This is a genomic window from Streptomyces sp. DH12, from assembly GCF_020873895.1.
In the GTDB taxonomy this organism is placed as follows: domain Bacteria; phylum Actinomycetota; class Actinomycetes; order Streptomycetales; family Streptomycetaceae; genus Streptomyces.
The window spans coordinates 57,187-170,577 of sequence record NZ_JAHWGT010000009.1 but is presented as its reverse complement, the minus strand read 5'-3'; the positions used below and the strand labels follow the sequence as shown (position 1 = coordinate 170,577).

Annotated in this window: 103 protein-coding genes, 3 tRNA genes and 1 riboswitch (2 of these 107 cut by a window edge); of the genes, 62 read left to right on the top strand and 44 right to left on the bottom strand. The window is 71.8% G+C overall.

Going from position 1 to position 113,391, the window contains the following annotated elements:
- On the bottom strand, positions 1-445 hold the 5' end (the start) of the coding sequence (locus LPA54_RS10865; protein WP_228976273.1) for a cytochrome ubiquinol oxidase subunit I. 1,061 nt of this gene lie to the left of the window's left edge; only the first 445 of its 1,506 coding nucleotides appear in the window; the start codon lies at positions 443-445; the stop codon falls past the left edge of the window.
- A 209-nt stretch (positions 446-654) separates the two neighbouring features.
- On the opposite strand from LPA54_RS10865, the gene LPA54_RS10860 reads away from it, so the two are divergent.
- The gene (locus LPA54_RS10860; RefSeq protein WP_228976272.1) at positions 655-1,023 is read left to right on the top strand and encodes a cyclophilin-like fold protein; all 369 of its coding nucleotides are present in this window, start codon (positions 655-657) and stop codon (positions 1,021-1,023) included.
- Between the two features lie 192 nt (positions 1,024-1,215).
- Here the strand turns inward: LPA54_RS10860 and hisC are convergent, their stop codons facing one another.
- Positions 1,216-2,301 carry a histidinol-phosphate transaminase gene (gene hisC, locus LPA54_RS10855; protein ID WP_228976270.1) on the bottom strand — a complete coding sequence of 362 codons (1,086 nt, stop codon included), beginning with the start codon at positions 2,299-2,301 and terminating at the stop codon, positions 1,216-1,218.
- Between the two features lie 395 nt (positions 2,302-2,696).
- On the opposite strand from hisC, the gene LPA54_RS10850 reads away from it, so the two are divergent.
- The 3 genes from LPA54_RS10850 (at position 2,697) to LPA54_RS10840 (ending at position 6,234) form a co-directional block, all read left to right on the top strand.
- Positions 2,697-3,812, top strand: coding sequence for a LacI family DNA-binding transcriptional regulator (locus LPA54_RS10850; RefSeq protein WP_228976268.1), 1,116 nt, complete (start codon positions 2,697-2,699; stop codon positions 3,810-3,812).
- 275 nt (positions 3,813-4,087) lie between these two features.
- Complete coding sequence (locus LPA54_RS10845; RefSeq protein ID WP_228976265.1) at positions 4,088-5,350, top strand: metallophosphoesterase; 1,263 nt, start codon at positions 4,088-4,090, stop codon at positions 5,348-5,350.
- 122 nt (positions 5,351-5,472) lie between these two features.
- On the top strand, positions 5,473-6,234 hold the full coding sequence (locus tag LPA54_RS10840; RefSeq protein WP_228976264.1) for a hypothetical protein: 762 nt from the start codon (positions 5,473-5,475) through the stop codon (positions 6,232-6,234).
- 183 nt (positions 6,235-6,417) lie between these two features.
- Here LPA54_RS10840 and thiC read toward each other — a convergent pair whose 3' ends face one another.
- A complete protein-coding gene (thiC, locus tag LPA54_RS10835; RefSeq protein ID WP_228976263.1) occupies positions 6,418-8,199 on the bottom strand; it encodes a phosphomethylpyrimidine synthase ThiC in 1,782 nt (593 codons plus the stop codon).
- Positions 8,192-8,347, bottom strand: a riboswitch (TPP riboswitch). (Overlaps the previous gene by 8 nt.)
- Before the next feature lie 71 nt (positions 8,348-8,418).
- On the opposite strand from thiC, the gene LPA54_RS10830 reads away from it, so the two are divergent.
- Positions 8,419-9,783 (top strand): YibE/F family protein, encoded by a 1,365-nt coding sequence (locus tag LPA54_RS10830; RefSeq protein ID WP_228976261.1) that lies wholly within the window; start codon positions 8,419-8,421, stop codon positions 9,781-9,783.
- A gap of 152 nt (positions 9,784-9,935) precedes the next feature.
- Here the strand turns inward: LPA54_RS10830 and LPA54_RS10825 are convergent, their stop codons facing one another.
- The 4 genes from LPA54_RS10825 to LPA54_RS10810 all read right to left on the bottom strand — a co-directional run bounded on the left by LPA54_RS10825 (position 9,936) and on the right by LPA54_RS10810 (position 12,243).
- On the bottom strand, positions 9,936-10,370 hold the full coding sequence (locus LPA54_RS10825) for an SsgA family sporulation/cell division regulator (RefSeq protein WP_228976360.1): 435 nt from the start codon (positions 10,368-10,370) through the stop codon (positions 9,936-9,938).
- Between the two features lie 138 nt (positions 10,371-10,508).
- Positions 10,509-11,273, bottom strand: a complete 765-nt coding sequence (locus LPA54_RS10820) for an IclR family transcriptional regulator (protein WP_228976259.1) — start codon at positions 11,271-11,273, stop codon at positions 10,509-10,511.
- 246 nt (positions 11,274-11,519) lie between these two features.
- Positions 11,520-11,753 (bottom strand): DUF5326 family protein, encoded by a 234-nt coding sequence (locus LPA54_RS10815; RefSeq protein ID WP_228976256.1) that lies wholly within the window; start codon positions 11,751-11,753, stop codon positions 11,520-11,522.
- 172 nt (positions 11,754-11,925) lie between these two features.
- Positions 11,926-12,243 (bottom strand): cupin domain-containing protein, encoded by a 318-nt coding sequence (locus tag LPA54_RS10810; RefSeq protein ID WP_228976254.1) that lies wholly within the window; start codon positions 12,241-12,243, stop codon positions 11,926-11,928.
- 51 nt (positions 12,244-12,294) lie between these two features.
- On the opposite strand from LPA54_RS10810, the gene LPA54_RS10805 reads away from it, so the two are divergent.
- The 4 genes from LPA54_RS10805 to LPA54_RS10790 all read left to right on the top strand — a co-directional run bounded on the left by LPA54_RS10805 (position 12,295) and on the right by LPA54_RS10790 (position 15,656).
- The gene (locus tag LPA54_RS10805) at positions 12,295-12,675 is read left to right on the top strand and encodes a phage holin family protein (RefSeq protein WP_228976253.1); all 381 of its coding nucleotides are present in this window, start codon (positions 12,295-12,297) and stop codon (positions 12,673-12,675) included.
- Positions 12,675-13,817, top strand: a complete 1,143-nt coding sequence (locus LPA54_RS10800; protein WP_228976251.1) for a cystathionine gamma-lyase — start codon at positions 12,675-12,677, stop codon at positions 13,815-13,817. Before LPA54_RS10805 ends, LPA54_RS10800 begins: the two co-directional genes overlap by 1 nt.
- A gap of 281 nt (positions 13,818-14,098) precedes the next feature.
- Positions 14,099-14,995, top strand: coding sequence for a LysR family transcriptional regulator (locus LPA54_RS10795; RefSeq protein ID WP_228976249.1), 897 nt, complete (start codon positions 14,099-14,101; stop codon positions 14,993-14,995).
- Positions 14,996-15,176: 181 nt separating this feature from the next.
- Complete coding sequence (locus tag LPA54_RS10790) at positions 15,177-15,656, top strand: NUDIX domain-containing protein (protein ID WP_228976247.1); 480 nt, start codon at positions 15,177-15,179, stop codon at positions 15,654-15,656.
- Positions 15,657-15,707: 51 nt separating this feature from the next.
- On the opposite strand, the gene LPA54_RS10785 is transcribed toward LPA54_RS10790, so the two are convergent.
- Positions 15,708-17,129, bottom strand: coding sequence for a globin domain-containing protein (locus LPA54_RS10785; protein ID WP_228976245.1), 1,422 nt, complete (start codon positions 17,127-17,129; stop codon positions 15,708-15,710).
- 390 nt (positions 17,130-17,519) lie between these two features.
- Here LPA54_RS10785 and LPA54_RS10780 point away from each other — a divergent pair, with 390 nt between their 5' ends.
- On the top strand, positions 17,520-17,972 hold the full coding sequence (locus tag LPA54_RS10780; RefSeq protein ID WP_228976242.1) for a GNAT family N-acetyltransferase: 453 nt from the start codon (positions 17,520-17,522) through the stop codon (positions 17,970-17,972).
- 107 nt (positions 17,973-18,079) lie between these two features.
- Here LPA54_RS10780 and LPA54_RS10775 read toward each other — a convergent pair whose 3' ends face one another.
- Positions 18,080-19,450, bottom strand: a complete 1,371-nt coding sequence (locus tag LPA54_RS10775) for a serine hydrolase (RefSeq protein ID WP_228976240.1) — start codon at positions 19,448-19,450, stop codon at positions 18,080-18,082.
- 86 nt (positions 19,451-19,536) lie between these two features.
- Here LPA54_RS10775 and LPA54_RS10770 point away from each other — a divergent pair, with 86 nt between their 5' ends.
- Positions 19,537-20,199, top strand: coding sequence for a GPP34 family phosphoprotein (locus tag LPA54_RS10770; protein ID WP_228976238.1), 663 nt, complete (start codon positions 19,537-19,539; stop codon positions 20,197-20,199).
- Positions 20,200-20,205: 6 nt separating this feature from the next.
- Here LPA54_RS10770 and LPA54_RS10765 read toward each other — a convergent pair whose 3' ends face one another.
- Complete coding sequence (locus LPA54_RS10765; RefSeq protein ID WP_228976235.1) at positions 20,206-20,841, bottom strand: LysE family transporter; 636 nt, start codon at positions 20,839-20,841, stop codon at positions 20,206-20,208.
- 315 nt (positions 20,842-21,156) lie between these two features.
- On the opposite strand from LPA54_RS10765, the gene LPA54_RS10760 reads away from it, so the two are divergent.
- On the top strand, positions 21,157-21,408 hold the full coding sequence (locus tag LPA54_RS10760; protein WP_228976233.1) for a hypothetical protein: 252 nt from the start codon (positions 21,157-21,159) through the stop codon (positions 21,406-21,408).
- Positions 21,409-21,890: 482 nt separating this feature from the next.
- On the opposite strand, the gene dnaB is transcribed toward LPA54_RS10760, so the two are convergent.
- Positions 21,891-23,402, bottom strand: coding sequence for a replicative DNA helicase (gene dnaB, locus LPA54_RS10755; RefSeq protein ID WP_228976231.1), 1,512 nt, complete (start codon positions 23,400-23,402; stop codon positions 21,891-21,893).
- A gap of 424 nt (positions 23,403-23,826) precedes the next feature.
- On the opposite strand from dnaB, the gene LPA54_RS10750 reads away from it, so the two are divergent.
- A complete protein-coding gene (locus tag LPA54_RS10750) occupies positions 23,827-25,164 on the top strand; it encodes an MATE family efflux transporter (protein ID WP_228976230.1) in 1,338 nt (445 codons plus the stop codon).
- A 176-nt stretch (positions 25,165-25,340) separates the two neighbouring features.
- Here LPA54_RS10750 and rplI read toward each other — a convergent pair whose 3' ends face one another.
- From rplI to rpsF, 4 genes are all read right to left on the bottom strand, one after another.
- Entirely contained in the window at positions 25,341-25,787 is a 447-nt protein-coding gene (gene rplI, locus LPA54_RS10745; protein ID WP_228976227.1) for a 50S ribosomal protein L9, read from the bottom strand.
- 18 nt (positions 25,788-25,805) lie between these two features.
- A complete protein-coding gene (gene rpsR / locus LPA54_RS10740; RefSeq protein WP_005315025.1) occupies positions 25,806-26,042 on the bottom strand; it encodes a 30S ribosomal protein S18 in 237 nt (78 codons plus the stop codon).
- A gap of 44 nt (positions 26,043-26,086) precedes the next feature.
- Entirely contained in the window at positions 26,087-26,665 is a 579-nt protein-coding gene (locus LPA54_RS10735; RefSeq protein WP_228976224.1) for a single-stranded DNA-binding protein, read from the bottom strand.
- 71 nt (positions 26,666-26,736) lie between these two features.
- Positions 26,737-27,027: a 30S ribosomal protein S6 gene (gene rpsF, locus LPA54_RS10730; RefSeq protein WP_015609864.1), complete on the bottom strand. Its 291-nt coding sequence runs from the start codon at positions 27,025-27,027 to the stop codon at positions 26,737-26,739.
- A 297-nt stretch (positions 27,028-27,324) separates the two neighbouring features.
- On the opposite strand from rpsF, the gene LPA54_RS10725 reads away from it, so the two are divergent.
- From LPA54_RS10725 to LPA54_RS10715, 3 genes are all read left to right on the top strand, one after another.
- Positions 27,325-27,636: a hypothetical protein gene (locus LPA54_RS10725; RefSeq protein WP_228976223.1), complete on the top strand. Its 312-nt coding sequence runs from the start codon at positions 27,325-27,327 to the stop codon at positions 27,634-27,636.
- A 110-nt stretch (positions 27,637-27,746) separates the two neighbouring features.
- Positions 27,747-28,865 carry a peptidoglycan bridge formation glycyltransferase FemA/FemB family protein gene (locus LPA54_RS10720; RefSeq protein ID WP_058943636.1) on the top strand — a complete coding sequence of 373 codons (1,119 nt, stop codon included), beginning with the start codon at positions 27,747-27,749 and terminating at the stop codon, positions 28,863-28,865.
- Between the two features lie 110 nt (positions 28,866-28,975).
- The gene (locus LPA54_RS10715; protein ID WP_228976222.1) at positions 28,976-30,007 is read left to right on the top strand and encodes an alanine racemase; all 1,032 of its coding nucleotides are present in this window, start codon (positions 28,976-28,978) and stop codon (positions 30,005-30,007) included.
- Positions 30,008-30,064: 57 nt separating this feature from the next.
- Here LPA54_RS10715 and LPA54_RS10710 read toward each other — a convergent pair whose 3' ends face one another.
- Entirely contained in the window at positions 30,065-31,558 is a 1,494-nt protein-coding gene (locus LPA54_RS10710; RefSeq protein ID WP_228976220.1) for a glycosyltransferase family 87 protein, read from the bottom strand.
- 163 nt (positions 31,559-31,721) lie between these two features.
- Positions 31,722-34,466: a transglycosylase domain-containing protein gene (locus LPA54_RS10705; RefSeq protein ID WP_228976219.1), complete on the bottom strand. Its 2,745-nt coding sequence runs from the start codon at positions 34,464-34,466 to the stop codon at positions 31,722-31,724.
- A gap of 356 nt (positions 34,467-34,822) precedes the next feature.
- Here LPA54_RS10705 and LPA54_RS10700 point away from each other — a divergent pair, with 356 nt between their 5' ends.
- The 3 genes from LPA54_RS10700 to LPA54_RS10690 all read left to right on the top strand — a co-directional run bounded on the left by LPA54_RS10700 (position 34,823) and on the right by LPA54_RS10690 (position 37,996).
- Positions 34,823-35,515, top strand: a complete 693-nt coding sequence (locus LPA54_RS10700) for a PadR family transcriptional regulator (RefSeq protein ID WP_228976217.1) — start codon at positions 34,823-34,825, stop codon at positions 35,513-35,515.
- Between the two features lie 50 nt (positions 35,516-35,565).
- On the top strand, positions 35,566-36,648 hold the full coding sequence (locus tag LPA54_RS10695) for an inositol-3-phosphate synthase (RefSeq protein ID WP_228976215.1): 1,083 nt from the start codon (positions 35,566-35,568) through the stop codon (positions 36,646-36,648).
- A 91-nt stretch (positions 36,649-36,739) separates the two neighbouring features.
- Entirely contained in the window at positions 36,740-37,996 is a 1,257-nt protein-coding gene (locus LPA54_RS10690; protein ID WP_228976213.1) for an MFS transporter, read from the top strand.
- Between the two features lie 104 nt (positions 37,997-38,100).
- Here the strand turns inward: LPA54_RS10690 and LPA54_RS10685 are convergent, their stop codons facing one another.
- Complete coding sequence (locus LPA54_RS10685) at positions 38,101-39,543, bottom strand: CCA tRNA nucleotidyltransferase (protein WP_228976211.1); 1,443 nt, start codon at positions 39,541-39,543, stop codon at positions 38,101-38,103.
- 204 nt (positions 39,544-39,747) lie between these two features.
- Between LPA54_RS10685 and LPA54_RS10680 the strand changes: the two genes are divergently transcribed.
- The 7 genes from LPA54_RS10680 to trxA all read left to right on the top strand — a co-directional run bounded on the left by LPA54_RS10680 (position 39,748) and on the right by trxA (position 49,448).
- Positions 39,748-42,087 carry a DUF6049 family protein gene (locus tag LPA54_RS10680; RefSeq protein WP_228976209.1) on the top strand — a complete coding sequence of 780 codons (2,340 nt, stop codon included), beginning with the start codon at positions 39,748-39,750 and terminating at the stop codon, positions 42,085-42,087.
- 45 nt (positions 42,088-42,132) lie between these two features.
- Positions 42,133-44,376 (top strand): murein biosynthesis integral membrane protein MurJ, encoded by a 2,244-nt coding sequence (murJ, locus tag LPA54_RS10675; protein WP_228976207.1) that lies wholly within the window; start codon positions 42,133-42,135, stop codon positions 44,374-44,376.
- A gap of 117 nt (positions 44,377-44,493) precedes the next feature.
- Positions 44,494-46,218 (top strand): protein kinase family protein, encoded by a 1,725-nt coding sequence (locus LPA54_RS10670; RefSeq protein ID WP_228976205.1) that lies wholly within the window; start codon positions 44,494-44,496, stop codon positions 46,216-46,218.
- 57 nt (positions 46,219-46,275) lie between these two features.
- Positions 46,276-46,980 (top strand): RNA polymerase sigma factor SigM, encoded by a 705-nt coding sequence (gene sigM / locus LPA54_RS10665; protein WP_228976203.1) that lies wholly within the window; start codon positions 46,276-46,278, stop codon positions 46,978-46,980.
- A complete protein-coding gene (locus tag LPA54_RS10660; RefSeq protein WP_228976201.1) occupies positions 46,977-47,963 on the top strand; it encodes a hypothetical protein in 987 nt (328 codons plus the stop codon). The genes sigM and LPA54_RS10660 overlap by 4 nt, the downstream gene beginning before the upstream one ends.
- Positions 47,964-48,086: 123 nt before the next feature.
- Positions 48,087-49,061: a thioredoxin-disulfide reductase gene (gene trxB / locus LPA54_RS10655; RefSeq protein WP_228976199.1), complete on the top strand. Its 975-nt coding sequence runs from the start codon at positions 48,087-48,089 to the stop codon at positions 49,059-49,061.
- 42 nt (positions 49,062-49,103) lie between these two features.
- Positions 49,104-49,448 (top strand): thioredoxin, encoded by a 345-nt coding sequence (gene trxA, locus LPA54_RS10650; protein ID WP_308112832.1) that lies wholly within the window; start codon positions 49,104-49,106, stop codon positions 49,446-49,448.
- A gap of 85 nt (positions 49,449-49,533) precedes the next feature.
- Here trxA and LPA54_RS10645 read toward each other — a convergent pair whose 3' ends face one another.
- From LPA54_RS10645 to rpmH, 9 genes are all read right to left on the bottom strand, one after another.
- On the bottom strand, positions 49,534-50,151 hold the full coding sequence (locus tag LPA54_RS10645) for a GNAT family N-acetyltransferase (protein ID WP_228976197.1): 618 nt from the start codon (positions 50,149-50,151) through the stop codon (positions 49,534-49,536).
- A gap of 182 nt (positions 50,152-50,333) precedes the next feature.
- Complete coding sequence (locus LPA54_RS10640) at positions 50,334-51,437, bottom strand: ParB/RepB/Spo0J family partition protein (RefSeq protein ID WP_228976196.1); 1,104 nt, start codon at positions 51,435-51,437, stop codon at positions 50,334-50,336.
- On the bottom strand, positions 51,434-52,519 hold the full coding sequence (locus LPA54_RS10635; protein ID WP_306806490.1) for a ParA family protein: 1,086 nt from the start codon (positions 52,517-52,519) through the stop codon (positions 51,434-51,436). Before LPA54_RS10635 ends, LPA54_RS10640 begins: the two co-directional genes overlap by 4 nt.
- 238 nt (positions 52,520-52,757) lie before the next feature.
- Positions 52,758-53,468 (bottom strand): 16S rRNA (guanine(527)-N(7))-methyltransferase RsmG, encoded by a 711-nt coding sequence (gene rsmG, locus LPA54_RS10630; protein WP_228976195.1) that lies wholly within the window; start codon positions 53,466-53,468, stop codon positions 52,758-52,760.
- Positions 53,469-53,572: 104 nt separating this feature from the next.
- Positions 53,573-54,082 (bottom strand): R3H domain-containing nucleic acid-binding protein, encoded by a 510-nt coding sequence (locus LPA54_RS10625; RefSeq protein WP_228976194.1) that lies wholly within the window; start codon positions 54,080-54,082, stop codon positions 53,573-53,575.
- 14 nt (positions 54,083-54,096) lie between these two features.
- Positions 54,097-55,332 carry a membrane protein insertase YidC gene (gene yidC / locus LPA54_RS10620; RefSeq protein ID WP_228976193.1) on the bottom strand — a complete coding sequence of 412 codons (1,236 nt, stop codon included), beginning with the start codon at positions 55,330-55,332 and terminating at the stop codon, positions 54,097-54,099.
- A 3-nt stretch (positions 55,333-55,335) separates the two neighbouring features.
- The gene (gene yidD, locus LPA54_RS10615; RefSeq protein ID WP_228976192.1) at positions 55,336-55,662 is read right to left on the bottom strand and encodes a membrane protein insertion efficiency factor YidD; all 327 of its coding nucleotides are present in this window, start codon (positions 55,660-55,662) and stop codon (positions 55,336-55,338) included.
- Positions 55,659-56,030 (bottom strand): ribonuclease P protein component, encoded by a 372-nt coding sequence (gene rnpA, locus LPA54_RS10610; RefSeq protein WP_228976190.1) that lies wholly within the window; start codon positions 56,028-56,030, stop codon positions 55,659-55,661. Before rnpA ends, yidD begins: the two co-directional genes overlap by 4 nt.
- A gap of 20 nt (positions 56,031-56,050) precedes the next feature.
- Positions 56,051-56,188 (bottom strand): 50S ribosomal protein L34, encoded by a 138-nt coding sequence (gene rpmH / locus LPA54_RS10605; protein ID WP_018846094.1) that lies wholly within the window; start codon positions 56,186-56,188, stop codon positions 56,051-56,053.
- 360 nt (positions 56,189-56,548) lie between these two features.
- On the opposite strand from rpmH, the gene dnaA reads away from it, so the two are divergent.
- From dnaA to LPA54_RS10550, 11 genes are all read left to right on the top strand, one after another.
- Positions 56,549-58,399: a chromosomal replication initiator protein DnaA gene (gene dnaA, locus LPA54_RS10600; RefSeq protein WP_308112831.1), complete on the top strand. Its 1,851-nt coding sequence runs from the start codon at positions 56,549-56,551 to the stop codon at positions 58,397-58,399.
- Positions 58,400-59,448: 1,049 nt separating this feature from the next.
- Positions 59,449-60,579: a DNA polymerase III subunit beta gene (gene dnaN, locus LPA54_RS10595; RefSeq protein WP_228976187.1), complete on the top strand. Its 1,131-nt coding sequence runs from the start codon at positions 59,449-59,451 to the stop codon at positions 60,577-60,579.
- A gap of 91 nt (positions 60,580-60,670) precedes the next feature.
- Positions 60,671-61,546: a phosphogluconate dehydrogenase (NAD(+)-dependent, decarboxylating) gene (gnd, locus tag LPA54_RS10590; RefSeq protein WP_228976186.1), complete on the top strand. Its 876-nt coding sequence runs from the start codon at positions 60,671-60,673 to the stop codon at positions 61,544-61,546.
- Positions 61,547-61,577: 31 nt separating this feature from the next.
- Positions 61,578-62,705 (top strand): DNA replication/repair protein RecF, encoded by a 1,128-nt coding sequence (gene recF / locus LPA54_RS10585; RefSeq protein ID WP_228976184.1) that lies wholly within the window; start codon positions 61,578-61,580, stop codon positions 62,703-62,705.
- Positions 62,702-63,256, top strand: coding sequence for a DUF721 domain-containing protein (locus LPA54_RS10580; RefSeq protein ID WP_228976183.1), 555 nt, complete (start codon positions 62,702-62,704; stop codon positions 63,254-63,256). The genes recF and LPA54_RS10580 overlap by 4 nt, the downstream gene beginning before the upstream one ends.
- A gap of 552 nt (positions 63,257-63,808) precedes the next feature.
- Positions 63,809-65,941, top strand: coding sequence for a DNA topoisomerase (ATP-hydrolyzing) subunit B (gene gyrB / locus LPA54_RS10575; protein WP_228976182.1), 2,133 nt, complete (start codon positions 63,809-63,811; stop codon positions 65,939-65,941).
- A 41-nt stretch (positions 65,942-65,982) separates the two neighbouring features.
- Positions 65,983-68,634 (top strand): DNA gyrase subunit A, encoded by a 2,652-nt coding sequence (gene gyrA / locus LPA54_RS10570; RefSeq protein WP_228976180.1) that lies wholly within the window; start codon positions 65,983-65,985, stop codon positions 68,632-68,634.
- Between the two features lie 96 nt (positions 68,635-68,730).
- Positions 68,731-69,297, top strand: coding sequence for a DUF3566 domain-containing protein (locus LPA54_RS10565; RefSeq protein ID WP_308112830.1), 567 nt, complete (start codon positions 68,731-68,733; stop codon positions 69,295-69,297).
- 58 nt (positions 69,298-69,355) lie between these two features.
- Positions 69,356-69,429 (top strand) — tRNA-Ile (locus LPA54_RS10560).
- 337 nt (positions 69,430-69,766) lie between these two features.
- The gene (locus LPA54_RS10555) at positions 69,767-69,895 is read left to right on the top strand and encodes a DLW-39 family protein (RefSeq protein WP_010467770.1); all 129 of its coding nucleotides are present in this window, start codon (positions 69,767-69,769) and stop codon (positions 69,893-69,895) included.
- A gap of 315 nt (positions 69,896-70,210) precedes the next feature.
- Complete coding sequence (locus tag LPA54_RS10550; RefSeq protein ID WP_228976176.1) at positions 70,211-71,566, top strand: hypothetical protein; 1,356 nt, start codon at positions 70,211-70,213, stop codon at positions 71,564-71,566.
- A 1-nt stretch (position 71,567) separates the two neighbouring features.
- Here the strand turns inward: LPA54_RS10550 and LPA54_RS10545 are convergent, their stop codons facing one another.
- Positions 71,568-72,884: a serine/threonine-protein kinase gene (locus LPA54_RS10545; protein WP_228976174.1), complete on the bottom strand. Its 1,317-nt coding sequence runs from the start codon at positions 72,882-72,884 to the stop codon at positions 71,568-71,570.
- A 137-nt stretch (positions 72,885-73,021) separates the two neighbouring features.
- The gene (locus LPA54_RS10540; RefSeq protein ID WP_228976172.1) at positions 73,022-73,570 is read right to left on the bottom strand and encodes a DNA-binding protein; all 549 of its coding nucleotides are present in this window, start codon (positions 73,568-73,570) and stop codon (positions 73,022-73,024) included.
- 149 nt (positions 73,571-73,719) lie between these two features.
- On the opposite strand from LPA54_RS10540, the gene LPA54_RS10535 reads away from it, so the two are divergent.
- Positions 73,720-73,792: transfer RNA gene (locus tag LPA54_RS10535), tRNA-Ala, on the top strand.
- Positions 73,793-74,097: 305 nt separating this feature from the next.
- On the top strand, positions 74,098-74,577 hold the full coding sequence (locus LPA54_RS10530) for a DUF6344 domain-containing protein (RefSeq protein ID WP_228976170.1): 480 nt from the start codon (positions 74,098-74,100) through the stop codon (positions 74,575-74,577).
- Positions 74,578-74,579: 2 nt separating this feature from the next.
- Here LPA54_RS10530 and LPA54_RS10525 read toward each other — a convergent pair whose 3' ends face one another.
- Positions 74,580-75,284 (bottom strand): DUF5324 family protein, encoded by a 705-nt coding sequence (locus LPA54_RS10525; protein ID WP_228976169.1) that lies wholly within the window; start codon positions 75,282-75,284, stop codon positions 74,580-74,582.
- Between the two features lie 194 nt (positions 75,285-75,478).
- Here LPA54_RS10525 and LPA54_RS10520 point away from each other — a divergent pair, with 194 nt between their 5' ends.
- Both LPA54_RS10520 and LPA54_RS10515 read left to right on the top strand, forming a co-directional pair.
- Positions 75,479-76,006: a peptidylprolyl isomerase gene (locus tag LPA54_RS10520; protein WP_228976168.1), complete on the top strand. Its 528-nt coding sequence runs from the start codon at positions 75,479-75,481 to the stop codon at positions 76,004-76,006.
- A 143-nt stretch (positions 76,007-76,149) separates the two neighbouring features.
- Entirely contained in the window at positions 76,150-77,028 is an 879-nt protein-coding gene (locus LPA54_RS10515; protein ID WP_228976166.1) for a rhomboid family intramembrane serine protease, read from the top strand.
- Between the two features lie 255 nt (positions 77,029-77,283).
- Here LPA54_RS10515 and crgA read toward each other — a convergent pair whose 3' ends face one another.
- Complete coding sequence (gene crgA, locus LPA54_RS10510; RefSeq protein WP_058943850.1) at positions 77,284-77,541, bottom strand: cell division protein CrgA; 258 nt, start codon at positions 77,539-77,541, stop codon at positions 77,284-77,286.
- Between the two features lie 145 nt (positions 77,542-77,686).
- Between crgA and LPA54_RS10505 the strand changes: the two genes are divergently transcribed.
- The 5 genes from LPA54_RS10505 (at position 77,687) to LPA54_RS10485 (ending at position 81,544) form a co-directional block, all read left to right on the top strand.
- Positions 77,687-78,454: a DUF881 domain-containing protein gene (locus LPA54_RS10505; RefSeq protein WP_228976165.1), complete on the top strand. Its 768-nt coding sequence runs from the start codon at positions 77,687-77,689 to the stop codon at positions 78,452-78,454.
- A gap of 180 nt (positions 78,455-78,634) precedes the next feature.
- A complete protein-coding gene (locus LPA54_RS10500; protein WP_228976163.1) occupies positions 78,635-78,796 on the top strand; it encodes a hypothetical protein in 162 nt (53 codons plus the stop codon).
- Positions 78,793-79,431 (top strand): aminodeoxychorismate/anthranilate synthase component II, encoded by a 639-nt coding sequence (locus tag LPA54_RS10495; RefSeq protein WP_228976161.1) that lies wholly within the window; start codon positions 78,793-78,795, stop codon positions 79,429-79,431. The genes LPA54_RS10500 and LPA54_RS10495 overlap by 4 nt, the downstream gene beginning before the upstream one ends.
- Positions 79,428-80,843 (top strand): class E sortase, encoded by a 1,416-nt coding sequence (locus tag LPA54_RS42640; protein WP_228976159.1) that lies wholly within the window; start codon positions 79,428-79,430, stop codon positions 80,841-80,843. The genes LPA54_RS10495 and LPA54_RS42640 overlap by 4 nt, the downstream gene beginning before the upstream one ends.
- Positions 80,844-80,866: 23 nt before the next feature.
- A complete protein-coding gene (locus LPA54_RS10485) occupies positions 80,867-81,544 on the top strand; it encodes a class E sortase (RefSeq protein ID WP_228976157.1) in 678 nt (225 codons plus the stop codon).
- 173 nt (positions 81,545-81,717) lie between these two features.
- Here LPA54_RS10485 and pknB read toward each other — a convergent pair whose 3' ends face one another.
- From pknB to LPA54_RS10455, 6 genes are all read right to left on the bottom strand, one after another.
- The gene (gene pknB / locus LPA54_RS10480; RefSeq protein ID WP_228976155.1) at positions 81,718-83,772 is read right to left on the bottom strand and encodes a Stk1 family PASTA domain-containing Ser/Thr kinase; all 2,055 of its coding nucleotides are present in this window, start codon (positions 83,770-83,772) and stop codon (positions 81,718-81,720) included.
- A 144-nt stretch (positions 83,773-83,916) separates the two neighbouring features.
- Complete coding sequence (locus LPA54_RS10475; protein WP_228976153.1) at positions 83,917-85,377, bottom strand: penicillin-binding protein 2; 1,461 nt, start codon at positions 85,375-85,377, stop codon at positions 83,917-83,919.
- Positions 85,374-86,816 carry an FtsW/RodA/SpoVE family cell cycle protein gene (locus LPA54_RS10470; RefSeq protein WP_228976151.1) on the bottom strand — a complete coding sequence of 481 codons (1,443 nt, stop codon included), beginning with the start codon at positions 86,814-86,816 and terminating at the stop codon, positions 85,374-85,376. Before LPA54_RS10470 ends, LPA54_RS10475 begins: the two co-directional genes overlap by 4 nt.
- Before the next feature lie 28 nt (positions 86,817-86,844).
- Positions 86,845-88,341, bottom strand: coding sequence for a Stp1/IreP family PP2C-type Ser/Thr phosphatase (locus LPA54_RS10465; protein WP_228976149.1), 1,497 nt, complete (start codon positions 88,339-88,341; stop codon positions 86,845-86,847).
- A 132-nt stretch (positions 88,342-88,473) separates the two neighbouring features.
- The gene (locus tag LPA54_RS10460; RefSeq protein ID WP_058943859.1) at positions 88,474-88,971 is read right to left on the bottom strand and encodes an FHA domain-containing protein; all 498 of its coding nucleotides are present in this window, start codon (positions 88,969-88,971) and stop codon (positions 88,474-88,476) included.
- Between the two features lie 10 nt (positions 88,972-88,981).
- Positions 88,982-89,854 carry a DUF3662 and FHA domain-containing protein gene (locus tag LPA54_RS10455; protein WP_228976147.1) on the bottom strand — a complete coding sequence of 291 codons (873 nt, stop codon included), beginning with the start codon at positions 89,852-89,854 and terminating at the stop codon, positions 88,982-88,984.
- Between the two features lie 512 nt (positions 89,855-90,366).
- On the opposite strand from LPA54_RS10455, the gene LPA54_RS10450 reads away from it, so the two are divergent.
- The 4 genes from LPA54_RS10450 to LPA54_RS10435 all read left to right on the top strand — a co-directional run bounded on the left by LPA54_RS10450 (position 90,367) and on the right by LPA54_RS10435 (position 93,570).
- Positions 90,367-90,453: transfer RNA gene (locus LPA54_RS10450), tRNA-Leu, on the top strand.
- A gap of 274 nt (positions 90,454-90,727) precedes the next feature.
- A complete protein-coding gene (locus LPA54_RS10445; RefSeq protein ID WP_228976146.1) occupies positions 90,728-92,260 on the top strand; it encodes a DUF2252 domain-containing protein in 1,533 nt (510 codons plus the stop codon).
- Positions 92,261-92,407: 147 nt separating this feature from the next.
- Positions 92,408-93,208, top strand: a complete 801-nt coding sequence (locus tag LPA54_RS10440) for a hypothetical protein (protein ID WP_228976354.1) — start codon at positions 92,408-92,410, stop codon at positions 93,206-93,208.
- Between the two features lie 17 nt (positions 93,209-93,225).
- Complete coding sequence (locus LPA54_RS10435) at positions 93,226-93,570, top strand: rhodanese-like domain-containing protein (RefSeq protein ID WP_228976144.1); 345 nt, start codon at positions 93,226-93,228, stop codon at positions 93,568-93,570.
- Positions 93,571-93,759: 189 nt separating this feature from the next.
- Here LPA54_RS10435 and LPA54_RS10430 read toward each other — a convergent pair whose 3' ends face one another.
- From LPA54_RS10430 to paaA, 5 genes are read right to left on the bottom strand one after another with little or no spacing between them, the layout of a single operon-like run.
- A complete protein-coding gene (locus tag LPA54_RS10430) occupies positions 93,760-94,818 on the bottom strand; it encodes a 2Fe-2S iron-sulfur cluster-binding protein (RefSeq protein ID WP_228976142.1) in 1,059 nt (352 codons plus the stop codon).
- Positions 94,819-95,316: a 1,2-phenylacetyl-CoA epoxidase subunit PaaD gene (gene paaD / locus LPA54_RS10425; protein WP_228976141.1), complete on the bottom strand. Its 498-nt coding sequence runs from the start codon at positions 95,314-95,316 to the stop codon at positions 94,819-94,821. It abuts the gene before it with no gap.
- Positions 95,310-96,068 (bottom strand): 1,2-phenylacetyl-CoA epoxidase subunit PaaC, encoded by a 759-nt coding sequence (gene paaC / locus LPA54_RS10420; protein WP_228976139.1) that lies wholly within the window; start codon positions 96,066-96,068, stop codon positions 95,310-95,312. Before paaC ends, paaD begins: the two co-directional genes overlap by 7 nt.
- Complete coding sequence (gene paaB / locus LPA54_RS10415; RefSeq protein WP_228976136.1) at positions 96,065-96,352, bottom strand: 1,2-phenylacetyl-CoA epoxidase subunit PaaB; 288 nt, start codon at positions 96,350-96,352, stop codon at positions 96,065-96,067. Before paaB ends, paaC begins: the two co-directional genes overlap by 4 nt.
- Entirely contained in the window at positions 96,349-97,338 is a 990-nt protein-coding gene (gene paaA / locus LPA54_RS10410) for a 1,2-phenylacetyl-CoA epoxidase subunit PaaA (RefSeq protein WP_228976135.1), read from the bottom strand. Before paaA ends, paaB begins: the two co-directional genes overlap by 4 nt.
- Before the next feature lie 112 nt (positions 97,339-97,450).
- On the opposite strand from paaA, the gene LPA54_RS10405 reads away from it, so the two are divergent.
- The 3 genes from LPA54_RS10405 to LPA54_RS10395 all read left to right on the top strand — a co-directional run bounded on the left by LPA54_RS10405 (position 97,451) and on the right by LPA54_RS10395 (position 100,304).
- Positions 97,451-98,176 (top strand): DUF5819 family protein, encoded by a 726-nt coding sequence (locus LPA54_RS10405; protein WP_228976129.1) that lies wholly within the window; start codon positions 97,451-97,453, stop codon positions 98,174-98,176.
- Positions 98,177-98,514: 338 nt separating this feature from the next.
- Entirely contained in the window at positions 98,515-99,639 is a 1,125-nt protein-coding gene (locus tag LPA54_RS10400; protein ID WP_267486989.1) for an HTTM domain-containing protein, read from the top strand.
- Positions 99,636-100,304 carry a TrmH family RNA methyltransferase gene (locus LPA54_RS10395; protein ID WP_228976125.1) on the top strand — a complete coding sequence of 223 codons (669 nt, stop codon included), beginning with the start codon at positions 99,636-99,638 and terminating at the stop codon, positions 100,302-100,304. The genes LPA54_RS10400 and LPA54_RS10395 overlap by 4 nt, the downstream gene beginning before the upstream one ends.
- 119 nt (positions 100,305-100,423) lie before the next feature.
- Here LPA54_RS10395 and paaN read toward each other — a convergent pair whose 3' ends face one another.
- Positions 100,424-102,118 (bottom strand): phenylacetic acid degradation protein PaaN, encoded by a 1,695-nt coding sequence (gene paaN, locus LPA54_RS10390; protein ID WP_228976124.1) that lies wholly within the window; start codon positions 102,116-102,118, stop codon positions 100,424-100,426.
- 123 nt (positions 102,119-102,241) lie between these two features.
- On the opposite strand from paaN, the gene LPA54_RS10385 reads away from it, so the two are divergent.
- Both LPA54_RS10385 and LPA54_RS10380 read left to right on the top strand, forming a co-directional pair.
- Positions 102,242-103,792, top strand: a complete 1,551-nt coding sequence (locus tag LPA54_RS10385; protein ID WP_228976123.1) for a 3-hydroxyacyl-CoA dehydrogenase — start codon at positions 102,242-102,244, stop codon at positions 103,790-103,792.
- Positions 103,789-104,382, top strand: coding sequence for a TetR/AcrR family transcriptional regulator (locus LPA54_RS10380; RefSeq protein WP_228976121.1), 594 nt, complete (start codon positions 103,789-103,791; stop codon positions 104,380-104,382). The genes LPA54_RS10385 and LPA54_RS10380 overlap by 4 nt, the downstream gene beginning before the upstream one ends.
- Positions 104,383-104,484: 102 nt before the next feature.
- Here the strand turns inward: LPA54_RS10380 and LPA54_RS10375 are convergent, their stop codons facing one another.
- On the bottom strand, positions 104,485-105,012 hold the full coding sequence (locus LPA54_RS10375) for an Lrp/AsnC family transcriptional regulator (RefSeq protein ID WP_228976118.1): 528 nt from the start codon (positions 105,010-105,012) through the stop codon (positions 104,485-104,487).
- 182 nt (positions 105,013-105,194) lie between these two features.
- On the opposite strand from LPA54_RS10375, the gene pdhA reads away from it, so the two are divergent.
- The 7 genes from pdhA to LPA54_RS10340 form a co-directional block, all read left to right on the top strand.
- Positions 105,195-106,337, top strand: a complete 1,143-nt coding sequence (pdhA, locus tag LPA54_RS10370) for a pyruvate dehydrogenase (acetyl-transferring) E1 component subunit alpha (RefSeq protein WP_228976116.1) — start codon at positions 105,195-105,197, stop codon at positions 106,335-106,337.
- The gene (locus LPA54_RS10365; protein WP_228976114.1) at positions 106,334-107,356 is read left to right on the top strand and encodes an alpha-ketoacid dehydrogenase subunit beta; all 1,023 of its coding nucleotides are present in this window, start codon (positions 106,334-106,336) and stop codon (positions 107,354-107,356) included. Before pdhA ends, LPA54_RS10365 begins: the two co-directional genes overlap by 4 nt.
- Positions 107,356-108,822, top strand: a complete 1,467-nt coding sequence (locus tag LPA54_RS10360; protein ID WP_228976112.1) for a dihydrolipoamide acetyltransferase family protein — start codon at positions 107,356-107,358, stop codon at positions 108,820-108,822. The genes LPA54_RS10365 and LPA54_RS10360 overlap by 1 nt, the downstream gene beginning before the upstream one ends.
- A gap of 115 nt (positions 108,823-108,937) precedes the next feature.
- Positions 108,938-109,843, top strand: coding sequence for an NTP transferase domain-containing protein (locus LPA54_RS10355; protein ID WP_228976109.1), 906 nt, complete (start codon positions 108,938-108,940; stop codon positions 109,841-109,843).
- The gene (locus LPA54_RS10350) at positions 109,840-111,180 is read left to right on the top strand and encodes a molybdopterin molybdotransferase MoeA (RefSeq protein WP_228976106.1); all 1,341 of its coding nucleotides are present in this window, start codon (positions 109,840-109,842) and stop codon (positions 111,178-111,180) included. Before LPA54_RS10355 ends, LPA54_RS10350 begins: the two co-directional genes overlap by 4 nt.
- Complete coding sequence (locus tag LPA54_RS10345; RefSeq protein WP_228976105.1) at positions 111,177-112,298, top strand: TrkA family potassium uptake protein; 1,122 nt, start codon at positions 111,177-111,179, stop codon at positions 112,296-112,298. Before LPA54_RS10350 ends, LPA54_RS10345 begins: the two co-directional genes overlap by 4 nt.
- A gap of 189 nt (positions 112,299-112,487) precedes the next feature.
- A protein-coding gene (locus tag LPA54_RS10340; RefSeq protein WP_228976103.1) for an NAD(P)H-quinone oxidoreductase crosses the window boundary here: on the top strand, positions 112,488-113,391 show its 5' portion. The gene runs 95 nt beyond the window's last position; only the first 904 of its 999 coding nucleotides appear in the window; its start codon is at positions 112,488-112,490; the stop codon falls past the right edge of the window.

Here is a 113,391-nt window from a genome sequence, read left to right as displayed (position 1 = left end):
CGAGGATGAAGTAGGCGGAGAGGATGGTGCCGATCGACACCATCCATATGCAGGCCAGGTGGATGCGCTTCGGCAGCTTGTCCCAGCCGAAGATCCACAGGCCGATGAAGGTCGACTCGAAGAAGAACGCGATCAGCGCCTCGAAGGCGAGGGGCGCCCCGAAGACGTCGCCGACGAAGCGCGAGTAGTCGGACCAGTTCATCCCGAACTGGAACTCCTGGACGATGCCCGTGACGACGCCCATCGCGATGTTGATCAGGAAGAGCTTGCCCCAGAACTTGGTGGCCCTGAGGTACTTCTCCTTGTCGGTGCGCACCCACGCGGTCTGCAGACCGGCCGTGAGCGCGGCGAGTGAGATGGTCAGGGGGACGAAGAGGAAGTGGTAGACGGTGGTGATACCGAACTGCCACCGCGCCAGCGTCTCTGGCGCCAGAGCCAGGTCCACGACGATCTTCTCCTTACGGCCTCGCAGCCCTGGCGGCCTCGCAGCCCCACGGCCTTCCGTTCGCCCGCCGATTCCGGTGGATCAAGGGAGGAACCTGGCGCGCTTGTGAATGCGTTCACAATCACAATCATTATGACGCAGACGAAATCCGTAGGGAGAGGTGGGGGGTGCCTCTTCCGTCACACTTCAACATCTTGTTGAATTCGGCCATGCAGATACGCATCTCGTGGCCGGCCGGCCACACCACCGCCACCATCGACGAGACCCCCACGAGCAGAGCGCTCGCGGGGGTCCTCCCGATCGTCTCCACCGCCCGCACCTGGGGCGAGGAGGTCTACTTCGACACACCCGTCTCGACCGGGACGGAGCCGGGCGCCCGCCAGGTCGTCGAGCCCGGCACGGTCGCGTTCTGGCCGGAGGGCGACGCGCTGGCGCTCCCCTACGGCCCCACACCGATCTCCCGGGGCGAGGAGTGCCGGCTGGCCTCCCCGTGCAATGTCCTCGGCCGGCTGGACGACGACCCGCGGATCCTCGCGACGGTCCGGGACGGCGACCCGATCCGCGTCGAAGCCGCCTGACCCGCCCCCGGCACCGCCTCGGGCCCCACGGCGGCCACCGGGACCGCCGAGCCCAACCGGGGCCACAAGAACCACCCGTACTGCCGGGACCTGCCTGACCGCCGGGGCCGCCCCTACTGCCAGGACCTGCCTGACCACCGGATCACCCGTACCACCGGGATCACCGGTACCGCCGGCACCACCGGCGAGCGGTCAGAACCGCTCCTTGCGGAACGCCTCCGCGGTCCGCAGGAAGATGTCGTTCGCCTCGACCTCACCGATCGTGACCCGGACGCCGTCGGGGGCGAACGGACGGACGACCACGCCCGCCTCCTCGCAGGCGGCGGCGAAGTCACCGGACAGCTCGCCGAGCGGCAGCCACACGAAGTTCGCCTGCGTCAGCGGCAGCTCCCAGCCCTGGGCCGCCAGCGCCTCGCAGACCCGCTTGCGCTCGCACACCAGCGAGCCCACCCGCCCCAGCAGCTCGTCCTCCGCCCGCAGGGAGGCCACCGCCGCGTCCTGCGCGACCTGCGTGACGCCGAACGGCACGGCCGTCTTGCGCAGGGCTGCCGCGACCGGCTCGTGCGCGATGGCGAACCCGACGCGCATGCCGGCCAGCCCGTACGCCTTGGAGAAGGTGCGCAGCACGGCCACGTTGGGCCGGGTCCGGTAGAGCTCGATGCCGTCCGGCACCTCGTCGTCACGGATGAACTCGATGTACGCCTCGTCCAGGACGACCAGGATGTCGGACGGCACCCGGTCGAGGAAGCGCTCCAGCTCGGCACGGTGCACCACGGTGCCGGTGGGGTTGTTGGGGTTGCAGACAAAGATGAGGCGCGTGCGGTCGGTGATCGCCTCCGCCATCGCGTCCAGGTCGTGCGTGCCGTCGGCGGTGAGCGGGACCTTCACCGGGGTGGCACCGCTGATCTGCGTGACGATGGGGTACGCCTCGAAGGACCGCCAGGCGAACATGACCTCGTCCCCGGGACCGGCCGTCGACTGCACCAGCGACTGGGCGATCCCGACGGACCCCGTACCGGTCGCCACGTGCGAGACGGGCACGCCGAACCGCTCCGCCAGCTCGTGCACCAGCGCGGTGCAGGCCAGGTCCGGGTAGCGGTTGAGGTCGGCCGCGGCGGACAGCGCCGCCTCCAGCACGCCGGGCAGCGGCGGGTACGGGTTCTCGTTGGAGGACAGCTTGTAGGCAACGCGGCCTTCGGCAGCGGTGGCCGGCTTCCCCGGCTTGTAGGTGGGGATGTCGTCCAGCACGGCGCGCAGCTTGGGGCTCGTCTCGCTCACTGTGGTCCTCCTCGACCGTATGTACCACCGATACTGCACACCTTATGAGGATTCCCCGTCCCTGCGAATGGCCGAATTCGGGCCAGTGCCGGTGACAGTCGGCACAGCGGCCGGTTCCGGCTTCCCCACCCCGGGGGGAGCGCGGGGAAACCTGGCGCACGCTGGTGGCCCGCGCCGTGGCGCGCGTCCCCCGTAGAGGTGAGTTGCACGCTCTTCGAAACCGCGTCCAGCAGCCGGGCCCATACACGCGCACGACGATCCCCGCCCGGAAAAATCCCGCAACTTCCTTGCATTTGCACCCTGTTGGCACGTCCCGGCCTTGCAGAAACGTACCTGTCAACGCGCGCATATGCGTCCGTCCTCGGCGCCTCCCGTCGCCCTACTATCGGCTCGCCATGACAGCAGCAGGGAAGCACCAGGTGAGCCGGGCACAGACCCGGGGGAGCCGGCAGGGGCGCGCGGGCATCCGGGACGTGGCCGCCGCGGCGGGCGTCTCCATCACGACTGTCTCCGACGCGCTCAACGGCAAGGGACGGCTCCCGGACGCCACCCGCCGCCACGTCCGCGAGGTCGCCGACCGGCTGGGCTACCGGCCCTCCGCGGCGGCCCGCACGCTCCGTACCGGCAAGTCGGGCCTCATCGGCCTGACCGTGACGACCTACGGGGATGAACCTTTCACCTTCACCGAGTTCCCCTACTTCGCCGAGATGGCCAGGGCCGCCACCTCCGCCGCGCTCGCCCGCGGCTACGCCCTGGTCATCCTCCCCGCCACCTCCCGCCGCAGCCCGGTCGACGTCTGGTCGAACGTCGCCCTCGACGGGACCGTGGTCATCGACCCCTCCGACCACGACCCCGTCGTGGCCGAGCTGCTCCGCCAGGGGCTCCCGGTCGTCTCCGACGGCCGCCCCGCCGGCACCCTCCCCATCACCGCCTGGGTCGACAACGACCACGAGGCGGCCGTGCTCGGCCTCCTCGACCACCTCGCCGAGGCCGGCGCCCGCCGGATCGGACTGCTCACCGGCACCACCACCGACACGTACACCCGCCTGTCCACCACCGCCTACTTCCACTGGTGCGAGCGCGTCGGGCAGGACCCGGTCTACGAGTCGTACCCCGCCCACGACCCGTGCGCCGGCGCGGTCGCCGCCGACCGGCTGCTCGCCCGACCCGACCGCCCCGACGCCGTCTACGGCCTGTTCGACCCGAACGGCACCGACCTGCTGGCCGCGGCGCGGCGGTACGGGCTGCGCGTCCCCGAGGACCTGCTCCTCGTGTGCTGCAGCGAGTCGACGGTGTACGCCACGACGGAGCCGCCGATCACGACCCTCTCGCTCAAACCCCGCCGGATCGGGACCGCGGTCGTCCAGCTGCTGATCGACGCGATCGAGGGCGTCGACCAGGGCCGCCCCGTCGGGCAGGTGATACCGACGGAGCTGATCATCCGGACGTCGTCGCAGCGCAGGGCGCCGCGGACGACGGTGAGTCCACCGCGGCAACCGCGCCAGGAGTAGGACACAGCAGGCGGGCCCGGTACGGAATCGGGCAGAACCTCACAACAAGCCGGCACGGAACCTGGCAACACCCTGACAGGAATCGCGTCTCCCCCGGTCCAGACCTTCTCAATTGGGGCGAAACAGCCGGTGATCCGGGCGTGCACCCTGATTCACCACCCCTGGTGCGTCACACAGCACAAGCCTCATTCCTATGATGGGCGCACGACAGCGCGGGCCGCCCCGACCAGGCCGGTCCGCGATGTGAGGGCGTCGCGACGGTGGTGGAGGGGTCGATGACTCAGGGGGCCGGTCAGGGACCCGTGGTGCGGACGGCGACGTTGCGCGACTTCCGCGTACCGCCGTATGCCCAGGTACCCGTGCAGAGTCACTCCGCACATCCGGAGCCGCAGGGGCAGGAACACGGGCAGGGGCGGTCGGCGCAGGAGGCCCCGCAGGGCCGGCCGGTCGCACCCCCGCCGGCGCCGCAGGCACAGCAGGCGCCACCGGCGTCGGTGCCGCAGACCCCGCAGCCCCAGCAGGCGCCACCGGTGCCGCAGGCACAGCAGGCGCCGCATCCGGGCAACGCCTTCCCCGAGGAGTACCCGGACGGCTACACGCCGACCGAGCGCGACCTGCCGGTCATCAACCGGGGCGACACGCTCCAGGTGACGGTCGCCCCGGACGGCGCACCCGAGCCCGCCGCCGTCCCCGCTCCCGGGGCGCCGGGGCCGGGCCCCGGTCCGCTCTACGTCGTGGGCGACGTCCACGGCTACCTCGACGAACTCCTCGTCGCGCTGCGCGAGAAGGGCCTCGTCGACGCGGACGGTCACTGGGCGGCCGGCAACACCCGGCTGTGGTTCCTGGGCGACTTCACGGACCGCGGTCCCGACGGCATCGGCGTCATCGACCTCGTCATGCGCCTGTCCGCCGAGGCGGCGGCCGCCGGCGGCTACTGCAAGGCCCTGATGGGCAACCACGAGCTGCTGCTGCTGGGCGCCAAGCGCTTCGGCGACACCCCGGTCAACTCCGGCGCGGGCACCGCCACCTTCCAGGCCGCCTGGCTGCTCAACGGCGGCCAGAAGAACGACATGGACCGCCTCCAGGACGTCCACCTCCAGTGGATGTCGCGCCTCGACGCGATCGTCGAGGAGGACGGCCATCTCCTGCTGCACTCCGACACCACCGCGTACCTGGACTACGGCAGCACCATCGAGGACGTCAACGACACCGTCCACTCCGTCCTCACCCGCAACGACGCCGACGAGTGCTGGGACCTGTTCCGCAAGCTCACCAAGCGGTTCGCGTTCCGCGACGACGGCGGCGCCGACGCAGTACGGGAGCTCCTCGCGGCGTACGGCGGGCGGCGCGTCGTGCACGGCCACAGCCCGATCCCGTACCTGCTGGGCGAGGTCGGCACCGAGGACGCGGACGGCGAGCCGGTCGTCCCGGTCGTCGCCGGTCCGCACGTGTACGCGGGCGGGCTCGCCATCGCCATGGACGGCGGGGTGACCATGGCCGGGAAGCTGCTCGTCCAGCAGCTCCCGCTCGCTGACTGAGCGCGACCACGAGGGGCGAATTCCGGAAACCCCTGTCACCTCCCGGTGCGGCGGCTCTACGATCGGCTGCCCACCCGCCGTCACACGGCGGGCCCAGGCCCCACGGGAGTATCGGGGGACGCATGACGAGCGCTCCGCACCTGCTGCCCGAGGACCGCGCCGAGTACGAGCGGATCCTCGACGAAGCCCTGCGCACCGCGACCGACAGCCCGGAGCCGTCCGCGGCACCCGCGCGGCTCGACACCGGGCAGCTCCGCGCCATGGCCATGGACGCGGCCGCACTGATCAACACCGCCGCCGCCACCGAGTACGCGCACCTCGTCCGGGTGCGCGAGGAACACCGCAGACCGCCCCGCGCCGCGGCCGGCACCGCCGCGGCCCCCGGGGCGGGCTCCCGACCGGGCCCCGGGGCCGGGACCGGCCCGCGGGACGAGGTGACGCCCGGAGCGGGGTTCGGCGTCGTCGTCACCGTCCTGACGCCCGTCCTCGCGGGCACGGCCGCGGTCGTCCTGCTGCTCCTCGGGTACCTGCTGAGGATGCTGGCCCCGCCGCCGCATGTCGCCGGCCAACTGCTCTCCGCCGGCTGGTTCTTCGCCGCCGTCACCGCCGCCGGCCTGCTCGCGGCGGGGGCGGGACTGCTGGTCACGGCCCTGCGCAACCGCCAGACCGAGGTGCACGCCACCGGGGCGGCCGAACCGGACGAGGTCGCCCGCGCCCGCGAGGCGTGGCGCCGGGCCCTACGGGAACGCGGCGTCCTGCCCTTCCTGTACGAGGCCCTGGCCGCGTCGGGGACCCACCCGCCACAGCAGGTGAGCCCGCGGGGACCCGGGCCCGCCGCCCCGCACGCGCCCGCCGCCGACCTCACCGGCCCCCGCCCGGACTGACCCCACGGGCGGGGACCCTGGCCACCGGCCGGCGGCCCCGACCGCTCCGTCGGACACGACGGGCGCGGCAGACCCGGTGGACACCCGACACGACGGGCGCGTCGGACTTGGTGGACGGCGACGGGGCGGGCCCGCGGCTCCCCCCTTGGGTCGCGGGTCCACCCCGTGGTCCGTGCCGGGTGCCTACTCCGCGAGCGGCAGGTAGACCCGGTTGCCCGCGGCGGCGAACTCCGCGGACTTCTCCGCCATGCCGGCCGCGATCTCCTCCTGCCCGAGGTCCCCGCCGTGCTCGCGCCGGATGTCCTGCGAGATCTTCATCGAGCAGAACTTCGGTCCGCACATCGAGCAGAAGTGCGCCGTCTTGGCGGGCTCCGCCGGCAGCGTCTCGTCGTGGAACTCACGCGCCGTGTCGGGGTCGAGCGCGAGGTTGAACTGGTCCTCCCAGCGGAACTCGAACCGCGCGTCCGACAGCGCGTCGTCCCACTCCTGCGCCCCGGGGTGACCCTTGGCCAGGTCCGCCGCGTGCGCCGCGATCTTGTACGTGATGACGCCGGTCTTCACGTCGTCGCGGTTCGGCAGGCCGAGGTGCTCCTTGGGCGTGACGTAGCAGAGCATCGCGGTGCCCCACCAGGCGATCATCGCCGCGCCGATGCCCGAGGTGATGTGGTCGTATGCCGGGGCGACGTCCGTCGTCAGCGGGCCGAGCGTGTAGAACGGCGCCTCGTCGCAGATCTCCTGCTGGAGGTCGATGTTCTCCTTGATCTTGTGCATCGGGACGTGGCCCGGGCCCTCGATCATCGTCTGGACGTTGTGCCGCTTGGCGATCCGGTTCAGCTCGCCGAGGGTGCGCAGCTCCGCGAACTGCGCCTCGTCGTTGGCGTCGGCGATCGAGCCGGGACGCAGCCCGTCGCCGAGCGAGTACGTCACGTCGTACGCGGCGAGGATCTCGCAGAGTTCCTCGAAGTTCTCGTACAGGAACGACTCCTTGTGGTGCGCGAGGCACCACGCTGCCATGATCGAACCACCGCGGGAGACGATGCCGGTCTTGCGGCGGGCCGTGAGGGGCACGTACCGGAGCAGGACGCCCGCGTGCACCGTCATGTAGTCGACGCCCTGCTCGGCCTGCTCGATGACGGTGTCCTTGTAGACCTCCCAGGACAGCTCCTCCGCCCTGCCGTCGACCTTCTCCAGCGCCTGGTAGAGCGGCACGGTGCCGATGGGGACGGGGGAGTTGCGCAGCACCCACTCGCGGGTGGTGTGGATGTTGCGGCCCGTGGAGAGGTCCATGACCGTGTCGGCGCCCCAGCGGGTCGCCCAGGTCATCTTCTCGACCTCCTCCTCGATGGAGGAGGTGACGGCGGAGTTGCCGATATTGGCGTTGACCTTCACCAGGAACCGCTTGCCGATGATCATCGGCTCGATCTCCGGGTGGTTGACGTTGGCCGGAAGCACCGCGCGCCCGGCCGCGATCTCCTCACGCACGACCTCCGGCGCGACGTTCTCGCGGAGGGCGACGTACTCCATCTCCGGTGTGATCTCGCCACGGCGGGCGTACGCGAGCTGGGTCACCGCCTGGCCGTCCCGGCCGCGCCGCGGCTGGCGCGGGCGGCCCGGGAAGACGGCGTCGAGGTTGCGCAGGCCGCCGCGGGGCGACGTGTGCTTGATGCCGTCGTCCTCCGGACGCACCGGGCGCCCCGCGTACTCCTCGGTGTCGCCGCGGGCGACGATCCAGTTCTCCCTGAGGGGCGGCAGCCCGCGGCGGACGTCGGTCTCGACGTTCGGGTCGGTGTACGGACCGGACGTGTCGTAGAGGGTGACGTCCTTTCCGTTGGTGAGGTGCACCTGTCGGACCGGCACCCGGAGGTCGGGGCGCGACCCCTCGAGGTACCCCTTGTGCCAGCCGATGGACTTCCCGCTCTCCTCGGTGCTGTCGGAGGCAGGCGTGCGTGCGTCCTGAACGGTCATGTGACCTACTCCCTACGCCGGCATTACCCGGTAACAGGTTCGGCGGTCGGCGCAGCGGCTCCCGTCGGCGATGTTCCACGTGAAACATCGCGTCGACGGAGGTCAGCGCCCTCTCAGCCCGGTGCTCCGAGCTCCCGCGTGTGCAAAGGTGCCACCACGCTAGCGCCCTTCCGGCCACGCTGAACAGGGGGCCCCTGCCGTTCTTGCGATGATCGGTGGGTGACTTCCTCGCATCAGCACCCGGAGAACGGGTCGGGACACGGCCCCGAGCACGGTCCCGGGCACCACCCGGAACCCGACGCGCTCGCGCATGTCCACACCCACGCCCACGGCCCCGCCGCGCCCGTTTCGCAGCACCTGCGCAAGGTCATCGCGGCGGTGCTGATCCCCTTCGCCACGGCGGTGGTCGTCGGCCTCGCCGTCCTCTGGCCGGGAGGCGCGCCGGCGCACGAGCGCACCGGCGTCGGCTTCGACCGGCAGACCGAGCGGGGTGAGGTCGTCCGGGTCGAGCAGGTCGACTGCAAGGACGTGAACGCCGCACAGGTCCCGCCGACCGGTGACACCAGCACCCCGCAGGGCCGGGAGGCGGTCAACGCCCAACAGGGGCAGTGCAAGCGCGTCACCATCGAGGTGACCAGCGGCCAGGACCAGGGCCGCCGGTTCACGGAGATCGTCCAGCCGGACGCGCCGCGCCAGTTGGAGCAGGGACAGGGCGTCGTGGTGGCGTTCGCGCCGGACGCGCCGGAGGACCTCCAGTACTCGGTGACGGACGTCGACCGCCGGTTCCCCCTGATCCTGCTGGCCGCCGTCTTCGCCCTGGCGGTGGTGGCCGTGGGACGGCTGCGCGGCCTGATGGCCCTGATCGCCCTCGGTACCAGCTTCGTCTTCCTGACCTTCTTCATCCTCCCCGCGATCCTCCAGGGGTCGAACCCGCTGGTGGTGGCGGTGGTCGGATCGAGCGCGATCATGCTCATCGCGCTCTATCTGAGTCATGGGCTGAGCGCGCGGACCTCCGTGGCCGTACTCGGCACACTGATCTCGCTGCTGCTGATCGGCCTGCTCGGCTCGCTCTTCATCGGCTGGGCCAGACTGACCGGCAACACCGACGACTACACCGGACTGATCCACGGGCTGTACCCCGGCATCGACATGTCGGGCCTGTTGCTCGCCGGCGTCATCATCGGATCGCTCGGTGTGCTCGACGACGTGACGGTCACCCAGACGTCCGCCGTGTGGGAACTGCACCAGGCGGATCCGAAGATGGGGCGGCGCGCCCTGTACCGGGCCGGGATCCGGATCGGGCGCGACCACATCGCATCGGTGGTCAACACGCTGGTGCTGGCCTACGCGGGCGCCGCGCTGCCGCTGCTGCTGCTCTTCTCGATCGCGCAGAGCAGCGTGGGGACGGTGGCCAACAGCGAGTTGGTGGCCCAGGAGATCGTCCGGACGCTGGTCGGCTCCATCGGCCTCGTGGCCTCGGTACCGCTCACGACGGGCCTGGCGGCCCTGGTCGTGTCGGCCGACCGTCCCTCCGCACCGGGCGGACAGGTGCGTACGGGACGGGGACGCCGCCGCAAGAAGTGACCGCGGCGGGGCCCCGACCGCGCGCCGCCCGGACGCCACCGGGCCGGACGCCGACGGGACGGATGCCGACGAGGAGGCGCATGCCACCGGGCCGGGCACCACCGGGTCGGTGAGCGCCGACCCGGTGGTGCCCGGTCGGCGCATCCGCCCCCTCAGCCGGCGTTCTCGGTGAGGATGCGTCCGAGCGCCTCCTCCAGACCTTCGTCGAAGTCACCGAGCGCGCACTCCTGACCGAGCGGCACCAGCTTGTCGGTCCGGTCGAGGAAGGCGACCAGGGGTGGCGCGCTGGCGCGGAACAGGGCCTGGTCGGGACCGACGCGCAACCGGATGTGGACATCGGACAGATGGTCCTCGTCCTCGGTCGGCTCGACCCGCACATCACCCTCCCCCGTGGCGCTGTTGATGCCGTCGAGGAGGAGCTCGCGACCGAAGGTCCAGGTCACGGGCGCGTCACCGGGCAGGTGGAACGTCATCCGGACGGCGAAGGGGTCTCTCGTCTCGTACCCCAGCTCGACCGGGAGCCTGAAGGAGAGCTCGTCCGAGACGATGAAGCTCATCAGGACCTCGGCCTGAACCGACTCGCGCATCATGTACCCCGCTGTAGATGAATGTCTTGAAGCAGTTCTCAAAGCAGTGGTGATGACAAAACTGGCCAGGATTCATCCCCCCTGACCCTCTTGACGTAATGCTGGTGTAAGCGCTAGCAGATCACAAGGAGTAATTTTTCAGATACTGATAGAGAATGTGAGCGAGCCCGGTAGCGCGCCGACCTCGCTGCGTAGTTGCTCGATTGCAGGGAGCAACCTATCTTCCGCGTGCAAGGGTACAGAAATGGCCATCGCTGCGGCGGCGGTTCCGGCGATGATGGGGATGGCGGCGCACAGGGTGCCGAGCGCGTACTCCTGACGCTCGACGTGGGGGCCCTCCCCCGTGCCGCGGTCGAGGCGTTCCAGAAGAGTCCGGTGGTCACGGACGGTGTAGGGCGTGATGGCCTGCACGGGATGCCGCTCCAGGTGGTCCCGGCGCTCCCGGTCGCCGAGCTGGCTGAGCAGGCACTGGCCGATCGCGTGGGCGTGACCGGTCGCACGGAAGTCCGCCCATTCGTCGACGGCGGGCGCGGCGGGCGTGTCGGAGACCGCGACGAGCTCGATCTCGCCGTCGTGATAGACCGCGAAGTACACGGGGGCACCGATGGCGTCCCGCCAGCGGGCGAGACAGTCCTCGATCTTGGTGCGACGATTCTGCAGGGTTCCGGCGCCGGCCAATCGGTGAGCGGCCTCACCGAGGGTGAACACACCTCGGTGGCGCAGCAGATAGCCCTCGTGCGTCAGGGTGCGCAGCAGGTGGTAGGCGGTGGGCAGCGGCAGCCCGGTCTCACGCGCGAGCTGCTTGGCCGGGGCCCCGCCCTCGTGGGACCCCACGGCCTCCAGCAGCCGGAGCGCACGCTGCACCGAGCCGATGAGGGTCGGGGCGGTGGTAGTCGAAGCCATGACCGAAGGAACCCCCTGGGCATGTCGCCCATGAGCGGTCACCGCTGGAGCCGCTGGATGCGTCTCGGCGCGTCCCTGCACATTGCGCCGCATACAGTCGCAACAGTCGTACAAACCGCTGGTAGGGCGTTCAGTCAGCCCTTGTTTCCAAGGGCCGCGGAAGCCCTGCCACTCTAATGGCAGGCTCCGTTCGGGGGTGCCTCCCGGAGGGACCGTTCCCCCGGGCGGCCTAACGCCCGGGGCGGGTCACCAACCGTCGCCGGAGGAGGATGACGAGGACGACGACGAGCCGGTGAACTTCCGCACCACGTACACGAGTCCGCCGACGAGCGCGACGAACACCAGTACCTTGAACAGCAGGCTGACGACGAAGTAGACGGCGCTCGCGATCAGGCCGCCGAAGACGACCACGGCGATGACCGGTATGGCCACCCACTTCACCCACCAGGGCAGGCCCCGCAGGAGTTCCTTTACCGCCATGTCGTCCGCCTCGTCTCTCTCGCGTCTGTCTGGATCGTCCCGTTGGACGCCTTCGATGCTAGGCGGGCGTGCTGCCCGGCGGGGGTCACGCGGCCCTTGCCCTCCCCTGAACCTCCCCCTAGGGAGCGTCGGGGTACGCCGGGCCCTCCGGTACTCCCTCCGGAGGAGGCGGTCAGCTCTCGGGCGGCGAGAACACCACCAGGACCCGCAGGTCCTCGGTGATGTGGTGGAACCGGTGCGGGACGCCGGCCGGCACGTACACCACGCTGCCGCGTCCCACCTGCGTGGTCTCATCGCCGACCGTGATCGAGGCCCGACCGCTGACCACGAAGTAGACCTCGTCCTCCTTGTGCGGCTGCTGCGGGTCCAGCTGGCCCGCGCCCAGCGCGTACAGCCCGACCGACATGTTCCGCTCGCGCAGGAACTGGAGGTACGCGCCGTCGTTGGCGGCGCGTTCCGCGTCCAGTTCGTCCAGTCGGAATGCCTTCATCGTCCGCTCGTCCCCGCCTCTGTGGTGATCGTGTCTGCCACGATCAGACACATGATGAATTTCGTAGTCAAGACGCTCGCGAACGCGGGGGCGCTGGCCGTCGCGATCTGGCTCCTGGACGACATCACGCTCACCGGCGACAACACGGGCCGCAAGGCCCTGACACTGGTGCTCGTCGCCTTGGTCTTCGGTGTGGTGAACATCCTGGTCAAGCCGCTTGTGAAGCTCCTCACGCTGCCGCTCTTCGTCCTCACGCTCGGCCTGTTCACCCTCGTCGTCAACGCCCTGATGCTGCTGCTGACGTCCTGGCTCGCGGACCAGCTGGACCTCAGCTTCCACGTGGAGGGCTTCTGGACCGCCGTGCTCGGCGGCCTGATCATCTCCCTCGTCTCCTGGGCCCTCAACGTCGTCCTCCCCGACGGCCGCGACTGATGGCGTGCGCACCGGACACGGGCGAGGGCACCCGCGCCGTGCGGGCCGGGCTGCCGGAGCCCCGCAAGCACGAACCGACGCTCCCGGGCCCCGTCTTCGCCGCCCACTACCACCTGCCGGGCGAACCGACCGGCCCGTACACCTACGGCCGAGACGAGAACCCGACCTGGACGCTGCTGGAACGGGCCATCGGCGAGCTGGAGGCCCCGGGGGACGACGCGGTCGAGACGGCGGTCTTCGCCTCCGGCATGGCCGCCATCTCCTCGGTCCTCTTCTCCCAGCTCGCGGCGGGTGACGCCGTCGTCCTCCCGGCCGACGGCTACCAGGCCCTGCCCCTGGTGGCCGAGCAGCTGACCGCGTACGGGATCGAGGTCCGCACGGCGCCCACCGGAGGCGACGCCCAGCTGGCCGCCCTGGACGGGGCGAAGCTGCTGTGGCTGGAGACCCCCTCCAACCCGGGACTCGACGTGTGCGACGTCCGGCGGATGGTGGCCGCGGCCCACGAGGCCGGCGCGCTGGTCGCCGTCGACAACACGCTCGCCACACCCCTCGGGCAGCGCCCCCTGGCCCTGGGCGCCGACTTCTCCGTGGCGAGCGACACCAAGGGCCTGACCGGGCACGGGGACGTCCTGCTCGGCCACGTCGCCACCGCGGACGCAGCGCTGGCCGCGGGGGTCCGCCGCTGGCGGAAGATCGCCGGCGCGATCCCCGGACCGATGGAAGCGTGGCTCGCCCACCGCTCACTGGCCACGCTCCACCTGCGCGTGGACCGGCAGTGCGCCAACGCCCTCGCCCTCGCCGAGGCACTGGCCGACCGCGAGGACGTGACCGGGTTGCGGTACCCGGGCCTGCCGGACGACCCGTCGTACCGGGTGGCGGCCGCGCAGATGCGTCGCTTCGGGTCGGTGGTGTCGTTCGTCCTGGCCGACCGCGAGCGGGCGGAGCGGTTTCTGGACGCGCTGCGCCTGGTGGACGACGCCACGAGCTTCGGCGGGGTCCGCTCGACGGCCGAGCGGCGCGGCCGGTGGGGCGGTGACGCGGTACCGGCCGGGTTCGTCCGCTTCTCGGTCGGCGCCGAGGACCCTGAGGACCTGGTCGCCGACGTCCTGCGCGCCCTGGACACGGCGGCCGCAGGGCGCTGACGGACAGCCGGCGGCCGCCTCGTGCCGGCCGGCGTGCGCCGGCCGTCCCGCCTCGCCCCCGTACGGCGGCGGGGGGCGCGCCCTGGCGGGCGGGTGTCGGTGGAGGGTGGTCCGAGCCTCCCCCCTCGTGGCTCGGACCACCTGTCTGGTCCACCGGATTCCGGCCCGACCAGGCTAGTTGACTCTACGTCAATGTCCCATCACGCTGGCGGCAGCGACCTATCGACATATTTATCGTTGTACGGCTTCGGGGTAGGCGCTCCCCGAGGGGAGGGAGGGACATGGATCTGGGCCTGTTGCGGACCTTCGTCACGGTGCACCGAGCCGGATCCTTCACCCGCGCCGCGGCGCTCCTCGGGCTCTCCCAACCGGCCGTCACCAGCCAGATCCGCACCCTGGAACGGCAGTTGGGCCGACCGCTTTTCCTGCGGCAGGCCCGCGGCGTCACGCCGACCACGGTCGGCGACGAACTGGCCCACCGCGCCGCCCCGCATCTCGACGCCCTCGTGGAGATCTCCGAGACCGGGGTGCACGGGCGGGTCGGGACGCGCACCCTGCACCTCGCGGGACCGCCGGAGTTCGTCGCACAGCGGGCGTTACCGGCACTGGCGCCACTCGTCGCCGAGGGCCTCACCCTGCGGACGTCGCTGTTCGGCACCGCCGAGGAGTCCCTGGACGGGCTGGCCGCCGGCCGGCACGACCTGGCCGTCGCCACGGCACGGCCGCGCGGCGGCCTGCTCACCGCGCGCCCGCTCTGCGATGAGGAACACGTGCTCGTGGCCGCCCCGCGCTGGGCCGCCCGCCTCGCCCCGGAGACCCTGCTGAGCCGGGGGTCGGTGGTGCTTGACCAGCTCCCCGTGGTCGAGGTCCACGAGTCGCTGCCCTTCGTGTCCCGCTACTGGGCCGCCGTCTTCGAGTCGAAGCCCGCCGCCACCGGCACCGTCGTCGTGCCCGACCTGCGGGCGGTCCTGGAAAGCGCCGCCGCGGGTGCGGGGCTGGCCGTGCTGCCGCGCTACCTGTGCGAGGAAGCCCTGCGCGAAGGCCGCCTCGTCGCACTCCTCGACCCTCCGGTGCCGCCGCTGCGCACCTACTTCCTGGTCGTCCGCACCGGGACGCTGGCCCTGGCGCACATCGCCCGGGCGCACGAGACGCTGCTGCGGGCCGCGGTCGCCTGGTGAGGACGGCCAGCCGAGGGCTCGCCGGCCGTGGTGACCGCGGAGGGGCTGCGGAGGGCCGCCCGGTGACGAAGGGCAGCCGCGTGGCGACGCCCCGCCGTCGGTGGCCGCCCGTGACCGGTTACCCGGCGGTCGCTCCGCCGTGGCGGGTTTCAATCGGTACGCCACGGGCGATTGTCCTGCCATGACCGAACGTCCAGTGGTCAAGCGCACCGCCCGTGCCGTCCTCCTCGACGGCGACGACCTGATCCTGATCAAACGGACCAAGCCCGGGATGGATCCCTACTGGCTCACGCCGGGCGGCGGTGTCGAACCGGGCGACGCGACGGTCGTCGACGCCCTCCACCGTGAGGTGCACGAGGAGCTCGGCGCCAAGATCACCGACGTGGTGCCGTGCTTCGTGGACACCGTGGAGCACATCGAGGACGGCGGCGTCTCGGGCGTGAAGGTGCAGCACTTCTTCGTCTGTCGGCTGGAGTCGATGGACCCCGCCCAGCGGCACGGGCCGGAGGTCGAGGAGCCGGTCGGCGAGTACGAGATCGTCCGGATCCCGTTCAGCAGGGTCGGCATCGCCGCCGTGCACCTCGTGCCGCTCTCCCTGCGTCACTACCTCGACGGCAACATCGAGGGCGTTCGCGCCATGCACGCTCCCGACCTGGGCTGACGGCCCCGCGCCGGGCCTGGCAGCCACCAGCCGGACGGCCGGGCCCGCGCCTCAGCCGGCCGCGGCGACGAGCTCGTCCAGCGAGTCGTGACGGATGCGGTCGGAGGGGACCCCCACCCCGCGCAGCGCGTCGACCCCGCTGCGGATCATGCCGGGCGGCCCGGACAGGTAGGCGTCGTATTCGTCCCATGGCCCGTACGCGCGCACCGCGTCCGGCAGCTGGGTCCTGCCGTCGACCACCGTACGCACCTCCAACCACGGGTGCGCCTGCTTGAGCCGCAGCATGGTGTCGATGTCGTACAGGTCGTGATCGGTGCGGGCGCCGTAGAAGACCTCGACGGAGCGGCGCCGCCCGTGTTCGGCGACGTCCTCCACCAGCGCCTTGATCGGCGCTATGCCGGTGCCGCCGCCCAGGCAGAGCAGCCCCCGGTCGGAGGTGTGGTCGACGGTCATCGAGCCGGCCGGCGGACCGAGACGCAGGACGTCACCGGGGCGGGCGCGGTGGACCAGCGCGTTCGACACCCAGCCCGCCGGCACGGCCTTCACATGGAAGGCCAGCAACCCGTCCGGACGCGGTGCCGCCGCGAACGAGTAATGCCGCCACACCCGCGGCCACCAGGGCGTCTCCAGGCTCGCGTACTGCCCGGCGAGGAAGGGGTACGGCTGGTCGGGGCGCACGGTCACCACGGCGATGTCGGGCGTCCTCAGCTCGTGCGCGACGACTTCGGCCTGCCACCAGGGCGGGCTCTTCCGCTCGTCGTCGGCCGCCGAGTCGATCATGATCTGGGAGATGGTCGTGTACGTACGGATCCAGGCGGCCTCCGTCTCGCCGTCCCAGGTGCGGGTGGCGTACCGGGTCAGCGCGCCGATCAGGGCCTCGCCCACGGCGGGGTAGTGCGCGGCCTGTGTGCCGTACTTCCGGTGGCCGCGACCGAGGTGCCGGAGGTAGTCGGTGAGCACCGCCGGGTCGTCCATGTGCTCGGCGGCCGTCAGGAGCGCCCTGAGCAGCCGGTCCCGCTGGGCGTCCATGGCTGCGGGGAAGAGGTCGCGCAGAGCGGGGTGGCGCACGAAGAGCAGGGCGTAGAAGTACGAGGTGACCTGGTCGGCCACGGGGGCTATCTCGGCGAGGGTGCGGCGTATGCGTATCGCGTCCGGCGATCCCGTCGCGGTGGCCGCGGGCGGCGCCGGCGGGGCTGGATGCGTCCGCGCGAGCGGAGGCGGGGGCGCGGCGGGGGACGAGGGCTCGGTGGGGGACGACGGCTCGGTGGCAGGCGCGGGCGGTGCCTGCGGGCCGGGCGACGTGGGCGGGGGCACCCGTTCGCCGCCGGGGGACGCCGGAGCGTCGCCCGGTGGGCCGGCCGGCGTCCGCGGCGTGAACCACCCGCCCGAGGGACCGTGGTCCCCGGCTGAGTCGCCGCCGCCTCCGGGGCCGGAGGGACCCCGGCCGGCCGGTGTGGTGGTCGCAGCGTTCATAGAGTGCCTCGCCTCGAACTCGTCCGACGATCTGTTCTCGCACTTCCCTCGGCCCGATTCGCCGTGAGCGCATCATGACAGGCGCCACGGCGGCCCGGGTCGAGAGCGGGAAGCCTCGGTCTCGTACCCGCTTCCCCGCTAGGCTGCACAACCCCCATACCGCGGGCTGCGCGTCCGGATCTCCACAGAGCCGGTTCGTCCTCTCCACGCACCCTCGCGCGCTCGGGGGCGGTGGCCCGGCACCCCACCCACCGTGTTTCACGTGAAACCAGACACACCGGCATGGCACGAGGCATTCGACGAAGCGGCCCGGAAGCCGGAGCTGGCCCCTCTGCACCAGGCATTCGAAGAGCTGAACGCCAGAGCCGGACGGCGAGTAGCCTCCGACACATGAACGATCTTGAGATTCGCCGTGCGACGACGGCTGACGTCCCCCACATCGTGGCGATGCTCGCCGACGACCCGCTGGGTGCCGAGCGGGAGTCCCCCGACGACCTCTCCCCCTACCTCACCGCGTTCGCGCGAGTCGCCGACGACCCCCACCAGCATCTGGTGGTGGCCGTCCGCGGTCAGCGCGTCATCGGCACGCTGCATCTGACCATCATCCCCGGCCTCTCCCGACGGGGCGCCACCCGGGCTTTGATCGAGGCCGTACGCGTCCACGCCGACGCACGCGGGACTGGACTCGGCACCCATCTCATCGAGTGGGCCGTTGCCGAGTCCCGCCGTCAGGGCTGCGCGCTGGTCCAACTCACCTCGGACATCACTCGCACCGACGCCCACCGGTTCTACGAGCGCCTCGGCTTCACGGCTTCCCACGTCGGTTTCAAGATGGCGCTCTGACCGGCCCACGGGGAACGTCATGGGCCGCCGCCGTTTCACGTGGAACATCGGGGCCATCGCCCTCTTCCCCGGGCTGGTGAGCCACCGCACCGGTTTCACGTGAAACATCAGGGGGCGCCGCGCCACCCGCCCTCGTCCACCCCGCCCGGGACGACGTCCCCCGGCTCGTACGGCTCGCGGGTGAAGACGAACGAACCGAGGTCGAGATGGCTCACCGAGCCGTCCTCCCGACGGACCACCCGGAGCACCTCGCCGTCGTAGTAGCCGTCGAGGCCGATCCACGTGCCGTCCGGCCGGCTCCGGAACCGCGACCCTCGGCCCGTCCCCCGCAGTGGCCGCAGTTCCACGCCCCCGTCCGCGAGTAGTGCCAGCCCGTACGCGTAGGTCCCCCAGTACCAAGGCCCCGTCAGCGCCAACAGGGCCTGGTCGGCCTCCGCCAGCGGCCGCCAGGGCTCCGGCAGCGGCGGTTCCGCCCCGGCGACGAGGTCCACCAGGTCCGCCGCGAGCGCCCCGGCCTGCGGCCCCGATGTGGCGTTCGCCAGGACGACCGCAGCGACGTCCTCCTCGACGCCGAACCAGAGCCCGGCGACGAAGCCGGGCAGCGAGCCGGAATGCCCGGCAAGGCTCCGGCCGTTACGCCGGGCGAGTTGCAGCCCGAGCCCGTAGCCCCCGTCCCAGTCACCCGCGACGGGCGGCGCCGCGGCCGTGCGCATCTCCCGCACGGACGACGCCGACAGAACGCGGTCATCCCCCTCCACGAGGAAGGAAGCGAACCGGCAGAGATCGGCGGCCGTCGCCCACAGGACGCCGGCCGGTGCCATCACCCCGAGGTCCTCGGACGGTTCGGGCAACAGCACGTCGGCCCAGGGGTGCACGGCCCAGCCCTCGGCGTACGGCGCGACGGGCCGCGGCGTCGTCCGTCGCATCCCCAGCGGCTCCAGCACCTCGGTCTGCAGCGCCTCCTCCCACGGGACGCCGCGGATCTCGGCCACGAGCGCGCCGAGAAGGGTGTACCCGGGGTTCGAGTAGTGGTGGCGGCGGCCGGGCGGGTGCACCAGCGGCTGGTGGCCGAGGACCTCGGGAAGACCGGGCCGCACTCCGCCCGGAGTGCGCTCCCACCACGGTCCGGGCGACTCCGCCGCCAGTCCGCCGCTGTGGCAGAGCAGCTGGGCCACGGTCACCGTACCCACGCCCGTTCCCGGCAGGTGCCTCTCCAGCGGGTCGTCGAGGTCCAGCAGCCCTTCGTCCCGCAACCGCATCACCAGGACGGCGGTGAACGGCTTGGTGATCGAGCCGATGCGGTACTGGGTGTCGGTGGCGGACACGACGTCGCCGCGCGCCCCCGCCCACACCATGCGGCCGCCACGGGCGACAGCCGCGACCAGGGAGGGCACCCGGCCCTCCGTCTGGGCGGCGGCGATCCGGTGGAGCAGCGCGCGCTCCGTGGTGGGCAGCAGCGCTGCGAGGGATGAGGTCATGGGCCCAGATGTACCGCACGCCGCGGAACCCTCCGCACCGCCGGTGCGTCGACATCGGTGAACGGGGTCGATCGAGGGGAGCTCGCATGTCGGTGACGCTGGGCGAGGAGATCATGCTGCTGTCGCTGGACGACGCGTCCGGTGTCGCGAAGGACCGCTCCTCCGCGGGCTGGGCCGTCGCGGGCGGCACCCTGCTGGAGCTGGCCATGCGCTACCGGGTCCGGGTCGCCGGCGGCGTGGTGAGCATCACCGACACGTCCACGACGCGGGTCCCGCTGCTCGATGACCGGTTGGAGCGGCTCACCGAGTGGGCGGGCCGCCGCGGTGGCGGGAAGATCACCGACTGGCTCGCGAGAGACCAGGCAACGGCGGTACGGGCCACGGTCGCAAGCCTCTGCGACCGCGGACTCGTCATCGAGGAGCGCCACCGCGCGCTGGGGATCTTCCCGGTGCGGCGCTACCCGGAAGCCGACGGCGGCGTGGAGCGCGAACTGCGCGACCGCCTGGCCCGGGTCGTGGTGGAAGGCAGCCGCCCGGACGACCGCACCTCCGCGCTGGTGGCTCTCCTCCACGGGGCCCGACTGCACGGCATCGCCTTTCCGGAGCTTCCCCGCAAGGAGGTCGAGCCACGCATGGCCACGATCGCCGAGGGCAAGTGGGTGGCCGACAGCGTGCGCAGGGCCATCCGCGACATGCAGGCCACGATGGCCGCCATCACCGCCACGACCGTCGTCGTCGCTCTCTCCTGACTCCGCTCAGGCCGCCGACAGCAGCAGGTACGCGGCGAGGGCCGTGATCAAAGCGCTGGATACGAGCGCGGTGGCCAGCCGCCCGCGGGGGCCGGTCAGGGCCCGGCCCAGCAGGACTCCGCCCCCGGCGAGGAAGAGCTGCCAGCTGGCCGACGCAACGAAGGCCGCCGCCACGAACACCCCCTGCTCCAGGGCGCCCGGATCCTGTGCCGCCCGCCCGCCGAGCACGAGCGCGGCGAAGTAGACCACGGTCATGGGGTTGGTCAGGGTGATGCCCAGGAACGTCAGGTACGCCCGCAGCGGTGTCATCGCGTCTCCGCCGCCGTGCCCTGCCGAACCGGCACTCGCGCGGTACGCGCGTACCGCGGCGACGGCACCCCGCACCGCCAGGAAGATGAGCACCAGGGCCGACGCCCACCGCAGCGGGACCACCACCGGCTGGAGCACCGGTACGAGCGCCGCGCCGCCCGCCACGGCGATCAACGCGTACAGTCCGTCGGCCGTCGCCACGCCCAGGGCCGCCGCGGCCCCCGCCCGCCACGACGTCCGCGCCGACAGCGCCACGAGGTAGGCCGCGACGGCCCCCACCGGTACGGCGATCCCGTAGCCGGCGAGCAGCCCGGCCACCAGGGCGGCGATCACGCGACCGGATGCGTCGTCCCCGTCCCCGCCCGCGCCTGCTGCTGGGCTCCCGGCCGCAGGACGACGGGAGGCAGCAGGGACACGGGCACACGGAACGAGGTCATACCCGCATCGTCCGCACGTCCCAGCTCCCGGGCAAACGGTTTTGGGTCAGCGGCAGTGGCGGACCCGGCCACCGACTCCCCTTCCACGTTCCTGCCGGGTACCTCGACATGTCTCTGCCTGCACGTCTCGTGCCACGGCGGCCGCTGGACGAGGATGGTTCTCGCACAGGGACGGAACAGCGACACCGGATGCGGACCGAGGTGGCGAGCGATGCGGGGCAGGTCACTGGTCACGGCGGGGCAGGGAACGGCCTACGGCTGCGTGCGCGAAGCCGTCCTGGAGGGCAATGTCCTTCGCATCCTGCTGGACCCCGAGGCGCTGGAGAGCCTTCGGCTGGAGGACAGCGAGATCGAAGCAGTCATCGAGGCGCCGGCCCACGACGTGTCCCGGTTCCGGGAGATCCTTGCCCAGGTGCTCGCCTACGGGCGGGCGGACGCTATGCCGGCGCGAGTAGCCGTCTGACCCGAGGAGGCTGGCCAAGACAGGCTTGGCCGTCGGCATGGAACAGTCACCACCGGCGAGCCGGCGACGCGTGCGACCCTGCGGGCGCGTCGGGGCGAGGGACTGGTGGTGCAAGTAGTCGGCCTGCTGCGACGGCGACACGCGGCTGAACTGGAGGCCGGTGCCGGGTCGATGGCCTCACGAGTGTCGGCCGCCGGCTCTCTCAGATCGGTGTCATTTCCTCATACTGTCCAGCAGGCTGCACCACTGCCCAGGCACGTCACGAACCTGCATCGGCGGCCATCCGTTCCACCCACTCACGCACGGACACTGCTCGCTCGACACGGCCGACGATGTCCCTTCTTGGACGCCGTGTCCAAGGTCCCCGGGATCTTGCCGAAGGGTGTCGGGAAGGACGTCGACCAGACCCAGGATCTGCGACTTGCATCCGACATCGGCCGTGCCATTCCGACACGAGATTCGAGGCCTCACACAGCCGGTGATCAGGTCTGGGCCATGTCCACGAAGCGGGAGTAGTGGCCCTGGAACGCGACGGTGATCGTGGCCGTCGGTCCGTTACGGTGCTTGGCGACGATCAGGTCGGCCTCGCCCGCGCGGGGTGACTCCTTCTCGTAGGCGTCCTCACGGTGGAGCAGGATGACCATGTCGGCGTCCTGCTCGATGGAGCCGGACTCGCGCAGGTCGGACACCATCGGCTTCTTGTCCGTGCGCTGCTCGGGGCCTCGGTTCAGCTGGGACAGGGCGATGACCGGGAGTTCCAACTCCTTCGCGAGGAGCTTGAGGTTACGGGACATGTCCGAGACCTCCTGCTGGCGGCTCTCGGCGCGCTTGCTACCGCCGGACTGCATCAGCTGCAGGTAGTCGATGACGACGAGCTTCAGGTTGTTGCGCTGCTTGAGGCGGCGGCACTTGGCGCGAATCTCCATCATCGACAGGTTCGGGGAGTCGTCGATGTAGAGCGGCGCCTGGGAGACGTCCGGCATGCGGCGGGCCAGCCGGGTCCAGTCCTCGTCGGTCATCGTGCCGGAGCGCATGTGGTGCAGGGCGACCCGCGCCTCGGCGGAGAGCAGGCGCATCGCGATCTCGTTGCGCCCCATCTCCAGGGAGAAGATCACGCTGGGCAGGTTGTGTTTGATCGAGCAGGCACGGGCGAAGTCCAGCGCCAGGGTCGACTTGCCCATGGCGGGGCGGGCGGCGATGACGATCATCTGGCCGGGGTGCAGACCGTTGGTGAGGGAGTCGAAGTCGGTGAAACCCGTGGGTACGCCGGTCATCTCGCCGCTGCGGGAACCGATCGCCTCGATCTCGTCGAGGGCGCCTTCCATGATGTCGCCGAGGGGGAGGTAGTCCTCGCTCGTGCGCTGCTCGGTGACGGCGTAGATCTCGGCCTGTGCCTGATTGACGATCTCGTCGACGTCGCCGTCTGCGGCGTATCCCATCTGCGTGATCTTGGTGCCGGCTTCGACCAGTCGGCGGAGGACGGCGCGCTCGTGGACGATCTCGGCGTAGTACGAGGCGTTGGCGGCCGTCGGTACCGACTGCACCAGGGTGTGCAGGTAGGACGCACCGCCCACCCTGTTGACCTCGCCGCGCTTCGTCAGCTCGGCACCGACCGTGATGGGGTCGGCGGGCTCGCCCTTGGCGTAGAGGTCGAGGATCGCCTGGAAGATCGTCTCGTGGGCCGGCCGGTAGAAGTCGTGGCCCTTGATGATCTCCACGACGTCCGCGATGGCGTCCTTGGAGAGGAGCATGCCGCCGAGGACGGACTGCTCGGCGTCCAGGTCCTGCGGGGGGACGCGCTCGAAAGCGCCCGCGCCGCCGCCGTCCCAGGGGCCGCCGTCGGGGCCCCGGTCGTGCTGCTCGTCACGTCCCCGGCCGCGACCCCCGCCCCGTCCGCCGACGAGGGCCTCGCCGCCGCGCTGCCGCGAGACGGGCAGGCGGTCGCTGGGTCCGCTGTCGGTCCAGGGGTCGTCCAAGGGCTCGGGGATGCTCACCGGCCCACCTCCTCCCGTCCGCACCGCGGACCTTGCCGTGCCACTCTTTCTACGCCACGGCTCTGACACACAAGAGGCTTCGACTCCGCCTCGCGGCACGTCGGGCGCCGGACCACGTTAGGCCCGCGGGCACCGTCAGCCAATCTGGTTATCCACAGGGCCTGTGGGTGAACGCCCGGATGCTGTGGAGAACCTGCTCGATCCTGTGCACGGACCGGGGGACAGCCGTGTGGACAAACTCATAGCCCACCCAGCAAGACCCACTTGACCTGCTGCTTTTCCATCCACCGGCTGTGGGGGAGAAAAACTTTCACGGCTGGATCAAGAACACTCCGGATGGTCCGACCACACACCGTGAAGGAGCGTGCATGTAAGGACCACTGATGAGTTGTGTCCATTACCTGTGGACGACTACATTGACCCCATGACCCAGGCTCCCACGACGTCACGGAGGATCGGCCGCCAGCACGACCGCGAGATCCTCGCCCTGGCGCTTCCGGCCTTCGGCGCCCTTGTCGCCGAGCCTCTGTTCGTGCTCGTCGACAGTGCCATCGTGGGCCATCTCGGTACCGCCCAACTGGCCGGCCTGGGTGTCGCGGCCGCGCTGCTGTCCACAGCGGTGAGCGTCTTCGTCTTCCTGGCCTACGCCACCACGGCCGCCGTCGCCCGCCGCGTCGGCGCGGGCGACCTCCCCGCGGCGATCCGCCAGGGCATGGACGGCATCTGGCTCGCCCTCCTCCTCGGTGCCGCCGTCGTGGCGCTCACCCTGCCGACGGCCCCCTGGGTCGTGGAGGCTTTCGGCGCCTCCGGCACCGCCGCCCCGCACGCGGCCACCTACCTGCGGGTGTCCAGCCTCGGCATCCCCGCCATGCTGGTCGTACTCGCCGCGACCGGTGTCCTGCGCGGACTTCAGGACACCCGCACGCCCCTGTACGTGGCGATCGCCGGCTTCAGCGCCAACGCCATCCTCAGCGTCACGCTGGTCTACGGCGCCGGCCTCGGCATCGCCGGCTCCGCCTGGGGCACGGTGATCGCCCAGTGCGGCATGGCCGCCGCGTACCTCACCGTCGTCGTCCGGGGCGCCCGACGGCACGGCGCCTCGCTGCGACCCGACACCGCCGGGATCCGGGCGAGCGCCCAGGCGGGCGTACCCCTCCTCATCAGGACGCTCTCCCTGCGCGCGGTACTGATGATCGCCACCGCCATCGCGGCCCGTCTGGGCGACGTGCCAGTGGCCGCGCACCAGATCATCCTGTCACTGTGGAGCCTCATGGCCTTCGCGCTCGACGCCATCGCCATCGCGGGGCAGGCCATCATCGGCCGGTACCTCGGAGCCGGCGACACCGAGGGCGCCCGGGCAGTGTGCCGCCGGATGGTGCGGTGGGGCGTCATCTCCGGAGTGGCGCTCGGGGTGCTCCTCGTCGCCGCCCGTCCGCTGTTCATCCCGCTCTTCACCGGTGACGACGCGGTTCGGCAGGCGCTTCTGCCCGCGCTCCTGGTCGTGGCGCTCACCCAGCCGGTCGCCGGGGTCGTCTTCGTCCTGGACGGTGTCCTGATGGGCGCGGGGGACGGTCCCTACCTGGCGGGTGCCATGGTCGTCACCCTGGCCGTCTTCGCCCCGGTGGCGCTGCTGGTGCCGGCGCTCGGCGGCGGGCTGACGGCCGTGTGGTGGGCGATGTCCCTGATGATGGCGACCCGCATGGTGACTCTCTGGCTGCGGATGCGCTCCGGTCGTTGGCTGGTCACGGGAGCCACCCGCTGATGTTTCACGTGAAACCGCCGGAACGGCCGACCGAAACCGCCGAACCCGTGAGACCGGTCACCGCCCCCGTGGCGTCGGAGAACGCGGCGAAGCGGGGGACGTGGCCCGGAACGCGGTGGAGGGCCGCACCCTGACGGGTGCGGCCCTCCACGTGCTCAGCTCTGCGCGGGCAGGGCTCAGGCAGCGACGACCTCGACACCGAGCTTCGCGGCGACCTCGGGGTGCAGACGCACGGACACCTGGTGCGAGCCCAGGGTCTTGATCGGCGAACCGAGCTCGACACGACGCTTGTCGACCTCCGGGCCACCGGCGGACTTGATCGCCGAGGCGATGTCAGCCGGGGTCACGGAGCCGAAGAGGCGGCCGGCGTCGCCGGAGCGAACGGCCAGGCGCACCTGGACGGCCTCGAGCTGGCCCTTGATCTGGTTGGCCTGCTCGATGGTCGCGATCTCGTGGATCTTGCGGGCGCGGCGGATCTGCGCCACGTCCTTCTCGCCACCCTTGGTCCAGCGGATCGCGAAACCACGCGGGACCAGGTAGTTGCGAGCGTAACCGTCCTTGACGTCGACGACGTCGCCGGCAGCACCGAGGCCAGAGACCTCGTGGGTGAGGATGATCTTCATCAGTACGTCACCCTTCCCTTATCGCGCGGTGGACGTGTAGGGCAGCAGCGCCATCTCACGGCTGTTCTTGACGGCCGTGGCGACGTCACGCTGGTGCTGCGTGCAGTTGCCGGTGACGCGGCGGGCACGGATCTTGCCGCGGTCGGAAATGAACTTCCGCAGCATGTTCGTGTCCTTGTAGTCCACGTACGCGGTCTTGTCCTTGCAGAACGCGCAGACCTTCTTCTTAGGCTTGCGCACAGGCGGCTTCGCCATGGTGTTTCTCCTGTGTGATCAAGAAGTGGGGTACGAGCCCGTCCCTAGAAGGGAGGCTCGTCCGAGTAGCCGCCGCCGGAAGCGCCGCCCCAGTTGCCGCCGCCCTGGCCGCCCTGCTGGCCGCCGGACTGCGGGCTGCTGGCCCAGGGGTCGTCGGCGGGAGCGCCGCCGCCCTGCTGGCCGCCCGGGGCACCGCCCCAGTTGCCGCCGCCCTGGCCGCCCTGCTGGCCGCCGCCGAACCCGCCCTGACCGCCGCGGCCGGTGGTCTTGGTGACCTTGGCCGTGGCGTTCTTGAGGCTGGGGCCGACTTCCTCGACGTCCAGTTCGTAGACCGTGCGCTTGACGCCCTCGCGGTCCTCGTAGGACCGCTGCTTCAGCCGGCCCTGCACGATGACGCGCATGCCTCGCTGGAGCGACTCGGCGACGTTCTCCGCCGCCTGGCGCCAGACCGAGCAGGTCAGGAACAGGCTCTCGCCGTCCTTCCACTCGTTGGTCTGGCGATCGAAGGTGCGGGGAGTGGACGCGACGCGGAACTTCGCGACCGCCGCACCGGACGGGGTGAAGCGCAGCTCGGGGTCGTCGACAAGATTGCCGACGACCGTGATGACGGTCTCGCCTGCCATGGGGAACCTCTCGGCGGGATTGCTTCTGGCTGCTTGCTGCTACTCGGACCCGATGACCGTGAGCCGGAGGCTCAGTGGATCTCGGGGCGGAGGACCTTGGTCCGGAGGACCGACTCGTTCAGGTTCATCTGGCGGTCGAGCTCCTTGACGACCGCAGGCTCGGCCTGCAGGTCGATGACCGAGTAGATGCCCTCGGGCTTCTTCTTGATCTCGTAAGCGAGACGACGACGGCCCCAGGTGTCGACCTTCTCGACCTTTCCGTTGCCCTCACGGACGACGGAGAGGAAGTTCTCGATCAGCGGGGAGACAGCGCGCTCCTCGAGATCGGGGTCGAGGATGACCATCACCTCGTAGTGACGCATGTGGAACCCACCTCCTTTGGACTCAGCGGCCACGGTCGTTCCGTGGCAGGAGGGTCGTGATGCGTGCGCAACGGTATCGGGGCCCACTGACAACGGCCACGGGTCGGCGGTGGGCCGACCGCAGTGCGGCCGCCGCCCCACCCGTTTCCGGGCATGGGCAGACACCGGTGCAGACCGTACAGAGTACCCGCACAGAGGCTTCCGGTTGAAATCCGGTGCCCGGAGGCCGCAATCTGGACACATCGGGTGCGGGCGGCGTTACAGTGCGCCGCCTTCCGGCAAGCCAGGAGGTGCCTCATGGCTCAGGCGTTCCACCGTCCGTCCTCTTCCCTCTTCGCCACGGACGGCAAGCCCCATCCCCTCCAGGACACACTGATGGCCGTGACCCTGGTTCTGGGTGCGCTCGCCTTCATCACCGCGCAGTTCCACAGCCTCCACCTGATCAGCTCGTGGGCCGGCCTCGTGGGCATCGTCACGGGCGCGTACGGTCAGTACGTCTCGGTGACCACCCGGGAGCGGACCTTCCTGATCGTGGGTCTGGGCGCATCGGCGGTCGGCTTCTTCCTCGGGATGGCCCGCGGCGGTCTGTTCGGCGGCCTGCTCGGCTAGCCACTCGCGCAGTACGGCCAGTCGGGGCGCTCCTCCGTGCCAGTAGGCTTCGGCGCGAGAGCTGGAACCCCTGTACCGATGGGGGACATACCTGCCGAGGAGCGCCCCGCATGAGCCTGACCCTGAGGACCATCAGCCGAGAGCAGCATCTGGCATACATCCAGAGCCTTCCGGCGGCGAGTCACTGCCAGGTTCCGGCGTGGGCCGACGTGAAGACCGAGTGGCGCTCGGAGAACCTGGGCTGGTTCGACAAGGACGGGCAGCTGGTCGGTGCGGGGCTGGTCCTCTACCGCCAGCTCCCCAAGATCAAGCGGTACCTGGCCTACCTGCCCGAGGGCCCGGTCATCAACTGGTACGCCCCGAACCTGGACGACTGGCTCCAGCCGATGCTCCAGCACCTCAAGAACCAGGGTGCGTTCTCGGTCAAGATGGGCCCCCCGGTGGTCATCCGCCGCTGGGACGCCCCGGCGATCAAGTCGGGCATCCAGGACCCCGAGGTGAAGCGCCTGCGGGACATCGAGGCCACGCACATCGAGCCCCGCGCCTTCGAGGTGTCGGACCGGCTGCGCAAGATGGGCTGGCAGCAGGGCGAGGACGGCGGGGCCGGTTTCGGCGACGTGCAGCCCCGCTACGTCTTCCAGGTCCCGCTCGCCAACCGTTCGCTGGACGACGTCCTCAAGGGCTTCAACCAGCTGTGGCGGCGGAACATCAAGAAGGCCGAGAAGGCCGGCGTCGAGGTCGTCCAGGGCGGCTACGAGGACCTCGCCGAGTGGCAGCGCCTGTACGAGATCACGGCCGTCCGCGACCGCTTCCGGCCCCGCCCGCTGTCCTACTTCCAGCGCATGTGGACCGTCCTCAACAACGAGGACCCCAACCGCATGCGGCTGTACTTCGCGCGGCACAACGGCGTGAACCTCTCCGCCGCGACGATGCTCGTCGTCGGCGGGCACGTCTGGTACTCCTACGGCGCCTCGGACAACGTCGGCCGCGAGTTCCGCCCCTCGAACGCCATGCAGTGGCGCATGCTGCGCGACGCGTACGCCATGGGCGCGACGGTGTACGACCTGCGCGGAATCTCGGACTCGCTGGACGAGACGGACCACCTCTTCGGCCTGATCCAGTTCAAGGTGGGCACGGGCGGCGAGGCCGTCGAGTACATCGGCGAGTGGGACTTCCCGCTGAACAAGCTGCTGCACAAGGCGCTGGACATGTACATGTCCCGCCGCTGAGGCAGGGGCATGCCCCTGCCTCAGCGTTGAGGCAGTCGTACGCTCGTACACGTCCCGCACGACTCGTCACACCCGACACCCCACGCCCACAGAAAGGGTCCGGACCGTCCATGGCGCTCTCCCTGTACGTCGACACCGCTCGCTGGCGGGCGCACCAGAAGTCCGTGCTCGACCAGTTCCCCGGGATCATCCCGGTCTGCAAGGGCAACGGGTACGGGTTCGGTCACGAGCGTCTCGCCGAGGAGGTCAACCGCTTCGGTGTCGACATGCTCGCCGTCGGCACCACCTACGAGGCCGCCCGGATGAAGGACTGGTTCGGTGGTGACCTGCTCGTCCTGACGCCGTTCCGCCGGGGTGAGGAGCCGGTCCCGCTCCCGGACCGCGTCATCCGCTCCGTGTCGTCCGTGGACGGCGTGCACGCCCTCGTGGGCGCGCGGGTCGTCATCGAGTGCATGAGCTCGATGAAGCGGCACGGCGTCCACGAGCACGAGCTGGCGCAGCTCCACTCGGCGATCGAGGACGTGCGCCTGGAGGGGTTCGCCCTCCACCTCCCGCTGGACCGCACCGACGGCTCCGACGCCGTCGAGGAGGTCATCGGCTGGATGGACCGGCTGCGCGCCGCCCGGCTGCCGCTCCACTCCATGTTCGTCAGCCACCTGCGGGCCGAGGAGCTGGCGCGCCTCCAGCAGCAGTTCCCGCAGACCCGGTTCCGCGCCCGCATCGGTACGCGGCTGTGGCTCGGCGACCACGAGGCGACGGAGTACCGGGGCGCGGTGCTCGACGTCACCCGCGTGTCGAAGGGGGACCGCTTCGGCTACCGGCAGCAGCGTGCCGCGTCCGACGGCTGGCTGGTCGTCGTGGCCGGCGGCACCTCGCACGGCGTCGGCCTGGAGGCGCCCAAGGCCATGCACGGCGTGATGCCGCGTGCGAAGGGCGTCGCGCGGGCCGGTCTCGCGACGGTCAACCGGAACCTCTCGCCCTTCGTGTGGGCGGGCAAACAGCGCTGGTTCGCGGAGCCCCCGCACATGCAGGTGTCCATCCTGTTCGTCCCGTCGGACGCCCAGGAGCCGCAGGTCGGCGACGAGCTGGTCGCGCACCTGCGGCACACCACCACGCAGTACGACCGGATCGTCGACCGCTAGGTCGCCTCATCGGTTCCGCGCGCCATGGAAGGGCCGCACCCCGTCGGGTGCGGCCCTTCAAGCTGTTTCACGTGAAACAGCGCCCGGGCGGTCACCGTCGACCCGAGCCGTCTCCTCGTCCTCGTGCCACGCCCGTGCCGCCCCGCCGACGACGAAGACGTCCGGGGCGCCGTCCAGGACCCCGCCGGAGGGGTCGTCGGAGCCGTCCTGGCGGACCGCGTCCAGCTCGGGGCGCAGGATGTCGCGGATCACCAGGGCGCACAGGTACAGCGTCCCGGCGAGGTGCAGCACGATGGCGAAGTGGTAGCCGTCGGGCGGGAGCCCCTGCTTGCTGTCGGTGGTGACGTACACGAGGTACATCCAGATGCCGAGGAAGTACGCCACCTCGCACGCCTGCCACACCAGGAAGCTCCGCCACCGCGGCCGGGCCAGGGCCGCGAGCGGGATCAGCCACAGCACGTACTGCGGTGAGTAGACCTTGTTGGTCAGGATGAAGGCGGCCACCACCAGGAACGCCAGCTGCGCGAAACGGGGGCGGCGCGGCGCGGTGAGGGTCAGCGCGGCGATCCCGGCGCAGGCCAGCAGCATGAGCACGCTGGCCGTCGTGTTGACCGTCTCGATCTCCAGGTCGAGGTCGGCACGCTGGGTGAGCACCAGCCAGAAGGAACCGAAGTCGATGTTCCTCTCCTGACTGAAGACGTAGAACTTCTTCCACCCTTCGGGCGCCAGCACCATCACGGGCAGGTTCACCGCGAGCCAGGCGCCGGCGGAACCCAGCAGGGCCACCGCGAAGGGCCGCCACTTCCCGGCCCGCCAGCAGAGGACGAGGAGCGGTCCGAGGAGCAGGAAGGGGTAGAGCTTGGCTGCCGTGGCGAGGCCCAGCAGGACCCCGAAGGCGAGGGCGCGACCCCGGCTCCACATGAGCACTGCGGCGGCGGTCAGGGCGATGGCGAGCAGGTCCCAGTTGATCATGGCGTTCAGCGCGAAGGCCGGCGCCAGGGCGACCAGCAGGGCGTCCCAGGGACGGCGCCGGTGAGTACGGGCGACGCAGACCGCGATCACCGCGGCACAGACGAGCAGCATGCCCGCGTTGGCCATCCAGTACATCTGCTCCCGGTACTGGAGGTCTCCCCCGCTGGGCGTGAGCCACGCTGCGACCTGCATGAAGAGGCCCGTGAGGACCGGGTACTCCAGGTACTGCATGTCACCGGGGAACCGGTCGAAGTAGGGGATCAGCCCGTCGGAGAACCCGCGGCCGACGAACAGGTGCGGGATGTCGGAGTAGCAGGCGTGCGTGTACTGGGAGGCGGCGCCGCGGAACCAGGCCCAGTTGTAGCAGGGCAGCTTCTGCACCATGCCGAGCGCGAACATGCCGATCGTCACCAACGCGATGACCCGCACGGGCGTGAGGTCGGAGGTTCCGAGCCGGGCTCGGCGGCCGACTGGGCCGCCGATCAGCTCGCTGCCCGCGGCGGCGACCTCGTCCCGGCGCGTGGGGCACACGACGGGCCGCCGGTCGTGGGGGGCGCTCGTCTTCTCTGGGCTCGGCATGCGGGACATCCTGCCGTATCCGGCAGGGAAGGCGGCGAGGGCCGCCGCACCCGGTGTACGCGCGGTGCGCGTACGGGGTGCGACGGCCCTCGCGGGGGAGTCGGTCCGGCAAGGCGGGCCCGGCAGGCCGCCGGGCGGCCGGAGGCGGGGCCGGGGAGGGGCGCTAGCCGCCCGTTCCGCCGAACCAGCCTCCTGTTCCGCTCCCGTTGCCGTTGCCGCCGTTGGCGGCGCTGCCGCCGGTCGTCGGTGGTTCGCTGCTCTGGCCGCCTTCGGTGGCCCCGCCGTCGGTGGTGTTGCCGCCGTCCACCGTTCCACCGGAGTCGGTCCCGTCGGTGGTCCCGGCGTCGGTGCCCCCGTTCTCCGACTCGCAGTCCCAGTCGAACGGGCCGCAGGTCTCCTCGGGCTTCCCCGGCTTCGACTGCGAGGGGCGGACCGACGGGGTGGGGGACGGTGAGGTCGACGTCGACGGGGAAGGCGACGAGGACGGCTCCGCGCTCGGGGTCGGCTCGGGGGTCTTCGCGCCGCCGCCGTACACGGGCTCGGCGTCCAGGTCCTCCGGCGCGGGGAACCGCTTCACCTGCAGGCCCTTGTGCGCCTCGGTCATGTACGCCTTCCAGATCTCCGACGGGAAGGACGAGCCGTGGACCTTCTCACGGCCACCCGTGCCGAACATCTCCTCGAACTTGCGGTTCTTGTTGTTGGCGTCGTCGTCGAGGCGGTACATGTCGATCGCCGTCGCGAGCTGCGGGGTGTACCCGACGAACCAGGCCGACTTGTTGCCGTCGGTGGTGCCGGTCTTGCCGGCCGCGGTGCGGTCGGGGAGACGGGCCTTCTTGCCGGTGCCCTTCTCCACGACGTCGACGAGCACGTCGGTGATGTTGCTGCTGATCGCGGTCGAGAAGGCGCGCTTCGGCTTGTCCTCGTGGCGGTAGACGACGACGCCGTTCCGCTTCACCTCGGTGACCGAGAACGGGTCGCGCTGCTCACCGTTGGCGGCGAACGTCGCGTAGGCGGACGCCATCCGGATGGCGCTCGGGTCGGAGATGCCGATGGAGAACGACGGCACGTCGCCCTGGGCGAGGCTGCTCTTCAGGAGGCCGGCGGAGATGGCCGTCTCCCTGACCTCCTTGATGCCGATGTCCATGCCGAGCTGGACGAACGGCGAGTTGGCCGAATGGATCATCGCCTCGCGGAGGTTGATGTCCGGGTAGCTCTCGTCGTTGTCGTTGACCTGGAGCCACTCGTTGTCATTCTCGTCCCGCCAGGTACTGCCGTCGTACCTGCGGATCTTCAACTTGTTGGCGCCGTTGTAGATCGCCGTGTCGGGGTCGATCTTCGTGCGGTCCTCGGGACCCTGGTTCTCCGGCTTGTTGGGATCGCGGACACCGCGCTCCATGCCGGCCGCGAGCACGAACGGCTTGAACGTCGAACCGACCTGGGCACCGGTCTGGTCGGCGTTGTTGGTGAAGTGCTTCGTCGCGTCCGTACCGCCGTAGATGGCGACGATCGCACCCGTCGCCGGATCGACGGAGGCGCCACCGAACTGGACGTGCGTGTCCGTCTTCGGGCGCTTCGCCGGATCGATGTGCTCGTCGTACGTCTTCTGGACGGCCTTCTCCAGGGCGTCGACCTTCTTCTTGTCGAAGGTCGTCTTGATCTCGTAACCGCCCTTGGAGAGGTCTTCGGCGGTGATGCCCTCTTCGTTGTTGTTGATGAAGTACGCCTTGGCCAGGTCCACCAGGTAGCCGACCTGCCCACCGAGCTTCGCCTGCTTCTGCGGCGGGTTGACCTGCGGGAACTTGAGCGTCGCGCGCTGTGCGGCGTCCAGTTCCCCGTCCTTCACCATCTCGTCGAGGATCCAGTTCCAGCGCTTCGTCGCCCGCTCGGTGTTGGCCTCGGAGGTCGCCTTGGGGTCGATCTCGGGGGAACCGGCCGGGTCGTAGTACGTGGAACCCTTGAGCAGGGAGGCAAGGAACGCGCACTCATGCGTTTCCAGCTCCTTGGCGTCCTTGCCGAAGTACGTGCGCGCGGCGGCCTGGATGCCGTAGGCGCCCCGCCCGAAGTACGAGGTGTTCAGGTAGCCCGCCATGATCTCCTTCTTGGACAACTCCGTGTTGACCCGGATGGAGATGAAGAGCTCCTTGAACTTCCGGTCCAGCGTCTGCGACTGGTTGTTCAAGCGGTTGTTCTTGACGTACTGCTGGGTGATGGTCGAGCCGCCCTGGGTCTCGCCGCCGGTGGCCATGTTGAACAGGGCACGGCCGATGCCCATCGGGTCGACGCCGGAGTCCGTCCAGAACGTCTTGTTCTCGGCCGAGACCACGGCGTCCTGCATCGCCTTGGGAATGTCGCCGTACCCGATGATCTGCCGGTTGACCTCGCCGCCGGTGGCGGCCATCTGGGTGTCGTCCGCCCAGTAGTAGACGTTGTTCTGGGCCGTCGCGGCCTTGTCCGGGTCCGGGAGCTCCACCATCGCGTACGCGAGCGTCGCCGCACCCGTGAGGGAGGCCAGCAAACCGATGCACAGGCCGGACACGAGCTTCCAGGACGGCACCCAGCGACGCCAGCCGTACCGGTCGTGTCGGGGGTAGTCGATCAGCCGCTTGCGGCCCGGTCGTCCCCCTCCCCGGCCGCCGCCCTCGTACCCCCCACCACCGGTGCCCCGGCGGCCTCCACCGTGGCCCCCCGACCCGCCCGCGCCGTCGGCGCCACGGCGCCGGCCGCCGCGCTGGGCAGCCCGCCGCGCCTCGGCGCGCCCGCCGTAGGGCCGGGCCTCGCCGTACGGGTCGGAAGGGGATCCTGTACTGACATCCCGCGCCGGCCGGTGGCCGGGCTGCTGGGCAGCGCGCCGGGCCGCGGCGCGGCCGCCACCCTGCGGCTGCGGCGGTTTACGACGGTGCTCGCTCATCGAACGACTACTCCTCGGGCAGGCGAGTACGCCTGGAAGCGGCAGCTGAGTTCCGGTCCCCCCGAAATGGGTCGGACGAGGCCGCCAGGCCCGTCCTCCATGCACCCACGACGATGACGTCCCCCGTCGCCTCGCGGTTCCCCCTGGTGTGCATGCCGCACAGACTACGCACGGCCAAAACCCCCCTTGCGCCCGAGTTCACCCCAAACCACGCAACTCGCCTACTGCGAATTGTTGATGTGACGCCGTTCACCTTCGGCCCACTTGTCGGCTCAGCACTGCCGTTCTATCGTCAGGATGTATCGAACCGATACATCAGGGCGGCATAACGAGCGGCGTGGAGGAGGAGGCGGCTGATGAGCAGGCGCTCCGGCATCCTCGAGTTCGCCGTCCTGGGCCTGCTCCGCGAGGCCCCGATGCACGGCTACGAGCTGCGCAAGCGGCTCAACACCTCACTGGGGATCTTCCGGGCCTTCAGCTACGGCACCCTCTACCCCTGCCTCAAGACCTTGGTCGCAAACGGCTGGTTGATAGAGGAGCCGGGCAGCGCCCCCGAGGACGCCCTCGCCGCATCCCTCTCCGGGCGGCGCGCGAAGATCGTCTACAGGCTGACCGCCGAAGGTAAGGAGCACTTCGAGGAGTTGCTGACCCACACGGGACCGGACTCCTGGGAGGACGAGCACTTCGCCGCCCGCTTCGCCTTCTTCGGCCAGACGGAGCGCGACGTCCGCATGCGCGTGTTGGAGGGCCGGCGCAGCCGCCTTGAGGAGCGGTTGGAGAAGATGCGCGCCTCGCTGGCGCGCACCCGCGAGCGGCTCGACGACTACACGCTCGAACTCCAGCGGCACGGCATGGAGTCCGTCGAACGCGAGGTGCGCTGGCTGAACGAGCTCATCGAGAGCGAGCGAGCCGGGCGCGACCAGCGGCGATCCGACGCCGAGGCCTCGGCGGACACCGCGGAGCAGGACAGGACATCCGAAGAAACGGGCGGCCTGCCCCGGCACGGGGGCAGTACCCGGCCGGATCCGTCCGACGACACCACCAAGTGAGTCCCTGCGCACCGCAGGGACTCGTCGAGAACAAACAGGGAGCAACCGGAATGGGTTCGGTTCGCGTAGCCATCGTCGGCGTGGGCAACTGCGCCGCCTCGCTGGTGCAGGGCGTCGAGTACTACAAGGACGCCGACCCGGCGGGCAAGGTGCCGGGGCTGATGCACGTCCAGTTCGGCGACTACCACGTGCGGGACGTCGAGTTCGTCGCAGCCTTCGACGTGGACGCGAAGAAGGTGGGCCTCGACCTGGCCGACGCCATCGGCGCCAGCGAGAACAACACCATCAAGATCTGTGACGTGCCGAACTCCGGCGTCACGGTCCAGCGCGGCCACACCCTGGACGGTCTCGGCAAGTACTACCGCCAGACCATCGAGGAGTCCGCCGAGGAGCCGGTGGACATCGTCCAGGTCCTCAAGGACAAGCAGGTCGACGTCCTCGTCTGCTACCTGCCCGTGGGCTCCGAGGACGCGGCCAAGTTCTACGCGCAGTGCGCCATCGACGCCAAGGTCGCCTTCGTGAACGCCCTCCCGGTGTTCATCGCCGGCACCAAGGAGTGGGCGGACAAGTTCACCGAGGCCGGTGTGCCGATCGTCGGCGACGACATCAAGTCGCAGGTCGGCGCCACCATCACGCACCGCGTCATGGCGAAGCTGTTCGAGGACCGGGGCGTCATCCTGGACCGCACGATGCAGCTGAACGTCGGCGGCAACATGGACTTCAAGAACATGCTCGAGCGTGAGCGCCTGGAGTCCAAGAAGATCTCCAAGACGCAGGCCGTCACCTCGCAGATCCCCGACCGGGACCTCGGCGAGAACAACGTCCACATCGGCCCGTCGGACTACGTGGCCTGGCTGGACGACCGCAAGTGGGCCTACGTCCGCCTCGAGGGCCGTGCCTTCGGTGACGTCCCGCTGAACCTCGAGTACAAGCTCGAGGTCTGGGACTCCCCGAACTCGGCCGGTGTCATCATCGACGCCGTGCGCGCCGCGAAGATCGCCAAGGACCGCGGCATCGGCGGCCCGATCCTCTCCGCCTCCTCGTACTTCATGAAGTCCCCGCCGGTCCAGTACTTCGACGACGAGGCCCGCGAGAGCGTCGAGAAGTTCATCAAGGGCGAGGTCGAGCGCTAGTCTCCACGCTCCAAGGGAGGCCCCGCCTCCCGGTGTTGAGGCCCCCGTGGCGTGTGCCCGGGGGCCTCACCCGTGTGTGACGCTTGTCGGCATGCCTGTCGTGCGTGATCTGCGCGTACTCGTGCGCCTGACGAACTTCCGCCGCCTCCTCGCCGTGCGACTGCTCTCCCAGTGCGCCGACGGTGTCTACCAGGTCGCGCTCGCCGCGTACGTGGTCTTCTCCCCGGAGCGACAGGCCACGCCCGCCGACATCGCCTCCGCCATGGCGGTCCTGCTGCTGCCCTACTCCCTCGTCGGGCCCTTCGCGGGCGTGCTCCTCGACCGCTGGCGCCGCCGCCAGGTCCTGCTCTACGGCAACCTGCTCCGTGCGCTCCTCGCCGGGGTCACCGCGCTGCTGGTCCTCGCCTCCGTGCCCGACTGGCTCTTCTACGCCTCGGCGCTCTCCGTCACCGCGGTCAACCGCTTCGTCCTCGCCGGACTCTCGGCGGCCCTCCCGCGGGTCGTGGACACCGACCGCCTGCTGGCGGCCAACTCCCTCTCGCCCACCGCCGGCACCCTCGCCGCGACGGCCGGCGGTGGGCTCGCCTTCGCCGTACGGTTGACCGTCGCCGACTCCGACGCCGCGGTCGTCCTGGTGGGCGCGGCCCTGTACCTCCTGTCGGCCCTGGCCTCGCTGCGCATGGGTCGGGACCTCCTCGGTCCGGAACCCGACCCGGTCCCCGCCCGGATCGGCGCGGCACTGACGGCGACGGCCCGCGGCCTGTGGAGCGGCCTGCGCCACCTGGCGGAGCGGCGCCCCGCCGCCCGCGCTCTGGCCGCGATGACGCTGGCGCGGTTCTGCTACGGCGCGCTGACGGTGATGGTGCTGATGCTGAGCCGGTACGCCTGGGGCTCCGACGGCTCCGATGGGCTGGCCCTGCTGGGGCTCGCGGTCGCCGTCTCGGGAGCGGGCTTCCTCACCGCGGCCGTGGTCACTCCCTGGGCAGCGGGCCGGTTCGGGGCTTTCGGCTGGATGGCGGTGTGCGCCGGGGCGGCCGCCGTACTGGAGCCGGCCCTCGGGCTCTTCTTCGCCCCGGCCCCCACCCTCGTCGCCGCCTACGTCCTGGGCGTCGTCACCCAAGGGACCAAGATCGCGACGGACACGGTCGTCCAGCGGTCGGTCGACGACGCGTACCGAGGGAGGGTCTTCGCTCTCTACGACATGCTCTTCAACGTCGCCTTCGTGGCGGCGGCCGGGGCGGCCGCCCTGGTGCTGCCACTGGACGGCCGCTCGCCGCTGCTCATCGTGGCCGTCGCCACGCTGTACGCGCTGTCGGCGGGCGCGCTCGCCCGTGGCCCCCGCATATGAGGGAAAGGGCGGTGTTTCACGTGAAACACCGCCCCCCTCCACCATCTCGCCTCGGTCACCCGTCGTGTTTCACGTGAAACACGACGCGGCGGACGGCGGTGCGGTCAGCCCTGCTCCGCCCACCACTCCCGGAGGGCGGCCGCCGCGGCGTCCTGGCCCATGGGGCCGTTCTCCAGCCGCAGCTCCAGGAGGAACTTGTACGCCCGGCCCACCTCGGGACCCGGCCGGATGTCCAGGGTCTCCTGGATCTGGTTGCCGTCGAGGTCGGGACGGATCGCGTCCAGCTCCTCCTGCTCCTGGAGCTGGGCGATGCGGTCCTCCAGCCCGTCGTAGGCCCGGGACAGCGCGGCGGCCTTGCGCTTGTTGCGGGTCGTGCAGTCGGAGCGGGTCAGCTTGTGCAGTCGGCCCAGCAGCGGACCGGCGTCCCGCACATAGCGCCGGACCGCGGAGTCGGTCCACTCGCCGGTGCCGTAGCCGTGGAACCGCAGGTGCAGCTCCACCAGCCGGGAGACGTCCTTGACCATGTCGTTGGAGTACTTCAACGCGGTCAGCCGCTTCTTGGTCATCTTGGCGCCCACCACCTCGTGGTGGTGGAAGGAGACCCGCCCGTCGGGCTCGAACCGCCGGGTGCGCGGCTTGCCGATGTCGTGCAGGAGGGCCGCCAGCCGCAGGACCAGGTCGGGACCGTCCTCCTCCAGGTCGATCGCCTGCTCCAGCACGATCAGGGAGTGCTCGTAGACGTCCTTGTGGCGGTGGTGCTCGTCGCTCTCCAGACGCAGCGCCGGCAGCTCCGGCAGCACCCGGTCGGCGAGCCCCGTGTCGACGAGCAACGTCAGACCCTTGCGGGGGTGGGCGGAGAGGACCAGCTTGTTCAGCTCGTCCCGCACCCGCTCCGCGGAGACGATGTCGAGCCGCTCGGCCATCCCCTTCATCGCGGACACCACCTCGGGTGCCACCTCGAAGTCGAGCTGGGCGGCGAACCGCGCCGCCCGCATCATCCGCAGCGGGTCGTCGGAGAAGGACTCCTCCGGCGTGCCGGGCGTACGCAGCACCCGCCCCGCGAGGTCCTCCAGTCCACCGTGCGGGTCGACGAACTCCTTCTCGGGGAGCGCCACCGCCATCGCGTTGACCGTGAAGTCCCGGCGGACGAGGTCCTCCTCGATGGAGTCGCCGAAGGAGACCTCGGGCTTGCGCGAGGTGCGGTCGTACGCCTCCGAGCGGTACGTCGTCACCTCGATCTGGTAACCGTCCTTCTGCGCCCCCACCGTGCCGAACGCGATGCCGACCTCCCACACGGCCTCCGCCCACGGACGGACGATCCTGAGCACGTCCTGGGGTCGGGCGTCCGTGGTGAAGTCGAGGTCGTTGCCGAGCCTGCCGAGCAGCGCGTCCCGTACCGAACCGCCGACCAGAGCCAGGCGGAAACCGGCCTCCTGGAATCGGCGAGCGAGATCGTCGGCGACCGGGGAGACGCGCAGCAGCTCGCTGACCGCGCGACGCTGCACCTGGCTCAGGGCAGTCGGGGTGTCTTCGTTGGCGTTCGGCACAACAGAAGAGGGTACGTGGCCCCGCCCGGCGCAGCCTCCTCGATTCCCGGCGCTCTCCCCTCCCAGCGGCTCCCCTCCCCGCCCTCCCGTGGTGATCTCGTCGACCACTCCGCAGCACTTAGCCGCGGGGCGCCTCGTTACCATGCGTGGACGCGGGAACCGGCAGGGACCGACGGCACAAGACGACGAGGGACGGACGAGCGCGTGGCCGAGGCGGCAGACATCCAGGGCACCGATCCCTCCCCTGCCCGCCGCTGGCTGCGGCGGGCGGCCGCTGCCGTCGCCGCCGTCCCGCTCATGGTCGGGCTCGTCCAGGTGCCCAGCGCGTCCGCCGCGCCGTCCGACCGCAGCCCGGACAGGAGCGTCCGGACGCCGACCCGCGCCGGTGGCGTCGATGTGGCGCTGGACACACTGTCCCCGAGCGCCCCGGTGAAGGGGGACACCCTCAGCATCGGCGGCACGGTCACCAACCAGGGCCGGGAGACCGTGGACCAGGCGCGGGTCGATGTCCACGTCGGTCCCCGGCTCTCCAGCCGGGGGGCCATCGAGGACGCCACACGGCGCACCGGGTTCTCGGTGGACGAGGACGGCAAGGCCCTCGGCGGCACCTTCACCGTCACCCTGCCGGAACTGCCCTCGGGCACCAGCCGCGAGTTCGCCCTCACCGTGCCGGTCGACAAGCTCGGCCTCGACGACGAAGGCGTCTACCAGCTGGGCGTCACGCTCTCCGGGCGCACGCCGAGCAACCCGTACGACGAGGTACTGGGCATCGAGCGGACCTTCCTGCCCTGGCAGCCCGCCGCCACCGGGAGCAAGACGCAGCTCACGGTCCTGTGGCCGCTGATCTCCCCGGCGCACCTGTCCGCCGAGACGGGCTCCGACGACCAGCAGACGCCGGTCTTCGAAAGCGACGGGCTCGCGGCGGAGCTGGCGCCCGGCGGGCGGCTGGAGCGGATGGTCACCCTCGGCGCGGAACTGCCCGTCACCTGGGTCATCGACCCCGACCTCCTGACCACCGTCGAGGCGATGACCGGGGAGTACCAGGTCAGAAGCGGGGACACCACCGTCGCGGGCAAGAACCAGACCGTGGCCAAGCAGTGGCTGGACGCCCTCGACAAGGCAGTACAGGGCGACAAGGTCGTCGCGCTGCCCTACGGCGACCCCGACCTCGCCTCGCTCGCCCACCGGGGCGGCCGCGTCTCCAGCTCCCTCAGCCATCTGCGGCCGGCCACGGAGCTCGCCGAGTCCGCCGTGGAGACGATCCTCCACGTGAAGCCGTCGGTCGAGTACGCCTGGCCCGCGGAGGGCGCGGTCGACCCGTCGATCATCGACGTGGCCACCTCGGCCGGCGCGGACAAGGTCATCACCCGCAGCGACAGCATGCGCGAGGACCTGTCGTACACACCCAACGCCGCCCGGCCCATCGGCGGCGGGACCACCGCGGTGGTGTCGGACGCCGTACTCTCCACGGCCTTCCAGGGCGACATGGCGCGGTCGGGTGACGCGACGCTCGCCGTACAGCGGTTCCTGGCCCACACGCTCGCCGTCACCCAGGAACGGCCAGGCACCGGCCGCAGCGTCGTCGTCGCCCCCCAGCGCATGCCGACGGGCTCCCAGGCGGAGTCCCTGGCCGACGCCCTGCGGGTCCTGGGGGCGCAGCGCTGGACCCAGCCGTCCGACGTGATCGCCGCCACCGCGGTGAAGCCCGACCCCAAGGCGACCACCGGGGTGCCCTCCGCCCGGAAGTACCCGCGGGAGCTGGCCCGGCGGGAACTGCCGATGACGGTCTTCCAGCAGGTGCGCACCACCCAGGACACCCTGGACAACTTCAAGGTCATCCTCACCGCCGCCCACCGCGTGGTGACCCCGTTCGGCAACGCGATCAAGCGGGAGATGTCCACCTCCTGGCGGGGCCGCCCGGTGGAGGCGGCTGCCTACGGCCGGAGCGTGCAGGCCCACCTCGAGAGCCTCACGGGCGAGGTGAAGCTGATCGACAAGTCGGACCTGACCCTGTCGGGCCGTAGTGCCACGATCCCGGTGACCGTGCAGAACAAACTGGTGCAGGGGGTGCACCACCTCGTCCTCAGGCTGGAGTCGACCAAGCCGACACGGCTCAAGTTGAACGACGGCAAGGCCATCGCCGAGCTGCCGGTACGCATCGAGGGGGGCCACAGCCAGTCCGTGAAATTCACGGCCTCCGCCAACGCGAACGGCCCGGTCCCGGTGAGGGCCCAGCTGTACACCGAGGACGGCCGGCGGTACGGCCCGCAGATGGAGTTCACCGTCAAGGTCTCGGAGATCACGTCGACGGTGATGCTCGTCATCGCCGGCGGTGTGCTGCTGCTCGTCCTCGCCGGTGTCAGGATGTACACCCAGCGCAAGCGCGCCGCTGCGCGCGGCGGGGACGCCGACCCGGCCGACGGCCCGGACACCGTCCCCCCGGTCGCGGAGGGCGACGATCCCGTGCAGGCGAGTGACCCGGAACCGGACACCGGACCGGAAAGCGCGGAGCCGTCCGGCCCGGGTGAGAAAGTGGACCGTTGAGCGATGTCGTGGCCGGCCGGCCGGAAACGATGAGGTGGGGTAACCATGAACGCGCCGTACGACGGTGACCGCGGCCAGGGCGCGGGCGGCAGTGCGCCCTCGGGCAGCGGCCCGTCCGGCCCGGCGCCGGGGCACGTGCCCCCCGCTGCCCGGCCGGCTCCGCAGGACCCCTACGCGCAGGGCGACCAGGGGCCTTACGCCCAGGGCGCGCACGTGCCGGACCCCTACGTCCAGCACGCCTACGACCACGACCCCTACCGCTCCCGGGACCTCGCGTCGCAGGATCCGGTCGGTGAGGCGCTCTACGACCGGGCGGCGCATCCGCCGCCCCCGCCGGGCACCTACGAGGAGCCCCGTCCGCTCTACCAGCAGCCGGCCGCTCCGCCGTACGCGCCCGACCCGCGGGTGTGGGCGCAGACCCCGCCACCGGAGCCGGACGGCCCCTCCCGCCACCTGCCGTACGGCGACGACGCCCGGACGGTGCAGTTCACCGGGGTCGACGACCTCGTGGCCCACGCCGCCGACGACGACGGTCCGGCCCCTGACGCGTTCGCCCACCTCTACCGTGACCAGCGGGGCCAGGGGCAGCCGCCGGCAGCCGCCCCCGAGCCGCCCCCGACGCTGGAGCCCGTGGCGCCCCTGCCGCCGAAGAAGTCCGGCGGACGCGCGTCCGGCGTGCTGAAGTCGAGCGCCGTGATGGCGGCGGGGACCCTGGTGTCCCGACTCACGGGCTTCCTGCGCAGCCTGGTCGTCACGGGCGCCCTGGGTGCGGCCCTGCTCGGTGACACCTTCACCGTCGCGTCCACCCTCCCGACGATGATCTACATCCTCACCGTGGGCGGCGGCCTCAACTCCGTCTTCGTCCCCCAGCTCGTCCGCGCCATGAAGAACGACGAGGACGGCGGCGAGGCGTTCGCCAACCGCCTCCTCACCCTGGTCATCGTCGCGCTCGGCGTGATCGTCGGCATCGCGGTGTTCGTCGCGCCCCTGCTGATCCACGCGATGTCACCCACGATCGCCGCCGACCCGGACGCCAACGGCGTCGCCGTCACCTTCGCCCGTTTCTGCCTGCCCACGATCTTCTTCATGGGCGTGCACGTGGTGATGGGTCAGATCCTCAACGCGCGGGGCAGGTTCGGCGCGATGATGTGGACCCCGGTCCTCAACAACATCGTCGTCATCTTCACCTTCGGCCTCTTCATCTACGTGTACGGCGCCCACTCGGAGACGGAGATGGGCGTCAGCACCATCCCGGACGAGGGTGTCCGGCTGCTGGGCACCGGCATGCTGCTCGGTCTCGTCGTCCAGTCCCTGGCGATGCTCCCCTACCTGCGGGAGACGGGTTTCCGGTTCCGGCCGCGGTTCGACTGGAAGGGCCAAGGGCTCGGCAGGACGGTCAAGCTCGCCAAGTGGACCGTGCTGTTCGTCCTCGCGAACCAGGCGGGCGTCGTCGTCGTCACCCAGCTGGCCACGGCCGCCGGAGCAGCCTCGGGCCAGGGCGGCGCGGGCATCCTCGCCTACTCGAACGCCCAGCTCATCTGGGGCATGCCGCAGGCCATCATCACCGTCTCCGTCATGGCCGCGCTGCTCCCGCGCATCTCCCGCGCCGCGCACGACGACGACCCGGGCGCCGTCCGCGACGACATCTCCCAGGGCCTGCGCAACTCGGCCGTGGCGATCGTGCCGGTCGCCTTCGGCTTCCTGGCGCTCGGCGTGCCGCTGTGCACCCTGCTCTACGCCTCCAGCGGCGTGGAGGCCGCGACCGGCATGGGCTTCATGCTCATGGCGTTCGGCCTCGGCCTGATCCCCTTCTCCGTCCAGTACGTCGTCCTGCGCGGTTTCTACGCCTACGAGGACACGCGTACGCCCTTCTACAACACCGTCATCGTCGCGGCCGTCAACGCCGCCGCTTCGGCGCTGTGCTACCTCGTCCTCCCGGCCCGCTGGGCCGTCGTCGGCATGGCCGCCTCGTACGGTCTCGCCTACATGGTCGGTGTGGGCGTCGCCTGGCGCCGGCTGCGCGTCCGGCTGGGCGGCGACCTCGACGGGGCCCACGTGGTCCGTACGTACGCCCGCCTGTCGATGGCGTCCGTACCGGCGGCCCTGGCCGCCGGCGGGGTCGGTTTCGGTCTGCTCTCCCTGCTCGGCAGGGGCGCCCTGGGATCGCTCGCCGCGCTCCTGGCCGGTGGAGTGGTGCTGATCGCCGTGTTCTTCGTGGCGGCCCGCAAGATGCGTATCGAGGAGATCAACGCCATGGTGGGCATGGTCCGGGGCCGCCTCGGCCGCTAGGAGGGGGGTGTCGCACAACCTTCGCCGCCCGCCGCGTGTCGTGCATGGCGCCGGACTGTGGGCACAATTGGCATGGCTGTCGCAAGTGGCGGATCGGATGGGGAGGCAGGAACGACGGTGGCGGAACGTAGCACGGCTGCCGTCGACGTGGCCGACAACAGCGGCGACGACCCGCTGACCGCCAAGGCGGACGGGACCACGGCCGACGGGGCGGAAGCACAGGACGCGACGGACACGTCCTCCCGCGGCACGGACGGCGGTGGGGACCCCGGCGACGAGACCGCCCTCACGACGCCCGAACTGCACAGCGGACACAAACTGGCCCGCCGCTACCGCCTGGAGGAGTGCGTCACCCGTCTGGACGGGTTCAGCAGTTGGCGGGCCGTGGACGAGAAGCTGCGCCGGGCCGTCGGGGTGCACGTCCTGTCGGCCGACCACCCCAGAGGGCGTTCGGTACTCGCGGCAGCGCGTTCCTCCGCCCTGCTCGGGGACCCGCGGTTCGTCCAGGTCCTCGACGCGGTCGAGGACGGCGACCTCGTGTACGTGGTGCACGAATGGCTCCCCGACGCCACCGAACTGACGGCTCTCCTCGCCGCCGGGCCTCTGGAGCCGTACGACTGCTACCAGCTCGTCAGCCAGGTCTCCCAGGCGATGGCCGCCGCGCACCGCGAGGGCCTGGCCCACCTGCGGCTCACGCCGAGCGCCGTGCTGCGCACCTCCACCGGCCAGTACCGGATCCGCGGGCTCGCCGTGAACGCCGCCCTGCGCGGCATCACCGTCGACCAGCCGGAGCGCACCGACACCGAGGCGATCGGGGCGCTGCTCTACGCCGCGCTCACCCAGCGCTGGCCCTACGAGAACGACGCCCACGGGCTGTCCGGGCTGCCGAAGGGCGTGGGCCTGATCGCGCCCGACCAGGTGCGGGCCGGTGTCCACCGCAGCCTCTCCGACCTCGCCATGCGGGCACTCGTCAACGACGGCGGGACCGCCTCGCGCCAGGACCCGCCCTGCACGACGCCCGAGGAGCTCGCCAAGGCGGTCGCCGCCATGCCCCGCATCCGCCCACCGGAGCCGACGTTCCCCGCCGTCCCGGACTTCCAGCGCACGGGGTACCAGCAGGGCTCGTACGGCAGGGCGCAGCAGCACCACAACGTCACCGCCGTCCAGCCCGTGCCGCCGCTCCCCGCGCCTCTGGAGACCCGTACGGGAAAGGCGCTCAAGTGGACCGTGTCCGCGCTCCTCATCGCCGCCCTCGGCCTCGGCAGCTGGCAGATCGCCGACCGCCTCCTGGGACAGGGCAGCGGCAACGACCCCGCCGGCACGACGCAGCCGTCACCGGGTGCCTCGTCCGACGACAAGGCGGCGCGCCAGTTGCGCCCACTGACCATCGAAGAAGCCCGGGTGTTCGATCCGTCGGGCAGTGACCCCATACGGCCGGAGAAGATCGGCTACACGGTCGACGGCGACCGGGGAACCTCCTGGGTGACCCCCGAGTACCACGGCTACCCCAACTTCGGGAACCTTCCCGAGCGCCGCGACGGCAGTGGCGTCATCATCGACCTCGGGTCGGAGCAGGACGTCTCGGCCGTCCGGGCCCACTTCCACCGCAGCGGCCAGACCGTGCAACTGCGGGCCGCCGGTCCCGGGGCGAACACCCCCGGTTCCCTCTCCGACTTCCCGCAGGAGCTCACCGAGCTGAAGCAGGCCGGTGGCGCTCTGGACGTACGGCTGGAGAAGCCGGTCCGCACACGCTACGTGCTGCTCCACATCACCGAGCTCCCCACGGACGGCTCCCCCGGCAGGTTCCGCGGAGGCGTCTCCGAGATCGAGGTCCTGGGCTGACCGCCGGCCGCGCGGACTCCGTGCGGCCGGTGCCGAGCACGACGGAGGGAAGGCCGCATGGCAGCGGGCACAGAGCGGGATCCCGGCGACGCCGACCTCCTCGCCCGGCACGTCGCCGGTGATCCGGACGCCTTCGGCGAACTCGTACGACGCCATCGGGACCGACTGTGGGCAGTCGCACTGCGAACCCTCGGCGACCGCGAGGAGGCTGCCGACGCCGTCCAGGACGCCCTCGTCTCGGCGTTCCGTGCCGCCCACACCTTCCGCGGCCAGTCCGCCGTCACGACCTGGCTGCACCGCATCACCGTCAACGCCTGTCTGGACCGGGCCCGCAAAGCCGCCTCACGCCGCACGTCCCCCGTGGACGACACCGAACGGCTGGAGCAGCTTCTGGAGCCGCACGAGTCGGCCGAGGGGCCCGCCGAGCGGCACGACCTGCACCGCCAGCTGCTCGCGGCGCTGACGCAGCTGCCCGTCGACCAGCGGGCGGCCCTGGTCCTCGTGGACATGCAGGGCTACGCCGTGGCCGAGGCGGCGGAGGTCCTCGGCGTGCCGGTGGGTACCGTGAAGAGCCGCTGCGCCCGAGGTCGGGCCCGTCTGGCCCCGCTGCTCACTCATCTGCGCGGTGACCCCGTGGATAACGGTGGCACCGAGGGGGGAAGGAACCGGACGCCGGGGGCATCCGTCCCAGAGGCGTCGGGTCCCCGGGATCCGGGACCGATTGATCCTGCTGCTGTGAAGGGCGGAGGTGGACGCGCGTGACATCCACGGCCGACACGACCCAGCACCCCGACGTCTCGGAGATCTCGGACCTCACCGAAGGCGTACTTCCGCCGGCGCGGACGGCGCACGTCCGGCGCCACCTGGATCGGTGTGAGCTCTGTGCCGACGTACGGGACTCCCTGGAGGGGATCCGGAGCATGCTCGGCACGCTGCCCGGCCCCGCCCGTATGCCGGTCGACGTCGCGGAGCGGATCGACGCCGCCCTCGCCGCCGAGGCCCTCCTCGACGCCACCGCCCCCGACGAGGCCCCGGCCGTTTCACGTGAAACCGTCAGCAGGGGGGCCACTCCCCAGGGCGGGACCGAACGACACGAGGGTGCGGAAGAGGACCGTGACACCGCGCGTCGCGGCCCCGACCCCGTCAAGGCGCCGAAGACCCAGAAGGCGCCGGAGCGCGCGGTCGCACCGCCGCCCGGGCGGCCGCACGACTCCACCGGCCCGGGGCGCCGGCCGCTCCGGCGGCGCCGGCGTCAAGCGGTGCTCAGCGCCGTGTGCGGGCTGGCCGCGGTCGGACTCGGCGTCCTGCTCGTCCAGGCGGTCGGCTCCACGGACGGGGAGGCTCCCGAGGCCACCCGGGTCGACAGCGCCGTCTCTCAGGCAAGTGAGCCGCAGTTCTCCGGTGCACCCCTCTCGGAGCGGGTCCGCTCGCTGCTCGCGGGCCCCGAGCGCTTCCGGGCCGGGCCATCGCCACGAACCCAGCAGGACGAGGGCAGCCCCGAGCCCATGATCGACAAGAGCCCCCCGCTCCCGACCTGCGTACAGCAGGGACTCGACCGGGCGGAGCAGCCGCTTGCCACGGAGCTCGGCGACTACCGGGGCCGGCCGGCATACCTGGTCCTGCTCCCCGCCCATGCGGCGCAGGACCGCGTGGACGTCTACGTCATGGACGCCTCCTGCGCGACGGATCGAAGTGGCTCCGACACCGCCGATGTGCTGCTCAGGGAGTCACGGCAGCGTCCCTGACGGGTCTGCCGCAAGCCGCGTGGGCCTTACGGGAATGCGCGCCCCGTAGGATCCGTTGGGTGGGGTGAGAGTCCGATCCGGCCCCCGTAGGCAAGGCAGTCTGCAGAGACGAGGAAGAAACCCGTGAGCGACGTCCGAAACGTGATCATCATCGGCTCCGGGCCCGCCGGTTACACGGCAGCGCTCTACACGGCGCGCGCGTCGCTGAAGCCGCTGGTCTTCGAGGGTGCTGTCACCGCCGGTGGCGCCCTCATGAACACGACCGACGTGGAGAACTTCCCCGGGTTCCCTGAGGGCGTCATGGGCCCGGAGCTCATGGACAACATGCGGGCCCAGGCCGAGCGCTTCGGCGCCGAGCTGGTCCCGGACGACATCGTCGCGGTCGACCTGACGGGCGACGTCAAGACCGTCACGGACACCGCCGGTACCGTGCACCGCGCCAAGGCCGTCATCGTCACCACCGGCTCGCAGCACCGCAAGCTCGGCCTGCCGAACGAGGACGCCCTCTCGGGCCGGGGTGTCTCCTGGTGCGCCACCTGCGACGGCTTCTTCTTCAAGGACCAGGACATCGCCGTCGTCGGCGGCGGTGACACGGCGATGGAGGAGGCGACCTTCCTCTCCCGGTTCGCCAAGTCCGTCACGATCGTCCACCGCCGGGACAGCCTGCGCGCCTCCAAGGCGATGCAGGACCGTGCCTTCGCCGACTCGAAGATCAAGTTCGCCTGGGACAGCGAGGTGGCGTCGATCCACGGCGAACAGAAGCTCACGGGCCTGACGCTCCGCAACACCAAGTCGGGTGAGACCTCGGAGCTGCCGGTCACGGGTCTGTTCATCGCCGTCGGCCACGATCCGCGTACCGAGCTGTTCAAGGGGCAGCTGGAACTGGACGACGAGGGTTACCTGAAGGTGGACGCCCCTTCCACGCGTACCAACGTGAAGGGTGTCTTCGCCGCCGGCGACGTCGTGGACCACACCTACCGCCAGGCCATCACGGCCGCCGGTACGGGCTGCTCCGCCGCGCTGGACGCCGAGCGCTTCCTCGCCGCTCTCGCCGACACGGAGCAGCTGGCCGAGCCGGAGAAGACCCCCGCGGTCTGACCCTCGATCCCCATCCACACCCCGCACAGTGAGGAGGCCGACGTGGCCGACCTGCAGGAAGTGACCGACGCCTCGTTCGAGGAGACCGTCCTCAAGAGCGACAAGCCCGTTCTCGTGGACTTCTGGGCCGCCTGGTGCGGTCCGTGCCGCCAGATCGCCCCGTCGCTGAAGGCGATCGCGGACGAGTACGGCGACCAGATCGAGGTCGTCAAGCTGAACATCGACGAGAACCCCGCGACGGCCGCCACTTATGGCGTCATGTCGATCCCGACCCTGAACGTCTACCAGGGCGGCGAGGTCGTCAAGACCATCGTCGGTGCGAAGCCCAAGGCCGCGATCGTCCGCGACCTGGCCGACTTCATCGGTGACGAGGCCACCGCGGTCTGAGGTCTCCGCCGTGGTTTCACGTGAAACCACAGGCACGAGAGCGGCCCACCCCGACGGGGTGGGCCGCTCTCGTGCAACCGGCGGGTCAGAGCGGTCGCAGCGCCGGTTCCTTCTGCACGGCGCCGAGCAGGCGGTCGAGCGCCAGCTCGACATCCTCCTTCCACGACAGGGTGCTCCGCAGTTCGAGCCGGAGCCTCGGGTAGGTCGGATGGGGGCGGACCGTCTTGAACCCCACGGAGAGCAGGTGGTCCGCCGGCAGCACGCAGGCGGGTTCCTTCCAGCGGGCGTCACCGAACGCCTCGATCGCCTTGAAGTTCCTCCGCAGGAGGTCCTTCGCCACGGTCTGCACCAGCACCCGCCCCAGCCCCTGGCCCTGGTATCCGGGCGTGATCCAGGCGGTCATCAGCTGCACCGCGTCAGCGGACACCGGGCTGGTGGGAAAGGCCGTCGAACGCGGCACGTAGGCGGGCGGCGCGTACAGCACGTACCCCACCGGGACCTCGTCCACATAGGCCACTCGGCCGCACGAGCCCCAGTCGAGGAGCACGGCGGAGATCCAGGCCTCCTTCTCCAACTCCGGAGTGCCCGCCTTGACGGCCGCTTCCCCACTCACCGGGTCGAGCTCCCAGAAGACGCACGTCCGACAACGCTTGGGGAGGTCCGGAAGGTTGTCCAGAGTGAGCGGTACGAGCCGACGACCCATGACGGTGCTCCCTCACTTCCTTCGCCTGCCGCCGGGCGGGCGGCGGATGCGCATACCCGAACGCATCGTATCGATCGGGTGATGACACGCATACGGGAACAAGCCAAAGGGCGGACGTCGCGGCGGTGGCCCCACCGGCGCGCGCCCGCCCCCGGCCTGCGGTGACGCGGTACCTCGCGGGATCAGTCGTCCCCTTCGGCCCTCTCCTGGACGTCCTGGCTCTTCTCCATGACACCGCCCTCACCGGGGGCGAGAGTGCCGAGGATTCGGTTCAGGTCCTCCATGGAGGCGAACTCGACGACGATCTTCCCCTTCTTCTGTCCGAGGTCGACCTTCACCCGGGTCTCGAAGCGGTCAGAGAGCCGCGTGGCGAGTTCGCTCAGCGCGGGGGAGACCCGGGCACCGGCCCGCGGGCCCTTCGGCTTGGCGGGCTTGTCCGGCTCGGACGCCATCAGCGTCACGATCTCCTCGACCGCGCGGACCGACAGGCCCTCGGCGACGATGCGGTAGGCCAGCTTGTCCTGGGCCTCCGGGTCCTCCACCGACAGCAGGGCCCGTGCGTGGCCCGCGGACAGCACACCCGCCGCGACCCGCTTCTGTACCGGGGGTGACAGCCGCAGCAGCCGCAGCGTGTTGGAGACCTGCGGACGCGACCGGCCGACGCGGTCGGCCAGCTGGTCGTGCGTGCAGTTGAAGTCCCTGAGCAGCTGGTCGTAGGCCGCGGCCTCCTCCAGCGGATTGAGCTGCGCCCGGTGGAGGTTCTCCAGCAGCGCGTCGAGCAACAACTGGTCGTCGTCGGTGGCGCGCACGATCGCCGGGATGCGCTCCCAGCCGAGCTCACGACAGGCCCGGAAGCGGCGCTCACCCATGATCAGCTCATAGCGCCCCGGGGCCACCTGCCGGACGACCACCGGCTGGAGGATGCCCACGCCCTTGACGGAGGAGACGAGTTCCGCGAGCGCGTCCTCGTCGAAGACCTTCCGCGGCTGGTGGGGGTTGACCGTGATGGCGTCCAGCGGCAGCTCGGCATAGTGGGCCGCGGCCGGCGCTTCCTGCGGAGGCGCGGCGTCGGCCTGCTCCGGCAGCGTGACGGCGGGCTCGGCCGGAGTGGTGGTCTGGGGGAGCGCCGTCACCTTCGCGGCGGCGACGCCCCGTTCGGCGCCCAGAGCCGGAATGGCTGTCGGGGACGCGGACGCCACGCCGATCGACGTGGTCTGCCGCTCCTGGGGCGCGGCGGGGATCAGCGCACCCAGTCCGCGTCCCAGCCCCCTGCGTCGCTCACTCACTGGATCCCCTCCGACATGCTGTGCTGACTGTGCTGGTGGTGCTGGGCGCCCGGATGGGCGTGCTGGGCGTCGTAGTGGATGCCCGCGCCCCGGAGGGCGATCTCGCGGGCGGCCTCCAGGTAGGAGAGCGCACCGCTGGAGCCCGGATCGTACGTGAGGACCGTCTGCCCGTAGCTCGGTGCCTCTGAGATGCGGACCGAGCGCGGGATGCTGGTGCGCAGCACCTCCTCCCCGAAGTGGTTGCGCACTTCGTCAGCCACCTGGGAGGCGAGCCGGGTACGGCCGTCGTACATGGTGAGCAGGATCGTCGAGACATGCAGGTCGGGATTGAGGTGGCCCCGCACCAGCTCGACGTTGCGCAGGAGCTGGCCCAGCCCTTCCAGCGCGTAGTACTCGCACTGGATGGGGATGAGCACCTCCGCGCCGGCCACCATGGCGTTGACCGTGAGCAGGCCGAGGGACGGCGGGCAGTCGATGAGGATGTAGTCCAACGGCTGCTCGTACGCCTGGATGGCCCGCTGAAGCCTGCTCTCCCGCGCCACCAGCGACACCAGCTCGATCTCCGCACCGGCGAGATCGATGGTGGCCGGGGCGCAGAAGAGTCCTTCGACGTCCTGGACGGGCTGCACCACATCGGAGAGCGGCCTGCTGTCCACGAGGACGTCGTAGATCGAGGGGACCTCGGCGTGGTGGTCGATCCCCAGCGCTGTCGAGGCGTTTCCCTGCGGGTCGAGGTCGATGACCAGGACGCGGGCGCCGTGCAGCGCCAGGGACGCGGCGAGGTTCACCGTGGTGGTCGTCTTCCCCACGCCGCCCTTCTGGTTGGCGACGACCATGATGCGGGTCCGTGCCGGACGAGGGAGCCCTTCACCGGCCCGTCCCAGAGCCTGGGCCGCCAGCTGGGCGGAGTGGCCCAGGGAGGCGTCATCCAGCGGGGGGTGTGTTTCACGTGAAACATCGTCCCCGGAGGGTTCGGTACGGGGGGCGGGGACCGGGTCGGTCATCGGTCCCGCGATGTCGGCGTCGGACCGCAAGGATTCACTCTCCTCGGCTGCAAGCTCGCGATGGACAGAGCCTGCCATGCTTTCGGGGTCGCGAACCAGCGAGGTCGGTGGTTCTGTGGACGAATCCACATCTGTGGACGACTCCGTCACCCCTGTGAGGGGCGTCCTACGGTCTCGTGGCGTGGCAGCCGCACGACCGCGGCTGATGATTCCCTGCAGCAGTGAGCGACGTTTCACGTGAAACACGATGCACTCGCCGCAGGGTCACCACCTCACGACACTCCGAAATAGGTACGTATGAGGATCGAACGGACGGTCACCGGCGTCGGCGTGAGGTCCTCGCCGCCTTGGCCCGCTTCGCGGCGAACCTGACGCCACCGGGGCTCTCCCCGACCTCTACCCGGACCACCGTGGACATCGGGTCGACGATCCCCTCGCCGACCTGGAGCACCGACGTGCGGACGACACCGAGCTTGCTCAGCGCGGCGCGGGCGCCCTGGATCTCCTCCTCCGCCGTGTCGCCCTTCAGCGCCAGCATCTCGCCGTAGGGCCGCAGCAGTGGAACGCCCCAGCCGGCCAGCCGGTCCAGGGGCGCGACGGCGCGGGCGGTGACCACGTGCACGGGGGGCACCTTGCCGAGCATCTCCTCGGCGCGGCCCCGCACGACCGTCACATGGTCCAGCCCCAGCAGCTCGACGATCTCCTGGAGGAAGTTCGTCCGCCGGAGCAGCGGCTCCAGGAGTGTGATCTTGAGATCCGGTCGTACCAGCGCGAGCGGGATGCCGGGCAGGCCGGCTCCGGAGCCCACGTCACAGACCGTCACGCCTTCGGGCACGACCTCGGAGAGCACCGCGCAGTTCAGCAGGTGCCTCTCCCACAGCCGCGGTACTTCCCGGGGGCCGATGAGGCCGCGCTTGACCCCCGCGTCCGCGAGCAGTTCCGCGTACCGGACCGCCTCCGGGAAGAACTCGCCGAACACCATCTGCGCCTCCTGGGGCGCAGGGGGAAGTTCCTCTGCCTCCGACACGGGAACCGTCCTTCCGTACCGCACTACCGCACTGGGTGGCTGACTATCAGGCTGACAAAGATCGGCCCCGCCTGCGAACAGACGGGGCCGAGGGTTCGAGAGGGTCAGGCGGGGAGCACGACGACGAAGCGCTGCGGCTCCTCGCCCTCGGACTCGCTGCGCAGACCGGCCGCCGCTACCGCATCGTGGACGACCTTCCGCTCGAAGGGGCTCATGGGCTTGAGCCTGACGGGCTCGCCGCTGTTCTTCGCCTCGTCCGCGGCCTGGGCGCCCAGCTCGGTGAGCTCGGCGCGCCTCTTGGCGCGGAAACCCGCGATGTCCAGCATGAGCCGGCTGCGGTCGCCGGTCTCCCGGTGCACGGCGAGACGCGTCAGCTCCTGCAGGGCCTCCAGCACCTCACCATCGTGGCCGACGAGCTTCTGCAGATCGCGGCCGGACGAGTCGCCGACGATGGAGACCGCCGCGCGGTCGCCCTCGACGTCCATGTCGATGTCGCCGTCGAGGTCGGCGATGTCGAGCAGACCCTCGAGGTAGTCGGCCGCGATCTCGCCCTCCTGCTCAAGGCGGGTGAGGGTGTCGCCACCCTCGGCGGCGGACGTGGTGCCTTCCGTCACGGATGGACTCCTTCTTACTTCTTCGACGACGGGTGCTTGGGCCGCTGCGGGCCCTTGCGCTGACCGGACTTGGCTTGACGGGTGGAGCCGGAGCCGGCCTTGCCCTGCCGGGGCTGGTCGGGCTCCTCCTGGTCGGCCTTCTTCTCCAGCGAGTGCTTGGCCGTGCCCTGCTGGACGGTGGCCGCCTGGCGCTTGGCCTTCGTCTGACGCTTGGGCTGCTGGCGGCGGGCCGCCGCGGCCTCGGCCTCGGCGACGGCCGGGTCGACCTTCTCCACGGTGCCGTCGGCCTGGGCGGAGAAGCCGGCCTTGGCGAGGGAGCTGACGAAGCGGCGCTCGTTGTCGTTGCGGTCCGGGCCCTTGGCGACGATGGCCTGGACGACGGCGCGCTTGCGGCGACCCCGCACCTCGCCGTGCTGGGTGACGCTCTTCAGCAGTCGCTGCAGGTAGTGGTCCTGGGCCTTGCTGCCCGGCGTCGGGTTCTGGTTGATCACGTACATCTGCTGGCCCATGGTCCACACGTTGGTGGTCAGCCAGTAGACGAGGACGCCGACGGGGAAGTTGATGCCCATCACGGCGAAGATGATCGGGAAGATGTACATCAGCATCTTCTGCTGCTGCATGTACGGGGTCTTCACCGTCAGGTCGACGTTCTTCTGCATCAGCTGGCGCTGGGTGAAGAACTGCGACGCCGACATCAGCACGATCATGATCGCGGTGACGATGCGGACGTCCATGAGGGTGGCGTTGAGCGCCTCCACCTTGCCCGGGTCGTCCATGAACTTGGCCGCGATCGGGGCGCCGAAGATGTGGGCCTCACGCGCGCTGTCGACCAGCTGCTGGTTGAGGCTGCCGATGGTGTCGCCCGACGCGATCTTGCTGAGCACGTGGTAGAGGGCGAAGAAGAACGGCGACTGCAGAAGGATGGGGAGGCACGAGGAGAGCGGGTTGGTGCCCGTCTCCTTGTACAGCTTCATCATCTCTTCGGACTGACGCTGCCGGTCGTTCTTGTAGCGCTCCTGGATGGCCTTCATCTTCGGCTGGAGCGCCTGCATGTTCCGCATCGACTTGATCTGCTTCACGAAGAGCGGGATCAGGCAGATGCGGATGACGATCACCAGGGACACGATGGACAGACCCCAGGCCCAGCCCGTGTCGGGCCCGAAGATCGCCCCGTACAACTTGTGGAACTGGACGATGATCCACGAGACGGGTCCGGTGATGAAGCTGAACAGATTTCCAATCGTGTCCACTAATCAGGCTCCTTGAGCATTGGGCGAGGTCTCTGCGGCCGGGCTCGCCCCGTCGGAGCGCGCGCCCTCGTCGCCGCGCAGCCGTGCGCGCAGCGTTTCGTGCCAGCGGGGGCGCTTGCGCGGCGGCACGTGGTCCACCCCGCCGGGCGACCACGGGTTGCAGCGGAGGATCCGCCAGGCGGTGAGGGCCGTGCCCTTGAGGGCACCGTGCCGGTCGATGGCGGTGTAGCCGTAGTGGGAACACGAGGGGTAGTACCTGCAGACCGGGCCCAGCAGTGGGCTGATCGTCCACTGGTAGATCTTGATCAGGGCCAGCAGCGGGTACTTCATCGCGCGCCCCCTCCCAGCAGCCGCCCCAGGGCGGCGTCCAGGTCTCGGGCCAGCTGTGCATGGTCGGCGTCGCCCGCGCCGGGCAGCGCTCGTACTACCACCAGGCTACCGGGGGGCAGGACGGCGAGCCGCTCCCGCATCAGGTGCCGCAGTCTGCGCTTCACCTGGTTGCGGACGACTGCCCCGCCGACGGCCTTGCTGACGACGAAACCCGCACGTGTCGGGGGAGCGCTCTCCCCTGACGCGTGCGGGTCCGTTGCACCGCTTCTCAGGTGGACGACGAGGAGCGGGCGGCCGGCCCGGCGTCCTCGGCGTACCGCGGTCGCGAAGTCCTCGCGCCGCCTCAGCCGATTCTCGGTAGGCAGCACGTCATGACCTGTTTAAGCGATCAGGCGGACAGGTTGGCGCGACCCTTGCTGCGGCGGTTCGCCAGGATGGCGCGGCCGGCGCGGGTACGCATGCGCAGACGGAAACCGTGGGTCTTCGCGCGACGACGGTTGTTCGGCTGGAAGGTGCGCTTGCTCACTCGGGGGCTCCAGAAATGATTCGGGTGGTGGCGGGACATCGCCTGGCTGTCACCGTGCGCCCACGAGTAGCTCGCAATACGCCCGAGTGCACCGCTTCACGATCACTGACCATGATCTTTGCCCATCGGAGGCAGGCGGCAGCAGCCATCGACAACTCGACCTGGTTACGGTACGCGCGGCTGCGCCATCCGGTCAAACCAGCATGACAGCGGCCCCGGCTATGCACAGGCTGTGGACAACAACTTGAACCGCGCGAGCTGCCGCGACTACCGTGGCCGGACTCGGATTCGTTTCCTGCCTGTCCTTCCCATCCCGTCCCAGAAACACACATTCGTGGGACCCGTGAGAGAGCGTGCCCCGTGGCTGACGTACCTGCTGATCTTGCCGCAGTGTGGCCACGAGTGCTGGAGCACCTGCTCGGTGAGGGGCAGCAGGGCATCGAGCCGAAGGACAAGCAGTGGATCGAGCGGTGCCAGCCGCTCGCCCTGGTGGCGGACACCGCCCTCCTCGCCGTTCCCAACGAGTGGGGCAAGCGCGTCCTGGAGGGCCGGCTCGCCCCGCTGATCAGCGACACGCTGAGCCGCGAGTGCGGCCGCCCCATCCGGATCGCGATCACCGTGGACGACTCCGCGGGCGACCAGGCCCCGCCGCCCGGCCCGGAGCGCCACCAGCCCCACCAGTCCCGGTACGACGAGCGGGGCCAGGGCGAGCCGTACGACGCGTACGGCCGGCCCACCGACGACGGCCTGCCGGGTGTGCGCCCCGCCTACCCCGACTACCAGCAGCAGCGCCCCGAGCCCGGTGCCTGGCCGCGCGCCCAGGAGGACCTGTCCTGGCAGCAGCCGCGGCTCGGCGGCTTCCAGGACCGCGACCCGTACGCGACGGCCCGGCCGCAGCAGCCGCACCACGACTACGGCACCCCGCCGGGCCCCGAGCACGGCGGGTACGACTCCCGCCGCGGCGAGCGGCGCGAGCTCCCCGATTCCCAGGGGCACCAGCACCGGCCGGGCGGCCCCTCGGGCTCCGGCGGGCCGGGCGGCCGGGGCGGCGCGGGCGACCGCGGCCAGGCGCCGGGTCACGGCTCGATGGGCGGACCCGGTTCCATGGGCGGGCCGGGGCCCATGGGCGGTACGGGCGGGGGCGCGGGGTCCGGCGGCTCGGGCGCGCCGGGGGAGCAGCACGCGCGGCTCAACCCGAAGTACCTCTTCGACACGTTCGTCATCGGCTCGTCGAACCGGTTCGCGCACGCGGCGGCCGTCGCGGTCGCCGAGGCGCCGGCCAAGGCCTACAACCCGCTCTTCATCTACGGCGAGTCCGGGCTCGGCAAGACGCACCTCCTGCACGCGATCGGGCACTACGCCCGCAGCCTCTACCCGGGCACCCGGGTGCGGTACGTGAGTTCGGAGGAGTTCACCAACGAGTTCATCAACTCCATCCGCGACGGCAAGGGCGACACCTTCCGCAAGCGCTACCGCGACGTGGACATCCTGCTCGTCGACGACATCCAGTTCCTGGCGAGCAAGGAGTCGACGCAGGAGGAGTTCTTCCACACCTTCAACACCCTCCACAACGCCAACAAGCAGATCGTGCTCTCCTCGGACCGGCCGCCCAAGCAGCTGATGACGCTGGAGGACCGGTTGCGCAACCGGTTCGAGTGGGGGCTGACGACGGACGTCCAGCCGCCGGAGCTGGAGACGCGGATCGCGATCCTGCGCAAGAAGGCGGTGCAGGAGCAGCTCAACGCCCCCCCGGAGGTGCTGGAGTTCATCGCGTCGCGGATCTCGCGGAACATCCGCGAGTTGGAGGGCGCGCTGATCCGGGTGACGGCGTTCGCCAGCCTCAACCGGCAGCCGGTGGACCTGGTGCTCACCGAGAGCGTGCTCAAGGACCTGATCCCGGGTGGCGAGGACAGCGCTCCGGAGATCACCGCGGGCGCCATCATGGCGGCGACGGCGGACTACTTCGGCCTGACGGTCGAGGACCTGTGCGGATCGTCGCGCAGCCGCGTACTGGTGACGGCCCGCCAGATCGCGATGTACCTGTGCCGGGAGCTCACGGACCTGTCGCTGCCGAAGATCGGCGCGCAGTTCGGCGGCCGGGACCACACGACGGTGATGCACGCGGACCGGAAGATCCGCGCGCTGATGGCGGAGCGCCGCTCCATCTACAACCAGGTCACGGAGCTGACCAACCGCATCAAGAACGGCTGATCCCGCCGACGGGGCCAGGGCGGGGCACGCGAGGGCGTTCCGGACGGGGTCCGGGGCGCCCTCCGTCGTTCCCGGAAGCGCCCGAAGCCGGCCCTGGACCGGCCTTCGAAGCGCCTCTGAGCCACCCGCCGGACGTCCACCGGGCCACCCGCCGGACGTCTCCGAACCACCCCGCCGGACGTCCCCGAACCACCCCGCCGGACACCTCTCGGACCACCCGCCGGGCCCTTCCGGCTGTCCTCCGGGAGCCCAGCCGGCCTCCGAGCACCCTCCCCGGTGTTCGAATACCGTCGCCGCCCGGCTCGTTCTCCACAGAAGTACGGTCGATCTCCCGTCCACAGCCTGGGGACCCCCGAGTTATCCGGATCTCCTCCACAGGCGGACCGTCGCCTCTACGATCATGCCTGGTCAGCCGGTTGTGGAATTGTGGCCGACCGCCCTCCACAGCCTGTGGACAGAGAAACCGTCCACAAGCGGTGCTCGCGGTTGTCCACCAGCGGCCCACAGGAACGGGGCCATGGTCCACAGCTTCTCCACACCGCTGTCCACTGTTCGGCAACGAAACACCCCCGCTCACTGCCGCGAGTGAAAGCGGTCACACCAAGGCGCCGGATTGGGCTGTGGGGAACGTGGGTAAAGCTGGGGACGGCGCTGGGGAGAAGTGCGCCCTGCCTGTGCATCGGGTGTGCAGAACTTTGCCGCGTCCACAGCGGACCCCGGTTGTCCACCGCTGCCGCCCACAGGGCCGGTGGACAAAATTCAGGCCGTGACCTGCGCAAACGGCGTTATCCACGGTTTCCACAGCACCTACTACTACTCCCACTCAGAGTTAGCTGGGAATCCGATGGGAAGCAGGGGCTGTGCACAACTCGGGCCCGGACCGCCGGCTGCGGCACGGCGCGACTTGACCCCGAGCCGCACCGACTGTCGGCGGCGTACGTCAGACTGGACCCCGGCAACCCGACCCCGGCGCCACGGCGGCGGAGGCACCGGATGCCGGACGAGGAAGGCCAGCAGGGCGAGCCAGCGAAAGCAGGAGGCGGCGTACGGTGAAAATCCGGGTGGAGCGCGATGTACTCGCGGAGGCGGTGGCCTGGGTGGCCCGCAGCCTCCCGGCCCGTCCGCCCGCGCCCGTGCTCGCGGGCCTTCTGCTGAAGGCCGAGGACGGTGCGCTGAGCTTCTCCAGCTTCGACTACGAGGTCTCCGCGCGGGTCTCCGTCGACGCCGAGGTCGAGGAGGACGGCACGGTCCTGGTGTCCGGGCGACTGCTCGCCGACATCTGCCGCGCCCTCCCCAACCGCCCCGTGGAGATTTCCACAGACGGTGTACGGGCGACGGTGGTCTGCGGCTCGTCCCGCTTCACCCTCCACACCCTGCCGGTGGAGGAGTACCCGGCGCTGCCGCAGATGCCGACCGCGACCGGCACGGTCCCCGGCGAGGTCTTCGCCTCCGCCGCGGCCCAGGTCGCCATCGCCGCCGGCCGTGACGACACGCTCCCCGTGCTCACCGGCGTACGCATCGAGATCGAGGGCGACCGGGTCACGCTGGCCTCCACCGACCGCTACCGCTTCGCGGTGCGCGAGTTCCTGTGGAAGCCGGAGTCCCCGGACGCGTCGGCCGTCGCGCTGGTGCCCGCCAAGACGCTCCTCGACACCGCCAAGGCACTCACCAGCGGTGACACGGTCACCCTGGCGCTCTCCGGCTCCGGCGCCGGCGAGGGCCTCATCGGCTTCGAGGGCGCGGGCCGGCGCACGACGACCCGGCTGCTCGAGGGCGACCTGCCGAAGTACCGGACGCTCTTCCCGACCGAGTTCAACTCGATCGCCACGATCGAGACGGCGCCGTTCGTCGAGGCCGTGAAGCGCGTGGCGCTGGTCGCCGAGCGCAACACCCCGGTCCGGCTCAGCTTCGAGCAGGGGGTGCTCATCCTGGAGGCCGGCTCCAGCGACGACGCACAGGCTGTGGAGCGGGTGGACGCGCACCTGGAGGGCGACGACATCTCGATCGCCTTCAACCCGACCTTCCTGCTCGACGGCCTCAGCGCCATCGACGCCCCGGTCGCCCAGCTGTCGTTCACGACCTCCACCAAGCCCGCGCTCCTGAGCGGCAAGCCGGGTGTGGACGCGGAGGCCGACGAGGCCTACAAGTACCTGATCATGCCGGTTCGGCTCAGTGGCTGAGTGAGCGGCTGACCCCACAGGTGTGCACCCGTGTCCGGGCGTAGTCTCGGACACGGGTACGAAGCCGCACACAACGCGTAAGGAAGATCTGATGGAGCTCGGTCTCATCGGCCTCGGCAAGATGGGCGGGAACATGCGCGAGCGCATCCGCCGCGCGGGCCACACCGTCGTCGGGTACGACCGCAACGCCGACCTCGCCGACGTCCACAGCCTCGAGGAGCTCGTGGGCGCGCTGAAGGGCCCGCGCGTCGTCTGGGTCATGGTCCCGGCGGGCGAGGCCACCCAGTCGACCATCGACCGGCTGGCCGAGCTGCTCTCCCCCGGCGACGTCGTCGTGGACGGCGGCAACTCCCGCTGGACGGACGACGAGAAGCACGCCGCGGAGCTGGCCGCCAAGGGCATCGGCTTCGTCGACTGCGGCGTCTCGGGCGGTGTGTGGGGCCTCGAGAACGGCTACGCGCTCATGTACGGCGGCACCGCCGAGGACGTGGCGAAGGTCCAGCCGGTCTTCGACGCGCTGAAGCCGGAGGGCGACTTCGGCTCCGTCCACGCGGGCAAGGTCGGCGCCGGCCACTTCGCGAAGATGGTCCACAACGGCATCGAGTACGCGATGATGCAGGCCTTCGCCGAGGGCTGGGAGCTGCTGGAGGCCGTGGACTCCGTCACCGACGTCCGCGAGGTCTTCCGGTCCTGGCAGGAGGGGACGGTCATCCGCTCCTGGCTGCTCGACCTGGCCGTCCGCGCGCTCGACGACGACGAGCACCTGGGCAAGCTGCGGGGCTACGCGTCGGACTCCGGCGAGGGCCGGTGGACGGTCGAGGCCGCCATCGACAACGCCGTGCCGCTGCCCGCGATCACCGCCTCCCTGTTCGCGCGGTTCGCCTCGCGGCAGGACGACTCGCCGCAGATGAAGATGATCGCCGCCCTGCGCAACCAGTTCGGCGGTCACGCGGTCGAGTCCAAGTAACACGCAGCAGCCGGGAGAGGTCGGCGCCACCATGCACGTCACGCATCTGTCGCTGGCCGACTTCCGCTCCTACGCCCGGGTCGAGGTCCCGCTCGACCCGGGCGTCAGCGTCTTCGTCGGCGCCAACGGACAGGGCAAGACGAACCTCGTCGAGGCCGTCGGCTACCTCGCGACCCTCGGCAGCCACCGCGTGTCGTCCGACGCGCCCCTCGTCCGGATCGGCGCCGACCGGGCCGTGATCCGCGCGGCGGTGCGGCAGGGCGAGCGGCAGCAGCTCGTCGAGCTGGAGCTCAACCCCGGCAAGGCCAACCGCGCCCGCGTCAACCGGTCCTCCCAGGTCAGGCCCCGAGACGTGCTCGGGATCATACGGACGGTGCTGTTCGCGCCCGAGGACCTCGCCCTGGTGAAGGGCGACCCCGGGGAGCGGCGCCGGTTCCTCGACGAGTTGATCACCGCGCGCTCGCCGCGCATGGCCGGGGTGCGCTCCGACTACGACCGGGTCCTCAAGCAGCGCAACACCCTCCTGAAGACCGCCGCCATGGCCCGCCGGCACGGCGGCCGCTCCCTGGACCTGTCCACCCTCGACGTGTGGGACCAGCACCTCGCGCACACCGGCGCGGAGCTCCTCGCCCAGCGGCTGGACCTCGTCGCCACGCTCCAGCCGCTCGCCGTGAAGGCGTACGAGCAGCTCGCGCCCGGTGGCGGCCCCGTCGCGCTGGAGTACCGCGGCCCGGTCGGTGACGTCGCCGTGACGGCCGGGCGCGAGGAGCTGGCCGAACGGCTGCTGGGCGCGCTGGCCGAGGTCCGCAGGCAGGAGATCGAGCGGGGCGTCACCCTCGTCGGGCCGCACCGCGACGACCTCGGGCTGATGCTCGGGCAGATGCCCGCCAAGGGGTACGCCAGCCACGGCGAGTCCTGGTCGTACGCGCTGGCGCTGCGGCTCGCCTCCTACGACCTGCTGCGCTCCGAGGGCAACGAGCCCGTGCTCGTCCTGGACGACGTCTTCGCCGAGCTCGACGGCCGGCGGCGGGAGCGGCTGGCGGAGCTCGTCGCCCCCGGCGAGCAGGTGCTGGTGACGGCCGCGGTCGACGACGACGTGCCCGGGGTGCTGGCGGGCAGGCGGTACGCGGTGGCGGAAGGGGCGGTGGAGCCCGTATGAGCACGCAGTCGCGGGCGGCGGCGTCCGCCGAGGCGCCCGTCCCCGAGCCGTCCGGCGTGGACCTCGCGCGCGTCGCGCTGCGCGCCGCGAAGGAGCAGGCCAAGGCGCGGGGCGCGGCGGCGCAGCAGAAGAAGCAGGCGCGTCGCGGCGGCGGGTTGCGCTCCGGGGCGCGGGCCGACGGGCGGGACCCGCTGCCGCTCGGCGCCGCGATCAACCGGCTGATCACCGAGCGCGGCTGGGAGACGCCCGCCGCGGTCGGCGGGGTGATGGGGCGCTGGCCGCAGATCGTCGGCGAGGACCTGGCCAAGCACTGCGTGCCCCTGCGGTACGACGAGGACCCCGACGAGCGGGTCCTCACCGTCCAGTGCGACTCGACGGCGTGGGCGACGCAGCTGCGGCTGCTCGCCCCGCGGCTCGTCGCCCGGCTCAACGAGGACCTCGGCCACGGGACCGTCCGCATCATCCGCGTCCTCGGCCCGGGAGGACCGCGGCGGGGGTACGGGCCGCTGCGCGCGCCGGGGAGCACCGGCGCGGGCGACACGTACGGCTGACGAGGACGGCTGACGAGGCAGGCGCTCCACGGCGACGGGTGGTGACGGCGACCGGCCCCCGCCGCCCGCCCCCTCGCGGGGCCGGACCGATCGTCTCCGGCCACCTCGCGCGCCGCCTCCCGCCCCCGCCACCGGCCGCTACCGGGAGGCTCCCGGGGCGGTGCCGCACGCCACCCCCCGCGGGCCGGACCGCCGTCTCGGGCGGGGCGCGGGAACCGGGGAACGCGCCGGAGTCGTCCACAGGCGGTGGAGGAGCGCGTACCGGGCGGTGGACGGCGCGGTGAACAGGGCTGTGACCTGCTGCGTACCGGTGGGTGGCGGGGTGCGTCGAGGGCCCGGGGAGCGTGGTGCCGGGGCGGGGTCGCGGTGGTAGCGGGTGGTTGACATGCCGAAGCGCTGAGTGCCCGCGTGAGCCTCTTGGACACCCGTCCCGGATATGGGGAGTCGGCTGGCGCCGGTTCAGGGCGGCACATGCGGACTCAGGTACCGGCAAACCCCCATGAGTGTCAGCGCTACCGGTAGACTGGTGGGTAATCCCGCCCACTGCGGAACATGTCGAACGACGCAGCCCCTCCCGGGCTCCCCGAGAGGTGGCTCGCGCTGTGCCAGAAAGGGCGCTTCGTGGCCGATTCCGGCAACCCCAACGAGAACATTCCGTCCACTCCTGCCGGCGAGAACGGCGAGGCCCCGGCACCGGGCCCCGCGGCGTACGACGCCAGCGCGATCACCGTCCTCGAGGGTCTGGACGCGGTACGCAAGCGCCCGGGCATGTACATCGGCTCGACCGGTGAGCGCGGCCTGCACCACATGGTGCAGGAGGTCGTCGACAACTCCGTCGACGAGGCGCTGGCCGGCCACGCGGACACCATCGACGTGACGATCCTGGCCGACGGCGGCGTCAAGGTCGTGGACAACGGCCGCGGCATCCCCGTGGACATCCACCCCGTCGAGAAGAAGCCGGCCGTCGAGGTCGTGCTCACCGTCCTGCACGCGGGTGGGAAGTTCGGCGGCGGCGGCTACGCCGTCTCCGGCGGTCTGCACGGCGTCGGCGTCTCCGTCGTCAACGCGCTCTCCTCGCGGGTCTCCGTCGACATCAAGCGCGACGGCTACCGCTGGACGCAGGACTACAAGCTGGGCGTGCCCACCGCCCCGCTGGCGCAGCACGAGGCCGTCGAGGACTCCGGCACCACGGTGACCTTCTGGGCCGACCCGGACGTCTTCGAGACGACCGAGTACTCCTTCGAGACGCTGTCGCGGCGCTTCCAGGAGATGGCGTTCCTCAACAAGGGCCTGACGATCACGCTCACCGACGAGCGCGAGTCGGCGAAGGCCACGATGAACGCCGACGACCCGGACGCCTCCGCCGAGGCCCCCGAGGCGCAGCCGGCCCGCTCGGTGACGTACTACTACGAGGGCGGCATCGTCGACTTCGTCAAGTACCTCAACTCCCGCAAGGGCGAGCTGATCCACCCGACGGTCATCGACGTCGAGGCCGAGGACAAGGACCGGCTGCTGTCGGTCGAGATCGCCATGCAGTGGAACTCGCAGTACACCGAGGGCGTGTACTCCTTCGCGAACACGATCCACACGCACGAGGGCGGCACGCACGAGGAGGGCTTCCGCGCGGCGCTGACCGGTCTCGTCAACCGCTACGCGCGCGACAAGAAGCTGCTGCGGGAGAAGGACGACAACCTCACGGGTGAGGACATCCGCGAGGGTCTGACCGCGATCATCTCCGTCAAGCTCGGCGAGCCGCAGTTCGAGGGCCAGACGAAGACGAAGCTCGGCAACACCGAGGCGAAGACCTTCGTGCAGAAGGTCGTCCACGAGCACCTGTCGGACTGGTTCGACCGCAACCCCAACGAGGCCGCGGACATCGTCCGCAAGGCCATCCAGGCCGCCACCGCGCGCGTGGCCGCGCGCAAGGCGCGCGACCTGACGCGCCGCAAGGGGCTGCTGGAGTCGGCGTCGCTGCCGGGCAAGCTCTCGGACTGCCAGTCGAACGACCCGGCCAAGTGCGAGATCTTCATCGTCGAGGGCGACTCCGCCGGCGGCTCCGCCAAGTCCGGCCGGAATCCCGAGTTCCAGGCCATCCTGCCCATCCGCGGCAAGATCCTGAACGTCGAGAAGGCGCGGATCGACAAGATTCTCCAGAACACCGAGGTCCAGGCGCTGATCTCCGCCTTCGGCACCGGGGTCCACGAGGACTTCGACATCGAGAAGCTCCGCTATCACAAGATCATCTTGATGGCGGACGCCGACGTCGACGGCCAGCACATCAACACCCTGCTGCTGACCTTCCTCTTCCGCTTCATGCGGCCGCTGGTCGAGGCCGGGCACGTCTACCTCTCCCGCCCCCCGCTGTACAAGATCAAGTGGGGTCGGGACGACTTCGAGTACGCCTACTCGGACCGCGAGCGCGACGCGCTCGTCGAGCTCGGCAAGCAGAACGGCAAGCGCATCCGCGAGGACTCCATCCAGCGCTTCAAGGGCCTCGGCGAGATGAACGCCGAGGAGCTGCGCATCACGACCATGGACCAGGACCACCGGGTGCTCGGCCAGGTCACGCTCGACGACGCGGCCCAGGCCGACGACCTGTTCTCGGTGCTGATGGGCGAGGACGTGGAGGCGCGGCGCTCGTTCATCCAGCGCAACGCCAAGGACGTCCGCTTCCTCGACATCTGAGTCGGTCTCAGCTGACCGTACGAAAGGACTGAAGACCAGCAATGGCCGACGAGAACACCCCCGCCGCCGTGACGCCCGAAGAGGAGCCCGTCGTCCCCGGCGTGGGCATGCGGGTCGAGCCCGTCGGGCTCGAGACCGAGATGCAGCGCTCGTACCTCGACTACGCGATGTCCGTCATCGTGTCGCGTGCGCTGCCCGACGTGCGGGACGGCCTCAAGCCCGTCCACCGGCGCGTCCTGTACGCCATGTACGACGGCGGGTACCGGCCCGAGAAGGGCTTCTACAAGTGCGCCCGCGTCGTCGGCGACGTCATGGGCACGTACCACCCGCACGGCGACTCCTCCATCTACGACGCGCTCGTCCGCCTCGCGCAGCCGTGGTCGATGCGGCTGCCGCTCGTGGACTCCAACGGCAACTTCGGTTCCCCGGGCAACGACCCGGCCGCCGCCATGCGGTACACCGAGTGCAAGATGACGCCGCTGTCGATGGAGATGCTCCGCGACATCGACGAGGAGACCGTCGACTTCCAGGACAACTACGACGGGCGCAACCAGGAGCCGACGGTCCTGCCGTCCCGCTTCCCCAACCTCCTGGTCAACGGCTCCGCCGGCATCGCGGTCGGCATGGCGACCAACATCCCGCCGCACAACCTCCGCGAGGTCGCGGCCGGCGCCCAGTGGGCGCTGGAGCACCCCGACGCCTCCCACGAGGAGCTGCTCGACGCGCTCATCGAGCGCATCAAGGGCCCCGACTTCCCGACCGGCGCCCTCGTCGTCGGCCGCAAGGGCATCGAGGAGGCGTACCGCACGGGGCGCGGCTCCATCACGATGCGCGCGGTCGTCCAGGTCGAGGAGATCCAGAACCGCCAGTGCCTGGTGGTCACGGAGCTGCCCTACCAGGTCAACCCGGACAACCTGGCGCAGAAGATCGCCGACCTCGTCAAGGACGGCAAGATCGGCGGCATCGCGGACGTCCGCGACGAGACCTCCTCGCGCACCGGCCAGCGCCTCGTCATCGTCCTCAAGCGGGACGCGGTCGCCAAGGTCGTGCTCAACAACCTCTACAAGCACACCGACCTCCAGACGAACTTCGGCGCGAACATGCTCGCGCTGGTCGACGGCGTGCCGCGCACCCTCTCGCTCGACGCGTTCATCCGCCACTGGGTGACGCACCAGATCGAGGTCATCGTCCGCCGTACGCGCTTCCGGCTGCGCAAGGCCGAGGAGCGGGCGCACATCCTGCGCGGCCTGCTGAAGGCGCTCGACGCGATCGACGAGGTCATCGCCCTCATCCGGCGCAGCGACACCGTCGAGGTCGCCCGCGGCGGCCTGATGGAGCTGCTGGAGATCGACGAGATCCAGGCGAACGCCATCCTGGAGATGCAGCTGCGCCGGCTGGCCGCCCTGGAGCGCCAGAAGATCGTCGCCGAGCACGACGAGCTCCAGGCGAAGATCAACGAGTACAACCGCATCCTCGCCTCCGAGACCCGCCAGCGGCAGATCGTCAGCGAGGAGCTGGCACAGCTGGTGGAGAAGTTCGGCGACGACCGCCGCAGCCAGCTCGTGCCGTTCGACGGCGACATGTCCATCGAGGACCTGATCGCCGAGGAGGACATCGTCGTCACCATCACGCGTGGCGGCTACGTGAAGCGCACGAAGACCGACGACTACCGCTCGCAGCGGCGCGGCGGCAAGGGCGTGCGGGGCGCGAAGCTGAAGGAAGACGACATCGTCGACCACTTCTTCGTCTCCACCACGCACCACTGGCTGCTGTTCTTCACCAACAAGGGCCGCGTCTACCGGGCCAAGGCGTACGAGCTGCCGGACGCCGGCCGGGACGCCCGCGGCCAGCACGTCGCCAACCTGCTGGCCTTCCAGCCGGACGAGCAGATCGCCGAGATCCTCGCGATCCGCGACTACGAGGCCGCGCCCTACCTGGTCCTCGCGACCAAGGCCGGCCTGGTGAAGAAGACGCCGCTGAAGGACTACGACTCGCCCCGCTCGGGCGGCGTCATCGCCATCAACCTGCGCGAGCGGGAGGACGGCGGCGACGACGAGCTGATCGGCGCCGAGCTGGTCTCCGCCGAGGACGACCTGCTGCTCATCAGCCGCAAGGCCCAGTCCATCCGCTTCACCGCGACGGACGACGCGCTGCGCCCCATGGGCCGCGCCACGTCCGGTGTGAAGGGCATGAGCTTCCGCGAGGGCGACGAGCTGCTGTCGATGAACGTCGTCCGCCCCGGCACGTACGTCTTCACCGCGACGGACGGCGGCTACGCCAAGCGGACGCCCGTCGACGAGTACCGGGTGCAGGGCCGTGGCGGTCTGGGCATCAAGGCTGCGAAGATCGTGGAGGACCGCGGCTCGCTCGTCGGCGCGCTGGTGGTCGAGGAGACCGACGAGATCCTCGCCATCACGCTGTCCGGTGGTGTGATTCGCACGCGCGTCAACGAAGTCAGGGAGACCGGCCGTGACACCATGGGTGTCCAGCTGATCAACCTGGGCAAGCGCGATGCCGTCGTAGGTATCGCACGGAACGCCGAGGCCGGTGCCGAGGCCGAGGCGGTCGAGGAGACCGACGCGGCCGACGGTGTGGTCCCGGACGCGGAAGGGACCGAGGCCGCCGCCGGTAGCGGAGCGGTGGTCGAGGCAGCCGGGGACACGGAGTCCCCGGCCGGGGAGCACGAGGAGTAAAGCGTGAGCGGAGCCACGGGCGCCGGTTCGGCCGGCTCGGCCGCCAAGAGAGCGAACGGTGCCCGTGGCCCAGCCACGGACTCCCAGGGGGTAGCGGTGACCGACACCCGGGGGCCGAAGCCCCCGTACGACACACAAGAGGACGGCCCGCTGCCCGGTGGACGGCCGTCCACCGGCAAGCAGAAGGCCCAGCCGTACCACCCGCCGCAGGCGTACGCGGCGGACGGCCAGGAGGACGCGCACGGGTCCGCCACGGTCCGCCGCCCCCGTACGGGGGCCAAGACCACTCCGCGCACGCGCAAGGCGCGGCTGCGGGTCGCCAAGGCGGACCCGTGGTCGGTGATGAAGGTGAGCTTCCTGCTCTCCATCGCCCTGGGCATCTGCACGGTCGTCGCGGCGGCCGTGCTGTGGATGGTCATGGACGCCATGGGGGTCTTCTCCACGGTCGGCGCCACGATCAGCGACGCCACCGGCTCCACGGCGAGCAACGGGTTCGACCTCCAGGCGTTCCTGTCGCTCCCCCGCGTGCTGCTCTTCACCTCCGTGATCGCGGTCATCGACGTGGTGCTCGCCACGGCGCTGGCCACGCTCGGCGCGTTCATCTACAACCTCGCCGCCGGTTTCGTGGGCGGCGTGGAGCTGACCCTCGCCGAGGACGAGTAGCGATTTTGGCGGGAGCCGTCCTGTGCGCTAATCTTCAGAGGTCAGCGCGCAGCGCGGAGGGGCTATAGCTCAGTTGGTTAGAGCGCATCCCTGATAAGGATGAGGCCACAGGTTCAAATCCTGTTAGCCCCACAGCGCAGAGGCCCCCGACCGGCAACGGTCGGGGGCCTCTGGTGTTCACGGGCCACTTCGGGCAGCCGCCCGGGTGAGGGTCCGGCCGGTACCGCGATCGACCAGCCGAGGACGGGGTCCTGGGCTCACACCCTGTCGGCCCCGCAGTGACGACGAGGCGTCCCCCGGACGGGGGGGCGCCTTTCGCGTGTTCCCGGGCGGGCGTCGCGCCCTGCCGTGCGCGGCGTCGGGACGGTGTCGTACTGTCGTCCGGAGATAGGTCACCGATTGATATCGGTCGGTGTGTATAGTCGGGCGCCATAAGGTCCCCTACGTCAACGAAAGACGAGGTCGCGCGGTGAAGAAGCTCCTCCTGGTCGCACTGGCCGCCATCGGCGGGCTCCTCGTGTACCGCCAGATCCAGGCGGATCGCGCCGAGCAGGATCTGTGGACGGAGGCGACCGACTCCGTGCCCGCGGGTTCGTGAGACGCGCCAGCTGTTCGTGAGGGGCCCCGGTCGCTGGGAAGCGATCGGGGCCCCTCGCCGTTTCACCCCGCCCCTTGTTCGCGGACGTGAACGGACTCGTTGCAGATGCGAAGCGGCGGGGTGGGGCCCGGCCGGTCGGGTTCCGTCGCAGACAGCGCCGGGGTCGCCGGGGCAGGATGGTGCGGCCGTGGTGACGACGAGGGGAAGCGCGTGAAGAGGCGGGACCGGAGCGGGAGCACGGGGGGCGGGCGTGCCGGGGCGGCCGGCGGGGCACGGGGCGGCGGCCCAGCGAAGCGCGCCGCGGTACGGGGCGCGGTGGCCGCCGTACTGGCCGGGACGTCGCTGCTCGCCGCGGGGGCCGGGGCGGGGCAGGCGCGGGCGGCCGGCGAACCCGCCGCCTACGGGTTCGCCGCGGAGGCCCGGCCGGTGAGCGGCGCCTCGACGACGAGCGACGCGCCGCGCCTCGACGCCGGCGCCGTGTACAAGGACGCCCTCCGGCGCGACGGGAAGCTGATCTACCGGGTCGACCTGGACGACGCCCACCACGCGTACGTCTCCGCCGTCGCCGTACCGCCGCGGGGCGCCGAACTCTCCTACCGGGACCAGCTGTCGGTGTCGCTGCAGGACCGCGACGGGTCCGACTGCTCCAGTACCAGCACGCAGTTCGGGTCCGCCGACTTCGCCCGGCCGCTCGCCGCGTACGCGCACCGCACCCTCGAAACCGACCGGTCGCGGTGCCGGGACGCCGGGTCGTACTACGTCGTCGTGGAGCGCGAGGGCCAGGACGCCTCCTCGGCCGAGCCGTGGGGCCTGGAACTGCGGCACGTACTGGAGCCGGCGCTCTCCTCGACGGGCCCGACGAAGGCACCGGAGGGCTGGCCGAGCGCCTCACCGGCACCGCCCGCGGGCGGCCCCCGGGAACGGGCCGGCGGCACCGGGTTCGCCGACGCGCCCGGCCTCGCCGAGGGCGAGTGGACCGACCGCATCGAGCCGGGCGAGAGCCGCTTCTACCGGATCCCGGTCGACTGGGGCCAGCAGCTCTTCGTCAGCGCCGACCTCGGCAGCGCGGCCGGCGGCGGCTTCGTGTCCGGCGCGCTGCCCGTCTCGCTGTACAACCCGGCGCTCGGCCTCGTCGACAGCGCCGACTCCCTCGCGTACGACGGCAAGCAGAAGTCGGCGGCCCTCGACCCGCTGCCGCCGGTGGCGTACGAGAACCGGTACGCCTCCGCCACCAAGACCAACGGGATGCGCTTCGCCGGGTGGTACTACCTGCGCGTCAGCCTCAACCCCAAGGTCGCGCAGGTCTTCGGGAAGAAGCCGTACGGGCTGACGCTGCGGGTGAACGTCGAGCACGACGCCGCGCCCCCGCCGCCCTACGCCGGGCCGGCCGGGATCTTCGCCGTGACGGACGACGACCGGCGCGCGGCGACCGACGGCGCGAGCGGTACGTCGCCGGGGGACGGCGGCGGCACCATGCGGCTGGTCGCGGCGGGCGGCATCGGAGCCGGCACGCTGCTGCTGCTCGGGCTCGGCGCCTGGACGGTCGTGGCGCGGCGACGCGCGGACGCGGGGACGGGCGCGGGCACCGGGGCCGAGCCGGTCGGCGCCGTGGGGGCGCCGGGGGCCACCGGGCCCGCGGGGTTCGGACCGCCGCGGGGCGGCGGATGGTGACTCAGATGCGGGTCAGCGCCCAGAAGCCGACGGCGTAGCAGACCAGGGCCAGCAGGACGAGCGGGACGGCCACCGCGCGGGGCGGGCCGGGCCGCTTCCGGGGTGCGGGCGCGGGTGCGGGTGCGGGCACGGGTGCGGAGGTGGCCGGCGCGGCCGGTGCCGCCGGTGCCGCCGGTGCCGTGTACGGCGCGGTGGGATACGGCCCGTACGCCCCGTAAGCCCCATACGGCTGGGGCGGTGCCGGGGCGGCGGGCCCGGCGGCCGGGAACGGCGACGGAGCCGACGGCGTCCACGGGCCGGCGGCCGGGGGCGGGGACGCCTCCGGGGCGCGGTGCCCGGACGGAGGCGCCAGGCGGTAGCCGTCCGTCCCGGACGCCGGAGCCGCCGGAGCCGGAGCCGGAGCCGTTGCCGGGATGGGCGGCGCCGCGGAGACGGGGCCGGCCGGGCCGTTCGGGCCGTACCCGGGAGGCAGCGGGCCCAGCTGGTCGAAGACCTCCACGGGCTCCTCGTCGCCCGCCGGCTCCGGCAGCAGTTCGACCGCCGCCGACAGCGCCTTCCGCGCACCCGTCGCCGTACGGAACCGGGCCTCGGGGTCCGGCTGGAGCAGCCCCGCGAGGACCTGCCACAGCGGCTCAGGCACGCCCTGGGGCGCGCCGGGGGTCCCGTGCGCCCTGAAGTGCTCCACGAGCCCCTGCGCGTCGGGTTTGCGGCCCTGCAGCAGGTACAGGGCGACCAGGCCGACCGCGAACAGGTCGGCCGGGAAGTCCGGTTCGGCGCCGGTGAGTTGCTCGGGGGCGAAGTAACCGGGCGTGCCGACGACGTGGTGAGTCTCGGTCAGGCGCGGTTCGCCCTTGCGCATCGAGATGCCGAAGTCGGACAGCCGCAGGTGGGGCCGCCCCGTCCCGGTCGCCTCCAGCAGGATGTTCGCCGGCTTGATGTCGCGGTGCACGACCCCCTCCGCGTGCACCGCGGCCAGTCCGGACAGCAGCTGGTCGAGCAGGAGGCAGACGAACCGCGGCGGCAGCGGCCCGTAGTCACCGATGACGTGCGCCAGCGAACCGCCGCCGACCAGGTCCATGGTGAACAGGACCTTGTCGTCGTCGGCGGCCCAGCTCGCCGGGGCGAGGACGTGCGGGTGGTCGATGCGCACGGCCTGCTCGCGCACGAAGCGCAGCAGGGTGTGCGCGTCGCTCTGCTGGAGCACCTTGGCCGCCACGTACCGGCGGCGGCGCTGGTCCCAGGCCCGCCACACGGCGCCGACGCCCCCGCGCCCGATCGGATCGACCAGCTCGTACCGCCCCGCGAAGACCTCACCCATCGCGCCGCGCCGCCCCCGTTCCGCCGATTCCGTCCGATGCCGCCCTGTGGCGCCGGATGCCACCCGATGCCACCGGGCCGGGCCCGTTGGCGTCCGCCGGTGCCCGATGGGCCCGTGTCCGCCGTCCGCCGCCCTCGTCAGCTCTGGTGCGCCTCGTAGTGCGCGACCGCGTCGGCGGTGCGGCCGGCTCCGTACACCCGGAGGAACTCTGCCAGTTCCGGATGGGTCGGGGCGAGCGAGTCCGCGGCGTCGATGATGTCCCCGGCCGCGGAGACGGAGCGCAGCAGCGACTGGATCTCCCGGACGACGCGGCGGACCGTCGGGGCACCCGAGCTGGTCGGCGCCTGGCTGGAGGCGGTCAGGACCGAGCCGCCCTGCGACTTCTTGATCTCCTCCATCCGGCCGGTCGCCTCGACGGCGCTGACGCTGCCGTCGGCGACCTGGCTCGCGAGCTCCTGGAGGGCTTGGACGCGCTGGACGACGGCCGGGTTGCCGATCTTGGCCCGCTGGCCGCTCATCAGCTGCGACAGCATCGGGGCGGAGAGGCCCAGGACGGCGGCGAGCCGCGCCTGGTTCAGCCCGAGATCGTCGATGAGCCGGCGGAAGAGCGCCCCCAACGGCTCCCCGTACCAACTCCGCTGGAGCTCTCTGGCTCTCGCGGTCGATTCCTGCTGTGCGGCGTCCATGGCGTCTCCCCATCGCTCCGGTTCGCTGCTGCGAACCTCGCGGAGCATCTTACGGAGAGTGGTGTTCCACGGGGAGCCCCAATGCTTTTGCGGGACACCCCCGGTCACCCGGTACTCTGGTCTGCGACCGCCGCGACCGGGCGGTCCCCGGGGCCTTAGCTCAGTTGGTAGAGCGCTGTCTTTGCATGGCAGATGTCAGGGGTTCGACTCCCCTAGGCTCCACTTCCGGAAGACCCCTCCCACCTGCGGACACCGCGGCGGGAGGGGTCTTTCGCGTACGCGGGCCCCCGGGATTCGGGGTGCGGGCAGGCGCGAGGCGCTCAGTGCCGCGGGGGCCGGACGGGGGACCCGGGGCGGTCCGTTACCGGGCTCTCGGCGTGCGTGCCACCCGTGCTGCTCCGCACGGGTGGTGTTCATCGGAAGATCTGCGTGACGGCGGCGTCGCTCCTCCGGATCCCGAGTTGCGTACACATCATGAGGAAGGTAGGGAAATCGCCCAATCGGGATGTGTGGGAAAGCGAGGGGCCATGGCCGCCGTCAGGATCCAGCAGTTCTGGACCGCAATCGTCTCCTTCTTCTGCGGTGTCCTCGCCTCCCTGAGGCGTACCGCGCCCACCGCCGCTCCGCTCGCCGCCTGCGCGGCCCCCACCGCCGCGGCGGTGCCGGCCCAGCGGTCGGGCGCGACCTCCGCCGCGGGTACGGGGGAGGCCCCCTCGTCCGGGCGGGCGGTGGCGGGGGAGCGGGCGCTGCCGCCGACCATCAAGCAGCGGATCCACGCCGAGGCGCACGGCTCCTCGCCCGCCGTGCGCCGTATGCGCGCCGCCCGCGCCGGGGAGGCGACCGCCGCCGCCACGGGCGACGCGGCCGCCATGGGTGACGCGGTCGGCACCCGCGCGGGGACGGCCGCCGTCCCGCCGGACGCGGCCGCCGCTCCGGCCTCGGCGGGTACGGACGGGGCCGTGGCCCGGCGGGGCGCCGCCGCGGCCGCCCTCACCGCGGCGCCGTGACGTCAGCGGCGTTCGTCGCCGTTCTCGTTCGTCTCCAGTCCGGTGGCCTCCGACGGCTCGGCTCCCGCGTCCGCCTCGGCGAGTGACGCGTCAGGTCCGCTGCCGTCGACGGACACGAGCGGGGAGCGCTCGGAGACCTCGGTGGGCGGTTCCACCAGCCAGTCCGGGTTCGCCTGGTTGTCCCACCACTTCCACACGGCCACGGCGCCGCCGATGACCACGCCCACCACGGCGAGCCCCTTGACCGCGCGACGCATCCTGAGCCGGCGCTCGTGCTTGCGCACCAGCTTCCTGACCTCCTTCGCCGTCACCTGGCCGCGCAGCGCGGCGAGGGCGGCGGTGGAACGGGCCACGGCCTCCGCGCCCACGGGCCCCGCGGCGGCCACCGCGCTCTCGACGCGCGGCACGGTGAAGTCCGCCGCCTGGCGGGCCGCGAGCCGGGTCCGGTGCGCGGCGCGGTGCGCGGCGGCGTCGACCTTCGGCGGCACGTGGGGCGCGACGTAGGCGCCGTACTGCGTGCGGGCCTGGCGGGCGGCCTGCCGGGCGGCGCGGGAAACCTTGGGCGCCACCTTCACGCGCGCCTCCTGCGCGTAGAGCGCGGCGTGTTCCCTGGCCGCGCCGGCGTAGGGCGCCACGACGTCCGCGGCGTGCAGCACGCTCTCCTTCGCCGTGTCGGTGGCGGCGCGCACGCTGTCCATGCGGGTCACGGGATCCTCCTCCTGGGTGGCGGGTCGACTTCTCACCTTTCCGCCCTTTTCGAAATCATGCCCCCGGGCCCTGTGGTCGGCATGCGGGTGCGCGCATCCGGGGCAACGTCGCGCGACGCTCCGGGCTTTTCTCCCCCGCTGCGGCTTCCATGCGAGGATCGGACCCGTAAGAGAAGACCTAAGGAAGGCACATCGTGGCCGAGCAGCTTTACGCCACCCTGAAGACGAACCACGGCGACATCGAGGTGCGGCTCCTGCCGGACCACGCGCCGGTCACGGTCCGGAACTTCGTCGAGCTCGCCAAGGGTGAGCGCGAGTGGACGAACCCGGCGACGGGCCAGAAGACCACCGCCCCGCTGTACGACGGCACGGTCTTCCACCGGGTGATCAGCGGTTTCATGATCCAGGGCGGTGACCCGCTGGGCAACGGCACGGGCGGCCCGGGGTACGAGTTCAAGGACGAGTTCCACCCGGACCTCTCCTTCAACAAGCCGTACCTGCTGGCCATGGCCAACGCCGGTCCGGGCACCAACGGTTCGCAGTTCTTCATCACCGTCGCGCCGACGACCTGGCTGACCGGCAAGCACACCATCTTCGGTGAGGTCACCGGCGAGGCCGGCAAGAAGGTCGTGGACACCATCGCCGCGCTCCGCACGAACCCGCGCACCGACCGCCCGGTCGAGGACGTGGTCATCGAGTCCGTGGTCGTCGAGTCCCGCTGACCGACCGGCCTCGGCGACCGCCCCGGCACCGGGTCCCCGGTCCGCCGCGGAGCCGTCCCCGGTCCGCCGGGGAACCTTTCCGCCCCGCCCGTCCGTAAGGATGGGCGGGGCGTTGGTACGCGCACGACGACGAGGGGATCCCCATGGAGCAGGACCAGGCGCCGCACGGGTTGTCGAGCTGCTACCGCCACCCCGGGGTGGAGACCGGCATCCGGTGCACGCGCTGCGAGCGGCCGATCTGCCCGGACTGCATGGTCGAGGCGTCGGTGGGCTTCCAGTGCCCGGAGTGCGTGCGGAGCGGGTCGGGCACCGGCCACGGCGCGGCGGCGGCACGTCCCCGCAACATCGCGGGCGGCGCCCTCACGGCGGGGGACCCTCATCTCGTCACCAAGGCGCTGATCGGGGTGAACGCCCTGGTCTTCCTGGCCGGCCTGTTCGTTGCCGACTTCGTGGACCGGACGCTGCTCATCGGCCTCGCCTACGACCTCCAGCTGGGCCGGGTGATCGGTGTCGCCGACGGCGAGTGGTGGCGGATGGTGACGTCGGTCTTCCTGCATCAGGAGGTCTGGCACATCGGCTTCAACATGCTCGGCCTGTGGGTGCTCGGCGGTCCGCTGGAGGCGGCCTTCGGCCGGGTCCGGTACCTCGCGCTGTATCTGCTGTCCGGCCTGGCCGGCAGCGCCCTGACCTACGTGCTCGCCGCGCCGAACCAGGGATCCCTCGGCGCGTCGGGCGCGGTCTTCGGGCTGATGGGCGCGACCTTCGTCATGGTGCGGCGGCTCCGGTACGACCTGCGGCCGGTGCTGGGGCTGATCGCCCTGAACGTCCTCATCACGGTGGTCTTCCGGGACACCATCGCCTGGGAGGCGCACCTCGGCGGCCTGGTCGCGGGGGCGGCCATCGCGTACGGCCTGGTGAGCGGTCCGCGGGAGCGGCGTCCCCTGGTGCAGTGGAGCGTCTGCGGGCTGGTGCTGGCGGCGACCCTCGTCATGACCGTGATGAGAACGGCCGCGCTCAGCTGAGCGCCGGCTTTCCCCATAGTTGTCCACAGCCTGTGACGATGTCGCTGCCCGGCGTGGGGAACACCCGTGCCCCTCGGCGCTGACCTGGGTCTTTCTGGTGCGGCGAGGGGCACGGCGGCAGTCTTCGCGAGCGTGGCGCAGTCACATCGGCGTCAACACGATGCGGGTTATCCACAGATCGTCTGACCTTTTCCACGGCTGTGTACAACGCTGTGGATAACCCTCACGAGTGCTTGACCTGAGAGGGCGCTTCCGCTACTTCCACTGCGTCGAGACGGCGAAGCCGGCGGCGATGAACCCGAAGCCGACGGCGACGTTCCAGTTCCTCAACGACTCCATGGGCAGCGTGCCGTCGGTGACGAAGAAGACCACGATCCACGCCAGCCCGATCGCGAAGAGCGCCAGCATGACCGGGGCGACCCAGCTGTGGTTGGTCAGCTTGATGGCTGTCGCCTGCTTCGCGGCGGGGGGCGGCGTGAAGTCGGCCTTCTTGCGGATACGTGACTTCGGCACGAGGGGCTCTCCTGTCGATGCGCTGCGTGACCGCGCGGAAACGGTGACTTTGGCTGGTAATGGGCTCGAAGCGAGGTGGCCCGCCTCCTCGCCCAGGCGTCCGTTAGCGTAGTGCTTCGGCGACGCCTAAGGAGATAAGGGTACGTTGAGCAATTCAGACGACTCTCCCACGGAGGCCGACCGGCGCGGGACGTGGCGCCCGGTACGGCTGCTGACGGCCGCCGTGTTCGCGCTCGCGGGCCTGATCTTCGTCACCAGCTTCAACACCGCCAAGGGCACCAACATCCGTACGGACGACTCCCTGTTGCGCCTCTCCGACCTCATCCGGGACCGCGACGAGAAGAACAAGGAGCTGGAGGCGACCACGGCGGTCGTGCGCGAGGAGGTCGACGGGCTCGCCCGCCGCGACGCCGGCTCCAGCAAGGCCGAGGACGCCCGTCTCGCGGCCCTGGAGAAGGCGGCGGGCACCACCGAGATCTCCGGCGACGGACTCACCGTCACGCTGAACGACGCCCCGCCGGACGCCCGCGCCGCCCCCGGCTACCCCGAGCCGCAGGCCAACGACCTGGTGATCCACCAGCAGGACCTCCAGGCCGTCGTCAACGCCCTCTGGCAGGGCGGCGCGCGGGGCATCCAGATCATGGAGCAGCGGCTGATCTCCACCAGCGCGGTCCGCTGCGTCGGCAACACCCTGATCCTCCAGGGCCGCGTCTACTCCCCGCCCTACCGGATCACGGCCGTCGGCGACACCGGCAAGCTGCGCCGGGCCCTCGCGCTCTCCCCCGCCGTCCAGAACTACCAGCTGTACGTGAAGGCGTACGGGCTCGGCTGGAAGGTCGACCAGCGCGGCGCCATCACCCTGCCCGGCTACACCGGCACCGTCGACCTGCGGTACGCCGAGCCGGCCGGCTGACGGCCCGGCGGGGCGACCCGGTCGGCCGGTCCGCGCGGGCCGGCGGCCCGCGGCCCCGGGCGGACCGCCGGGCCGGGGCGTGTGACGCGGTCCGCGCGTGCGGCTTTCCACAGCCGCCCCACCGGAGGGGGATCGCCCCGTACTCTGGTGCGGTATCGAACGGAAGGGACGGCAGACGTCATGTACGGCTGGATCTGGCGGCATCTCCCGGGCAACGCGTGGGTGCGATCGGTCCTCGCGCTCCTGCTCGCCCTCGGGGTGGTCTTTCTCCTCTTCCAGTACGTGTTCCCGTGGGCGGAGCCGCTGCTTCCGTTCAATGATGTGACGGTGGACGGTCAGTGAGCGCGCGCATCCTCGTCGTCGACAACTACGACAGCTTCGTCTTCAACCTCGTCCAGTACCTGTACCAGCTCGGTGCCGAGTGCGAGGTCCTGCGCAACGACCAGGTCGAGCTCGGCCACGCCCAGGACGGGTTCGACGGCGTGCTGCTGTCGCCCGGTCCGGGCACGCCCGAGGAGGCCGGGGTGTGCGTGGACATGGTCCGGCACTGCGCCGCCACGGGCGTACCGGTCTTCGGCGTCTGCCTCGGCATGCAGTCCATGGCCGTCGCGTACGGCGGCGTGGTCGACCGCGCGCCCGAGCTGCTGCACGGCAAGACCTCGCCGGTGGTCCACGGGGGCAAGGGCGTCTTCACCGGCCTGCCCTCGCCGTTCACCGCGACGCGCTACCACTCGCTGGCCGCCGAACCCGCCGCGCTGCCGGACGTCCTGGAGGTCACGGCGCGCACCGAGGACGGCATCGTCATGGGGCTGCGCCACCGGGAGCACGCCGTGGAGGGCGTCCAGTTCCACCCCGAGTCGGTGCTCACCGAGCACGGTCACCTGATGCTCGCCAACTGGCTTGAGCAGTGTGGTGACACCGGGGCGGTCGGCCGTTCCGCGGGGCTCGCGCCGGTGGTGGGCAAGGCCGTCGCGTGACCTCCGGGCGTCCCGGGCACGCCGCGGGGGGCGAGCAGCAGGGGTCGCCCTGGTTCCGGGCGGCGCACGCACCGGGCCAGGAGCCTGGACCCGGGCCCGCGGGGCGGCCGGAGCAGCCGGAGCAGTGGCCGCAGGAGCCGTACGCGGCGCCCGCCGGGCCCCCCGCGCCCGTCGCGGATCCGGTGACCGCGCCCGGCCCGTACGAGGCGCGGTACGAGGCGCCGTACCCGACCCCGCACGAGGTGCCCCAGGAGGCGCCGTACGAGCCGTACGACGGGCTTCAGGCCCCGCAGGTCCGCCACGGCCGCCACGCCCGGCCGCAGCCCGCCACACAGCCGCCGGAGCCCGCGTACGGCGAGCAGCCGGTGTACGCCCGGCCGGCACCCCACGGCGATCCGGTGCCCGCCGGTGGCCCGGCCCCGCACGGCGACCCGGCGGCGTACCGGCGTCAGCCCCGCCCGTACGACCGGGCGGCCGAGCCGCCCGGCGTCGAGGCGACCGCCGTGCTCGCCGCCGTGACGGACGACCCGGCCCGGCCGGACCCGCACGCCCCGGCGGACCCCGGCGCTCCGTCGGCGGCCGACGCGCCACGCCCCGGCGGCCGCGCCGAGCGGCGGCGCGCCGCGAAGTCCCGGGGCCGCCGCCGCGCGTCCGCGTCCCCGGCGCCCACCGCGGCGCCCGCCTCCGCCCCGCCGATGTCCCGCGTCGAGGCGCGCCGGGCCGCCCGGGCGGCGAAGGAGGGCTTCGGCGTGATCGCCAGCCGGGTGATGGGCGAGGTCTTCATCACCTTCGGCGTGCTGATGCTGCTCTTCGTCGCCTACCAGCTGTGGTGGACCAACGTGCAGGCCGGGCTGGAGGTCGACAGGGCCAAGGACCGCATCGCGCAGGACTGGGCGAAGGGCGGGACCGGTGAGCCGGGGGTGTTCGAGGCGGGCGAGGGCTTCGCGATACTCCACATCCCCAAGCTCGACGTCGCCGTGCCCGTCGCCGAGGGCATCGACAAGGAGAAGGTCCTCGACAAGGGCATGGCCGGCCACTACGCCGACGGCGCCCTGAAGACCGCCATGCCCTCCGACAAGCAGGGGAACTTCGCGGTGGCCGGCCACCGCAACACGCACGGCGAGCCCTTCCGGTACATCAACCGGCTCCGGCCCGGCGACCCCATCGTCGTCGAGACGAGGGACGCGTACTACATCTACGAGATGGCGAGTATCCTGCCGCAGACTCCGCCCTCGAACGTCTCGGTGCTCAAGCCCGTCCCCGACGGGTCCGGCTTCACCGGGCCGGGCCGGTACCTCACCCTGACCACCTGCACCCCGGAGTTCACCAGCACCTACCGCATGATCGTGTGGGGGAAGATGGTGGAAGAACGGCCGCGCAGCAAGGGCGTACCGGACGCGCTAGCGGGCTGACACCTCAAGACGGGACAGAAGTAGTGGCACGTGCGCGCAGCCGGATCGCCGGCGTCATCAGTGTCTTCGGCGAACTGCTGATCACCGCAGGCGTGCTGATGGGGCTGTTCGTCGTCTACTCGCTGTGGTGGACCAACGTCCTGGCCGACCGCGAGGCGAACGCCCAAGGCGACGCGGTGCGCGACAGCTGGTCCGACACCGGCCCGGGCGCCCTCGACACGAAGGGCGGCGTCGGCTTCCTCCACGTGCCGGCCATGGGCGGCGAGGAGGTGCTGGTCAAGGCCGGCACCAGCGCGGAGGTCCTCAACCACGGCGTCGCCGGCTACTACACCGAGCCGATCAAGTCGGCGCTCCCGCAGGACCGCACGGGCAACTTCACCCTCGCCGCGCACCGCGACGGCCACGGCGCCAAGTTCCACGACATCCACAAGCTGAAGACCGGCGACCCGATCGTCTTCGAGACGAAGGACACCTGGTTCGTCTACAAGGTCTACGAGACGCTGCCGAAGACCTCGCGGTTCAACGTCGACGTCCTCCAGCCCGTCCCGAAGGAGTCCGGTCGCACCAGGCCCGGCCGGTACATCACGCTCACGACCTGCACGCCGATCCTGACCTCCGACTACCGGTACATCGTCTGGGGCGAGCTCGTGCGCACCGAGAAGGTCGACAAGGACCGGACGAAGCCGGCCGAGCTGCGCTGACCGCCCGGGGCGCCGGGCGACGGCGACGACGAAGGCACCGCACGACGAAGGCACCGCACGACGAAGGCACCGCACGAAGAAGGCACCGCACGGCGAAGGCCCGGCCCCCTGTGGAGGGGGCCGGGCCTTCGCCGTGCGGTGGGTTCGTCCGGCCCGCGCGGGCCGGGGCGCCCTTACGGCTCGGTGCGGAAGACCGCGCCGGTCACGCCGCCGAACCAGCCGGAGTCGCCGCCCTCGCCGTCGCTGTCACCGCCGTTGCCGTTGCCGTTGCCGTTCCCGTTGCCGTCCCCGCCCAGGCCGCGGGTCTTGACGGTGACGGTCCCGTTAGGGTCGATCTTGCTGCCGGGCTTGGGGTCCTGGTCGACGACGAACACCGCGTCGTTGTCCGGGCCCTCGGAGACCGCCAGCTGGAGGCCCTGCTGCGCCAGCAGCTGCTTGGCCTGGCCCAGCAGCATTCCGGTGACCTGCGGCACGTCCACCTTCTGCTGCTGCGGTCCCTTCGACACCTTCAGCGTGATCGTCGAGCCCTCGGAGACCCGCTCGTCCGGCTTGGGGTTCTGGTCGACGACCTGGCCGGCCGGCTGCTCGCCGTCCACGTCCTCGCGGACGACCCGGAACTTGAGCGTCTCCAGCTGCGCCTTCGCGTTGTCGAACTGGCTGTCGATGACCCGTGGGACGGAGACCTTGTCCTTGACGGCGATCGTCAGGGTGACCTCGGTGCCCTTCTCGTGCTCCGAGCCGCCCTCGGGGGACTGCTTGATGACGGTGCCCTCGGGCTTCTCCGACTCCTGCGTCTCGGTCTTGACCTTGAAGCCCTCGTTCGTCAGGTTCGTGGTCGCCAGGTCCTTCGACTGCTCCATGACGTTGGGCACCTTGACCTTGGCCGCGCCCTCCGACACCCAGACGCTGATCGTGCTGTTCTCGGCCATCGTCGCGGTGCCGTCGGCGACCGGCTCCTGGCGGCAGACGGAGCCCTTGGGCTCCTCGCACCGCTCGCCGCCCGCGTTGACCATCTTCACGCCCGAGCTGGTCGCCGTGACCCCGGCGTCCTGGAGGGTCCTGCCCACCAGGTTCGGGACGGTGACCTGCTTCGCGTCCTCGCTGCTGAAGACCGTCCTGCCGATCAGGATCGCGCCGACCAGCACCAGGATGCCCGCGAGGACCAGCAGGATGGTGGAGAGGTTCGACTTCTTCTGCTGCTGGCGCCGACGGCCCGCGCCGCGGTCGTCGTACCCGTAGCCCCCGTCGTCCGGGTTCATGGGCGGCAGCATCGACGTCTGCGCGCCCGGGTCCGCCGGGTGCCCGGCGCCCGTGTGCTGGTCGGGGTGCGGATAGCCGTAGCCGCCCGGCGCTCCCATGACGCCCATCGCGGCCGTGGCCGCGACCGGCTGCCCGTCCAGGCAGGCCTCGATGTCGGCGCGCATCTCGTCGGCCGACTGGTAGCGGTAGTCCGGGTCCTTGACCAGCGCCTTCAGCACGATCGCGTCCATCTCGGGCGTGATCTCGGGGTCGAAGTTGCTGGGCGGCTGCGGTTCCTCCCGCACGTGCTGGTAGGCGACCGCGACCGGGGAGTCGCCGATGAACGGCGGGCGGACGGTCAGCAGCTCGTACAGCAGGCAGCCGGTGGAGTACAGGTCGGAGCGGGCGTCGACCTGCTCGCCCTTGGCCTGCTCCGGGGAGAGGTACTGAGCGGTGCCGATCACGGCCGCCGTCTGCGTCATGGTCATGCCGGCGTCGCCCATGGCGCGGGCGATGCCGAAGTCCATGACCTTGACCTGGCCGGTCCGGGTCAGCATGACGTTCGCCGGCTTGATGTCGCGGTGGACGATGCCGGCGCGGTGCGAGTACTCCAGGGCCTGGAGGATGCCGACGGTCATCTCCAGCGTCCGCTCGGGCAGCAGCTTGCGCCCGGAGTGCAGCAGCTCGCGCAGGGTGGAGCCGTCCACGTACTCCATCACGATGTACGGGATGGAGACACCGTCGACGTAGTCCTCGCCGGTGTCGTACACCGCGACGATCGCCGGATGGTTGAGCGAGGCGGCCGACTGGGCCTCACGGCGGAACCGGGCCTGGAAGGACGGGTCACGGGCCAGGTCGGCCCGCAGCGTCTTCACGGCGACGGTGCGGCCGAGCCGGGTGTCGTGGGCGAGGTACACCTCGGCCATGCCACCACGGCCGAGCACCGAGCCCAGCTCGTACCGGCCGCCGAGGCGACGCGGCTCTTCCATAACTGTTCCAGCCCTCTCCGTCAGTCCCGGCCGCAACCGTCTGTGTGGTCCGGCGGTGTGCTGTCCGCGCACAGGCTACCGGCCGGGAGAAGCTGATCACTCCGTGACCGAAAGCTGATACGGGACCGGTACACAGCCACCGCGTCACCCGCGGGTGTCGAGGACCGCCTTCATCACGGACCGGGCGATCGGGGCGGCCAGGCCGCCACCACTGATGTCGTCGCGGGTCGCGTCGGAGTCCTCGACGACCACGGCGACGGCGACGGGGGAGCCGCTGTCGGTCTTCGCGTAGGCGATGAACCACGCGTACGGGCGGGCCTTGTTCTTCTCGCCGTGCTGCGCCGTACCGGTCTTGCCACCGACGGTCACGTCGCGGATCCGGGCGTTCTTGCCCGTGCCGTTCTCGACGACGTTCTCCATCATCTTCTGGACGAGCTGCGCCGTCTCCTGCGACATGGGGCGGCTCATCTCCTCCGGCTCGTTCCGCTCGATGACGTCGAGGTTCGGGGCGACGAGCTGGTCGACCATGTACGGCTTCATCAGCTTGCCGTCGTTGGCGATGGCCGCCGTGACCATGGCCATCTGGAGCGGCGTGGTCGCCGTGTTGAACTGGCCGATGGAGGACAGGGCGTTGCCGCCGCGGTCCATGTTCTTGTCGTAGACGGAGGGAGCGGCGCGGACCGGGGTGTCGATCTCGGGGTTGTTGAAGCCGAACTTCTCCGCCATCTCGACCATCTTGTCGCGGCCGACCTCGTCGCCGAGCTTCGCGAAGACCGAGTTGCACGACCACTGCATCGCGTAGTTGAGCGTGGCGTTCTCGCAGCCCTCGGCGTGATTCTTCATCGGCACGGTCGACAGCGGCAGCAGGTACGGCTCCGGCGTGTCCGTCGGCGCGTCGATGTCCTTGACCTTGCCGTTCTCCAGCGCCGCGGCGGCCGTGAGGACCTTGAACGTCGAGCCGGGCGGGTAGATCTCGCGCAGCGCGCGGTTCTGCTTGGGCTTGTCCTTGTCCTTCTCCAGCGCGATCCACGCCTTCTCGTCCTCGGCCTGGTAGCCGGCGAAGGTGGAGGGGTCGTACGACGGGGTGGACGCCAGCGCGAGGATCTTGCCCGTCTGCGGGTCGATGGCCGCGACGGCGCCCTTCTTCTTGCCGAGCCCCTCGAAGGCGGCCTTCTGGGCGGCGCCGTTGAGGGTGGTGACGACGTTGCCGCCCTTCTTCGTGTCACCCGTGAACATGGAGAGCGTGCGGTCGAAGAAGAGCCGGTCGTCGTTGCCGGTGAGGATCGTGTCGTGCAGCTTCTCCAGCTGGTTGGCGTCGTACGCCTGCGAGGCGTACCCGGTGACCGGCGCCCACATGGGGCCGTTCACGTAGGTGCGCTTGTACTTGTAGAGCGGGTCCTTGGAGTCGACGGAGCCGGTGATCGGCTTGCCGTCGACGATGATGTCGCCGCGGACGGAGGCGTACCGCTCGATGGTCACGCGCTTGTTGCGCGGGTGCTTGTTCAGCTCGTCGCTGCGGACGAACTGGACCCAGTTGTCCCGCAGGAGCAGCGCGAGCACCAACAGGCCGCAGAAGATCGCGATGTGGCGCAGGGGCTTGTTCACGGACGGACCACCTGGGTCATCTCGGCGTCGGGGGACGGGGCGGGGGACGGCGCGGGGCGCCGCGCGGTGTCGCTGATCCGCAGCAGGATCGCGATGAGCGCCCAGTTGGCGATCACGGAGGAACCGCCGTACGCGAGGAACGGCATGGTCATGCCGGTCAGCGGGATCAGGCCCATCACGCCGCCGGCGACCACGAAGATCTGGAGCGCGAACGCGCCGGACAGGCCGGTCGCCAGGAGCTTGCCGAAGGGGTCCCGCGCCGCGAGCGCCGTGCGGATGCCGCGCTCCACGATCAGGCCGTAGAGGAGGAGGAACGCCATGACGCCGGCCAGGCCGAGCTCCTCGCCGACGGTGGCGAAGATGAAGTCGGAGTTGGCGGCGAAGCCGATGAGGTCGGAGTTGCCCTGGCCGAGCCCCGTGCCGAGCGTGCCACCGGAGCCGAAGGACATGAGCACCTGGGACATCTGGTCGCAGGCGGCCAGCATGTTGGAGCCCTCGGGAGCCGTCTTCAGGCACCCGAACGGGTCGAGCCACGCGGCGACACGGGACTGCACGTGACCGGCGAACTGGCTGACCACGACCGCGCCGCCCACCGCCATCAGCAGACCCATGACGATCCAGCTGGTCCGCTCCGTCGCCACGTACAGCATGATCACGAACATGCCGAAGAAGAGCAGCGAGGTGCCGAGGTCGTTCTCGAAGATCAGGATGAGCAGGCTGACGGCCCAGATCATGAGGATCGGGCCGAGGTCGCGGCCGCGGGGCAGGTAGAGGCCCATGAAGCGGCGGCTGGCGAGCGCGAGGGCGTCCCGCTTGACCATCAGGTAGCCGGAGAAGAAGACCGCGATGACGATCTTCGCGAATTCACCGGGCTGGATGGAGAACGGTCCCACCCTGATCCAGATCTTGGCGCCGAAGACGTCGGCGCCGAGCCCGGGGACGAGCGGCAGCAGCAGCAGGACGATCGCCGCCACCATCGAGATGTACGTGTAGCGCTGGAGGACGCGGTGGTCCTTCAGGAACACCAGCACCAGCAGGAACAGCGCCACACCGATCGCCGAGTACAGCAGCTGCTGCGGGGCGTCCCCGCTGTGGCTGCCGTAGCGGCGCATCGAGTCGGCGATGAGGCGCGGCGACTGGTCGAGGCGCCAGATCAGTACGAGGCCGAGGCCGTTGAGCAGGGTCGCGAGGGGCAGCAGCAGCGGGTCCGCGTACTTGGCGAAGCGCCGCATCAGCAGGTGGGCGATGCCGGCCAGGAGGCCGAGCCCGATGCCGTAGCCGAGCATGCCCGCCGGGACCTCGCCGTCGAGGGCCAGACCCACGTTCAGGTACGCGAAGACCGGGATCGCGACGGCGAAACCGAGCAGCACCAGTTCGGTGTTGCGGCGGCTGGGCGCGTCGATCGCGCCGATGGTGGTCGTGTTGGTGACAACGCTCATGGTGGTGAAAAGGCCCCCCTACGGGTGCTTACTGCTTGCCGCAGTTCGAGGCCAGCCTCTTCTCGTCCTCGGTGAGGGTGGGGCCCGGGGAGGGGACGGCTGTGGTGGACGGCTTGGGCTTGGTGGTGCCTGCGGCACCCGTGGTGCCACCGGCCTGCTCCTCGCTGGGCGGTGTGGCGCCGGCCGCCGCGGCGGCCTTGCGGGCCTGCTCCTGCTTGCGGCAGGCGCTCGCCTGGGTCCCCAGCTCCTCGATCTTCGCCTCGGCCTTCGTGCGGCTGCCGCCGGCGATCGTCTCCTCGACCTGCTTCTGCTGGTAGGCGGGGAGGTACTTGAGTTCGATGTCGGGGTGGTCCTTCTCGACCTCCGACAGCGAGACCCAGGCCAGATCCTGGCTGATGCCGCGGAAGAGCGCGACGTGGCCGTCGTTGGCGCCGACGTAGTACTGGGTCTGCGTCCAGCGGTAGCCGCCGTACGCGCCACCGCCGAGCAGCGCCAGCACCAGCAGGGCGAAGAAGACCCGCTTGATCCATCTGCGGCCGGTGCGCGGCTTGCTCAGCTCCGCGTCGCCGTACGCGCCGTAGCCGCCGCCCTCCGGCGGCATGCCGTCGTAGCCGATGTCCTCGCCGCTGCCGGGCGGGCCGAAGCCGCCGGCCGGCGGCTGCCGGCTCCCCCGCCCCAGACCGGACGCGCGGCCCGCCGGGGTCTGCATGGCGCCGCCGTCGTTGAGCTGCTGCTGGTTCTCGGCGACCGCTCCGACGACGACCGGCGTGTCGCTCAGCCGGCCGGCGAGGGTGTCACCGCCGTCGACGTCCAGGACGTCCGCGATGATCACCGTGATGTTGTCCGGGCCGCCGCCGCGCAGCGCGAGCTGGATGAGCTCCTGCACGGTCTCCTGCGGGCCCTGGTAGCTGGCGAGCGTCTCCTCCATCGTCTGGTGGGAGACGACGCCGGAGAGGCCGTCGGAGCAGATGAGGTACCGGTCGCCGGCGCGGACCTCGCGGATCGACAGGTCGGGTTCGACGTGGTCGCCGCTGCCCAGGGCGCGCATCAGCAGGGAGCGCTGCGGGTGGGTGGTGGCCTCCTCCTCGGTGATCCGGCCCTCGTCGACGAGCCGCTGCACCCAGGTGTGGTCCTGCGTGATCTGCGTCAGGACGCCGTCGCGCAGGAGGTACGCGCGGGAGTCGCCCACGTGGACCAGGCCGAGCCGCTGGCCCGTCCACAGCAGGGCCGTGAGGGTCGTCCCCATGCCTTCGAGCTGGGGGTCCTCCTCGACCATCTCGCGCAGCTGGTCGTTGGCGCGCTGCACCGCCGTGCCGAGTGAGGTGAGGATGTCGGAGCCCGGGACGTCGTCGTCGAGCGTGACGAGCGTGGAGATCACCTCGGAGGACGCCACCTCGCCCGCGGCCTGGCCGCCCATGCCGTCGGCGATGGCGAGCAGGCGGGGACCGGCGTAACCGGAGTCCTCGTTGCCCTCGCGGATCATGCCCTTGTGCGACCCGGCGGCGAAGCGCAGTGACAGACTCATGCGCACCTGCCCTGTCGACTCTGCCTCGGGGTACAGCCGGTCTCGAGCCACACTGCCCACCCTCCGGTCGGGAGCCCCCTCCGGTCCTCGGGGACCGCTGCGGCTCGCTCGCTCCGCTCGCTCATTGTCGTACTACTTCCGCAGCTCGATGACGGTCTTGCCGATGCGGATCGGCGCGCCCAGCGGAATCGGGGTCGGCGTGGTGAGTCGGGTCCGGTCGAGATACGTGCCGTTCGTGGACCCGAGATCCTCGACGATCCACTGGCCGTCACGGTCCGGGTAGATCCTGGCATGCCGACTGGAGGCGTAGTCGTCGTCCAGCACGATCGTGGAGTCGTGCGCGCGGCCCAGCGTGATGGTCTGGCCCTGGAGGGCGACCGTCGTGCCGGTGAGCGTGCCCTCGGACACGACGAGCTTGGTGGGGGCGCCGCGGCGCTGCCGCTGCTGCGGCGGTGCCGCCGCCCCCTGGCGGCCGCCCTGCTGCGGACGCGCGGCCTCGCGGCGCGAACCGCGCTGCGTGACGCGCGTGCCGAACAGGTCGCTGCGGATGACCTGGACGGCCACGATGACGAACAGCCACAGTACGGCGAGGAAACCCAACCGCATGACCGTGAGGGTCAGCTCTGACATTGCCCCCGCTTCACCCTTCGGCTTGCCGGTAAACGATGGTGGTGCTGCCCACGACGATCCGCGAGCCGTCGCGGAGCGTAGCGCGGGTGGTGTGCTGCCCGTCCACCACGATGCCGTTGGTGGACCCCAGATCCTGGATCGTCGAGGGCGTTCCGGTCCGGATCTCGCAGTGACGGCGGGATACGCCGGGGTCGTCGATCCGCACGTCGGCGTCGGTGCTGCGGCCCAGCACGAGGGTGGGGCGGGAGATCTGATGGCGCGTGCCGTTGATCTCGATCCAGCAGCGGGCCTGGCCGGCGCCCGGGGCGTGGCCCGACGCGCCCGGCGGGCGGTGCGCGGGGGCGCCGGGACGGGGCGCCGCCCCCGCGCCGCCCGGCGGCGGGGCCGCCGGCATCGGCGGGGCGCCCGCGGGCGGGTAGCCGTAGCCGCCGGGGCGGCCGACCTGGCCCTGGGGCGGGCCCGCCGGGCCCGGGTGCCCGCCGTCGACCGGCTGCGCCGACTGCGACGAGCTGGACGCGAGCGTGCGGCTGCGGACCCGGTAGAGGCCCGTGTCGAGGTCGTCGGCCTTCTCCAGGTGGACCTTGATGGGGCCCATGAACGTGTACCGCTGCTGCTTGGCGTAGTCCCGGACGAGGCCGGCGAGCTCGTCACCGAGCTGGCCGGAGTACGGGCTGAGGCGCTCGTAGTCCGGCGTGCTCAGCTCGACGATGAAGTCGTTCGGGACGACCGTCCGCTCGCGGTTCCAGATCGTGGCGTTGTTGTCGCACTCGCGCTGGAGGGCCCCGGCGATCTCGACGGGCTGGACCTCGGACTTGAAGACCTTGGCGAAGGTGCCGTTGACCAGGCCTTCGAGTCGCTGCTCGAACCGCTTCAGGACTCCCATGGGGCACCTCCTCCGTCGTTGCCGTCCTGGTACTGCTCACTGATCGTATCCACGCGTCGGGAAATCGGCTGGTTCCCCTTCACTGCCCTGTGGACGAGTGTCACCTCTCACATCTCCCACACGGATCGTAGAGGCGGCTTGTGGACAGTGTCCCGCACCCGGGGCACACCTGGGATGAGTGGGGGGCGAGCCGTTCCGTTCCCGTTCGGGTCCCATCCGTACCGGTCGGCCGGCGGCGTAGTCGTCCCCGTGTCCCTCCACGCCTCCCCGCGACTCCCCGCGCCTCCCTGTGTCTCCTCGTGTGTCCTGCCCTCGTGTGCACTCCCGTGCGGCTCCCCGGGGTCTCCGCGCGTCCCGTCCGCCGGCTTCCGCGCGACCTTCTCCCTCTCCTTGTTCGTCCTCCGGGCCCCTGAAACAACGGATGTGAACCCACCCCGTCCGACGTGCTAATCTTCAGATGTCGCCAGGCGGTCGCACCGAACGAGGTGGGGCCACGAACGACAACACCCAATGCGCGGGTGGCGGAATAGGCAGACGCGCTGGATTCAGGTTCCAGTGCCCGAAAGGGCGTGGGGGTTCAACTCCCCCCTCGCGCACCACAGGAGACAGGGTCTCCACCAGGACGGAAGTCCGGGTGGGGGCCCTGTCTCGTTGTGCGGTGGCACAGGCTCCGTTCCGCTCCTTCGGACGGGGGTGTCCTGGGGCTCCCGTGGGTCTGACGGCAGTCGTCCGGTGGTCCGCCGGTGGTCGTCCGGTGGTCCGCCGGTGGTCGTCCGGTGGTCGTCCGGTGGTTTTCCACAGGGGGAGACGGGCGGTGGGACGAGGAGTACGGTCGTCGCACTGCTGTAGGTGGACGTGGGGGAAGTGGGGCGCATGGACGAGATCCGGGCTGCGGTGCCCGCGCAGCGGACGGGCAGCGGCGGAGCCGCGGGCGCCGGGTCGGGTACGGCCGGCGTCGGCGGTTCCGGCGGCGCTGCCGCCGGTGCCGCTGGTGGAGGGGCGGCGCGGATCCCGGACGTGCCGGGGTTCGCCCGGCGGGCGCCGGGGGCGTACGGGGCGGGCGGGCCGGACGGGCCGAAGGCGCGCGGAAAGGCCCTGCGCGGCCGGGTGCCGCGGTCCGCGCACGACGCCCTGCACCTGAGGGCCGGGCGGCCCGACGCCGTGCGCGCCGTCGAGGAGTCGAGCCGCGACCGGGTGCCGGCCCTCGCGCCGATACGGGTCGGGCGGATGACGGCGACGCCGTTCGCGTTCCTGCGCGGGGCGGCCGGGCTGATGGCGCACGACCTGGCGGCGACGCCCGTCACCGGGATCGGCGCCCAGATATGCGGGGACGCGCACGCCGCGAACTTCGGCCTCTACGGCGACGCGAGCGGCCGGCTCGTCATCGACCTGAACGACTTCGACGAGACCGTGGTCGGCCCCTGGGAGTGGGACCTCAAGCGGCTCGCCACCTCGCTGGTGCTGGCCGGGCGGGAGGCGGGCGCCGACGAGGACGTGTGCCGTGCCGCCGCGTACGACACCGTGGGCGCCTACCGCCGGACCATGCGGCTGCTGGCCCGCATGCCCGTCCTGGACGCCTGGAACGCCATCGCCGACGAGGAGCTCGTCTCGTACACGGACGCCCGGGACCTGCTGGGCACGTTGCAGAGCGTGTCGGAGAAGGCCCGCCGGAACACCAGCGCCCGGTTCGCCGCCCGGTCCACGGAGCCCTGCCCGGACGGCGTGCGCCGCTTCGTGGACGCCCCGCCGGTGCTGCGGCGCGTGGCCGACCAGGAGGCCGCGGCGGTCGCGGCGTCCCTCGGCCCGTACCTGGAGACGCTGCCGCCCGACCGGCTGCCGCTGCTCGCCCGGTACGCCATCCACGACGTGGCGTTCCGGGTGGTGGGCACGGGCAGCGTCGGCACCCGGTCGTACGTGGTGCTGCTGCTGGACCACCGGGGCGAGCCGCTGGTGCTCCAGGTGAAGGAGGCCCGGCCGTCGGTGCTCGCGCCGTACCTGCCGGAGGTCGGCTTCGACGTCGAGACGCCCGCGCACGAGGGCTGCCGGGTGGTGCGGGGGCAGAAGCGGATGCAGGTCGTCAGCGACAGCCTGCTGGGGTGGACGACCGTCGAGGGACGGCCGTACCAGGTGCGGCAGTTCCGCAACCGGAAGGGGAGCGTGGACCCGTCGGCGCTCTCCGCCGACCAGATCGACGACTACGGGCGGATGACCGGTGCCCTGCTGGCGCGGGCGCACGCGCACAGTGCCGACCCCAGGCTCGTGGCGGCGTACTGCGGCAAGAGCGACGAGCTGGACGCGGCGGTGGCCGGCTTCGCCATCGCGTACGCCGACCGCACCGAGGCCGACCACGCCGACCTGGTGGCCGCCGTGCGCGCCGGTCGGATCGCCGCCGAACCGGGGGTGTGACGGGTGGGTGGCGTGCGCCCGTAGTCTGGTCGGGTGACGACCCCGAGCGACGACGTGACCGGCACCCCCGAGGCAGCGGACGCCCCGCAGGCGGCCGGGGCCCCGGAAGGCTCCGAGGCTCCTGCCACGCCTGAGGCGCCCGCCGCAATCCAGGCGCCCGAGGCGCCCGAGGCGCGGTTGGCGCGGGCCGTGCGGGCGGCGGAGCAGGCGCTGATCGAGTTCGAGATCGCCGTGGAGACCTTCCGCGTCGAGGTGGAGAACTTCTCCCGTCTGCACCACCAGAAGCTCGGGCCGATGTACGCGCGCCTCGACGAGCTGGACGCGTTGATCGCCGAGGCGCGGGCGGCCCGGACCGGTGACCCCGACGACCTGCGCAAGGCGCGGGAGGCGCGGGCCATGGTCATGCCGATGCCGGGCGTGGACGAGCTCTTCCACAGCTGGATCGACTCCGAGGGACTGTCCCCGGAGGCCGCGGCGATGCTGAACGAGCAGCCCGTGCAGACCCCCAAGCGGGTCCGGCCCAGCGACGAGGTGCGCCGGGTCTACCGGGACCTGGTCCGCCGGGCCCACCCCGACCTGGCCACCGAGGAGGGGGAGCGCAAGCGGCGGGACGAGTTCATCACCCGGGTCAACGCCGCGTACGCGCGCGGGGACGAGGCGCTGCTGCGCGAGCTGGCCGAGGAGTGGGCGGCGGGTCCCGCGCCCGCGGTGCCGCTGCTGAGCGAGAGCGAGGAGCTGTACGCCCGGCTGGAGTGGCTCGCGCACCGCAAGGAGCTGCTGGCGGCGGCCGCGCGAGAGCTGGAGGACAGCGCGATCGGTGCGATGCTGCGGATGGCGCCCGACGACCCGGACCGGCTGCTCGACGAGGTCGCCGAACAGCTGCTGGCCCAGGTCTCCGAGCGCGAGGCGGAACTCGCCGGCCTGACCGGCTCCCCGCACCAGCCCTGACAAGAAGGACGCACGAAATGAACTTCGCCCCGCTGCCCACCGTGGATGTCTCGTCCGTACCGGGTGACGCGCTGATCCTCGACGTACGGGAGGCCGACGAGTGGGCGGCCGGCCACGTCGACGGCGCCCTGCACGTGCCGATGAGCGACTTCGTCGCCCGCTTCGGCGAGGTGACGGAGGCTGTGGCCGACGGGCGGCGCGCCTACGTGATGTGCCGGGTCGGCGGCCGGTCCGCGCAGGTCACCCAGTACCTGGTGCAGCAGGGCATCGACGCGGTGAACGTCGACGGTGGCATGCTCGCCTGGGAGGGCGCCGGCCGCCCGATGGTGGCCGACCACGGGGGCCCGGCCTTCGTCGCCTGACCCCGGGCCGGGCAGGCGGCCGCGCCGCCGGCCGCCCGGCGCCGGGCCGGCGGGCGTCCGCACCTGGTTGCGCCCGCTCGGCGCCCGAGCCGGCGGGCATCCGCGTCCGGGTCCGGCCGGCCGCGCGCGCCCGGCGCCCGAGCCGGGCTGGTGGCTGGGACCGCGCCGTCGGGGTCGGGCGGTGGGGCGTCAGCGGTCGAAGTCCAGCTCCACCCGCGGCGTCGTCGGATGGGACTGGCAGGCCAGGACGTACCCGGCGTCCGTCTCCTCCGACTCCAGGGCGTAGTTGCGGTCCATGCGCACCTCGCCCGTGACGAGGAACGCCCGACACGTGCCGCACACGCCGCCCTTGCAGGCGTAGGGCGCGTCCGACCTGCTGCGCAGCACCGTCTCCAGAAGGGTCTCGCCCTCCTGGACCGGCCATGTCCCGGAGCGGCCGTCCAGGGTGGCGGTCAGCGTGGCACCGGTGGCGTCCCCCGGGGCCCGTCGCGCCGTGGACGAGCCGTCGTCCACGTGGAAGATCTCCTGGTGGATGCGGGCGCGCTCGACGCCGAGGCCCCGCAGCGCCCGCTCGGCGCCCCGCACCAGCCCGAACGGACCGCACAGGTACCAGCCGTCCACGTCCGCCACGGGGAGCAGCGCCGGGAGCAGCCCGGTGAGCCGCCCCTCGTCCAGTCGGCCCGACGGCAGGCCCGTCTGCTGCTCCTCCCGGGACAGCACCGTCACCAGCTGGAACCGGTCCGGGTAGCGGTCCTTCAAGTCGGCGACCTCGTCGAGGAACATCGTCGAGGCGGCCGTGCGGTCGCTGCGTACGAGGCAGAACCTGGCCTCGGGCTCACGTGCCAGCAGGGTCGCCGCGATCGACAGCACCGGTGTGATGCCGCTGCCGCCGACGACCGCCGCGAAGTGCCCGGGCCGCGGCGCCAGGACGAACCGGCCCATCGGCTCCATGACCTCCACGGTGTGGCCCACCGCGAGTTCCTTGAGGGCCCAGGTGGAGAACTCGCCGCCCTCGACGAGCCGGATGCCCACCCGCAGTACCGGGTCCTCGCCGGCAGGGACGGCCGGTGAGCAGATCGAGTACGTGCGGCGGACCTCCACGCCGTCGGGGGTGAGCCGGCGCATCGTCAGGTGCTGGCCGGGGGTGTGGCGGAAGGCCTCCCGCGACTCCGGCGGGACGGCGAGGGTGACGGCCACCGAGTCGTCCGTGAGCCGCTCGACCTCGCTCACCCGGAGCGGATGGAACATCTACAACTCCTTGAAGTGGTCGAAGGGTTCGCGGCAGGCGGCGCAGCGGCGCAGCGACTTGCACGCGGTCGAGGAGAACCTGCTGAGCAGCTCGGTGTCGGTCGAGCCGCAGCGCGGGCAGCGAATGGCGAGGGTGAGGGGCACCGGACCGTCCGACTGCCGCTGCGGGCGGGGCGGGGCTATGCCGAACTCGGCGAGCTTGCGCCGCCCTTCGTCGCTGATGTCGTCGGTGGACCAGGCGGGCGAGAGGACCGTCACCACGGACACCTGGGCCACGCCGTGGTCGTGGAGGACCCGCTCGATGTCCGAGGCCATCGCCTCGACGGCGGGGCAGCCGGTGTAGGTGGGGGTCAGCTCGACCGTGACACGGCCCGGACCGTCGACCCGTACGCCCTTGAGGACGCCGAGGTCCTCCAGGGTGAGGACGGGCAGCTCGGGGTCGGGTACCGAACCGGCCAGCCGGCTCAGCTCCTCCTCCAGCGGTGTCGCGGTCACCACGACGCCCCCGGGTGGCTGCGGTGCAGGTGCTGCATCTCGGCGAGCATCCGGCCGAACGGCTCGGTGTGCAGGCCCTGGCGGCCGGCGCCCGCGGCCCATCCGGTGGCGCGCGGACCCTCGGGCAGGCGCAGGGTGGCCCGGTCCAGTACCGCGGAGACCGAGGTGAGCCAGTCGGCCTCCAGCTCCCGCCAGTCGACGTCGACCCCTTCGAGGGGCTGGAACAGCTCGCCGGTGAACCGCCACAGCGCGTCGCACGCGGTCTGCATCCGGTCGTGGCTCTCCTGCGTGCCGTCGCCGAGGCGGAGTGTCCACTGCTCGGCGTGGTCCTGGTGGTAGGCGACCTCCTTGACCGCCTTCGCGGCCAGGCCCCGCAGCGTCTCGCGGGCCGTGTCGGTCTCGTGGGCCTCGTCGCCGGTGTCGGGCGGGGCGGCCGCGACCCGGCCGTAGAGGAGCCGCTGGTAGGTGGAGAAGTACAGCTGGCGGACGATGGTGTGGGCGAAGTCGCCGTTCGGCTGCTCGACCAGCTGGGCGTTGCGGAAGGCCCGCTCCTCGCGGAGGAAGGCGAGCTCGTCCTCGTCCCCGACGAGGGAGAGCAGGACGCGGGCCTGGCCGAGCAGGTCGAGGGCGATGTTGGCGAGGGCGACCTCCTCCTCCAGCACCGGGGCGTGGCCCGCCCACTCCCCCAGGCGGTGCGAGAGCACCAGGGCGTCGTCGCCGAGGGCGAGGGCCGCCGTGTGCAGGGTCGTCGTCACAGGTGCTGCACCCCCTCGGGGATCTCGTAGAAGGTGGGGTGCCGGTAGGGCTTGTCGGCCGCCGGCTCGAAGAAGGGGTCCTTCTCGTCGGGGGACGACGCGGTGATCGCCGCGGAGGGGACGACCCAGACGGAGACGCCCTCGCTGCGCCGGGTGTACAGGTCCCGGGCGTTGCGCAGGGCCATCTCGGCGTCGGGGGCGTGCAGGCTGCCGGCGTGGGTGTGGGACAGCCCGCGGCGCGAGCGCACGAACACCTCCCACAGCGGCCAGTCGCTCGTCGTCATGCCGTCGCCTCCCCGGTCTGCCCGGACGTGTCGCCCGTGGTCCGATCGCTGTGCTTCGCGGCGTACGCGGCCGCCGCGTCCCTCACCCACGCGCCCTCCTCGTGGGCGCGCCGGCGCTGGGTGATCCGCTGGTCGTTGCACGGGCCGTTGCCCTTGAGGACCTCGCGGAACTCGGCCCAGTCGATGGCGCCGAAGTCGTAGTGGCCGCGCTCCTCGTTCCACCGGAGGTCCGGGTCGGGGAGGGTGAGACCGAGGGACTCGGCCTGCGGCACGCAGATGTCGACGAAGCGCTGGCGCAGCTCGTCGTTGGAGTGGCGCTTGATCTTCCACGCCATGGACTGGGCGGAGTGCGCCGACTCGTCGTCGGGCGGGCCGAACATCATCAGCGAGGGCCACCACCAGCGGTCCACGGCGTCCTGCGCCATCGCGTGCTGGGCGGGGGTGCCGCGGGAGAGGGCGAGCAGCGCCTCGTACCCCTGGCGCTGGTGGAAGGACTCCTCCTTGCAGACGCGGACCATCGCGCGGGCGTACGGCCCGTAGGAGCAGCGGCACAGCGGCACCTGGTTGGTGATCGCGGCGCCGTCCACGAGCCAGCCGATCGCGCCGACGTCGGCCCAGGTCAGCGTGGGGTAGTTGAAGATCGACGAGTACTTCTGGCGGCCCGAGTGGAGCTTGTCCAGCAGCTCGTCCCGGCCGACTCCCAGGGTCTCCGCCGCGCTGTAGAGGTACAGGCCGTGGCCCGCCTCGTCCTGCACCTTGGCCATGAGGATGGCCTTGCGGCGCAGGGAGGGGGCGCGGGTGATCCAGTTCGCCTCGGGCTGCATGCCGATGATCTCGGAGTGGGCGTGCTGGGCGATCTGCCGGACCAGCGTCGCCCGGTAGGCGTCGGGCATCCAGTCGCGTGGTTCGATCCGCTCGTCCGCGGCGACGGCGGCGTCGAACGCCGCCTCGTACGCCTCCTGCGAGTCCGCAGTCACTGCCGTCATCGAGCCCCCTACCGACCGATCGTTCGGTTGAATGACTTCAATGGTGAGTCGGCGGCCCGTATGGTGTCAACCCTGTGGATAACTGCGGTGGAGCGACGCGGAACGGGGCGGGATGGAGTCGTACGACGGGCAGCGGGAACGCGCCGGGCACGCTGCTCACGGTGAAGTGCCAGGTCCGGCCGGGATGGCCGGTCTCTCCCTGCCCTACCAGGTGGCGGCGGCCGTCGCACTCGCGGTGATCGGGCTCGCCGCCTGCCTCCACGTCGCCGTGGTGTTCCTCCACGTCGCCCCGTCGAACACCCTCACCAAGCAGCACGGCGCGGCGGTCGACGCCTGGGTCATGCCCGAGTTCGAGCAGAACTGGAAGCTCTTCGCCCCCAATCCGCTCCAGCAGAACATCGCCGTGCACGTGCGCGCCGAGGTGGTGGGCGACGGCGGACGCCGGGTCACCCCGTGGATCGATCTGACCGGCGAGGACGGAGCGGCCATCCGGGGGAACCCCATCCCCAGCCACACGCAGCAGAACGAGCTGCGCCGCGCCTGGGACTTCTACGCCAACCAGCACGGCGACGACGACCGCGGCACCGGACTGCGCGCCGAGCTCTCCGAGCGCTACATCCGGCGCATCGCGATGGACCGGCTGGAGGACCACCGGCTGGGCGGACGGATCGAGCGGATACAGATACGCTCCTCCACCACCGGCGTCGGGGCCCCTCCGTGGAGCGACGAGAAGATCGACACACGTCCCTTCCGCCGGGTCCTGCCCTGGTGGACCGTGACCGCCGCCGACCTGCCGGGCGGCGTCACCGGCGGCCGCGCGACGGAGGAGGCCCGGTGAACCCCAGCGCCCCCCGGCCCGCCGGCGGCCCCGACGAGCGCACCGTACCGCTCCCGGCTCCCGCGCCCCCCGCGTCCAGCGCGCGTCCCGAGTCCCCTGAGCCTGCCGCGGCACCCCCGGCCCCGGCAGCGCCCGCAGCGCCCCCAACCCCAGCAGCTCCGGCAGCCCCCGCGTCCCGCGTGGACGGCGAGCGCGTCCCGCGGCCCCGGACCCCCGCCCCGCACGGCCCGTCCGACGGTCCGCCGCCCGCGGCACGCCGCGCCCCCGCGCCGGGCGCGCACCGCGAAGGGCCGGATCGCCGGCTCGCCAGGGCGGTCCACAAGGTCACCGGCACGGTCATGGGCCCGCACCAGACGGCGGTCGTCCGCATCGGGTTCGCCGCGGCCTGGCTGCTGTTCCTGCTGCGCGAGTTCCCGCACCGCCACGAGCTGTACGGGCCGCAGTCCCCGTGGAGCTGGGACATGGCGCGGCGGCTGATCGAGGACAACCACTCCTTCACCGTCCTGATGTGGTCGGACTCCGCGCTGTGGTTCGAGGCCGTCTACGCGGGCGCCGTGCTCTCCAGCGCGCTGCTGCTGGTCGGCTGGCGCACCCGTGCGACGTCCGTCCTCTTCATGGTCGGCGTGCTCTCGTTGCAAAACCGCTCCGTCTTCATGGGCGACGGCGGTGACAACGTCATCCACCTCATGGCGCTCTACCTCGTCCTCACCCGCTGCGGGCGCTCGTGGTCGCTGGACGCCCGCAGGGCGGCGCGCCGGCCCGCCCCCCGGGTCGACCGCACGGGCGTGGCGCTGTGGGCGGTCCTGGGCTTCGGCCTCGTGGCGGTCGTGCTCTTCCGCGACCGCAGCGGCGAGCCGTGGTTGCTGGTCCTGCTGTGGCTGCTGTGGCTCGCGCAGGGCCTGTGGTGGCTGGTGTGCCGCTTCGCCCCCGGTGAGCCGCGCACCCTGCTCGACGTCCTTGCGAACCTGCTGCACAACGCCGCCCTCGCCGTGATCATGGCCGAGGTGTGCCTGATCTACGCGACGGCCGGCTGGTACAAGATCCAGGGTTCCCGCTGGCAGGACGGCACGGCGCTGTACTACCCGCTCCAGCTCGACTACTTCACCCCCTGGCCCGCCCTCTCGGACTTCCTGGCGGGCAGTGGGGTGGTGGTCATGCTGATCACCTACGGCACGGTGATCGTGCAGGTCGCCTTCCCCTTCACGCTCTTCAACCGCCGCGTCAAGAACGTGCTCCTGGCGGTGATGATGCTGGAGCACGCCGGGATCGCCGTCCTGCTCGGCCTGCCCTTCTTCTCGCTGGCGATGATCGCGGCGGACGCCGTGTTCCTGCCGACGGTCTTCCTGCTGTGGCTGGAGCGGCGGGCCCGCACGGCGGGGCGGCGGCTGCGCCCCGGCGGTACGCCGCGGGCGGGCGAGCGGCCGGCGCCGGACGCGCCGCACCCCCGTACCCTCGTCGGGTGAGCAGCGAGACCCCCGCGGAAACCCCACTCCAGTACGACGACGGCTACGGCCCCGAGGTCGGTGTCGGCCCGCACCCCCGGCCGTGGCCGCAGGGCGCGAGGTACGACCCCGAACTGCTCGCCGGGGGCGACCGGCGCAACGTCGCCGACCGGTACCGGTACTGGACGCGCGAGGCGATCGTCGCCGACCTCGACACCCGGCGGCACGACTTCCACGTGGCCGTGGAGAACTGGGGCCACGACTTCAACATCGGCTCGGTCGTCCGGACCGCCAACGCCTTCCTGGCGAAGGAGGTCCACATCGTCGGCCGACGGCGCTGGAACCGGCGCGGCGCGATGGTCACCGACCGGTACCAGCACGTCCGCCACCACCCCGACACCGCGTCGCTGACGGCGTGGGCCGAGGCCGAGGGGCTGCCGATCATCGGCATCGACAACCTGCCGGGGGCGGTGCCGCTGGAGCGGACGGAGCTTCCCCGCCGCTGCGTGCTGCTGTTCGGGCAGGAGGGGCCCGGACTCACCGAGGAGGCGCGCCGGCACGCGCGGACGGTCTGCTCGATCGCCCAGTTCGGTTCGACCCGCTCGATCAACGCGGGCGCCGCCGCCGCGATCGCGATGCACGCCTGGATCCAGCGGTACGCGGAGATCACCGACACCCCCGCGTGAGACCGCCGGAACCGCTGGCCCACCGGTCCGCGCCGGGCTGTCCGCCGGGGCCGCGCACCGCGGGCCCGGTGCCCCGGAGCCGTGCTCCGGGGCGCGGGCCGGCGGGGTCCGCGGGAGTGTCACGCCGGGCGGCGGACCTCCACCACGCGGAAGCGGTTGGCGACGAAGGCGCTGTCGCACAGGGCGGCGTTGGCGGCGGGGTTGCCGCCGGAGCCGTGGAAGTCGGAGAACGCCGCCGTCTGGTTGACGTAGACGCCGCCCGTGAGGTTCAGCGACAGCTGCGCCGACTCCTCCAGGCACACCTCCTCGACCGCCCGCTCCACCTCCGCAGAGGTCGTGTACGCCCCGACCGTCATGGCGCCCTTCTCGCGGACCGTGCGGCGCAGCAGCTCCAGCGCGTCGGCGGTCGAGTCCACCGACACGGCGAACGAGACCGGGCCGAAGCACTCCGACATGTAGGCGGCCTCCGCGTCGGGCTTGGAGCCGTCGAGCCTCACCACGAGCGGCGTGCGGACCACGGCGTCGGGGAAGTCCGGGTGGGTGACCTCGCGGGAGGCCAGGGCCACCTCGCCGAGCCCGGCGGCCGCCTCCAGACGCGCCTTCACGTCCGGGTTGACCAGCGCGCCCAGCAGGCCGTTCGCCCGGGCGTCGTCGCCGAGCAGGCCGTCCACCGCGGCGGCGAGGTCCGTGACGACCTCGTCGTACGTCTTGTGGCCGGCGTCGGTGGCGATGCCGTCGCGGGGGATCAGCAGGTTCTGCGGGGTGGTGCACATCTGACCGCTGTACAGGGAGAGCGAGAAGGCGAGGTTGGCCAGCATGCCGCGGTAGTCGTCGGTGGAGTCGACGACGACGGTGTTGACGCCGGCCTTCTCCGTGTACACCTGGGCCTGGCGGGCGTTCTCCTCCAGCCAGTCGCCGAACGACGTGGAGCCGGTGTAGTCGATGATCCGGATCTCCGGGCGGACGGCCAGTGCCTTGGCGATGCCCTCGCCGGGGCGCTCGGCGGCCAGGGCCACGAGGTTCGGGTCGAAGCCCGCCTCCGCCAGCACCTCGCGGGCGACGCGCACCGTCAGGGCGAGCGGCAGCACCGCGCGCGGGTGCGGCTTGACCAGGACGGCGTTGCCCGTGGCGAGGGAGGCGAAGAGGCCGGGGTAGCCGTTCCACGTGGGGAAGGTGTTGCAGCCGATCATCAGGGCGATGCCTCGGCCGACCGGCGTGAACGTCTTGCGCAGCCGCAGCGGGTCGCGCTTGCCCTGCGGCTTGGACCACTCGGCGTCGTCCGGCGTGCGCGTCTGCTCCGCGTACGCGTAGGCGACCGCCTCCAGGCCGCGGTCCTGGGCGTGCGGGCCGCCGGCCTGGAACGCCATCATGAACGCCTGCCCGCTGGTGTGCATCACCGCGTGCGCGAACTCGTGCGTCCGGGCGCTGATCCGGGCGAGGACCTCCAGGCACACCAGGGCGCGCGTCTCCGGGCCCGCGTCCCGCCAGGCCGCCATGCCGGCGCGCATCGCGGGGAGCAGGACGTCCACGTCGACGTGCGGGTACTCGACGCCCAGCGCCGGGCCGTACGGGGAGGTCTCCCCGCCCGTCCAGCCGTCCGTGCCCGGCTGGTCCAGTTCGAAGCGGGACCCCAGCGTGGCGCGGTGTGCGGCCAGGCCGTCGGCGGCGCTCAGCGAGCCGTCCTCCCCGTAGGCCTTCGGGTGCTCCGGGTGCGGGGACCAGTAGGCACGCGTCCGGATCGCCTCCAGCGCCTGGTCGAGTGTGGGCCGGTGCCTCTCGGCCAGGTGGGCGGGGGACAGCTGCGCGGCGGCCATGGCGGACCAACTCCTCGGTGAGCTGGGCGGGGACAGGCGGACAGAGCTAGAGTAACCGAACGATCGGTCGGGACAAGGGGGTCTCTCGGACCTGTGGACAACGCATCGGGGAGGATCACTGGTATGACCGACACAGAGGCCACCACCCGGGCGGCCGGGAGCGCCGTCGAGCGGGACCGGACCGTCGCCGTCGTCGGCACCGGCACCATGGGCCAGGGCATCGCGCAGGTCGCGCTGGTCGCCGGCCACCCCGTCCGCCTCTACGACACCGCCCCCGGCCGGGCCGCGCAGGCCGCCGAGGCCGTCGTCGGGCGGCTGGACCGGCTGGTCGCGAAGGGCCGGCTGGCTCCCGAGGAGCGGGACGCCGCCGCGGCGCGGCTTACGCCCGCGGGCAGCCTCGGCGAGCTGGCCGACGCCGCGCTCGTCGTCGAGGCGATCGTGGAGGACCTCGCCGTCAAGCAGGAGCTCTTCGCCGCCCTGGAGAAGACCGTCGACGAGGGCTGCCTGCTCGCCACCAACACCTCCTCCCTCTCGATCACCGCCATCGCGGGCGCGCTGCGCCTCCCCGGCCGCTTCGTCGGCATGCACTTCTTCAACCCGGCGCCGCTGCTGCCGCTCGTGGAGGTCGTCAGCGGCTTCGCCACCGACATCGCCTCCGCCACGCGCGCGTACGAGACGGCCCGCGCCTGGGGCAAGACGCCCGTGGCCTGCGCCGACACCCCCGGCTTCCTCGTCAACCGGATCGCCCGCCCCTTCTACGCGGAGGCCTTCGCCGTACACGAGGAGCAGGCCGCCGACCCGGCCACCATCGACGCCGTCCTGCGCGAGTCGGGCGGCTTCCGCATGGGCGCCTTCGAGCTGACCGACCTCATCGGCCACGACGTCAACGAGGCCGTCACCCGCTCCGTCTGGGAGGCCTTCTTCCAGGACCCGAGGTTCCGGCCGTCGCTGGCGCAGCGCCGTCTCGTCGAGGCCGGGATGCTGGGCCGCAAGACGGGCCGCGGCTGGTACGCGTACGACGACGAGGGCGCCCACCACCCCGAGCCGCACACCGCCGAGCCCGCGGCGCCGCCCGCGCACCTCGTCGTCGAGGGCGACCTCGAACCCCACGGCGAGCTGCTGGAGATGATCCGCGAGTCCGGCATACCCCTGCGCGAGGAGGAAGAGGACAAGGGCACCCGGCTGGTGCTGCCCACCGGCGGCCAGCTGGTCGCGGCCGACGGCCAGACGTCCGTGGAGTTCCGCGACGTCGTCTACTTCGACCTCGCCCTCGACTACCGCACGGCGACCCGTGTCGCCCTGGCCGCGGGCCCGGACACCTCCCCCGAGACGCTCGGACAGGCGATCGGGCTCTTCCAGGCGCTCGGCAAGAAGGTGAGCGTCATCGCCGACGTGCCCGGCATGATCGTCGCCCGCACGGTGGCCCGGCTCATCGACCTGGCGCACGAGGCCGTGGCCAAGGGCGTCGCCACCGAGGAGGACGTCGACACGGCCATGCGGCTCGGCGTGAACTATCCCCTCGGACCGATCGAGTGGAGCCGCAGGCTCGGCCGGAACTGGGCCTACGACGTCCTGGACGAGATGCACCAGCGCGACCCGTCGGGACGGTACGCGCCCTCCCTGGCGCTCTTCCGCCACTCCTACGCCGACGACAAGCGGGAGACCGGACGATGACCACCGCCAGGCGGGACACGTACACGCCCGAGACGCTGCTCTCCGTCGCCGTCCGGGTGTTCAACGAGCGCGGCTACGACGGCACGTCCATGGAGCACCTCTCCAAGGCGGCCGGCATCTCGAAGTCCTCGATCTACCACCATGTGACGGGCAAGGAGGAGCTGCTGCGGCGGGCGGTCAGCCGCGCCCTGGACGGCCTCTTCGCCGTCCTCGACGAGGAGCCCGCCACCCGCGGGAGGGCCGTGGAGCGGGTCGAGTACGTCACGCGGCGTACCGTCGAGGTGCTCATGGACGAGCTGCCCTACGTCACGCTCCTGCTGCGCGTGCGCGGCAACACGCGGACCGAGCGCTGGGCGCTGGAGCGGCGCCGCGAGTTCGACCACCGCGTCGCCGACCTGATGAAGGCCGCCGCGGGCGAGGGCGACCTGCGGTCCGACGTGGACATAAAGACCGCGACGCGGCTCCTCTTCGGCATGGTCAACTCCATGGTCGAGTGGTACCGGCCGCTGCCGGGCGACGGGGCGGACCGGCAGCAGGTCACGGACACGGTCGTCCGGCTCGCCTTCGACGGGCTGCGCACCGGGCACTGAGCGCCCGCACCGAGCCCGCCCCCGGGCACTGCGAGCCCGCACCGCGCCCCGCGCACGGCGCCCGCTGGAGGACCCGCGCTGCCCGTCCGGCCGGCGGGGCCGCTACGCCTCGTCGGCCGCGAGCCTGCGGTTGAGGTCCGTCTCCTCGAACACCAGCAGCGTCCGCGTGGACAGCACCTCCGGGATGGCCTGGAGCTTGGTCAGCACCAGCTCCCGCAGCGTGCGGTTGTCCGGCGTGTGCACCAGGAGCAGGACATCGAAATCGCCGCTGACCAGGGCGATGTGCGCGGCGCCCGGCAGTGCCTGGAGCTGCTCGCGGACCGTGCGCCAGGAGTTCTGCACGATCTTCAACGTGATGTAGGCGGAGGCGCCCTGGCCCGCCCGCTCGTGGTTGACGCGCGCGCTGAAGCCCCGGATCACGCCGTCGTCGATGAGCCGGTTGATCCGCGCGTAGGCGTTCGCGCGCGACACGTGGACCCGCTCGGCGACCGACCGTATCGAGGCGCGGCCATCCGTTTGGAGGATCCGCAGGATGTCGCGGTCGATGGCGTCGAGAGGGCGCGGCGGCACCGCCGCCTGGTCGTCCGGAAACCCCTGCTCCCGGCCCTCGGCCATTTGTTCAGCTGCCATGTCCCCCCGCCTTCCTCTCGTGGACGACCTGCCCCTATCCCAGGCTGTGCAAAACCGTTTGTCCACAGGCTGAGGGCGCCTGTAGCCAAATTGGATCCACGACCGAACAATCGGTAGGTGAGGCGCGCCACACTCCGCGCCGCCCCCGGGTGTTATGCCCACTCCCACGAGGAGGTGCTGTCATGACGGTCCAAGAGCTGCCCGGCGCGGCCTCTTACCGGCTCACCCCGCCACCGGCGTGGAAGCCCCGCACGGATCCGGCGCCGCTGCTCCCGGACCCCGAGCCCTTCCGGGTGCTCGGCACGGACGCCGCCGCGGGCTTCGCCCCCGAGGTGCTGCGGCGGCTCTACACCGAGCTGGTGCGCGGCCGCCGGTACAACGCCCAGGCGACCGCCCTCACCAAGCAGGGCCGTCTGGCGGTGTACCCCTCCAGCACCGGGCAGGAAGCCTGCGAGGTGGCCGCCGCGCTCGTCCTGGAGGAGCGGGACTGGCTCTTCCCGTCGTACCGGGACACCCTCGCGGCCATGGCGCGCGGCCTCGACCCCGTCGAGGCGCTGACCCTGCTGCGGGGCGACTGGCACACCGGGTACGACCCGCGCGAGCACCGCATCGCCCCCCTGTGCACCCCGCTCGCCACGCAGCTGCCCCACGCCGTGGGCCTGGCGCACGCCGCCCGCCTCAAGGGCGACGACGTCGTGGCCCTGGCCATGGTCGGCGACGGCGGCACCAGCGAGGGCGACTTCCACGAGGCGCTGAACTTCGCGGCGGTCTGGCAGGCACCGGTCGTCTTCCTCGTGCAGAACAACGGCTTCGCCATCTCCGTGCCGCTCGCCAAGCAGACCGCGGCCCCCTCCCTCGCGCACAAGGCGGTCGGCTACGGCATGCCGGGCCGCCTCGTCGACGGGAACGACGCCGCCGCGGTCCACCAGGTGCTCTCCGAGGCGGTGGCGCGGGCCCGGCGCGGTGGCGGTCCCACGCTGGTCGAGGCCGTGACGTACCGCGTGGAAGCCCACACCAACGCCGACGACGCGACGCGCTACCGCGGCGACGGCGAGGTCGAGGCATGGCGGCGGCACGACCCGATCAGGCTGCTGGAGCGGGAGCTGACGGAGCGTGGACTGATCGACGAGGACGGCGTACGGGAGGCGGCCGAGCAGGCCGAGGCCATGGCCGCCCGGCTGCGCGAGCGGATGAACGCCGACGCCGTGCTGGACCCCATGGACCTGTTCACCCACGTCTACGCGGAGCAGACCGCGCAGCTGCGGGAGCAGGCGGCGCAGCTGCGGGCCGAGCTGGACGCCGAATCGGAAGGTGACGAGCGATGACCACCGTGGCCGCCAAGCGCGCCACCGCGGCGAAGCCCGCGACGATGGCGCAGGCCCTCCAGCGGGCCATGCGCGACGCGATGGCCGAGGACCCGACCGTGCACGTCATGGGCGAGGACGTCGGCACCCTCGGCGGCGTCTTCCGGGTCACCGACGGGCTGGCCAAGGAGTTCGGCGACGACCGGTGCACCGACACGCCGCTCGCCGAGGCCGGCATCCTCGGCACGGCCGTCGGCATGGCGATGTACGGGCTGCGGCCGGTCGTCGAGATGCAGTTCGACGCCTTCGCCTACCCCGCCTTCGAGCAGATGGTCAGCCACGTCTCGCGCATGCGGAACCGGACGCGCGGCGCCATGCCGATGCCGCTCGTGGTCCGCGTGCCGTACGGCGGCGGCATCGGCGGCGTCGAGCACCACAGCGACTCGTCCGAGGCGTACTACATGGCGACTCCGGGGCTCCATGTCGTCACGCCCGCGACGGTCGCCGACGCCTACGGGCTGCTCCGCGCGGCCATCGCCTCCGACGACCCGGTCGTGTTCCTGGAGCCGAAGCGGCTCTACTGGTCCAAGTCCGACTGGTCCCCCGACGCCCCCGCCGCCGTCGAGCCGATCGGGCGGGCCGTGGTGCGCCGCACCGGTCGCAGCGCCACCCTGATCACGTACGGCCCCTCCCTGCCGGTGTGCATGGAGGCGGCCGAGGCGGCGCGGGCCGAGGGCTGGGACCTGGAGGTCGTCGACCTGCGGTCCCTGGTGCCGTTCGACGACGAGACGGTCTGCGCGTCGGTCCGGCGCACCGGGCGGGCGGTCGTCGTCCACGAGTCGACGGGCTTCGCCGGGCCGGGCGCGGAGATCGCCGCCCGCGTCACCGAGCGGTGCTTCCACCACTTGGAAGCGCCGGTGCTGCGGGTGGCGGGCTTCGACATCCCGTACCCCCCGCCCATGCTGGAGCGGCACCACCTGCCCGGTGTCGACCGGGTCCTGGACGCGGTCGCGCGGCTCCAGTGGGAGGCGGGGAGCTGATGGCCCGGGTGTTGGAGTTCAAGCTGCCGGACCTCGGTGAGGGGCTCACCGAGGCGGAGATCGTGCGGTGGCTCGTCGCGGTCGGTGACGTCGTCGCCATCGACCAGCCGGTCGTGGAGGTCGAGACGGCCAAGGCGATGGTCGAGGTGCCCTGCCCCTACGGCGGTGTGGTCACCGCCCGCTACGGCGAGGAGGGCGAGGAGCTGCCGGTCGGCGCACCGCTGATCACCGTCGCCGTCGGCGCGCCTGACGGCCCGGACGGTGACGGCGCGCCCGTCGACGGCGTCCCGGCGGATGCCACCGGCGGCTCCAGGCCCGCCGCGCCCGCCCCGGAGCCGGTGGCCTCCGGGGCCGCCCCCGCGGACGACGCGGCGGAGGGCTCGGGGAACGTGCTGGTCGGGTACGGGACGAGCGCGGCCGCCGCCCGGCGTCGCCGCGTACGCCCCGCCGCGCCCGCCGGAGCGGCGGCCCCGTCGGCCACCGCCCCGACCGCCGCCCCCGTCGGTCCGGTGGCCGGTGGACGTCCGGTCGTTGCCGCCGCGCCCGCGGCCCTGTCGGACGGGCCGGTACCGGTGATCTCCCCGCTCGTGCGGAAGCTCGCCCGGGAACGCGGCCTCGACCTGCGGCGGCTGCGCGGTTCCGGGCCCGACGGGCTCATCCTGCGCGCGGACGTCGAGCGGGCGTCCACCGAGCCGGCTCCGGCGCCCCCTGCCGCGACCGCGCACACCGCCCCGGAGCGGGGGGCGCCGGCCGGTGGCCCGCGGACCGGGCCCGGCGCGGAGGAGCGGGTGCCGCTGCGCGGGGTGCGCGGCGCCGTCGCGGAGAAGCTGTCCCGCAGCCGCCGGGAGATCCCCGACGCGACCTGCTGGGTCGACGCGGACGCGACGGAGCTCATGGCGGCCAGGTCCGCGATGAACGCCGCCGGCGCACCGAAGATCTCCCTGCTCGCGCTGCTCGCCCGGATCTGCGTGGCGGCGCTGGCCCGCCACCCGGAGCTCAACTCCCGGGTGGACCAGGAGGCCCGCGAGATCGTGCGGCTGCCCGAGGTGCACCTCGGCTTCGCCGCCCAGACAGAGCGCGGTCTGGTCGTCCCCGTCGTCCGCGACGCGCACGCCCGGTCGGCCGAGTCGCTGACCGCGGAGTTCGCCCGGCTCACCGAGGCCGCGCGGACCGGCTCCCTCACCCCGGCGCAGCTGACCGGCGGGACGTTCACGCTCAACAACTACGGCGTGTTCGGCGTCGACGGCTCCACGCCGATCATCAACCACCCCGAGGCGGCCATGCTCGGTGTCGGGCGGATCGTCCCCAAGCCGTGGGTGCACCGCGGGGAACTGGCCGTGCGTCAGGTGGTGCAGCTGTCGCTCACGTTCGACCACCGGGTGTGCGACGGCGGCACCGCGGGAGGCTTCCTGCGGTACGTCGCCGACTGCGTCGAGCAGCCGGCGGTCCTGCTGCGCACCCTGTAGCCGGGGGCCGGCGGCACACGAGGCACCCCGGCACGCGCGGTGCCGCCGTGCGCCCCCGGCCCCTTCCCGCGGGGCCGGGGGAAGCGCCGGCCGGGGCGGCGCCCATACTGGGGCGGTGACCCGATTCGACGCCGTCGTGCTGGCCGGGGGCGCCGCCAGGCGACTCGGTGGCGCGGACAAACCCGGCCTGAGCGTGGGCGGGCGCACCCTGCTCGACCGGGTGCTCGACGCCTGCCGCGACGCCGGACGCACCGTCGTCGTGGGCGGCCGGCGACCCACCGCCCGCCCCGTCCGGTGGGCGCGGGAGGACCCGCCGGGAGGCGGGCCGCTCGCCGCCCTCTCCGCCGGCGTGCGGCAGGTGGAGGCCGAGACGGTCGTCGTCCTCGGCGGCGACCTGCCCTTCCTGGACCGCGCGGCCGTCCGGCGGCTCGTCGACGCGCTCACGGCCGGGACGGCCGAGGCGGCGCTCGCCGTCGACGCCGACGACCGCGACCAGCCGCTCGTCGCGGCGTACCGCACCGAGCCGCTGCGCCGCGAGATCGCGCTCCTCGCCGCCGAGCACGGCGCTCTCACCGGGTTGCCCCTGCGTCTGCTGACCGGGGAACTGGACCTCGCCCGGGTCCCCGCCCCGCCGCTCGCCGCCTTCGACTGCGACACCTGGGACGATCTCGCAGCGGCCCGGGCCCGCATCAGGGAGCATGGGAACGTGCTGGACGAATGGATCACCGCGGTCAAGGCCGAACTCGGCGTCGAGCTGGACGTCGACACCGGTCTGCTGCTGGACCTGGCCCGCGACGCGGCCCACGGCGTCGCCCGCCCGGCGGCCCCGCTCACCACGTTCCTCGTGGGGTACGCGGCGGCCAAGGCGGAGGGGGGAGGCCCCGAGGCCGTCGCCGAGGCGGTCCGCAAGGCGACCGCGCTCGCCGCACGGTGGGCCGGAGAGACCGCGGAGACCGGTGAAGCCGGGGAGTCCGGGAAGGCCGGGGAGTCCGGGAAGGCCGGGGAGGCCGGACCCGCATGACCGGTCCCGACGTCGACGGCGTCGACGAAGCACTGGCCCTGGTCGGCAGCCCGTCCGCCCGGCCCGCGGCCCCCGGCCCCCACGCGGCGGCGTGGGACCGGGCCCGGGAGGTCGCCGCCCGCCAAGGCCGCGCCACTCCCGCCCGAGCCCGCCGAGTCCCCCTCGCCGACGCGCTCGGCCGGGTCCTCGCCGCGCCGCTCACCGCACTCACCGACCTCCCCTCGTTCGACACCTCCGCCATGGACGGCTGGGCGGTCGGCGGCCCCGGCCCGTGGGAGATCCGGTCGGGCGACTCCGTCCTCGCCGGGCACGGGGAGGCGCCCGCGCTGGCCGACGGCACCGCCGTACGGATCGCCACCGGCGCCCGCGTACCGAACGGCACCACCGCCGTCATCCGCTCCGAGCACGCCCGCACCGGCCCCGACCGCGAGCGGGCCCGCACCGGGGAGGGCGGCGGCCACCTGTACGCCCGCGGGGACGTGCTGCCCGGGCAGGACATCCGGCCGCGCGCCCAGGAGTGCCGCACCGGCGACGAACTGCTCGCCGCCGGCACCGCCGTCACCCCCGCCGTCCTCGGCCTGGCGGCGGCCGCCGGGTACGACGAACTGCTCACCGCGGAGCGCCCCCGCGTGGAAGTGCTCGTCCTCGGCGACGAACTCCTCACCTCCGGCGTCCCGCACGACGGGCTCGTCCGGGACGCCCTCGGCCCGATGCTCGCGCCCTGGCTGCGCGCCCTCGGCGCCGACGTCGTCGCCGTCCGCCGCGTCGGGGACGACGCCGAGGCGCTGCGCGCGGCCGTCACCGGGGCCGACACGGACCTCGTCGTCACGACGGGCGGCACCGCCGGCGGACCGGTCGACCACGTCCATCCCGTCCTGGCGGCGGTCGGGGCGGAGCTGCTGGTGGACGGCGTGGGCGTACGGCCGGGGCACCCGATGCTGCTGGCCCGCCTCGCCGGCCCCGGCACGCCCCGGTACGTCGTCGGGCTGCCCGGCAACCCGCTGGCCGCCGTCTCCGGACTGCTCACGCTCGCGGAACCGCTGCTGCGCGGACTGGCCGGACACCCCGCTCCGGATCCGTGCCGCGTCCCCGTCCGGGACGCGGTGCAGGGCCACCCGCGGGACACCCGGCTCGTACCGGTCGTCCACCGCGCGGGCCGGGCCGTCCCGCTCCACTACGCCGGGCCGGCCATGCTCCGCGGCCTCGCCGCGGCCGACGGCCTCGCCGTCATCCCTCCGGGCGGAGCCCGCCCGGAGGAGTACGTGGAAGTCCTGCCCCTGCCGTGGACGGCCGCCGCGCCGGTGCCGACACCTGCCCAGGGAGGGTGTTTCACGTGAAACTGCCCAGTCAGCAACCGACGAGCGCGCCGGAGGAGGACATCCTCGGCACCGGCCGGGTGCGGCTTCCCCGCGCGATGGTCGAGCACCCGCTGCGGCAGGTGGGCCAGCGTCTGGCCCTCGCCTTCCTCGTCCTCGCCGTCACCGTGCTGATCGTGGTGATCGACCGGGACGGCTACAAGGACAACATCGACGGGAGCGTCAGCCTCCTCGACGCGGCCTACTACGCGACGGTGACCCTCTCGACCACCGGCTACGGCGACATCGTGCCGGCCAGCGACGCGGCCCGGCTGGTCAACATCCTGGTCGTGACGCCCCTGCGCGTCCTTTTCCTGATCATCCTGGTCGGCACCACCCTTGAGGTGCTGGCCGAGCGCACCCGCGAGGAGTGGCGCCAGAAGCGTTGGAGGTCCACCTTGCGCGACCACACCGTCGTCGTCGGCTTCGGGACGAAGGGCCGTTCCGCGCTGGCGACGCTCATGGCCACGGGCCTGAAGAAGGAACAGGTCGTGGTGGTCGACCCGAGCAGCAAGGTCATCGACGTGGTGAACGCCGACGGCCTCACCGGCGTGGTCGGCGACGGCACCCGCAGCGACGTGCTGCTGCGCGCCGAGGCCCAGCGGGCCCGGCAGATCATCATCGCCACGCAGCGGGACGACACCGCGGTCCTCGTCACCCTCACGGCCCGGCAGCTCAACAAGGGCGCCAAGATCGTCGCGGCGGTGCGCGAGGAGGAGAACTCCCCGCTGCTGCGCCAGTCCGGCGCGGACGCCGTCATCACCAGCGCGAGCGCGGCGGGACGGCTGCTCGGCCTCTCCGTGCTGAGCCCCAGCGCCGGCGCGGTCCTGGAGGACCTGATCCACCAGGGCTCGGGGCTCGACCTCGTGGAGCGCCCCGTCACGAAGGCCGAGGCCGGGCAGGACGTCCGCCACACCTCCGACCTCGTGGTGAGCGTGCTGCGCGGCCACCGGCTGATCGGTTACGACGACCCCGAGGCGAGCCCGCTGCAGCTGACCGACCGGGTCATCACCATCGTGCGCCGGGCGCGCGGCGCGGTGCGGACGACGGCGAAGCCCTCCAGCTGGAACGGCGCGGCGAACGGCCCCGGCCGGGACTAGGGGGTTTCCGGAAAGTCCCGCCTGGGCCGCGACGCCCGGCACGCACGCTCGGGGTGTCCCGTCGTTCACGCCGGGAGCCCGGCTTGAACGGCGAGACACCCCCTGGGCCGGGTGCGGAGTCCGAAGGCGGGCAGTGCGAGGCTCGGCGGGCTCCGCACCGTGTGCGGGATGCGGAGTAGCCTCGCGCGCATGCATGCGATCACGATTCCCGAACCCGGTGGCCCCGAGGCGCTCGTCTGGTCCGAGGTGCCCGATCCCGTGCCCGGCGAGGGCGAGGTGCTCGTCGACGTCGCGGCCGGCGCCGTCAACCGCGCGGACCTGCTCCAGCGCCAGGGCTTCTACGACCCCCCGCCTGGCGCGTCCCCCTACCCCGGCCTCGAATGCTCCGGCCGGGTTGCCGCGATCGGCCCCGGCGTCTCGGGCTGGAACGTCGGTGACGAGGTGTGCGCGCTGCTGTCGGGCGGCGGGTACGCCGAGAAGGTCGCCGTCCCGGCCGGTCAGCTCCTGCCGCTCCCCAAGGGCGTCGACGTCGTCACGGCGGCCGCGCTTCCGGAGGTCACCGCCACGGTCTGGTCGAACGTCTTCATGGTGGCCCACCTCCGCCCGGGCGAGACCCTGCTCGTCCACGGCGGCGCCAGCGGCATCGGCACCATGGCGATCCAGCTCGGCAAGGCCGTCGGCGCGCGGGTCGCGGTGACGGCGGGCAGCCCGGAGAAGCTCGAACGGTGCGCGGAGCTGGGCGCCGACATCCTCATCGACTACCGGCGGCAGGACTTCGTCGAGGAGCTGCGCGCCGCGACGGACGGGGCCGGGGCGGACGTCATCCTCGACATCATGGGCGCCAAGTACCTCGGACCGAACGTGCGGGCGCTCGCCGTCAACGGCCGTCTGGCCGTCATCGGACTCCAGGGCGGGGTCAAGGGCGAGCTGAACCTCGGCGCGCTGCTCGACAAGCGGGCGGCGGTGACGGCGACCTCGCTGCGCAAGCGCCCGCCGGCGGAGAAGGCGGCGATCATCGCCGCCGTACGGGAGCACGTCTGGCCGCTGGTCGAGGCGGGCAGCGTCCGCCCGGTCGTCGACCGGACCTTCCCGA

What these genes read in the sequence shown, in the direction of transcription:
- LPA54_RS10860 (WP_228976272.1), top strand. Translation starts at nt 655, where the DNA reads ATGCAGATACGCATCTCGTGGCCGGCCGGCCACACCACCGCCACCATC.
- LPA54_RS10850 (WP_228976268.1), top strand. Translation starts at nt 2,697, where the DNA reads ATGACAGCAGCAGGGAAGCACCAGGTGAGCCGGGCACAGACCCGGGGG.
- LPA54_RS10845 (WP_228976265.1), top strand. Translation starts at nt 4,088, where the DNA reads ATGACTCAGGGGGCCGGTCAGGGACCCGTGGTGCGGACGGCGACGTTG.
- LPA54_RS10840 (WP_228976264.1), top strand. Translation starts at nt 5,473, where the DNA reads ATGACGAGCGCTCCGCACCTGCTGCCCGAGGACCGCGCCGAGTACGAG.
- thiC (WP_228976263.1), bottom strand. Translation starts at nt 8,199, where the DNA reads ATGACCGTTCAGGACGCACGCACGCCTGCCTCCGACAGCACCGAGGAG.
- LPA54_RS10825 (WP_228976360.1), bottom strand. Translation starts at nt 10,370, where the DNA reads ATGCGCGAGTCGGTTCAGGCCGAGGTCCTGATGAGCTTCATCGTCTCG.
- LPA54_RS10820 (WP_228976259.1), bottom strand. Translation starts at nt 11,273, where the DNA reads ATGGCTTCGACTACCACCGCCCCGACCCTCATCGGCTCGGTGCAGCGT.
- LPA54_RS10815 (WP_228976256.1), bottom strand. Translation starts at nt 11,753, where the DNA reads ATGGCGGTAAAGGAACTCCTGCGGGGCCTGCCCTGGTGGGTGAAGTGG.
- LPA54_RS10810 (WP_228976254.1), bottom strand. Translation starts at nt 12,243, where the DNA reads ATGAAGGCATTCCGACTGGACGAACTGGACGCGGAACGCGCCGCCAAC.
- LPA54_RS10805 (WP_228976253.1), top strand. Translation starts at nt 12,295, where the DNA reads ATGATGAATTTCGTAGTCAAGACGCTCGCGAACGCGGGGGCGCTGGCC.
- LPA54_RS10800 (WP_228976251.1), top strand. Translation starts at nt 12,675, where the DNA reads ATGGCGTGCGCACCGGACACGGGCGAGGGCACCCGCGCCGTGCGGGCC.
- LPA54_RS10795 (WP_228976249.1), top strand. Translation starts at nt 14,099, where the DNA reads ATGGATCTGGGCCTGTTGCGGACCTTCGTCACGGTGCACCGAGCCGGA.
- LPA54_RS10790 (WP_228976247.1), top strand. Translation starts at nt 15,177, where the DNA reads ATGACCGAACGTCCAGTGGTCAAGCGCACCGCCCGTGCCGTCCTCCTC.
- LPA54_RS10785 (WP_228976245.1), bottom strand. Translation starts at nt 17,129, where the DNA reads ATGAACGCTGCGACCACCACACCGGCCGGCCGGGGTCCCTCCGGCCCC.
- LPA54_RS10780 (WP_228976242.1), top strand. Translation starts at nt 17,520, where the DNA reads ATGAACGATCTTGAGATTCGCCGTGCGACGACGGCTGACGTCCCCCAC.
- LPA54_RS10775 (WP_228976240.1), bottom strand. Translation starts at nt 19,450, where the DNA reads ATGACCTCATCCCTCGCAGCGCTGCTGCCCACCACGGAGCGCGCGCTG.
- LPA54_RS10770 (WP_228976238.1), top strand. Translation starts at nt 19,537, where the DNA reads ATGTCGGTGACGCTGGGCGAGGAGATCATGCTGCTGTCGCTGGACGAC.
- LPA54_RS10760 (WP_228976233.1), top strand. Translation starts at nt 21,157, where the DNA reads ATGCGGGGCAGGTCACTGGTCACGGCGGGGCAGGGAACGGCCTACGGC.
- LPA54_RS10750 (WP_228976230.1), top strand. Translation starts at nt 23,827, where the DNA reads ATGACCCAGGCTCCCACGACGTCACGGAGGATCGGCCGCCAGCACGAC.
- rplI (WP_228976227.1), bottom strand. Translation starts at nt 25,787, where the DNA reads ATGAAGATCATCCTCACCCACGAGGTCTCTGGCCTCGGTGCTGCCGGC.
- rpsR (WP_005315025.1), bottom strand. Translation starts at nt 26,042, where the DNA reads ATGGCGAAGCCGCCTGTGCGCAAGCCTAAGAAGAAGGTCTGCGCGTTC.
- LPA54_RS10735 (WP_228976224.1), bottom strand. Translation starts at nt 26,665, where the DNA reads ATGGCAGGCGAGACCGTCATCACGGTCGTCGGCAATCTTGTCGACGAC.
- rpsF (WP_015609864.1), bottom strand. Translation starts at nt 27,027, where the DNA reads ATGCGTCACTACGAGGTGATGGTCATCCTCGACCCCGATCTCGAGGAG.
- LPA54_RS10725 (WP_228976223.1), top strand. Translation starts at nt 27,325, where the DNA reads ATGGCTCAGGCGTTCCACCGTCCGTCCTCTTCCCTCTTCGCCACGGAC.
- LPA54_RS10720 (WP_058943636.1), top strand. Translation starts at nt 27,747, where the DNA reads ATGAGCCTGACCCTGAGGACCATCAGCCGAGAGCAGCATCTGGCATAC.
- LPA54_RS10715 (WP_228976222.1), top strand. Translation starts at nt 28,976, where the DNA reads ATGGCGCTCTCCCTGTACGTCGACACCGCTCGCTGGCGGGCGCACCAG.
- LPA54_RS10710 (WP_228976220.1), bottom strand. Translation starts at nt 31,558, where the DNA reads ATGCCGAGCCCAGAGAAGACGAGCGCCCCCCACGACCGGCGGCCCGTC.
- LPA54_RS10705 (WP_228976219.1), bottom strand. Translation starts at nt 34,466, where the DNA reads ATGAGCGAGCACCGTCGTAAACCGCCGCAGCCGCAGGGTGGCGGCCGC.
- LPA54_RS10700 (WP_228976217.1), top strand. Translation starts at nt 34,823, where the DNA reads ATGAGCAGGCGCTCCGGCATCCTCGAGTTCGCCGTCCTGGGCCTGCTC.
- LPA54_RS10695 (WP_228976215.1), top strand. Translation starts at nt 35,566, where the DNA reads ATGGGTTCGGTTCGCGTAGCCATCGTCGGCGTGGGCAACTGCGCCGCC.
- LPA54_RS10690 (WP_228976213.1), top strand. Translation starts at nt 36,740, where the DNA reads ATGCCTGTCGTGCGTGATCTGCGCGTACTCGTGCGCCTGACGAACTTC.
- murJ (WP_228976207.1), top strand. Translation starts at nt 42,133, where the DNA reads ATGAACGCGCCGTACGACGGTGACCGCGGCCAGGGCGCGGGCGGCAGT.
- sigM (WP_228976203.1), top strand. Translation starts at nt 46,276, where the DNA reads ATGGCAGCGGGCACAGAGCGGGATCCCGGCGACGCCGACCTCCTCGCC.
- LPA54_RS10645 (WP_228976197.1), bottom strand. Translation starts at nt 50,151, where the DNA reads ATGGGTCGTCGGCTCGTACCGCTCACTCTGGACAACCTTCCGGACCTC.
- LPA54_RS10635 (WP_306806490.1), bottom strand. Translation starts at nt 52,519, where the DNA reads ATGGCAGGCTCTGTCCATCGCGAGCTTGCAGCCGAGGAGAGTGAATCC.
- yidD (WP_228976192.1), bottom strand. Translation starts at nt 55,662, where the DNA reads ATGAAGTACCCGCTGCTGGCCCTGATCAAGATCTACCAGTGGACGATC.
- gnd (WP_228976186.1), top strand. Translation starts at nt 60,671, where the DNA reads ATGGAGCTCGGTCTCATCGGCCTCGGCAAGATGGGCGGGAACATGCGC.
- recF (WP_228976184.1), top strand. Translation starts at nt 61,578, where the DNA reads ATGCACGTCACGCATCTGTCGCTGGCCGACTTCCGCTCCTACGCCCGG.
- LPA54_RS10580 (WP_228976183.1), top strand. Translation starts at nt 62,702, where the DNA reads ATGAGCACGCAGTCGCGGGCGGCGGCGTCCGCCGAGGCGCCCGTCCCC.
- gyrB (WP_228976182.1), top strand. Translation starts at nt 63,809, where the DNA reads ATGTCGAACGACGCAGCCCCTCCCGGGCTCCCCGAGAGGTGGCTCGCG.
- gyrA (WP_228976180.1), top strand. Translation starts at nt 65,983, where the DNA reads ATGGCCGACGAGAACACCCCCGCCGCCGTGACGCCCGAAGAGGAGCCC.
- LPA54_RS10545 (WP_228976174.1), bottom strand. Translation starts at nt 72,884, where the DNA reads ATGGGTGAGGTCTTCGCGGGGCGGTACGAGCTGGTCGATCCGATCGGG.
- LPA54_RS10540 (WP_228976172.1), bottom strand. Translation starts at nt 73,570, where the DNA reads ATGGACGCCGCACAGCAGGAATCGACCGCGAGAGCCAGAGAGCTCCAG.
- LPA54_RS10530 (WP_228976170.1), top strand. Translation starts at nt 74,098, where the DNA reads ATGGCCGCCGTCAGGATCCAGCAGTTCTGGACCGCAATCGTCTCCTTC.
- LPA54_RS10515 (WP_228976166.1), top strand. Translation starts at nt 76,150, where the DNA reads ATGGAGCAGGACCAGGCGCCGCACGGGTTGTCGAGCTGCTACCGCCAC.
- LPA54_RS10500 (WP_228976163.1), top strand. Translation starts at nt 78,635, where the DNA reads ATGTACGGCTGGATCTGGCGGCATCTCCCGGGCAACGCGTGGGTGCGA.
- pknB (WP_228976155.1), bottom strand. Translation starts at nt 83,772, where the DNA reads ATGGAAGAGCCGCGTCGCCTCGGCGGCCGGTACGAGCTGGGCTCGGTG.
- LPA54_RS10470 (WP_228976151.1), bottom strand. Translation starts at nt 86,816, where the DNA reads ATGAGCGTTGTCACCAACACGACCACCATCGGCGCGATCGACGCGCCC.
- LPA54_RS10465 (WP_228976149.1), bottom strand. Translation starts at nt 88,341, where the DNA reads ATGAGTCTGTCACTGCGCTTCGCCGCCGGGTCGCACAAGGGCATGATC.
- LPA54_RS10460 (WP_058943859.1), bottom strand. Translation starts at nt 88,971, where the DNA reads ATGTCAGAGCTGACCCTCACGGTCATGCGGTTGGGTTTCCTCGCCGTA.
- LPA54_RS10455 (WP_228976147.1), bottom strand. Translation starts at nt 89,854, where the DNA reads ATGGGAGTCCTGAAGCGGTTCGAGCAGCGACTCGAAGGCCTGGTCAAC.
- LPA54_RS10445 (WP_228976146.1), top strand. Translation starts at nt 90,728, where the DNA reads ATGGACGAGATCCGGGCTGCGGTGCCCGCGCAGCGGACGGGCAGCGGC.
- LPA54_RS10435 (WP_228976144.1), top strand. Translation starts at nt 93,226, where the DNA reads ATGAACTTCGCCCCGCTGCCCACCGTGGATGTCTCGTCCGTACCGGGT.
- LPA54_RS10430 (WP_228976142.1), bottom strand. Translation starts at nt 94,818, where the DNA reads ATGTTCCATCCGCTCCGGGTGAGCGAGGTCGAGCGGCTCACGGACGAC.
- paaB (WP_228976136.1), bottom strand. Translation starts at nt 96,352, where the DNA reads ATGACGACGAGCGACTGGCCGCTGTGGGAGGTGTTCGTGCGCTCGCGC.
- paaA (WP_228976135.1), bottom strand. Translation starts at nt 97,338, where the DNA reads ATGACGGCAGTGACTGCGGACTCGCAGGAGGCGTACGAGGCGGCGTTC.
- LPA54_RS10405 (WP_228976129.1), top strand. Translation starts at nt 97,451, where the DNA reads ATGGAGTCGTACGACGGGCAGCGGGAACGCGCCGGGCACGCTGCTCAC.
- LPA54_RS10400 (WP_267486989.1), top strand. Translation starts at nt 98,515, where the DNA reads ATGGGCCCGCACCAGACGGCGGTCGTCCGCATCGGGTTCGCCGCGGCC.
- paaN (WP_228976124.1), bottom strand. Translation starts at nt 102,118, where the DNA reads ATGGCCGCCGCGCAGCTGTCCCCCGCCCACCTGGCCGAGAGGCACCGG.
- LPA54_RS10385 (WP_228976123.1), top strand. Translation starts at nt 102,242, where the DNA reads ATGACCGACACAGAGGCCACCACCCGGGCGGCCGGGAGCGCCGTCGAG.
- LPA54_RS10380 (WP_228976121.1), top strand. Translation starts at nt 103,789, where the DNA reads ATGACCACCGCCAGGCGGGACACGTACACGCCCGAGACGCTGCTCTCC.
- LPA54_RS10375 (WP_228976118.1), bottom strand. Translation starts at nt 105,012, where the DNA reads ATGGCAGCTGAACAAATGGCCGAGGGCCGGGAGCAGGGGTTTCCGGAC.
- pdhA (WP_228976116.1), top strand. Translation starts at nt 105,195, where the DNA reads ATGACGGTCCAAGAGCTGCCCGGCGCGGCCTCTTACCGGCTCACCCCG.
- LPA54_RS10365 (WP_228976114.1), top strand. Translation starts at nt 106,334, where the DNA reads ATGACCACCGTGGCCGCCAAGCGCGCCACCGCGGCGAAGCCCGCGACG.
- LPA54_RS10360 (WP_228976112.1), top strand. Translation starts at nt 107,356, where the DNA reads ATGGCCCGGGTGTTGGAGTTCAAGCTGCCGGACCTCGGTGAGGGGCTC.
- LPA54_RS10350 (WP_228976106.1), top strand. Translation starts at nt 109,840, where the DNA reads ATGACCGGTCCCGACGTCGACGGCGTCGACGAAGCACTGGCCCTGGTC.